The organism is Mumia sp. zg.B17, assembly GCF_019550915.1.
In the GTDB taxonomy this organism is placed as follows: domain Bacteria; phylum Actinomycetota; class Actinomycetes; order Propionibacteriales; family Nocardioidaceae; genus Mumia.
In genome coordinates, this window is sequence record NZ_JAHWCI010000002.1 from 57,672 (window position 1) to 168,893 (window position 111,222).

At 69.9% G+C, this 111,222-nt stretch carries 122 protein-coding genes and 4 tRNA genes (2 of these 126 running past the window's edge); 102 read left to right on the plus strand and 24 right to left on the minus strand.

The window, feature by feature from the left end:
* Positions 1-1,010, minus strand: the 5' portion of a protein-coding gene (locus KV097_RS01560) for a 2-oxoacid:acceptor oxidoreductase subunit alpha (RefSeq protein WP_255559057.1). The gene continues 874 nt to the left of window position 1, outside the view; only the first 1,010 of its 1,884 coding nucleotides appear in the window; its start codon is at positions 1,008-1,010; the stop codon falls past the left edge of the window.
* A gap of 221 nt (positions 1,011-1,231) precedes the next feature.
* Positions 1,232-2,815, minus strand: coding sequence for a M20/M25/M40 family metallo-hydrolase (locus KV097_RS01565; RefSeq protein WP_220364926.1), 1,584 nt, complete (start codon positions 2,813-2,815; stop codon positions 1,232-1,234).
* 142 nt (positions 2,816-2,957) lie between these two features.
* On the opposite strand from KV097_RS01565, the gene KV097_RS01570 reads away from it, so the two are divergent.
* The gene (locus KV097_RS01570) at positions 2,958-3,578 is read left to right on the plus strand and encodes an HAD family phosphatase (RefSeq protein WP_220345347.1); all 621 of its coding nucleotides are present in this window, start codon (positions 2,958-2,960) and stop codon (positions 3,576-3,578) included.
* 25 nt (positions 3,579-3,603) lie between these two features.
* Here KV097_RS01570 and KV097_RS01575 read toward each other — a convergent pair whose 3' ends face one another.
* Complete coding sequence (locus KV097_RS01575) at positions 3,604-4,107, minus strand: hypothetical protein (RefSeq protein ID WP_220345346.1); 504 nt, start codon at positions 4,105-4,107, stop codon at positions 3,604-3,606.
* Positions 4,108-4,173: 66 nt separating this feature from the next.
* The gene (locus KV097_RS01580; protein WP_220364927.1) at positions 4,174-6,171 is read right to left on the minus strand and encodes a S8 family serine peptidase; all 1,998 of its coding nucleotides are present in this window, start codon (positions 6,169-6,171) and stop codon (positions 4,174-4,176) included.
* A gap of 123 nt (positions 6,172-6,294) precedes the next feature.
* Between KV097_RS01580 and KV097_RS01585 the strand changes: the two genes are divergently transcribed.
* From KV097_RS01585 to KV097_RS01640, 12 genes are all read left to right on the plus strand, one after another.
* Positions 6,295-6,669 (plus strand): NADH-quinone oxidoreductase subunit A, encoded by a 375-nt coding sequence (locus KV097_RS01585; RefSeq protein ID WP_220342110.1) that lies wholly within the window; start codon positions 6,295-6,297, stop codon positions 6,667-6,669.
* A gap of 62 nt (positions 6,670-6,731) precedes the next feature.
* Entirely contained in the window at positions 6,732-7,295 is a 564-nt protein-coding gene (locus tag KV097_RS01590; RefSeq protein WP_220342537.1) for an NADH-quinone oxidoreductase subunit B, read from the plus strand.
* 6 nt (positions 7,296-7,301) lie between these two features.
* Entirely contained in the window at positions 7,302-8,063 is a 762-nt protein-coding gene (locus tag KV097_RS01595) for an NADH-quinone oxidoreductase subunit C (RefSeq protein WP_220342109.1), read from the plus strand.
* Positions 8,056-9,009: an NADH-quinone oxidoreductase subunit NuoH gene (nuoH, locus tag KV097_RS01600; protein ID WP_220364928.1), complete on the plus strand. Its 954-nt coding sequence runs from the start codon at positions 8,056-8,058 to the stop codon at positions 9,007-9,009. The genes KV097_RS01595 and nuoH overlap by 8 nt, the downstream gene beginning before the upstream one ends.
* Entirely contained in the window at positions 9,006-9,587 is a 582-nt protein-coding gene (locus tag KV097_RS19870; protein WP_220342107.1) for an NADH-quinone oxidoreductase subunit I, read from the plus strand. The genes nuoH and KV097_RS19870 overlap by 4 nt, the downstream gene beginning before the upstream one ends.
* Positions 9,584-10,087, plus strand: coding sequence for an NADH-quinone oxidoreductase subunit J (locus tag KV097_RS01610; protein ID WP_220345344.1), 504 nt, complete (start codon positions 9,584-9,586; stop codon positions 10,085-10,087). The genes KV097_RS19870 and KV097_RS01610 overlap by 4 nt, the downstream gene beginning before the upstream one ends.
* On the plus strand, positions 10,087-10,419 hold the full coding sequence (gene nuoK / locus KV097_RS01615) for an NADH-quinone oxidoreductase subunit NuoK (protein WP_220345343.1): 333 nt from the start codon (positions 10,087-10,089) through the stop codon (positions 10,417-10,419). The genes KV097_RS01610 and nuoK overlap by 1 nt, the downstream gene beginning before the upstream one ends.
* Positions 10,416-12,194: a proton-conducting transporter membrane subunit gene (locus KV097_RS01620; protein ID WP_220364929.1), complete on the plus strand. Its 1,779-nt coding sequence runs from the start codon at positions 10,416-10,418 to the stop codon at positions 12,192-12,194. The genes nuoK and KV097_RS01620 overlap by 4 nt, the downstream gene beginning before the upstream one ends.
* Positions 12,191-13,705 (plus strand): NuoM family protein, encoded by a 1,515-nt coding sequence (locus tag KV097_RS01625; protein WP_220342103.1) that lies wholly within the window; start codon positions 12,191-12,193, stop codon positions 13,703-13,705. Before KV097_RS01620 ends, KV097_RS01625 begins: the two co-directional genes overlap by 4 nt.
* Positions 13,702-15,135 carry an NADH-quinone oxidoreductase subunit N gene (locus KV097_RS01630; RefSeq protein ID WP_220342102.1) on the plus strand — a complete coding sequence of 478 codons (1,434 nt, stop codon included), beginning with the start codon at positions 13,702-13,704 and terminating at the stop codon, positions 15,133-15,135. Before KV097_RS01625 ends, KV097_RS01630 begins: the two co-directional genes overlap by 4 nt.
* A 99-nt stretch (positions 15,136-15,234) precedes the next feature.
* The gene (locus KV097_RS01635) at positions 15,235-15,645 is read left to right on the plus strand and encodes a YciI family protein (protein WP_220342101.1); all 411 of its coding nucleotides are present in this window, start codon (positions 15,235-15,237) and stop codon (positions 15,643-15,645) included.
* A gap of 29 nt (positions 15,646-15,674) precedes the next feature.
* Positions 15,675-16,823, plus strand: a complete 1,149-nt coding sequence (locus tag KV097_RS01640) for an RNA polymerase sigma factor (protein ID WP_220364930.1) — start codon at positions 15,675-15,677, stop codon at positions 16,821-16,823.
* On the opposite strand, the gene KV097_RS01645 is transcribed toward KV097_RS01640, so the two are convergent.
* Complete coding sequence (locus KV097_RS01645) at positions 16,810-17,304, minus strand: YajQ family cyclic di-GMP-binding protein (protein WP_220342100.1); 495 nt, start codon at positions 17,302-17,304, stop codon at positions 16,810-16,812. The genes KV097_RS01640 and KV097_RS01645 overlap by 14 nt on opposite strands.
* Before the next feature lie 97 nt (positions 17,305-17,401).
* Here KV097_RS01645 and KV097_RS01650 point away from each other — a divergent pair.
* A tRNA-Tyr gene (locus KV097_RS01650) sits at positions 17,402-17,483 on the plus strand.
* An 81-nt stretch (positions 17,484-17,564) separates the two neighbouring features.
* Here the strand turns inward: KV097_RS01650 and KV097_RS01655 are convergent.
* Entirely contained in the window at positions 17,565-18,410 is an 846-nt protein-coding gene (locus KV097_RS01655; protein WP_220364931.1) for a LysR family transcriptional regulator, read from the minus strand.
* 103 nt (positions 18,411-18,513) lie between these two features.
* Here KV097_RS01655 and KV097_RS01660 point away from each other — a divergent pair, with 103 nt between their 5' ends.
* Positions 18,514-19,251 (plus strand): SDR family NAD(P)-dependent oxidoreductase, encoded by a 738-nt coding sequence (locus KV097_RS01660; RefSeq protein WP_220364932.1) that lies wholly within the window; start codon positions 18,514-18,516, stop codon positions 19,249-19,251.
* 10 nt (positions 19,252-19,261) lie between these two features.
* Here the strand turns inward: KV097_RS01660 and KV097_RS01665 are convergent, their stop codons facing one another.
* On the minus strand, positions 19,262-20,443 hold the full coding sequence (locus tag KV097_RS01665) for a serine hydrolase (protein ID WP_220364933.1): 1,182 nt from the start codon (positions 20,441-20,443) through the stop codon (positions 19,262-19,264).
* A 134-nt stretch (positions 20,444-20,577) separates the two neighbouring features.
* Here KV097_RS01665 and KV097_RS01670 point away from each other — a divergent pair.
* From KV097_RS01670 to KV097_RS01685, 4 genes are all read left to right on the plus strand, one after another.
* Positions 20,578-20,650, plus strand: a tRNA-Thr gene (locus tag KV097_RS01670).
* 54 nt (positions 20,651-20,704) lie between these two features.
* Positions 20,705-20,778, plus strand: a tRNA-Met gene (locus tag KV097_RS01675).
* A 45-nt stretch (positions 20,779-20,823) separates the two neighbouring features.
* Entirely contained in the window at positions 20,824-20,994 is a 171-nt protein-coding gene (gene rpmG, locus KV097_RS01680) for a 50S ribosomal protein L33 (protein ID WP_139088538.1), read from the plus strand.
* Positions 20,995-21,082: 88 nt separating this feature from the next.
* Entirely contained in the window at positions 21,083-22,114 is a 1,032-nt protein-coding gene (locus KV097_RS01685) for a UDP-N-acetylmuramate dehydrogenase (RefSeq protein WP_220342096.1), read from the plus strand.
* 31 nt (positions 22,115-22,145) lie between these two features.
* Here the strand turns inward: KV097_RS01685 and KV097_RS01690 are convergent, their stop codons facing one another.
* Complete coding sequence (locus tag KV097_RS01690) at positions 22,146-23,174, minus strand: adenosine deaminase (RefSeq protein WP_308289303.1); 1,029 nt, start codon at positions 23,172-23,174, stop codon at positions 22,146-22,148.
* A 180-nt stretch (positions 23,175-23,354) separates the two neighbouring features.
* Between KV097_RS01690 and KV097_RS01695 the strand changes: the two genes are divergently transcribed.
* The 20 genes from KV097_RS01695 (at position 23,355) to KV097_RS01790 (ending at position 40,690) form a co-directional block, all read left to right on the plus strand.
* Positions 23,355-23,427: transfer RNA gene (locus KV097_RS01695), tRNA-Trp, on the plus strand.
* A 68-nt stretch (positions 23,428-23,495) separates the two neighbouring features.
* Complete coding sequence (gene secE / locus KV097_RS01700; RefSeq protein ID WP_220342094.1) at positions 23,496-23,723, plus strand: preprotein translocase subunit SecE; 228 nt, start codon at positions 23,496-23,498, stop codon at positions 23,721-23,723.
* Positions 23,724-24,123: 400 nt separating this feature from the next.
* Positions 24,124-24,918: a transcription termination/antitermination protein NusG gene (gene nusG, locus KV097_RS19610; RefSeq protein ID WP_374106975.1), complete on the plus strand. Its 795-nt coding sequence runs from the start codon at positions 24,124-24,126 to the stop codon at positions 24,916-24,918.
* Between the two features lie 89 nt (positions 24,919-25,007).
* Entirely contained in the window at positions 25,008-25,436 is a 429-nt protein-coding gene (gene rplK / locus KV097_RS01710) for a 50S ribosomal protein L11 (protein ID WP_220342093.1), read from the plus strand.
* Positions 25,437-25,515: 79 nt separating this feature from the next.
* Complete coding sequence (rplA, locus tag KV097_RS01715) at positions 25,516-26,229, plus strand: 50S ribosomal protein L1 (protein WP_220342092.1); 714 nt, start codon at positions 25,516-25,518, stop codon at positions 26,227-26,229.
* Positions 26,230-26,364: 135 nt separating this feature from the next.
* Complete coding sequence (locus KV097_RS01720) at positions 26,365-27,171, plus strand: DUF6612 family protein (RefSeq protein WP_220342091.1); 807 nt, start codon at positions 26,365-26,367, stop codon at positions 27,169-27,171.
* Positions 27,172-27,443: 272 nt separating this feature from the next.
* Positions 27,444-28,028 (plus strand): 50S ribosomal protein L10, encoded by a 585-nt coding sequence (gene rplJ / locus KV097_RS01725; protein ID WP_220342090.1) that lies wholly within the window; start codon positions 27,444-27,446, stop codon positions 28,026-28,028.
* 55 nt (positions 28,029-28,083) lie between these two features.
* Positions 28,084-28,473 (plus strand): 50S ribosomal protein L7/L12, encoded by a 390-nt coding sequence (rplL, locus tag KV097_RS01730; protein ID WP_220342089.1) that lies wholly within the window; start codon positions 28,084-28,086, stop codon positions 28,471-28,473.
* Between the two features lie 300 nt (positions 28,474-28,773).
* Positions 28,774-29,802, plus strand: a complete 1,029-nt coding sequence (locus KV097_RS01735; protein ID WP_220342088.1) for a DUF6801 domain-containing protein — start codon at positions 28,774-28,776, stop codon at positions 29,800-29,802.
* Between the two features lie 66 nt (positions 29,803-29,868).
* Entirely contained in the window at positions 29,869-30,858 is a 990-nt protein-coding gene (locus KV097_RS01740) for an ABC transporter ATP-binding protein (protein ID WP_220342087.1), read from the plus strand.
* Complete coding sequence (locus KV097_RS01745) at positions 30,855-31,634, plus strand: ABC transporter permease (RefSeq protein ID WP_301021467.1); 780 nt, start codon at positions 30,855-30,857, stop codon at positions 31,632-31,634. Before KV097_RS01740 ends, KV097_RS01745 begins: the two co-directional genes overlap by 4 nt.
* 1 nt (position 31,635) lies before the next feature.
* A complete protein-coding gene (locus KV097_RS01750; RefSeq protein ID WP_220342086.1) occupies positions 31,636-32,463 on the plus strand; it encodes an ABC transporter permease in 828 nt (275 codons plus the stop codon).
* The gene (locus tag KV097_RS01755) at positions 32,463-33,779 is read left to right on the plus strand and encodes an MCE family protein (protein WP_220342085.1); all 1,317 of its coding nucleotides are present in this window, start codon (positions 32,463-32,465) and stop codon (positions 33,777-33,779) included. Before KV097_RS01750 ends, KV097_RS01755 begins: the two co-directional genes overlap by 1 nt.
* Positions 33,776-34,888 (plus strand): MCE family protein, encoded by a 1,113-nt coding sequence (locus KV097_RS01760; protein WP_220345331.1) that lies wholly within the window; start codon positions 33,776-33,778, stop codon positions 34,886-34,888. The genes KV097_RS01755 and KV097_RS01760 overlap by 4 nt, the downstream gene beginning before the upstream one ends.
* Complete coding sequence (locus tag KV097_RS01765) at positions 34,876-35,859, plus strand: MCE family protein (protein ID WP_220342083.1); 984 nt, start codon at positions 34,876-34,878, stop codon at positions 35,857-35,859. The genes KV097_RS01760 and KV097_RS01765 overlap by 13 nt, the downstream gene beginning before the upstream one ends.
* On the plus strand, positions 35,856-37,094 hold the full coding sequence (locus KV097_RS01770; RefSeq protein WP_220345330.1) for an MCE family protein: 1,239 nt from the start codon (positions 35,856-35,858) through the stop codon (positions 37,092-37,094). The genes KV097_RS01765 and KV097_RS01770 overlap by 4 nt, the downstream gene beginning before the upstream one ends.
* Entirely contained in the window at positions 37,094-38,200 is a 1,107-nt protein-coding gene (locus KV097_RS01775) for an MCE family protein (protein ID WP_220364935.1), read from the plus strand. Before KV097_RS01770 ends, KV097_RS01775 begins: the two co-directional genes overlap by 1 nt.
* Positions 38,197-39,465, plus strand: a complete 1,269-nt coding sequence (locus KV097_RS01780) for an MCE family protein (protein WP_220364936.1) — start codon at positions 38,197-38,199, stop codon at positions 39,463-39,465. The genes KV097_RS01775 and KV097_RS01780 overlap by 4 nt, the downstream gene beginning before the upstream one ends.
* Positions 39,432-40,016: a hypothetical protein gene (locus tag KV097_RS01785; RefSeq protein ID WP_220342079.1), complete on the plus strand. Its 585-nt coding sequence runs from the start codon at positions 39,432-39,434 to the stop codon at positions 40,014-40,016. Before KV097_RS01780 ends, KV097_RS01785 begins: the two co-directional genes overlap by 34 nt.
* A complete protein-coding gene (locus tag KV097_RS01790; protein WP_220345328.1) occupies positions 40,013-40,690 on the plus strand; it encodes a hypothetical protein in 678 nt (225 codons plus the stop codon). The genes KV097_RS01785 and KV097_RS01790 overlap by 4 nt, the downstream gene beginning before the upstream one ends.
* Before the next feature lie 47 nt (positions 40,691-40,737).
* Here the strand turns inward: KV097_RS01790 and KV097_RS01795 are convergent, their stop codons facing one another.
* The gene (locus KV097_RS01795) at positions 40,738-41,451 is read right to left on the minus strand and encodes a class E sortase (protein WP_308289305.1); all 714 of its coding nucleotides are present in this window, start codon (positions 41,449-41,451) and stop codon (positions 40,738-40,740) included.
* A gap of 332 nt (positions 41,452-41,783) precedes the next feature.
* Here KV097_RS01795 and rpoB point away from each other — a divergent pair, with 332 nt between their 5' ends.
* From rpoB to KV097_RS01810, 3 genes are all read left to right on the plus strand, one after another.
* Positions 41,784-45,254: a DNA-directed RNA polymerase subunit beta gene (rpoB, locus tag KV097_RS01800; RefSeq protein ID WP_255559059.1), complete on the plus strand. Its 3,471-nt coding sequence runs from the start codon at positions 41,784-41,786 to the stop codon at positions 45,252-45,254.
* Positions 45,255-45,339: 85 nt separating this feature from the next.
* Complete coding sequence (locus KV097_RS01805) at positions 45,340-49,218, plus strand: DNA-directed RNA polymerase subunit beta' (protein ID WP_220342075.1); 3,879 nt, start codon at positions 45,340-45,342, stop codon at positions 49,216-49,218.
* 130 nt (positions 49,219-49,348) lie between these two features.
* On the plus strand, positions 49,349-50,503 hold the full coding sequence (locus tag KV097_RS01810; protein WP_220345326.1) for an acyltransferase family protein: 1,155 nt from the start codon (positions 49,349-49,351) through the stop codon (positions 50,501-50,503).
* Here the strand turns inward: KV097_RS01810 and KV097_RS01815 are convergent.
* Positions 50,432-51,625 (minus strand): hypothetical protein, encoded by a 1,194-nt coding sequence (locus KV097_RS01815; RefSeq protein WP_220342073.1) that lies wholly within the window; start codon positions 51,623-51,625, stop codon positions 50,432-50,434. The genes KV097_RS01810 and KV097_RS01815 overlap by 72 nt on opposite strands.
* 141 nt (positions 51,626-51,766) lie before the next feature.
* Here KV097_RS01815 and KV097_RS01820 point away from each other — a divergent pair, with 141 nt between their 5' ends.
* From KV097_RS01820 to KV097_RS02010, 39 genes are all read left to right on the plus strand, one after another.
* Positions 51,767-53,056, plus strand: coding sequence for a hydroxyacid-oxoacid transhydrogenase (locus tag KV097_RS01820; protein ID WP_220342072.1), 1,290 nt, complete (start codon positions 51,767-51,769; stop codon positions 53,054-53,056).
* Positions 53,050-56,013 carry an FAD-binding and (Fe-S)-binding domain-containing protein gene (locus KV097_RS01825; RefSeq protein ID WP_374106972.1) on the plus strand — a complete coding sequence of 988 codons (2,964 nt, stop codon included), beginning with the start codon at positions 53,050-53,052 and terminating at the stop codon, positions 56,011-56,013. Before KV097_RS01820 ends, KV097_RS01825 begins: the two co-directional genes overlap by 7 nt.
* Before the next feature lie 245 nt (positions 56,014-56,258).
* A complete protein-coding gene (gene rpsL, locus KV097_RS01830) occupies positions 56,259-56,633 on the plus strand; it encodes a 30S ribosomal protein S12 (protein WP_139087780.1) in 375 nt (124 codons plus the stop codon).
* Positions 56,633-57,103: a 30S ribosomal protein S7 gene (gene rpsG / locus KV097_RS01835; RefSeq protein ID WP_220342070.1), complete on the plus strand. Its 471-nt coding sequence runs from the start codon at positions 56,633-56,635 to the stop codon at positions 57,101-57,103. The genes rpsL and rpsG overlap by 1 nt, the downstream gene beginning before the upstream one ends.
* Before the next feature lie 79 nt (positions 57,104-57,182).
* A complete protein-coding gene (gene fusA / locus KV097_RS01840; protein ID WP_220342069.1) occupies positions 57,183-59,291 on the plus strand; it encodes an elongation factor G in 2,109 nt (702 codons plus the stop codon).
* Positions 59,292-59,366: 75 nt separating this feature from the next.
* The gene (tuf, locus tag KV097_RS01845) at positions 59,367-60,560 is read left to right on the plus strand and encodes an elongation factor Tu (RefSeq protein ID WP_220342068.1); all 1,194 of its coding nucleotides are present in this window, start codon (positions 59,367-59,369) and stop codon (positions 60,558-60,560) included.
* 140 nt (positions 60,561-60,700) lie between these two features.
* A complete protein-coding gene (locus KV097_RS01850; protein WP_220342067.1) occupies positions 60,701-61,612 on the plus strand; it encodes a cation diffusion facilitator family transporter in 912 nt (303 codons plus the stop codon).
* 404 nt (positions 61,613-62,016) lie between these two features.
* A complete protein-coding gene (gene rpsJ / locus KV097_RS01855; RefSeq protein ID WP_039345402.1) occupies positions 62,017-62,325 on the plus strand; it encodes a 30S ribosomal protein S10 in 309 nt (102 codons plus the stop codon).
* Positions 62,326-62,338: 13 nt separating this feature from the next.
* Entirely contained in the window at positions 62,339-62,998 is a 660-nt protein-coding gene (gene rplC / locus KV097_RS01860) for a 50S ribosomal protein L3 (protein ID WP_220342066.1), read from the plus strand.
* Complete coding sequence (gene rplD, locus KV097_RS01865; RefSeq protein WP_220342065.1) at positions 62,995-63,654, plus strand: 50S ribosomal protein L4; 660 nt, start codon at positions 62,995-62,997, stop codon at positions 63,652-63,654. Before rplC ends, rplD begins: the two co-directional genes overlap by 4 nt.
* Positions 63,651-63,956 carry a 50S ribosomal protein L23 gene (rplW, locus tag KV097_RS01870; protein WP_220342064.1) on the plus strand — a complete coding sequence of 102 codons (306 nt, stop codon included), beginning with the start codon at positions 63,651-63,653 and terminating at the stop codon, positions 63,954-63,956. The genes rplD and rplW overlap by 4 nt, the downstream gene beginning before the upstream one ends.
* 21 nt (positions 63,957-63,977) lie before the next feature.
* Complete coding sequence (gene rplB / locus KV097_RS01875) at positions 63,978-64,808, plus strand: 50S ribosomal protein L2 (RefSeq protein WP_220342063.1); 831 nt, start codon at positions 63,978-63,980, stop codon at positions 64,806-64,808.
* A 13-nt stretch (positions 64,809-64,821) separates the two neighbouring features.
* Positions 64,822-65,103 (plus strand): 30S ribosomal protein S19, encoded by a 282-nt coding sequence (gene rpsS / locus KV097_RS01880; protein WP_139087789.1) that lies wholly within the window; start codon positions 64,822-64,824, stop codon positions 65,101-65,103.
* A gap of 29 nt (positions 65,104-65,132) precedes the next feature.
* Entirely contained in the window at positions 65,133-65,582 is a 450-nt protein-coding gene (gene rplV, locus KV097_RS01885; RefSeq protein WP_220342062.1) for a 50S ribosomal protein L22, read from the plus strand.
* Positions 65,582-66,415, plus strand: a complete 834-nt coding sequence (rpsC, locus tag KV097_RS01890) for a 30S ribosomal protein S3 (RefSeq protein ID WP_220342061.1) — start codon at positions 65,582-65,584, stop codon at positions 66,413-66,415. Before rplV ends, rpsC begins: the two co-directional genes overlap by 1 nt.
* A 3-nt stretch (positions 66,416-66,418) precedes the next feature.
* Positions 66,419-66,838 (plus strand): 50S ribosomal protein L16, encoded by a 420-nt coding sequence (rplP, locus tag KV097_RS01895; RefSeq protein WP_220342060.1) that lies wholly within the window; start codon positions 66,419-66,421, stop codon positions 66,836-66,838.
* Positions 66,838-67,062 carry a 50S ribosomal protein L29 gene (rpmC, locus tag KV097_RS01900; protein WP_220342059.1) on the plus strand — a complete coding sequence of 75 codons (225 nt, stop codon included), beginning with the start codon at positions 66,838-66,840 and terminating at the stop codon, positions 67,060-67,062. Before rplP ends, rpmC begins: the two co-directional genes overlap by 1 nt.
* Positions 67,059-67,331 carry a 30S ribosomal protein S17 gene (gene rpsQ, locus KV097_RS01905; protein ID WP_220342058.1) on the plus strand — a complete coding sequence of 91 codons (273 nt, stop codon included), beginning with the start codon at positions 67,059-67,061 and terminating at the stop codon, positions 67,329-67,331. Before rpmC ends, rpsQ begins: the two co-directional genes overlap by 4 nt.
* Positions 67,332-67,394: 63 nt before the next feature.
* Positions 67,395-67,763: a 50S ribosomal protein L14 gene (rplN, locus tag KV097_RS01910; RefSeq protein ID WP_139087795.1), complete on the plus strand. Its 369-nt coding sequence runs from the start codon at positions 67,395-67,397 to the stop codon at positions 67,761-67,763.
* A complete protein-coding gene (rplX, locus tag KV097_RS01915) occupies positions 67,763-68,134 on the plus strand; it encodes a 50S ribosomal protein L24 (protein ID WP_220342057.1) in 372 nt (123 codons plus the stop codon). Before rplN ends, rplX begins: the two co-directional genes overlap by 1 nt.
* Positions 68,134-68,703, plus strand: coding sequence for a 50S ribosomal protein L5 (gene rplE / locus KV097_RS01920; RefSeq protein WP_220342056.1), 570 nt, complete (start codon positions 68,134-68,136; stop codon positions 68,701-68,703). Before rplX ends, rplE begins: the two co-directional genes overlap by 1 nt.
* Positions 68,704-68,705: 2 nt before the next feature.
* The gene (locus tag KV097_RS01925; RefSeq protein WP_220342055.1) at positions 68,706-68,891 is read left to right on the plus strand and encodes a type Z 30S ribosomal protein S14; all 186 of its coding nucleotides are present in this window, start codon (positions 68,706-68,708) and stop codon (positions 68,889-68,891) included.
* A 75-nt stretch (positions 68,892-68,966) separates the two neighbouring features.
* Complete coding sequence (gene rpsH, locus KV097_RS01930; RefSeq protein WP_220342054.1) at positions 68,967-69,374, plus strand: 30S ribosomal protein S8; 408 nt, start codon at positions 68,967-68,969, stop codon at positions 69,372-69,374.
* 16 nt (positions 69,375-69,390) lie between these two features.
* On the plus strand, positions 69,391-69,933 hold the full coding sequence (gene rplF, locus KV097_RS01935) for a 50S ribosomal protein L6 (protein WP_220342053.1): 543 nt from the start codon (positions 69,391-69,393) through the stop codon (positions 69,931-69,933).
* On the plus strand, positions 69,933-70,316 hold the full coding sequence (gene rplR / locus KV097_RS01940) for a 50S ribosomal protein L18 (RefSeq protein WP_220342052.1): 384 nt from the start codon (positions 69,933-69,935) through the stop codon (positions 70,314-70,316). The genes rplF and rplR overlap by 1 nt, the downstream gene beginning before the upstream one ends.
* A 26-nt stretch (positions 70,317-70,342) precedes the next feature.
* On the plus strand, positions 70,343-70,942 hold the full coding sequence (gene rpsE / locus KV097_RS01945; RefSeq protein ID WP_220342051.1) for a 30S ribosomal protein S5: 600 nt from the start codon (positions 70,343-70,345) through the stop codon (positions 70,940-70,942).
* The gene (rpmD, locus tag KV097_RS01950) at positions 70,942-71,124 is read left to right on the plus strand and encodes a 50S ribosomal protein L30 (protein ID WP_220342050.1); all 183 of its coding nucleotides are present in this window, start codon (positions 70,942-70,944) and stop codon (positions 71,122-71,124) included. The genes rpsE and rpmD overlap by 1 nt, the downstream gene beginning before the upstream one ends.
* Before the next feature lie 14 nt (positions 71,125-71,138).
* On the plus strand, positions 71,139-71,579 hold the full coding sequence (gene rplO, locus KV097_RS01955; protein WP_220342049.1) for a 50S ribosomal protein L15: 441 nt from the start codon (positions 71,139-71,141) through the stop codon (positions 71,577-71,579).
* 143 nt (positions 71,580-71,722) lie between these two features.
* Entirely contained in the window at positions 71,723-73,030 is a 1,308-nt protein-coding gene (gene secY, locus KV097_RS01960) for a preprotein translocase subunit SecY (protein WP_220342048.1), read from the plus strand.
* A complete protein-coding gene (locus KV097_RS01965; protein WP_220342047.1) occupies positions 73,030-73,596 on the plus strand; it encodes an adenylate kinase in 567 nt (188 codons plus the stop codon). Before secY ends, KV097_RS01965 begins: the two co-directional genes overlap by 1 nt.
* Positions 73,597-73,602: 6 nt before the next feature.
* Entirely contained in the window at positions 73,603-74,439 is an 837-nt protein-coding gene (map, locus tag KV097_RS01970; protein ID WP_220345322.1) for a type I methionyl aminopeptidase, read from the plus strand.
* A 136-nt stretch (positions 74,440-74,575) separates the two neighbouring features.
* The gene (gene infA / locus KV097_RS01975) at positions 74,576-74,797 is read left to right on the plus strand and encodes a translation initiation factor IF-1 (RefSeq protein ID WP_039345467.1); all 222 of its coding nucleotides are present in this window, start codon (positions 74,576-74,578) and stop codon (positions 74,795-74,797) included.
* Positions 74,798-74,876: 79 nt separating this feature from the next.
* Positions 74,877-74,990 carry a 50S ribosomal protein L36 gene (gene rpmJ / locus KV097_RS01980; RefSeq protein WP_167005642.1) on the plus strand — a complete coding sequence of 38 codons (114 nt, stop codon included), beginning with the start codon at positions 74,877-74,879 and terminating at the stop codon, positions 74,988-74,990.
* 133 nt (positions 74,991-75,123) lie between these two features.
* Positions 75,124-75,501 (plus strand): 30S ribosomal protein S13, encoded by a 378-nt coding sequence (gene rpsM / locus KV097_RS01985; RefSeq protein ID WP_220342045.1) that lies wholly within the window; start codon positions 75,124-75,126, stop codon positions 75,499-75,501.
* On the plus strand, positions 75,501-75,899 hold the full coding sequence (rpsK, locus tag KV097_RS01990) for a 30S ribosomal protein S11 (protein ID WP_139087808.1): 399 nt from the start codon (positions 75,501-75,503) through the stop codon (positions 75,897-75,899). Before rpsM ends, rpsK begins: the two co-directional genes overlap by 1 nt.
* A 27-nt stretch (positions 75,900-75,926) precedes the next feature.
* Entirely contained in the window at positions 75,927-76,535 is a 609-nt protein-coding gene (gene rpsD / locus KV097_RS01995) for a 30S ribosomal protein S4 (protein WP_220342044.1), read from the plus strand.
* 98 nt (positions 76,536-76,633) lie between these two features.
* Entirely contained in the window at positions 76,634-77,644 is a 1,011-nt protein-coding gene (locus KV097_RS02000) for a DNA-directed RNA polymerase subunit alpha (protein WP_220342043.1), read from the plus strand.
* 48 nt (positions 77,645-77,692) lie between these two features.
* The gene (rplQ, locus tag KV097_RS02005; protein ID WP_220364938.1) at positions 77,693-78,253 is read left to right on the plus strand and encodes a 50S ribosomal protein L17; all 561 of its coding nucleotides are present in this window, start codon (positions 77,693-77,695) and stop codon (positions 78,251-78,253) included.
* Between the two features lie 294 nt (positions 78,254-78,547).
* Positions 78,548-79,594 carry an LLM class flavin-dependent oxidoreductase gene (locus KV097_RS02010; protein WP_220345321.1) on the plus strand — a complete coding sequence of 349 codons (1,047 nt, stop codon included), beginning with the start codon at positions 78,548-78,550 and terminating at the stop codon, positions 79,592-79,594.
* On the opposite strand, the gene KV097_RS02015 is transcribed toward KV097_RS02010, so the two are convergent.
* The gene (locus KV097_RS02015) at positions 79,591-80,268 is read right to left on the minus strand and encodes a TetR/AcrR family transcriptional regulator (RefSeq protein WP_220364939.1); all 678 of its coding nucleotides are present in this window, start codon (positions 80,266-80,268) and stop codon (positions 79,591-79,593) included. The genes KV097_RS02010 and KV097_RS02015 overlap by 4 nt on opposite strands.
* Positions 80,269-80,327: 59 nt before the next feature.
* On the opposite strand from KV097_RS02015, the gene KV097_RS02020 reads away from it, so the two are divergent.
* Complete coding sequence (locus KV097_RS02020; protein ID WP_220345319.1) at positions 80,328-80,930, plus strand: class I SAM-dependent methyltransferase; 603 nt, start codon at positions 80,328-80,330, stop codon at positions 80,928-80,930.
* A 13-nt stretch (positions 80,931-80,943) separates the two neighbouring features.
* Here KV097_RS02020 and KV097_RS02025 read toward each other — a convergent pair whose 3' ends face one another.
* Both KV097_RS02025 and KV097_RS02030 read right to left on the minus strand, forming a co-directional pair.
* Complete coding sequence (locus KV097_RS02025; protein WP_220342038.1) at positions 80,944-82,446, minus strand: flotillin family protein; 1,503 nt, start codon at positions 82,444-82,446, stop codon at positions 80,944-80,946.
* A gap of 22 nt (positions 82,447-82,468) precedes the next feature.
* Entirely contained in the window at positions 82,469-82,972 is a 504-nt protein-coding gene (locus KV097_RS02030) for a hypothetical protein (RefSeq protein ID WP_220364940.1), read from the minus strand.
* Between the two features lie 160 nt (positions 82,973-83,132).
* Here KV097_RS02030 and KV097_RS02035 point away from each other — a divergent pair, with 160 nt between their 5' ends.
* The 3 genes from KV097_RS02035 to KV097_RS02045 all read left to right on the plus strand — a co-directional run bounded on the left by KV097_RS02035 (position 83,133) and on the right by KV097_RS02045 (position 86,264).
* Complete coding sequence (locus KV097_RS02035; RefSeq protein ID WP_220364941.1) at positions 83,133-84,839, plus strand: ABC-F family ATP-binding cassette domain-containing protein; 1,707 nt, start codon at positions 83,133-83,135, stop codon at positions 84,837-84,839.
* Between the two features lie 56 nt (positions 84,840-84,895).
* Positions 84,896-85,783 carry an RNA polymerase sigma factor SigJ gene (gene sigJ / locus KV097_RS02040; RefSeq protein WP_220364942.1) on the plus strand — a complete coding sequence of 296 codons (888 nt, stop codon included), beginning with the start codon at positions 84,896-84,898 and terminating at the stop codon, positions 85,781-85,783.
* A gap of 133 nt (positions 85,784-85,916) precedes the next feature.
* Positions 85,917-86,264, plus strand: a complete 348-nt coding sequence (locus tag KV097_RS02045; protein ID WP_220364943.1) for a DoxX family protein — start codon at positions 85,917-85,919, stop codon at positions 86,262-86,264.
* Positions 86,265-86,271: 7 nt separating this feature from the next.
* Here the strand turns inward: KV097_RS02045 and KV097_RS02050 are convergent, their stop codons facing one another.
* Together KV097_RS02050 and KV097_RS02055 are read right to left on the minus strand one after the other, a co-directional pair.
* Positions 86,272-86,697, minus strand: coding sequence for a hypothetical protein (locus KV097_RS02050; protein WP_220342033.1), 426 nt, complete (start codon positions 86,695-86,697; stop codon positions 86,272-86,274).
* 64 nt (positions 86,698-86,761) lie between these two features.
* A complete protein-coding gene (locus tag KV097_RS02055) occupies positions 86,762-87,436 on the minus strand; it encodes a TetR/AcrR family transcriptional regulator (protein ID WP_220342032.1) in 675 nt (224 codons plus the stop codon).
* Positions 87,437-87,477: 41 nt separating this feature from the next.
* Between KV097_RS02055 and KV097_RS02060 the strand changes: the two genes are divergently transcribed.
* Together KV097_RS02060 and KV097_RS02065 are read left to right on the plus strand one after the other, a co-directional pair.
* On the plus strand, positions 87,478-88,350 hold the full coding sequence (locus tag KV097_RS02060; protein ID WP_255559060.1) for an SDR family oxidoreductase: 873 nt from the start codon (positions 87,478-87,480) through the stop codon (positions 88,348-88,350).
* A gap of 16 nt (positions 88,351-88,366) precedes the next feature.
* The gene (locus KV097_RS02065; protein ID WP_220364944.1) at positions 88,367-89,587 is read left to right on the plus strand and encodes an acyl-CoA dehydrogenase family protein; all 1,221 of its coding nucleotides are present in this window, start codon (positions 88,367-88,369) and stop codon (positions 89,585-89,587) included.
* Between the two features lie 7 nt (positions 89,588-89,594).
* Here the strand turns inward: KV097_RS02065 and KV097_RS02070 are convergent, their stop codons facing one another.
* The 4 genes from KV097_RS02070 to KV097_RS02085 form a co-directional block, all read right to left on the minus strand.
* On the minus strand, positions 89,595-90,194 hold the full coding sequence (locus tag KV097_RS02070; protein ID WP_220345315.1) for a class I SAM-dependent methyltransferase: 600 nt from the start codon (positions 90,192-90,194) through the stop codon (positions 89,595-89,597).
* Positions 90,187-91,011: a tRNA pseudouridine(38-40) synthase TruA gene (gene truA, locus KV097_RS02075; protein WP_220342028.1), complete on the minus strand. Its 825-nt coding sequence runs from the start codon at positions 91,009-91,011 to the stop codon at positions 90,187-90,189. The genes KV097_RS02070 and truA overlap by 8 nt, the downstream gene beginning before the upstream one ends.
* A 21-nt stretch (positions 91,012-91,032) precedes the next feature.
* Positions 91,033-92,082 (minus strand): NADP-dependent oxidoreductase, encoded by a 1,050-nt coding sequence (locus tag KV097_RS02080; RefSeq protein ID WP_220342027.1) that lies wholly within the window; start codon positions 92,080-92,082, stop codon positions 91,033-91,035.
* 104 nt (positions 92,083-92,186) lie between these two features.
* Positions 92,187-93,500, minus strand: a complete 1,314-nt coding sequence (locus KV097_RS02085) for a citrate synthase (protein WP_220342026.1) — start codon at positions 93,498-93,500, stop codon at positions 92,187-92,189.
* 352 nt (positions 93,501-93,852) lie between these two features.
* Between KV097_RS02085 and rplM the strand changes: the two genes are divergently transcribed.
* The 4 genes from rplM (at position 93,853) to KV097_RS02105 (ending at position 97,360) form a co-directional block, all read left to right on the plus strand.
* Positions 93,853-94,296, plus strand: a complete 444-nt coding sequence (rplM, locus tag KV097_RS02090) for a 50S ribosomal protein L13 (protein WP_220364945.1) — start codon at positions 93,853-93,855, stop codon at positions 94,294-94,296.
* 24 nt (positions 94,297-94,320) lie between these two features.
* Positions 94,321-94,830, plus strand: a complete 510-nt coding sequence (gene rpsI, locus KV097_RS02095; RefSeq protein WP_220342024.1) for a 30S ribosomal protein S9 — start codon at positions 94,321-94,323, stop codon at positions 94,828-94,830.
* A 10-nt stretch (positions 94,831-94,840) separates the two neighbouring features.
* Positions 94,841-96,187, plus strand: coding sequence for a phosphoglucosamine mutase (glmM, locus tag KV097_RS02100; RefSeq protein WP_220364946.1), 1,347 nt, complete (start codon positions 94,841-94,843; stop codon positions 96,185-96,187).
* Between the two features lie 180 nt (positions 96,188-96,367).
* Positions 96,368-97,360 (plus strand): GNAT family N-acetyltransferase, encoded by a 993-nt coding sequence (locus KV097_RS02105; protein WP_220364947.1) that lies wholly within the window; start codon positions 96,368-96,370, stop codon positions 97,358-97,360.
* A 3-nt stretch (positions 97,361-97,363) separates the two neighbouring features.
* Here KV097_RS02105 and KV097_RS02110 read toward each other — a convergent pair whose 3' ends face one another.
* Both KV097_RS02110 and coaA read right to left on the minus strand, forming a co-directional pair.
* On the minus strand, positions 97,364-98,245 hold the full coding sequence (locus tag KV097_RS02110) for a bile acid:sodium symporter family protein (protein WP_220364948.1): 882 nt from the start codon (positions 98,243-98,245) through the stop codon (positions 97,364-97,366).
* A 45-nt stretch (positions 98,246-98,290) separates the two neighbouring features.
* On the minus strand, positions 98,291-99,259 hold the full coding sequence (gene coaA / locus KV097_RS02115; RefSeq protein WP_220342533.1) for a type I pantothenate kinase: 969 nt from the start codon (positions 99,257-99,259) through the stop codon (positions 98,291-98,293).
* Positions 99,260-99,302: 43 nt separating this feature from the next.
* On the opposite strand from coaA, the gene glmS reads away from it, so the two are divergent.
* The 11 genes from glmS to KV097_RS02170 are packed head-to-tail and all read left to right on the plus strand — an operon-like array spanning position 99,303 to position 109,457.
* On the plus strand, positions 99,303-101,150 hold the full coding sequence (gene glmS / locus KV097_RS02120; RefSeq protein ID WP_220364949.1) for a glutamine--fructose-6-phosphate transaminase (isomerizing): 1,848 nt from the start codon (positions 99,303-99,305) through the stop codon (positions 101,148-101,150).
* The gene (locus KV097_RS02125) at positions 101,147-101,497 is read left to right on the plus strand and encodes a holo-ACP synthase (protein WP_220364950.1); all 351 of its coding nucleotides are present in this window, start codon (positions 101,147-101,149) and stop codon (positions 101,495-101,497) included. The genes glmS and KV097_RS02125 overlap by 4 nt, the downstream gene beginning before the upstream one ends.
* A 1-nt stretch (position 101,498) precedes the next feature.
* A complete protein-coding gene (locus KV097_RS02130) occupies positions 101,499-102,971 on the plus strand; it encodes a bifunctional ADP-dependent NAD(P)H-hydrate dehydratase/NAD(P)H-hydrate epimerase (RefSeq protein ID WP_220364951.1) in 1,473 nt (490 codons plus the stop codon).
* Complete coding sequence (gene alr, locus KV097_RS02135; protein ID WP_301022612.1) at positions 102,968-104,104, plus strand: alanine racemase; 1,137 nt, start codon at positions 102,968-102,970, stop codon at positions 104,102-104,104. The genes KV097_RS02130 and alr overlap by 4 nt, the downstream gene beginning before the upstream one ends.
* 55 nt (positions 104,105-104,159) lie before the next feature.
* Positions 104,160-105,200: an alpha/beta fold hydrolase gene (locus KV097_RS02140; RefSeq protein WP_220345310.1), complete on the plus strand. Its 1,041-nt coding sequence runs from the start codon at positions 104,160-104,162 to the stop codon at positions 105,198-105,200.
* Positions 105,197-106,249, plus strand: coding sequence for a tRNA (adenosine(37)-N6)-threonylcarbamoyltransferase complex ATPase subunit type 1 TsaE (tsaE, locus tag KV097_RS19615; RefSeq protein ID WP_220364952.1), 1,053 nt, complete (start codon positions 105,197-105,199; stop codon positions 106,247-106,249). Before KV097_RS02140 ends, tsaE begins: the two co-directional genes overlap by 4 nt.
* A 32-nt stretch (positions 106,250-106,281) precedes the next feature.
* Positions 106,282-106,938 carry a tRNA (adenosine(37)-N6)-threonylcarbamoyltransferase complex dimerization subunit type 1 TsaB gene (gene tsaB / locus KV097_RS02150; RefSeq protein ID WP_220342015.1) on the plus strand — a complete coding sequence of 219 codons (657 nt, stop codon included), beginning with the start codon at positions 106,282-106,284 and terminating at the stop codon, positions 106,936-106,938.
* 11 nt (positions 106,939-106,949) lie between these two features.
* Positions 106,950-107,384, plus strand: coding sequence for a ribosomal protein S18-alanine N-acetyltransferase (gene rimI / locus KV097_RS02155; protein ID WP_220364953.1), 435 nt, complete (start codon positions 106,950-106,952; stop codon positions 107,382-107,384).
* On the plus strand, positions 107,384-107,767 hold the full coding sequence (locus KV097_RS02160; RefSeq protein ID WP_220342013.1) for a Rid family hydrolase: 384 nt from the start codon (positions 107,384-107,386) through the stop codon (positions 107,765-107,767). Before rimI ends, KV097_RS02160 begins: the two co-directional genes overlap by 1 nt.
* A gap of 41 nt (positions 107,768-107,808) precedes the next feature.
* On the plus strand, positions 107,809-108,657 hold the full coding sequence (locus KV097_RS02165; RefSeq protein ID WP_220345309.1) for an alpha/beta fold hydrolase: 849 nt from the start codon (positions 107,809-107,811) through the stop codon (positions 108,655-108,657).
* A 32-nt stretch (positions 108,658-108,689) separates the two neighbouring features.
* Positions 108,690-109,457, plus strand: a complete 768-nt coding sequence (locus tag KV097_RS02170) for a 1-acyl-sn-glycerol-3-phosphate acyltransferase (RefSeq protein ID WP_220345308.1) — start codon at positions 108,690-108,692, stop codon at positions 109,455-109,457.
* Here KV097_RS02170 and KV097_RS02175 read toward each other — a convergent pair.
* The 3 genes in view from KV097_RS02175 to KV097_RS02185 are tightly spaced (at most 33 nt apart) and all read right to left on the minus strand, a layout consistent with a single transcriptional unit that may run on beyond the window.
* Positions 109,439-109,861 (minus strand): GNAT family N-acetyltransferase, encoded by a 423-nt coding sequence (locus KV097_RS02175; RefSeq protein WP_220364954.1) that lies wholly within the window; start codon positions 109,859-109,861, stop codon positions 109,439-109,441. The genes KV097_RS02170 and KV097_RS02175 overlap by 19 nt on opposite strands.
* 10 nt (positions 109,862-109,871) lie before the next feature.
* Positions 109,872-110,831 (minus strand): aldo/keto reductase, encoded by a 960-nt coding sequence (locus KV097_RS02180; protein WP_255559061.1) that lies wholly within the window; start codon positions 110,829-110,831, stop codon positions 109,872-109,874.
* Between the two features lie 33 nt (positions 110,832-110,864).
* On the minus strand, positions 110,865-111,222 hold the 3' portion of the coding sequence (locus tag KV097_RS02185; RefSeq protein WP_255559062.1) for a DinB family protein. Its footprint extends 143 nt past the window's final position; the window shows 358 of its 501 coding nt (coding positions 144-501); its start codon lies off the right edge, out of view — the gene reads right to left on this strand; its stop codon occupies positions 110,865-110,867.

Below are 111,222 nucleotides of genomic sequence, written 5' to 3' on the forward strand. Positions count from 1 at the left end.
ACCAGCGGGAGCTCGAGCATCACCGCGAGGCCGATGGTCTCGGACTTGAGCGAGATGCCGGGGCCGGACGTGGTCGTGACGCCGAGCGCGCCGCCGAAGGAGGCGCCGAGCGCGGCGCCGATCCCGGCGATCTCGTCCTCGGCCTGGAACGTCGTGACGCCGAAGCCCTTGTGCTTGCTCAGCTCGTGCAGGATGTCGGACGCGGGCGTGATGGGGTAGGCGCCGAGGAAGACGGGCAGTCCGGAGCGCTGACCCGCGGCGACGATGCCGTACGCCAGTGCGGTGTTGCCCGTGATGTTGCGGTAGCGGCCGCTGTCCATCCGCGCCGGGGCGATCTCGTACGAGACCGCGAACGCCTCGGTCGTCTCACCGAAGTACCAGCCGGCCTTGAAGGCGGCGACGTTGGCGTCGCGGATCGCGGGCTTGGCCGCGAACTTGGTCTCGAGGTACGCCAGCGTCGAGTCGGTCGGGCGGCCGTACATCCAGGAGACCAGGCCGAGCGCGAACATGTTCTTGGAGCGCGCTGCGTCCTTGCGTCCGAGCCCGAAGCCGGCGACGGCGCCGACGGTCATGCCGGTGAGGTCCAGCGCGTGCACCTGGTAGTCGGCGAGGCTGTCGTCGTCGAGCGGCGAGACCTCGTAGCCGGCCTTGGCCAGGTTGCGCTTGGTGAAGTCGTGGCTGTCGACGATGACGATGCCACCGGGGCGCAGCGCGTCGATGTTGGCCGCGAGCGCTGCGGGGTTCATCGCGACCAGGACGTCCGGCCGGTCGCCGGGGGTGAGGATGTCGTGGTCGGCGAAGTGGACCTGGAACGAGCTGACGCCCGGCAGCGTGCCCTGAGGTGCGCGGATCTCCGCGGGGAAGTTCGGGAGGGTGGAGAGATCGTTGCCGAAGGCCGCGGTCTCCTGGGTGAACCGGTCACCCGTCAGCTGCATCCCGTCGCCGGAGTCTCCTGCGAACCGGATGACCACCCGGTCCAGCTTTTCGACCCGCTTGCTCTCGCTCGCCAAGGCCCGGCCCTTCTGTGCGTCGTCTCTGAGGTGGTGCCCCCGGTGAGCAGGTTAGCCACACCTGCCAGAGTAAGGGGAGGGAATCTGGAACACCGTTCCAGGTCAGATCCCGGGCATGTCTACCGGGGTCCGTCCACTGTGCCACGCGCGCGACGGAGCCGGTCTGGACGCAGCACTGCCCGGGACCGCGAGGCCCCGGGCAGTGCAGTGCAGTGCGTCGCCTACCGCGCGAAGCGGTTCTTGAACGCGTCCTTGCTCTTGCCTGCGCCGTGCGACTTCCCGGGCTTGCGGACCCCGTTGACCGTCGAGGTGTCGAACGCGAACGTGATCGTCGCCGCGGCGAGCGCGTCGGCGTTCACGTCGAGCGCGTACTCGTTGACGTTGCCGACCAGCGTGTAGTCCTCCTCGAGCTGGTCGTACAGCGCCTCGTCCCGGCCGTCGCCCCGGAGGTTGTCGCAGGCGGCGTGGTAGCACGGGTCGTACGACGCGCCGGCGACGCCGCCGTACAGCTCGGCCTCCGCCAGGGTCTTCACCCCCTCCGCCCCGGTGAACAGGCCGCCCGCCGGGATGCCGACCGCGATGAACGGGCCGTAGTCGGACCGCCCGGAGAACTCCGTGTCCTGCGAGGGGATGCCGCGGTCTGCGTAGAACTTCTCGAACACGTCCTCGATCTGCGCCGAGCCCTCCGGGATGAAGCCGGGGGCGGCGGTGCCGCCGGAGTTGTCGCCGTCGTAGATGCCGAACATGTAGTTCGGGGAGCCGATCATGTCGAAGTTCAGGTAGAGCGCGATGTCGTCGGCCTCGGCGGCGGTGAGGCTCTCGACGTAGTGCTCGGACCCCAGCAGACCGGACTCCTCAGCTCCCCACCACGCGAAGCGCACGGTGTTGCTGGGCTTGACCTTCTGCATCTGGATCGCGGTCTCGAGCAGGGCAGCGCTGCCGGTGCCGTTGTCGTTGATCCCGGCACCTGCCTGGACGCCGTCGAGGTGGGCGCCCACCATCACCGTGTTGTCGTCGTCGCCCTGCTTGGTCTCGGCGACGACGTTGTAGGTCGTCCGCTCCTCGGACAGGTAGTCGACGGTGACGGTCACGGTGGCGCCAGGCGTCGCCGCGAGATCCTCGCCGGCGGCCGACGTCGCGAAGACTGCGGGGATCGTCAGGCCGGTCGCGTCACCGATCATGCCGACCAGGCCGGTACGGCCCGGCTGGCCCTCGTTCATCACCACGACGCCGGCCGCGCCGGCCGCCTGGGCGTTGAGGACCTTCACGGTGAACCCGCACGTGCCGCGCTGCACCAGGGCGATGCCGCCCTCGGGGAAGTCGGCGAAGTCGCTCGCCTCGCAACCACTCGTGTTGCTGTTCGGCGGGAGGTCCGCCGACGGCACCACGACGCCGACAGGGACCAGCGGGCCGGTCGCGGTGCCTTCGGGCGTGCCGGTGTCGAAGCTGTTGCGGAGGAAATCCCTCTCGTCGACGAACGTCCGCGGGTCCGGGCTCACCCTGGCCAGCTCCGAGTTCTCCTCGCTGTAGTCGAAGGTGAACTCCTGGACGACAGGGTCGTAGCCGGCGCCTTCGAGCTGGGAGACGACGTAGTCCACCGAGGCGTCGTAGCCCGGGCGGCCAGAGGCCCGGTCTCCGTACTCGTCGGCGATGTCCTGCAAGGCCTCGAGGTGATCGAGGACGCCTTCGACAGTGACGGCCTTGGTGAGCTTCTTGACCGAGTTGTTGTTGGGGACGGCGTTCGCCGGAGCTGTGCCGGCGAGGCCGAGCGCCGCGATCGCGACCGCGGCGCCGATGGTCCTCATTGACTTTCGTGACACTGGACGAGCCTCCTCGTTGAGTGCCCGGCCCCCCTCTGCCCGAGATGTGCCGAACGACCCGACCCTAGGGGGCATCGGCGCCCGGCCGCCACCCTCGTTGTGGGGCACGGCTCGTTAGCGTGGACGCATGGCAGCTGATCCTGTGGTCTTCGACATCGGCAATGTCCTCGTCCGCTGGGACCCGGTCCCCGCGGTGGCCGCGAGCGTGGGGGACGAGCGCGCGATGGCCTTCCTCGGTGATCCCGAGTTCGACTTCCTGGCGTGGAACCACCTCCAGGACGAGGGCCGTCCGTGGGAGGAGGCGGAGCGGGTCGCGCGCGGAGCGTTCCCGCACTACGCCGACGAGATCACCGCCTATCGCGTGAACTTCGAGGCTTCCCTCGTCGGCGAGATCGAGGGGTCCGTCGCGATCGTGCAGGAGCTCCGCGACGCCGGGGTGCCGCTGGTCGCTCTGACGAACTGGTCGGCGGAGCTCTTCGGCCATGCACGAGCGCGCTTCGAGGTGCTCGAGGCCTTCGACGACATCGTCGTGTCCGGCGAGGAGGGCTGCGCGAAGCCGGACCCTCGGATCTTCGAGGTCCTGGCCGAGCGGCTCGGCCGCCCTCTCGACGGGGTCGTCTTCACCGACGACTCACCGCGCAACATCCTCGCCGCCGGGGTCGCTGGGATGGACGCCATCCCGTTCACCACTCCCGAGGACCTTCGTGGCGAGCTGGTCGACCGAGGCTTGCCGCTCGCCCGCGCCTGAGCCCTGCCGTCCGACGGCGCCGTCCTCACGCGCCCGGCGCCGAGTCCCGGGCCGTGGTGTCGCGGGCGGCGATCATCGCCGTGACCTCGACGAGCGCCTCGTGCAGGCCGGTCCCGTAGTCGTCCTCGGGGAGCACGTCGATCCGGGCCGAGGCCGACTCCGCGTGCTCGGCCGCCTCGTCGAAGCGGCCGAGCCGGCGCAGCACGTCGGCGAGGTTGAGGTGCAAGGAGGGGAAGAACCCGGCGATCGTCAGCGACGCGTGATGGGCCTTCGCCCGCTCGTCGCTCGTCTCGCGCGCTGCGGCGAGCGCACGCAGGTCCCAGACCAGCTCCTCCTCCGCGTCGGCGGTGACGTCGGCGAGGAAGTGCGCGACGACGCACCGGTGGAACGAGTCACCGTCCTCTCCCAGCTCGTCCCACACCTCCCGCAGCGCGGCCCGCGCTCCGTCTCGGTCGTCGCGCTGACCGAGCGACATCGCCACCGCGATGCGCTGCATGATGGGGTCCGGCGTCGTGCTCTGCTCACTCATGGCCCGAGCGTAGGAGAGGGCGGGGACACTGGTCGTGTCCCCGCCCTCTCTGCCGGCCGGTGCCTGCTAGCGGACCCGCAGCGTGACCGGCCGGGACTTCGCCCGCTTGAAGGCCGGGTGTGCCGCGACGTACGTGGCGGTGATCGCGTGCTTGCCGCGCTTGAGCTTCTTCGGCGAGAGCTTGAGCACCGCCTTGCCGTTCTTCACCTTCACGGCCTTGATCTTCTTGGTGCCGTCTCGGAAGACGACCTTGCCTCGGACGGAGCCCGCGGCGACCGAGACCCGGGCCACGAGCCTCGAGCCGGTACGGCCGTACCGCGTCTTCTTCGGCGTGGCCTTCAGGCGTACGGCGGTCGCGATCTTCGGGACGCGAAAGCCGTTGGAGCTGCGCCAGAGGGCTGGGGAGCCGGCGCCCTTGCGGCCCGCGACCTGCGACTGGATCAGCGCCCCGCCGTCGGCCGGCCTGATCCGGTACGACGTGCCGTAGGCGCCGGGGATGGCGCGGCCGTTGCGCACCCAGCGATAGCTGTAGGCGGTCGGGGCGCTGGTCCAGGTGCCGCGTGTCGTCGTGAGGGTCTGGCCGAGAGCCGCCCTGCCGCTCGCCACCGGCGCCGCCGTCGCCAACGAGAGACGGGAGACGTCCAGGATGCCGCGCCCGCACCTGGACGGCGCGCAGTTGGCTCGACCGTTGGAGAGCTGCGGGAAGGGCTTGACCGCCCACCGCAGCGCGCCCTCGATCGTCGAGGCGGGATAGGAGCCGTGCGACGCGATCAGTGCGGCGGCGGCGGACACTGCAGGTGCCGCCATGCTCGTGCCCGACTGCTCAGCCCATCCCGGGCGGGCAGGCCCCTTGGCGCCGGTGTTGACCGTGGAGAGGATGGAGTCGCCCTTGACGAGGTCGCCGCCGGGGGCGGAGAGGTCGAGGGAGGGGCCGTAGTTGGGGTAGGGGACCCACGCGGTCTGGACGAACCCGCCGGCCGCCTGACCGAGCCGGTTCGTCGCGCCCACCGTGACGACGCCGGGACAGTTCGCCGGCGTGAAGAGCCGCGCGTTCATGGAGTCGTTGCCGGCCGCCACGACGACGACGGTGCCCCGGGTCCGTGCACCGGCGATCGCCTTGCGGAGGGCGGTCGGGCAGAAGTCGGCACGTCCGGACAGCGACAGGTTGAGCACCTTCGCGGGAGTCCGGTTGCGCGGCAGCTTGGGAATCGTGCCGCCCGAGCCCCACGTGATCGCGGCGGCGATGTCGGAGGTGGCGCCCCCGCAGCGCCCGAGGATGCGCAGGTGCTGGATGCGGACTCCCGGTGCGTTGCCCGCGACTCCTGTGCGGTTGTTGGCACGGGCGCCGATGATGCCGGCCACGTGCGTGCCGTGCCACGAGCTCGGGGAGGCGGCGCCACACCCCTCGGTCCCCGTGACCCAGTCGCCCTCGTCGCGAGGGTTGGAGTCCCGGCCGTGCCCGTCGCGGGCGATCTGCTTCGAGGAGATGAAGTCCATCCCCGAGACCATCTTGCCGTCGAGATCGGGGTGCTTGCTCTGGCCGGTGTCGACCACCCCCACGACGACCCGGCCGGTCGTGACCGGCCATGCGGTGTAGGCCTGCGACCCGTACGCCTCATGGATGCCCCACTGCTTGTTCCAGTCGGTGTCGTTGAGGGCTGGCGGAGCGGCCGTGGTCACCAGGACGTCGGGCTCGACAGACGCGACACCGGGGAGGTCCTCGAGCTCGGTGGCCGCCTCCTGCGCCGCAGCGAGGCTCACCGGCTCGGAGAACGCCAGCGAGTCCACGCCCTCGGCGACCGGCGTGGTGGTCCCGGACGTGTCCGGGCCCTCTGCCTCGACGGCCGCGCGGGAGACCGTCGCCGACGGACGTGCGCCGTCGGCGTAGGTGATGATCAGGCCCGCCGCGCGCGGGCGTGCAGCCTCGCGCACCGCCGGAGGCGCGGTCTCGGATGCGGCGTCCCGCGCGCCGAGATCCGGGGGTGCGGCGACCGCCGGAGCGACGGTGCCGAGGACGAGGCTCGCGCACGCGACCAGGCCGAGCGGCCGGAGGAGGGGTGACATGCGCCCCAGTGTGACGGGTGGGCGGCTCGCTCTCTCCCGCGGTCCGGAGGTCGGTCACGGACACACCCGGTGAGCCGTCGCGCTCCGCACGCAGGCCGGCGGCGACCCCCTAGACTCAGGCGCATGTCCGACTACCCCGACTACCTGGTGACGTACGCGTCGGTCGCCGCGATCATCGGGGTCGGCGTGGCTCTGGCCGCAGGCATGCTCGGGGCCAACCGGCTGTTCCGTCCCGCGCTGCCCGATCCGGCCAAGCTGCTGACGTACGAGTCCGGCGTGGACCCCGTCGGCACCGGGTGGGCGCAGAGCAACGTGCGCTACTACGTCTACGCGTTCCTCTACGTCATCTTCGCCGTCGACGCGGTGTTCCTCTTCCCGTGGGCGGTCGTGTTCGCGTCCATCGGGTGGGCGGCCGCGGTGGAGATGGCGGTGTTCCTCGGCTTCATCGCCGTCGGCCTCGTCTATGCATGGCGCACGGGGGTGCTGTCGTGGACGTGACCAAGGGTGCGGTCGACCTCGGCGTCCCTACGTTGCAGAGCCCTACTCTGCAGAGCCCGTCCATGGAGAGGCTGGGCGAGGTCGACCTCGGCGTCGGATCCGCGCTGGCGCCTCGGCCCGTGCGCTATCTGCTCAACTGGGGGCGTCGCTACTCGCTGTGGGTCTTCAACTTCGGGCTGGCGTGCTGCGCGATCGAGTTCATCGCGGCGTCGATGGCCCGTCACGACTTCATCCGCCTCGGAGTCATCCCCTTCGCCCCCGGTCCCCGGCAGGCCGACCTCATGGTCGTCTCGGGCACGGTGACCGACAAGATGGCGCCGGCGATCGAGCGGCTCTACGCGCAGATGCCCGACCCCAAGTACGTCATCTCCTTCGGGTCGTGCGCCAACTCCGGCGGCCCCTACTGGGACTCGTACTGCGTCACCAAGGGCGTCGACCAGATCATCCCGGTCGACGTGTACGTCCCCGGCTGTCCGCCGCGGCCGGAGGCCCTCCTCCAGGGGATCGTCACCCTTCAGGACAAGATCGCCGGCGAAGACCTCGCGCAGCGCTACGGCCGGACAGGACTGCGCCGCTCGCTCTCGTCGCTGCTGCGGCCGCCGGTCACGCCTGAGCAGGACGGCTAGTCGCCGATGACCTGGACCTCCGACGTGCTCGACCTCGGCCGGGTGATCGGCGGTGACCGCGTCACCGCCACCGAGGAGCTCGGGGGGCTCGCGCTGACCGTCCCCTCGGGGTGGTGGCGATCGATCGTGCTCGCGCTGCGAGACCGCGCGGGGTGCCACTACTTCGACTGGCTCAGCGCGGTCGACGAGGCGGGTGGCCCGAGCCCGTACGCGGACGAGCCCGAGCTCGCCGGCGGCCTGCGGGTGGTGTGCCACCTGGTGGCGCTGTCGCCCGGTGTCGGCCGCACGGCGGTGAGGGACGTCCTGGTCCAGACCACCGTGCCGCGCGCGGACCCGGTCCTCGACTCCCTGGTCGGCGCGTACGCCGGTGCCGCCTGGCACGAGCGCGAGACCCACGAGATGTTCGGCATCGACTTCCGTGACGGTGTCGCCCTCGAGACGCTCCTGCTGCCTGACGCCTTCGAGGGCCACCCGTTGCGCAAGGAGTTCGTGCTCGCCTCCCGGGTGGTCAAGCCGTGGCCGGGCGCGAAGGAGCCCGGCGAGTCCGACCACGACGTGTCGGCGGCCGAGTCGTCGCCAGGGCGTCGCCGGACCCGTCCTCCCGGTGTGCCGGACCCCGAGCAGTGGGGGCCGAGGCCGCCGGGCACCCCGACGCCCGATCCCCTCGCTCACGCGACCGCAGGCCCGGCGGCCGGTGCTTCCCGCCCACGCCGCTCCCGCCGAGCGACACCTCCGCCGGCGGCCGAGGACGGGGGCACCGATGGCTGAGGTCCTCGACGTGGCGCTGCGGTGCGTGGTCGTGCTCGCTGCATTCCTCGTGCTCCCGCTGGCGGTCGGGCAGCTCGAGCACAAGACGATGGCGCACATGCAGTCGCGGGTCGGACCGATGTACGCCGGTGGCTTCCACGGATGGGCCCAGCTGGTCGCCGACGGTGTGAAGTTCGTCCAGAAGGAGGCGGTGACCCCGAGCGCCGCGGACCGACCGGTGTTCGCGCTGGCACCCGGTGTCGCGCTCGTCCCGTACCTGGTGGTGCTGTTCGTGATCCCGCTCGGGCCGAGCGCGGTGGGGGCCGACCTCGACCTGGGCCTCTTCTTCGCCCTCGCGGTGATGAGCATCGGCGTGCTCGGCACCCTCATGGGCGGCTGGGCGAGCGCCAACAAGTACTCCCTGCTCGGTGGGCTCCGGACCGCCTCCCAGCTGATGAGCTATGAGCTCCCGATGGTGCTCGCGGCGGTGTCGGCGGCGATGATGGCCGGCTCCCTGTCGCTCGTCGGCATCGCCCAGGCCTGGGAGTGGTCCTGGCTGCTGTGGCAGTTGCCGGCTCTGGTGGTCTTCGTCGTCGCAGGGCTCGCCGAGCTCCAGCGGCCGCCGTTCGACATGCCGATCGCCGACGCGGAGCTCGTCCTCGGGCCCTACACCGAGTACGGAGGCATGCGGTTCGCGATGTTCCTGCTCGCCGAGTACGCCGGGATCGTCGTGCTCTCCGCGCTCACGGCGACCCTGTTCCTCGGCGGGTGGCGAGGACCGTCCTCGGACGAGCTCGGCTGGTTGTGGGTCCTTCTCAAGACGATGGTGGTGGCATTCCTCGTGGTGTGGTTCCGGGTCGCGTGGCCGCGGATGCGTGAGGACCAGCTCAATGCGCTGGCGTGGAAGATCCTGGTCCCGCTCGCCCTCGGGCAGCTCGCTCTGACGACGGTGGTGGTCCTGGCATGAGCGGCGTGCGACGTGCGGTGACGGGGAGCGGCCTCGTGCGGGGCCTGAGGGTGACGTGGCACAACCTGACCCGACGGGCGGTCACCCAGCAGTACCCCGACGTGCTCCCTGCCCTGCCGCCCCGCAGCCGAGGGGTGATCGCGCTGCAGGAGGAGAACTGCACCTCGTGCATGCTCTGCGCCCGCGAGTGCCCGGCGTGGTGCATCTACATCGACTCGCACAAAGAGACGGCGCCTCCGGTCAACGAGGGCGGGCGTGAGCGCTCGTTCAACGTGCTCGACCGGTTCGACATCGACTACTCGCTCTGCATGTACTGCGGCATCTGCGTCGAGGTCTGCCCCTTCGACGCGCTGCACTGGTCGCCCGAGTTCGAGTACGCCGAGCTCGACATCCGTGACCTGACGCACGACAAGGAGCGGCTGCGCGAGTGGATGTGGACCGTCCCGCCGCCGCAGCCGCTCGACCCTGCGGCGGAGCAGCCCAAGGAGATCGGTGTGGCGGAGAAGGCGGCCCACCGTGAGGCCGCGAGGCTCGAGGCGGACAAGGTGGCAGAGCGCGAAGCCGAGCCTGGCGCATGACCGCGGTGACGGTGGTGTTCGCCGCCCTGGGCGTGGTGACCCTCGTGTCGGCGTTCCTCGTGGTCACCAGCGACCAGATCGTGCACGCGGCGCTGTGGCTCGTGGTGACCCTCGGGGCGATCGCCGGCCTCTACATCCTGCTGGCGGCCGAGCTGGTCGCCTGGGTGCAGGTGCTGATCTACATCGGCTCGGTGGTCGTGCTTCTGCTGTTCGCCCTGATGCTCACGCGGGCGCCCTCAGGTCCGGGCTCGGCGACGGCGACCCGCAACCAGCCGCTGGCCGCCGTGGTCGCGGGGGCGGTCACGGTCGGGCTCGGAGCCGTCGTGTGGGCGGGCTTCGGCGGTGAGGTGATCGACGAGGACGAGATCCGGATCGGCACGGCCGAGCGGCTCGGCGACGCCCTCTTCCGGACCTGGGTGCTTCCGTTCGAGGTGCTGTCGGTGGTGCTCCTCGCCGCGCTCGTCGGCGCGATCGTGCTGACGCGCAAGGGGGCGCGCTGATGTCGCTGATGCTGCCCCTGACCGTCTCCTGCGGTCTCTTCGGTCTCGGGATCTATGCCGTCCTCGCCCGGCGGCACGCCGTCATGGTCCTGCTCGGGGTGGAGCTGATGCTCAACGCGGTCAGCCTCAACCTCGTGGCGTTCGACACCTGGTGGGCCGACACGCTGCACACGGGACAGTCGCTGACCCTCTTCGTGATCGCGCTGGCCGCCGCCGAGATCGGTCTTGGGCTGGCGATCGTCCTCGCGCTCTTCCGGGCGGTCGGCAACGCCGACATCGACGCTCAGGAGCCACCGGCCAGCATGCTCGCCGAGGGCGGTGACGAGCTGTGACCCGTCGCTACTCGTCGTCGGCGGTCGCGATCACTGCGGTTCTCGCGCTCTGCGCCGCGATCGTGGCATTCCCGCGTCTGGGTGACCGCACCGGACCGTACGGCTCGCCGGCCGGCGAGCGGACGACCCTGGTCGACGGCGGTGACCTGCTCGGAGTTTCGGTGACGTTCTACGTCGACCACCTGAGCGCCGTGATGCTGCTGCTCGCGGCCGGGGTCGGCCTGATGGTGCAGGTCTACTCGTTGGCCTATCTCGCCGGAGACCCCCGCTACCGCTCGTACACGACGATCATCCAGCTGTTCCTCGTTGCCATGGCGACCGTGGTGGTCGCCGACAACCTGTGGCTGCTCCTCGTCGGGTGGGAGGTGATGGGCCTCTGCTCGTACCTGCTGATCAGCCACCACTGGGAGCTCGCGCCCGCCCGGGCCGGTGCGGTGAAGGCGTTCCTGCTCACCCGCGTCGGCGACCTCGGTCTGCTGGTCGGCATCTTCGCGATCGGGCACACCTTCGGCACGTACGAGATCAGCGAGGTCCTCGCAGCGATGGCGTCGTCGGACGCCCCTGCGGGCCTGACCGCGATCGGACTCCTGATCGTCGTCGCCGTGGTCGGCAAGTCGGCCCAGTTCCCGCTGCACACGTGGTTGGCCGACGCGATGCCGGGCCCGACGCCGATCAGCGCGCTCATCCATGCCGCGACCATGGTCGCGGCCGGTGTCTTCCTCGTCGCCCGGCTGTACCCGGTGATGGCGGAGTCGGCGGTGACGATGACGGTCCTCGCGGTGGTCGCCTGCGTCACGATGCTCCTCGCCGCGCTGCTGGCGCTGACCTCGGGCGACCTCAAGCGGGTGCTCGCGTGGTCGACGGTGAGCCAGCTGGCCTACATGTTCGCCGCCCTCGCCGTCGGCGGCTACGACGCCGGCATCGACCACCTGCTGTCCCACGGCGCGTTCAAGGCGCTGCTCTTCCTCGTCGCGGGCTCGGTGGCCCACGTGATCGGCTCGACGGCGCTGCGCGACATGGGCGGACTGCGCGGGGCCATGCCGTGGACGTTCGCCACGGGGACGATCGGCTTCGCCGCGCTCGCCGGCGTCGTGCCGACGGTCGGGTTCTTCAGCAAGGACGCCGTGCTCGAGTCGGCCTGGCACGCCGTGGGCCACGAGTCTCCGGTGTCGGCGGGGGTCGCGGCCGTGGTGCTGGCGGTCGGGCTGGTGACGGCGGCGGTGACGGTCGTGTACGCCTTCCGCGCCTGGTGGATGACGTTCATGGGAGGCGACGGCGCGACGGTCACCGGCGCTGGGGCCACCGGCGCTGGGGCGGCCCGCGCGCAAGCACTCCGGGAGGCGCCGCCCCTCATGGTCGGGCCTCTGGTGCTCCTCGCGGCGGCGACGCTGCTGCTGAGTCTCGCGATGCCGTTCGACCTGCTCATGGGTCTCGTGACCACGCTGGTCGTCGCGGGGGCAGGGTGGCTCGCGTACCAGGCGCTCGCCGCGGGGCGCGACCCTGCCGACCTGCTCGGACCGGCCAGGCCGGCGTTCACGCGAGAGCTCGGGTGGGACGTCGGCTACGACGGTGCGGGGGTCGCCGCTCGAGAGGCGGGCGACCTGGTCGTGGCCACCGACCGTGACGTCATCGGCTTCTACCCGCGGGCCGTGGCCTGGCTGAGCGTGCAGCTCTCCCGCGTCTTGACCCGGAGCCAGACGGGCAACGCGCAGATCTACGTCACCGTGCTCGCCGTCGGCGTGCTCCTCGCGACCCTGCTGGTGGTGGTCCGATGAACGGCCTGGTGGTCGCCCTCGCCGTCCCCGCGGTCGCGGCCCTCCTGCTGGTCGTCGCGCGGAGCCTGGTCACCGACCTGGTCGCCGCCCGCGTCGGCACCGCCACGTCGCTGGTCGTCGCGGTGCTGCTCCTCGTGACCTGGATCGGCCACGACGGCGACGGCTACGCCGCCGAGATCGACCTCGTCTGGGTCCGTGCGCTGGGGATCCACCTGCACCTCGGGATGGACGGCATCTCGTTCCCTCTCCTGCTGATGACGGCGTTGATCTCGGCGCTGGTGTGCTGGGCGCTGGTCGACCACCCGCCGGCGGGGGACAACGCGACACCCGGTCTGGTCGGCCTGGTGATGGTGGTGCTGACGGCGGCCGTCGGCGTCTTCGCGGCGCTCGACCTCCTGCTGTTCTTCGTGTTCTTCGAGCTCGCGCTGATCCCGATGTGGTTCGTCATCGCCCGCTGGGGCGACCCGCACGACCCGGTCGGGCGCCGGACCGCGGCGACGCGGTTCCTCCTCTACACGGTCGTCGGCTCCGCGTTCATGCTCGTCGGCTTCGTGACCGTCTGGGCGCTGACCGGCACCCTGCAGATCCCGGAGCTGGCCGAGCGGGGCGACGTCCTCGACGGCGGGTGGGCGCTGTTCGCCGCCTGCACGATCGCGCTGGGGCTCGCGGTCAAGACGCCGATCTGGCCGCTGCACCTGTGGCTGCCCGACGCCCACGCCAAGGCGCCGACCGTGGGCTCGGTCCTCCTGGCGGCCGTCTTCCTCAAGCTCGGGACGTACGGGCTGCTGCGTGTCCTCGTCTCCGTCCTGCCCGGACCCGCGCGCGACCTGGCGCCGTGGCTGGGCGCTCTCGGGGTCGTCGGCATCGTCGTCGCCGCCCTCGCCTGCCTGCGCCAGACCGACCTCAAGCGGCTGATCGCCTATTCCAGCGTCGGGCACATGGGCTTCGTGGTCCTCGGCATCGCGACGCTGACCGAGATCGGCGTCGCCGCCGCGGTGTTCGCGAGCGTGGCGCACGGGCTCGTGACCGGGCTGCTGTTCTTCAACGCCGGATCCCTCAAGCGGCGCTTCGGGACGGCGGAGATCGCGGTGCTCGGGCGCGGCCTGTACGCCCGGATGCCGGCGCTTGCGGTGGTCCTGGGCTTCGCCTGCTTCGCCAGCCTCGGTCTCCCCGGTCTCGCCGGGTTCTGGGGAGAGATGATGGCGCTGCGCGGGGCGTACGAGGCCTCCGCCGGTGCCGGTGATGCCGGGCTGGGGCCGGCACTGGCGGCCGTCCTCCTCGTCGGCGCGCTGCTCGGCGTCCTGCTCACCTCCGCCTACTTCCTACGGATAGTCCGCCGTACGCTCCAGGGCGTGCCGACGCCGCACGAGCACGACCTCGACCTCGACGGGTCCGAGCGGGGGATCGCGGCGGTCCTGGTGGTGGCGGTGCTGCTGCTCGGGCTCGCGCCCGGGATCGTGATGGGTGTCGTCGAGCCGAGCATCCCGGCCATCCTGGGAGGCGCCCGATGACCGGCTCACAGCTCATCGACTGGTCGTCGGCGGGAGTGCCGCTGCTGGTCGCCGCCGGGGCGATCGTGGCGCTGGTCGTCGATGCGTTCTGGCCGGGCGGCCGATGGCGACGCGCCGGGACGATCGCCGTGGCGTCGCTGGCCGCGGCCGGCTCGTGGTTGGCGTCGACCGGGTCGACGGGGCCGATCGTCGCCGGGTTCTCGTGGGTGATCCTGCTGTCCGCCCTTGCGGTCGTGGTCCTCGCGCAGGTCCTGGAGGACGACGCCACGATGCCGGCGGGCGAGTCGGTCTTCCTCATGCTCTGTGCGACGGCGGGGGCGCTGACCCTGGCGTCGGCGAGCGATTTCGTCACGCTCGTCGTGGCGCTGGAGCTCCTCTCTCTCCCGTCGATCGCGCTGGTCGCCATGCAGCGCGACCGGCGTGAGGCGGTCTCCTCGGCCTGGACGTTCTTCCTCGCGTCGGCCACCGCGACCGCGGTGACGCTCATGGGGCTGTCGCTGCTCTACGGGCTCACCGGCACGCTCACCTACGAGGGCGTGCTGGTCGGTCTCCAGGCCGAGCGCGCACCGCTGCGGGTCGTCACCGCCGTCGTGGTCCTGGTGCTGATCGGCCTGGTGTTCAAGGTCGGCGCCGTTCCCTTCCACCTGTGGATCCCCGACGCCTACCGGGGCGCGACGGTGCCGGTGGCGGCGTTCCTCTCGGTGGTGTCCAAGGGTGGCGCGCTCGCCGGCCTGCTCGTGGTGCTCGCCTATCCGTTCGTGGCTCTCCAACCGCGGTGGGACGTCTTCATCGCCGTCGTGGCGGCGCTGTCGATGACGGTCGGCAACCTCGGCGCGCTCGCGCAGCGCGACATCGTCGGGATGCTGGCGTGGTCGTCCGTCGCGCAGGGCGGGTTCGTCCTCGCCCCGCTGGTCGCGGTCGCCGTCGGCTCGGACCTCGTGCTCACGGCCCCGCTTCGCTACCTCGCGGTCTACGCCGTCGCCAACCTCACCGTCTTCGCCGTCGCGGCGGTCGGCGTACGCCGGCTCGGCGGCACCTCGTACGCCCACTACACCGGGGTCGCCCGGCGTGATCCTCTTCTCGGGGTGGCCCTGCTGATGGGCCTGCTCGCGCTGGCGGGCTTCCCGCCGGCGGTGATCGGGCTGGTCGCCAAGTACGTCGTGCTCCAGCCGGTGATCGTGAGCGGGTACGGGTGGCTGGCCGCGGTCATGGCCGTCAACGTCGCGTTGGGGCTCGTCTACTACCTCCGGCTGGCCGTGGTCGCGTTCGCGCCGGCGAGCCGGGTGCTGCGGAGCGAGGTCGCCGCGTCCGGCGCCACCGTCCGCGAAGGTCGGGGGACGGCGATCGCGTACGCCGTGGTGGTGGTCGGCGTCGTCGCGCTCGTCGCCACCTCCGTCGCTCCGACGCTGCTTCTCGGCCCGCTTCCCTGACCCGGTCTCGGTGATCATGTCGAGAAGCGCGCGCCGGCTCCGTCCCTGGAGTGACGGCAGCGAGAACGCTGCCGCGGTTGAATGGACAAGGAGACGACGATGGCGAAGTACCTGCTGCTCAAGCACTACCGGGGCGGACCGAAGCCGGAGCACGAGTTCGCGCCCATGGACCAGTGGACGCCGGACGAGGTGTCGGCGCACGTCGCGTTCATGGAGCACGTGGCCGACACGCTCGGTGAGCGTGGCGAGTACGTCGACGGTCAGGCGCTGTCGCCCGAGGGCACGTTCGTCCGCCACGACGGAGAGGGACGTCCGCCGGTGACCGACGGACCGTTCGCCGAGAGCAAGGACCTCATCGCCGGCTGGATGGTCATCGACGTCGATTCGGTCGAGCGGGCTCACGAGGCAGCAGCCTTCCTCTCGTCGGCCCCGGGTCCCCGCGGGGAGCCGATCAACGAGTGGATCGAGGTCCGGCCCTTCCTCGAGATGCCCCCCATGGTCACCGACTGAGCACGCCGCGGCTCATCGGACGGCATGTCGTGGACCGGCTTCTTCGGGACCTGATGCCGCAGGTGCTCGGTGTCCTCCTCCGCCGCGGCGCTGACTTCGCGTCGGGGGAGGACGCGGTGCAGGAGGCGATGATCGAGGCCGTACGCCGCTGGCCGGGGGAGTGGCCCGATGACCCGCGCGGCTGGCTGGTGACCGTCGCGTGGCGCAAGTATCTCGACACGGCCCGAGCGGCGTCGGCACGGCGCGCGCGGGAGGAGCGGGTGGTCGACCACCGGCCGCCGGGGCCGACCGAGCAGACCGACGACACGCTGCGCCTGCTCTTCCTCTGCTGCCATCCGTCACTCTCGCCGGCCTCCGCGGTGGCGCTCACCCTGCGGGCGGTCGGCGGGCTCACCACGCGGCAGATCGCCGAGGCGTACCTCGTGCCCGAGGCGACGATGGCGCAGCGGATCAGCCGGGCCAAGCGGACGGTCGCCAAGGAGGGAGTCGGGCCCAGAGGTGACCTGCGCGCCGTGCTGAAGGTCCTCTACCTGATCTTCAACGAGGGCTACACCGGCGCGGTGGACCTGGCTGCCGAGGCGATCCGGCTCACGAGGATGCTGGCGCGGGCGACCGACGACCCGGAGGTGGCCGGCCTGCTCGCGCTGATGCTGCTGCACCATGCGCGTCGCGACGCGCGGTGGGCCGTGGACGGCTCGATCGTGCCGCTCGCCGAGCAGGACCGCTCGCGGTGGGACACGCGGCGGATCGCCGAAGGGGTCGACATCCTCCAGACCGCCCTCGCCCGTCAGCAGGTCGGCGAGTACCAGGCGCAGGCGGCGATCGCCGCGCTCCACTGCGACGCCGCGGCCGCCGACGAGACCGACTGGCCCCAGATCCTCCAGTGGTACGACGAGCTCCTCGAGCACACCACCTCACCGGTGGTCGCGATGAACCGCGCGGTCGCCGTCGGGGAGGTCCAGGGCCCCGCCGAGGGACTCCGCGCGCTGGATCCCGTGCCCGCCGAGGTTCCTCGGCGAGCGGCGGTGGCGGCCTGGCTGCACGAGCGCGCCGGAGACCGTACGGCCGCGGCGAGGCTCTACGCGGAGGCTGCGGCGGCCTCGACGAACGTGCCGGAGCGCGACCACCTGACCAGGCAGGCTGCCAGGCTCCGGCACGAGCCGCCTAGCGGTAGTTGACGAACTGCACGGCGAAGTCGAGGTCGGCGCCCTTGACCAGCGCGATGACCTCCTGGAGGTCGTCGCGCTTCTTGCTCGTGACGCGGAGCTCCTCGCCCTGGATCTGCACCTTGACGCCCTTCGGGCCCTCGTCGCGGATCAGCTTGGACACCTTCTTGGCCTGCTCCTGGCTGATGCCCTCGGAGAAGGTGCCGTTGATCACCGACTCCTTGCCGGACTGCTTGGGGTCGCCGGCCTCCAGCGTCTTGAGCGACACGCCTCGCTTGACGAGCTTGTCCTTGAGGACGTCGAGGACGGCGAGGGCGCGCTCGTCGGCGTTCGCCTTGATGACGAGACCTGTCGGCCCGCTCTTCTCGATCGAGGCCCCGGTGTTCTTGAAGTCGTATCGGGTCGCGATCTCGCGCGCGGCCTGGTTGATCGCGTTGTCGATCTCGGCGTGGTCGAGCTTGCTCACGATGTCGAACGACGAGTCCGCGGCCATGGTGATCCTCTCCGTCGGGGTCCCGGTCACCCGGTTTCGGGCGCGCAGGAGTGCTGCGTTAAAGTCGTGCTGTTGCTCGGACAGAGTAACGAACCCCGGCAGGTTGCCCGAGCGGCCAAAGGGAGCTGACTGTAAATCAGCCGGCATTGCCTACAGAGGTTCGAATCCTCTACCTGCCACCCTCACGGGCACCCAGGCCCCCGCCTCAGGCGGGGGCCTGAGTCGTTCCCGCGCCTCGACATCGGTGGACGACGGGCAGCTCACAGGCGCGCCGCCGCGCGCACCAGGCCCGCCACGCCCGATGATGTGCTGTGAGGCGGCCACGCGATGACGGTCGTGACCTGAGGGGCGTCCGAGACCGGGACGACAGCCAGTCCGTCGTGGAGACCGGCGGTGGCCGACTCGGGCAGCATGATCGCGGTGCGGCCCAGCCGCACCAGCTGCAGAACCTGCGTCAGGTCGCGGAGCTCAGGGCCGGGACCGGCGGGGTAGGTGCCGCGGAGATCGGGCCAGCGCGGCAGCGGGAGGTCGGCGATGGAGCCGGCCTCGGCGACGGTCATGGAGTCCTGGGCGCTCGTGGGGTGGCCGGCCGGCAGGACGAGCACCTGCTCCTCGACCGTGAGCGTGTCCACGTCGAACCCGCTCACGTCGTCGAACGGTCGGTGCAGGATCGCGACATCGGCGCGCCCGTCGCGCAGCATGAGGCTTTGATGCCCCGGTGGGCTCAGCACCACGTCGACGTCGACGGCACCGGGCTCGGCGGCGTAGGCATCGAGCAGCTTGGCCATCAGCTCGCTCGACGCGCCTGCCTTGGCGGTGAGCACCACCGGGGCCCGGCCGTTCGCCTCGACGGTTCGGCGGGTGCGTCGCTCCGCTGCCTCGACGGCTGCCAGCGCGGCCCGGCCCTCGAGCAGCAGGGTCTCCCCGGCGCTCGTGAGGGTCACCCCGCGCGGCGTACGGACGAAGAGGTCGGCGCCCAGGCGTCGCTCGAGCTGGGCGATCGCGCGCGACAGCGGCGGCTGCGCCATCCCGAGGCGGGTGGCCGCCCGACCGACGTGCGACTCCTCGGCGACGGCGATGAAGTAGCGAAGCTCACGGGTTTCCACCTCGTCGAGATTACGCGGCTCACCAGGCGTCATACCGCGGCAGTATCGGCCCCGACCGGATCGGTCTTGGATATCGACGACGTCGCGAGCACACGATCGAGGCATGCCAGAGAACAGCAACGAGAACAAGAGAACAGCGCTGGTCACCGGCGCCAACAAGGGGATCGGCTACGAGATCGCCGCGGGTCTGGCCCGCCTCGGGTTCCGCGTCGGCGTCGGCGCACGGGACGCGGTCCGGCGCGCCGACGCCGTGGACAAGCTTCGGGCTGACGGGCTCGACGTGTTCGGCGTCCCCCTCGACGTGACCGACGATGTCAGCGTCGCGGCCGCGGCTGCGCAGCTTGAAGCGCGAGGTGGGCTCGACGTACTCGTCAACAACGCCGCCATCACCGGGGGCATGCCGCAGGATCCCAGCAAGGTCAGCGCCGAGCAGGTGCTGTCGGTGGTCGACACCAACGTGGTCGGCGTCATCCGGGTCACCAACGCGGTGCTGCCGATGCTGCGTCGGGCGACGTCGCCACGCATCGTCAACGTGTCGAGCACGGTCGGCTCCCTCACTCTGCAGACCGCGCAAGCCGCCGCGGTCGGCCCGGTCTCGGCGGTCTACTCGCCGACCAAGTCCTACCTCAACGCCGTGACGGTCCAGTACGCCAAGGAGCTCGCCGGCACCGGGATCCTGGTCAACGCGGGGTGCCCGGGCTTCGTCGCGACCGACCTCAACGGCCACCAGGGGACCCGTACGCCCGAGCAGGGTGCGGCGGTCTTCCTCGCGCTGGCGACGCTGCCCGACAGTGGCCCGACCGGCACCTTCCGTGACGAGGACGGCATCCAGCCCTGGTGAGGCGGACGCCTCAGCGCAGGGCGGCGAGCACGTCGGAGGTGAACGCGCCGGGCGTCAGCGCGTCCGGGTCCTGCGGTGCGGCTCCCATCCGTACGGCGACGATCCGCTCGGACGGGACGACGGCCACGACCTGCTTGCCGAGCCCGAGCGCCCAGAAGGCGTCGGCGGGTGCTCCCGGAGCCAGGCGCCCACCCTTGCGGGTCGCCGCCCCTCCCTGGCGGTCCGCGCCGGGATCGGTGGCCGTCAGCGCACCGAGCACGGGTCCCTTGCGGTTGACCCACCACAGCAGCCCGTACGCCGCGTTGAGCGGCGAGGAGGACCTGCCCGTCGCCTGCCCCATGTAGTCCTCCGAGACCACCTGGGTCGCGCCCCACCGGCCGTCGCGCATCGTCAGGAGCCCGAGGCGGGCGAGGTCCAGGCAGGAGGCGTTCACGCCCGAGAACATGGTGGTGTTGCCCGAGGGATCCTCGCCCCAGAAGGTCCTCGACATCGTGAGCGGGTCGAGCAGCTTCTCTCTCGCGTACGCGGCGGGCTTCGTCCCCGTCGCCTTCGTCAGGACCTCGTCCAGAGTCTGGATCGCCGCGTTGTTGTAGCGCCAGACCCTTCCGGGCCGCGCGTCCTGGGTGAGCCCGATCGCGTACGCCGTCTTGTCGCGGGCCGCGAGCGCCAGCTGCTGGTAGTCGCTCACGAAGTCCCAGTGGCGGCCGGAGACGTTGGCGAGGAGGTCGCGGACCGTCACGCGCGCGGCGGGCGTTCCCTTCCACTCGGAGACGTAGTCCGACGCCCGGTCGTCGAGGTCGAGCAACCCCTCGTCCGCCGCGATCCCGACCAGCAACGACGTGAAGGACTTCGTCACGGAGAACGTGGGCCCCATGGAGTCGGCGGTGCTGTCGCCGAAGTACGCCTCGTGCACGACCTCCCCGTCGCGGGTGACCACGAAGCACGACGTGCCGTCGGCCTCGAGTCGTCGGTCGAGCGCCCGCAGGGCGGCCCCGTCGAAGCCCGCGGCGGCCGCGTCCGTCCGATCCCAGTCGGCGCCAGGGACGGTCGTGCCGCGCGCGGCCGGCGACGGTGAGCTCGTGGTGCGGGTGCCGCTCGTACCCTCGTCCTCGCGTGGGGAGCCGCCGCTCGCCGTGCACGCCGCGAGTGCCAGCGAGGCGGCAACCAGCGCGGCCGTGCGTGCCCGGAACATGCCTCCATCGTCCCAGGCCGCACCAACGTCGACGTGACCGAACTCACGCACCGGGACGACTCAGGTCATGGAGGGGACCCCCGGATTTCGGTTCCGGCGCGCGGCCGTGTATCTTTTCATCCGGTTCGCCGATCGCCCCTTTAGCTCAGTCGGCAGAGCGTCTCCATGGTAAGGAGAAGGTCTACGGTTCGATTCCGTAAAGGGGCTCTGAGTCTCACCCGCTCCCTCCGCTCGGTCCCGGCAGGGTGCGGGCGGACGTATGGCGGGGTAGCTCAGGTGGTTAGAGCACACGGCTCATAATCGTGGTGTCGCGGGTTCGAGTCCCGCCCCCGCTACAGAACAGACGACAGAAGCAGTTCCACCGAAGAAGAGGCAGACTCGTGGCCAGCAAGAGCTCTGACATCCGTCCCAAGATCACCTTGGCGTGCACCGAGTGCAAGCGACGCAACTACATCACCAAGAAGAACCGTCGCAACGATCCCGATCGCCTCGACCTCAAGAAGTTCTGCCCGCACGAGCGTCGTCACACGGTCCACCGCGAGACCCGCTGACCTTCGCCTGCGACGTCGCACGTCACACACTCCACTGGGGTCCCGCCTTCTCGGCGCGGACCCCGGTGTCATGTTGGGAGCCCCCTCGATGCGTGACCTGAACGTCCTCGCCCCACTGACGACGCTGCGGATCGGTGGGCCGGCCCGCGACATCGTCGAGGTGACCAGCGTCGACGATCTCGTCGACACCGTGCACGACCTCGACGAGGCCGGCGAGCCCGTCCTGCTGCTCGGCGGCGGGAGCAACGTCGTGGTCGCCGACGAGGGCTTCGACGGCACGGTCGTGCTCGTGCGCACCCAGGGCCTGGAGGCCGACGTCGACCCCTGCAGCGGAGCGACCTTGACCGTCGCGGCCGGTGAGGTGTGGGACGACTTCGTGGCCCACGCGGTCGCCGAGGAGTGGGTCGGTGTCGAGACGCTCTCCGGCATCCCCGGAAGGGTCGGCGCGACACCGATCCAGAACGTCGGCGCGTACGGGCAGGAGGTCTCGCAGACCATCGCCCGGGTCCGGACGTACGACCGCGTCGAGCAGCGGGTCGTCACCTGCGCGGCCGACGACTGCGGCTTCGGCTACCGCACGAGCCGCTTCAAGCAGGACCCTCACCGCTTCGTCGTCCTCGACGTGACCTTCCAGCTCCGTCTGGGGTCGTTGGCCGGACCGGTGCGGTACGCGGAGCTGGCTCGGGCCCTCGGCGTCGAGGTGGGCGAGCGGGTGCCGCTGCGCGACGTCCGCGAGGCCGTCCTCGCGCTGCGCGCCGCCAAGGGCATGGTGCTCGATCCCGACGACCACGACACGTGGAGCGCCGGGTCGTTCTTCACCAACCCGGTGCTCTCGGCCGAGGCAGCCGCGTCGTTGCCGGCGGGCGCCCCGCGCTTCGCTCAGCCCGACGGCCAGGTCAAGACCAGCGCCGCGTGGCTGATCGAGCACGCCGGCTTCGGCAAGGGCTACGGCACCACCGCGGCACGCGTCTCGGGCAAGCACACGCTGGCGCTCACCAACCGCGGGGGCGCCACGGGCTACGAGCTGCTGGCGCTGGCTCGCGAGATCCGCGACGGGGTCGAGGACGCGTTCGGCGTCCGCCTCCAGAACGAGCCCGTGCTCGTCGGCGCCGAGCTCTGAGCTGCGCCGGCTCCGGACGCCGCGAACGCCCTCAGGGCTGGTCCGTGGGAGCGGCGAGCCAGGCGTCGATCGCGGCCAGGGCCTGGTCGCGGAGCCCCGCGGGGGCGTACGAGCCCCGCAGCGACATGCGGGCGAGCTCGGCCAGCTCCTCGTCGCTGAAGTCCTGCGCCGCCCGGAGCGCTGCGTACTGACCGGCCAGACGGGATCCGAAGAGCAGCGGGTCGTCGGCGCCGAGAGCGACACCCACACCGGCCTGCATCAGCGTACGCACCGGCACCTCCTCGAAGGTGTCGTAGACGCCGAGAGCAACGTTGGACGACGGGCACACCTCCAGCGTGATGCCCGCCTCGGCCACGGCCGCCAGCACCGCAGGGTCCTCCACGCACCGCACGCCGTGCCCGATCCGGTCGGGGTGGAGGTGTTCCAGCACGGCGGTCACGCTCGCCGCGCCGCGCAGCTCGCCGCCGTGGGGCATGCTGCGCAGTCCTGCGCGCCGCGCGATGGCGAACGCCGGCGCGAACGCCGCGGTGTCGCCCCGACGCTCGTCGTTGGAGAGGCCGAAGCCGACGACGCCGCGTCCCGCGTACTGTCCCGCCAGCCTCGCCAGCGTGCGTGCGTCGAGCGGGTGCCGGGTGCGGTTCGACGCGATGACCACGGCCATCCCGATGCCGTAGGTGGCGCTGGCCTCCTCGACCGAGGCGAGCACGAGGTCGGTGAACGCGGTGATCCCGCCGAAGAGCGTCGCGTAGCCGGAGGGGTCCACCTGGATCTCCGTCCACACCGAGCCCTCGGCCGCGTCGTCCTCGGCGACCTCGTGCACCAGCCGGCGTACGTCGTCGGGGGTCCGCAGCACCGACCGTGCCGTGTCGTACAGGCGCTGGAAGCGGAACCAGCCCTTCTCGTCGGTCGCGCGCAGCCGCGGAGGCCACTCCTCGACCAGCGCGGCCGGGAGGCGTACACCGTCGCGCTCGGCGAGCTCGACCAGCGTCCGGTGGCGCATGGAGCCGGTGAAGTGGAGGTGGAGGTGGGCCTTGGGGAGGCGGTCGATCGAGCGTGGCACGGGGTCAGTCCAGCCCGTCTGGTGTCCGGTCGGCGAGGGCCATGCGGTCATCGTGCCAGCCGGTTCGACTCGACGCCGGGCGACCCCGTACACTTGACGACCGGTGGATGTTTCCACTGTGTTGTCATGCCCTCCGGTCGCTGCAGGAGTGCAAGGCTGCGCGGTGGGAGCGATCATCGAAGGGCAGTAGCTCAACTGGCAGAGCATCGGTCTCCAAAACCGAAGGTTGGGGGTTCAAGTCCCTCCTGCCCTGCAACAATCGCCCGGTCCGTCCCGACGGCGGACCGATGACGGGCACCACGATCGAAGGGAAACGGTCACATGAGTGAGACGTCGAGTGCGTCGTCCGAGAGCACCCGCTCCGGCCGCACGTCTCCGGTGACCTTCTACCGACAGGTCGTCGCGGAGCTCCGCAAGGTCGTCTGGCCGACCCGTTCTCAGGTCGCCAACTACTTTGTCGTCGTGCTCTTCTTCGTGCTCGTCATGATGGCCATCGTGGCGGGCCTGGACTACGGCTTCGGCAAGCTGATGTTCTGGGTCTTCGTCTGACCTACGGGTCGATGTGGCCCCTGGGCCGTGAATCCGTGGGCCGAGAAGATACGAGGAAAGAGGCGCTGTGACCCAGCCTTACGACGAGAACGAGGGCGACGAGCTCCGCGACCTCATCGGCGAGGACGCACGCTCGCCGCTCAGCTTCGACGAGAACGACCTCGAGGATCAGGAGATCCAGGAGGGTATGGACGCGGCCGTCGACGCGCTCGAGGCCGACATCCCTCAGACCTTCGAGCCCTTCGCCGTCCGCTCGGAGGACGAGGGCGAGCCCGAGATTCCGGGCCCGGCCGAGGCTGCTGAGGCCGAGTTCGAGGGCGAGGCGTCGATCGATCCCGAGGTCGAGGACCAGATCGCCGAGACGTCGACCGACGGCGCCTACCTCGCCCAGGGTGAGGACGTGACCGAGGGCCTGGCCGCCGACGCCGCGATCGAGCGGGGCGCCACCGTCGATCCGGAGGCAGAGGCGCTGATCGCCGACGCCACGCTCGACGAGGAGGCGGCTGCCGCGGCGGCCGCGGACGCCGCCGACATCGAGGCGGAGACCGACGGCGAGCCCGAGCTCGAGGCCGTCGCGTCAGACCCCCTCGCGGAGTTCCGCGAGAAGCTCCACAGCCAGTTCGGCGACTGGTACGTCGTTCACACCTACTCCGGCATGGAGAACAGGGTGAAGTCGAACCTCGAGAACCGCACGACCTCCATGCACATGGAGGACTACATCTTCGAGATCGTCGTGCCGACCGAAGAGGTCGCCGAGATCAAGAACGGCCAGCGCAAGCTGGTCAAGCGCACCGTCCTCCCCGGCTACGTCCTGGTCCGCATGGACCTCACCGACGAGTCCTGGTCGACGGTCCGCAACACGCCGTCCGTCACCGGCTTCGTGGGCAACGCCCACCAGCCTGTGCCGCTGACCCTCGCCGAGGTGGAGAGCATGCTCGCTCCCGCCATCGAGGCGCAGGCCGCGGTCGAGCAGCCGGCAGCGGCCTCGTCGTCGGCGCAGGCGCAGGCGCCGAAGGTCGAGTTCACCGACTTCGCGGTCGGCGACTCGGTCATGGTCGTGGACGGTCCGTTCGCGACCCTGCACGCCACGATCACGGAGATGAACGTCGACGCCCAGCGAGTTCGGGCGCTCGTCGAGATCTTCGGTCGGGAGACCCCGGTCGAGCTCAGCTTCGCCCAGATCGAACGGGTCTGAGCGCCCGGTACGCTCGAACGGGTGCTCCCGAGCACCACCAGTGGGAGGGCCGAGGCAGGCCCACCGTTACCACGAGAAGGAAAAGAGATATGCCTCCGAAGAAGAAGATCGCTGCCCTCGTCAAGGTGCAGCTCCAGGCCGGCGCCGCCACGCCGGCCCCGCCGGTCGGTACCGCGCTCGGTCCGCACGGCGTCAACATCATGGAGTTCTGCAAGGCGTACAACGCCGCGACGGAGTCCATGCGCGGCAACATCGTCCCGGTCGAGATCACGATCTACGAGGACCGGTCGTTCACCTTCGTCACCAAGACGCCGCCGGCTGCGGAGATGATCAAGAAGGCCGCGGGCCTGCAGAAGGGCTCGTCCGTCCCGCACACGGACAAGGTCGGCTCGATCTCCAAGGACCAGGTCCGCGAGATCGCCCAGACCAAGCTGCCCGACCTCAACGCGAACGACATCGACGCCGCGATGGAGATCATCGCCGGCACCGCTCGCTCCATGGGCGTCACCGTCGACTGACTCGTCGTCCCGACCGACCGAACTGTGGCAGGGCCAGCTGGGCCCGACGACCACGACTGGTAGAGAGAGAAGAACCAGAATGTCTCAGCACAGCAAGGCGTACGAGAACGCCGCCAAGAAGATCGACAAGGACGCGCTGTACGCCCCGCTCGAGGCGATGGAGCTCGTGAAGCAGTCAGGGTCGAAGAACTTCGACTCGACCGTCGACGTGTCCATGCGCCTCGGCGTCGATCCCCGCAAGGCCGACCAGATGGTCCGCGGCACGGTCAACCTGCCCAACGGCACCGGCAAGACCGCTCGCGTCCTCGTGTTCGCGACCGGCGCCAACGCCGACGCGGCTCGCGAGGCGGGTGCCGACTACGTGGGCTCCGACGACCTCGTCGAGAAGATCCAGGGCGGCTGGCTCGACTTCGACGCCGTCGTCGCGACGCCGGACATGATGGGCAAGGTCGGTCGCCTGGGTCGTGTGCTCGGCCCCCGCAACCTGATGCCCAACCCCAAGACCGGCACCGTGACGCCCAACGTCGCCAAGGCCGTCTCGGACATCAAGGGCGGCAAGATCGAGTTCCGCATCGACCGCCACTCCAACCTCCACTTCGTGATCGGCAAGGCCTCGTTCAGCACCACCGCGCTGGCCGAGAACTACGCCGCCGCGCTCGACGAGGTCCTGCGGCTCAAGCCGGCCAGCTCGAAGGGGCGCTACCTCAAGAAGGTCACCGTCTCGACGACGATGGGCCCGGGCGTCCCGATCGACCCGAACCGCACCCGCAACATCGTCTCCGACGAGGAGTGACGGCCTCCTAGGCCGTACGCACGACGCCGCAGGCGCCGCTTCCCTGAGGGAGGCGGCGTCTGCTGCATTCCCCGTCCTCCCAGGGCCGGTGGAGAGGAAAGACGGGATGATCGTCCCGCGGGGTACCGTGGACGCATGCGCACGCGAACCCTGACGACCGCACTCGCGGCCCTCGCTCTCGCCCTGACCGCCGGCTGCGGAAGCAGCGCCGACGTGGCCGCCGACGGTGGCGGCGGCTCCGGTGCCGCTGAGTCGTCGACGGGTGGCGGCGCGGGAGACGGCGCCACCGTCCTCACGACGAGCAACTTCGCCGAAGAGATCACCGGTGCCCAGCTGAAGGCCCAGACGACGCGGCTGACGATGACGATGAGCAGGGGCCGTCAGACGATGAAGGCCGAGGCGGACGTCAAGACGGCGAGCGACCCCCGCAAGAGCGCGATGGACATGTCGATGGACATGTCGGGGGAGTCGATGAAGATCATCATGGTCGACGGCACCCTCTACACCAAGGCCGAGGGGATGGCCGACGGCAAGTGGATGAAGATCGGCATCGACGACGTCTCCGGCGCCGTCGGCGGGTCCTTCGACCAGATGCGCGAGTCGATGGACCCGACGGCGAGCCTCCAGAAGCTCAAGGGCGCCATGAAGGATCTCAAGGACACCGGCGAGACCGAGATGATCGACGGCGTCGAGACCAAGCGCTACGACGCGGTGCTCGACACCTCCAAGATCACCGAGCTCCAGGGTTCGGCGGCCGCCAGGCTGCCCGACGAGATCACCTACCAGTACTGGGTCGGCCCGGACGACCTCCCGCGCAAGGTCGTCTTCGACGTCGCTCAGATCAAGAGCGAGATCACCTTCAGCGACTGGGGCAAGAAGGTCGAGGTCACCGCACCGCCGGCCGACCAGGTCACAGACGCGTCGTCGATGCTCGGCGGCTGACCCGGCGATTTGGTGCTGCGCGGTTCGGTCACGTAGTCTGGACGTTGCCGAAGACCGCCGGTCGTCCGCGACTCGCCCGCAAGGGAGTGTCACGGATCGAAGGTCCCGCTCACGCGGGCGGCCCGCGCAGGTTTCACCGAGTGAGACGCACTACCGTGCGCCACGCCCCGTGCCCTGCGCCGGGGCGTTCGTCGTTTCCGGGCTCGCTGCGCCGGTGGCCTTCGTACGAACCAGGTACCTGCCGCACGGCGGGTACGACACGAAGGAGAACCATGGCGCGACCGGACAAGGCCGCAGCGGTTGCCGAGCTGGCGGACGAGTTCCGCAGCTCCAACGGCGCTGTGCTGACCGAGTACCGCGGTCTCACCGTGAAGCAGCTGCAGGACCTGCGGCGCTCGCTCGGTGAGAACGTCAACTACGCCGTGTCCAAGAACACGCTGACCAAGATCGCGGCCCGCGACGCCGGTGTCGACGGTGTCGACCACCTGCTCAACGGCCCGACCGCCATCGCCTTCATCAAGGGTGATCCGGTCGAGGTCGCCAAGGGTCTGCGTGACTTCGCCAAGGCGAACGACAAGCTCGTCATCAAGGGCGGCTTCCTCGAGGGGAAGGCGCTCGACTCTGCCGAGATCACGAAGCTTGCCGATCTCGAGTCGCGCGAGGTTCTCCTCGGTCGACTCGCGGGCGGCATGAAGGCGAACCTCTCGAAGGCCGCCGCACTGTTCCAGGCACCGCTCGCCCAGGCGGCGCGTGCTGTGGGAGCCCTGCAGACCAAGGTCGAGCAGGAGACTCCCGCACCCTCGGCTCCGGCCGAGACCGAAGAAGCCCCGGCCGCGGCCGAGGGCTCCGAGGGCTAGGGCCCGATCACGTATCCGACCCCCCTCGGGGTCCCCAACAGGAAGGACGCCAACCATGGCGAAGCTCAGCACCGAGGACCTGCTCGACGCCTTCAAGGAGATGACCCTTCTTGAGCTCAGCGAGTTCGTGAAGCAGTTCGAGGACACCTTCGACGTCACCGCTGCCGCTCCGGTCGCGGTCGCCGCGGCTCCTGCCGCCGGCGGCGCCGGCGAGGCTGCCGCTGTCGAGGAGAAGGACGAGTTCGACGTCGTCCTCGAGTCGGCCGGCGACAAGAAGATCCAGGTCATCAAGGAGGTCCGCGCGCTCACGAGCCTCGGTCTCAAGGAGGCCAAGGACCTCGTCGAGGGTGCGCCGAAGGCGATCCTCGAGGGTGTCAACAAGGAGGCCGCCGACAAGGCCAAGGAGTCCCTCGAGGGCGCCGGCGCCACTGTCACGCTGAAGTGACCTCAGCTCTCTGAGGCTGCGCTCAGCGCACGGAGGCACGTCCTCCAGGCTCGTCGAACGGGCGTCCACCCCCTGTGGGGTGGGCGCCCGTTCGCGCGTCCTGGGGCAGGTGCGACATCCCGGGCTCGGCAGGGAGTAACGTCGGTCCCATGACGTGACCTGGGTCACGACCTGGAGGGTCTCAGTTCGGGTTCTGTGGGTTGTGTCACAATGCAACTTCTGGTTACAGTCACGGTTATTACCCGGGAGTAGCACCGCTGCTCCCGGAGACCACACGGTCGCTTCTGGGAGGAGATCCGGATGCGCGTCAGCGCCGCCGCACGTCGAGGGACCGCGCTCATGGCCGCCGCAGCGCTGGTGGGAGGGGCGATGCTCGCCCTGGCCCCCGTCGCGGCCGCCCAGCCGGCCTCGGTCAACCAGGTCGCCTACACCTGCGAGTCCGACAACGAGATCATCAACACCTCTCTCGGCGGCCCGCAGCGGTTCCTGGTGAATGCGCGCACCACGCTCCCGGACGCGGTCCAGTCGGGCGACACGATCCCCGCCACGGCCGCTGAGCTCGACCTCATCCTTCCTCCCGCGCTGGTGACCCGTATCCGCGAGAAGATGGAGGTGACCACGGTCGGCGGTGCGGCGACGTCCACAGTCCTGCTCCAGGGTGTCGCCGCCGGCGGCAAGCTCGTCGACACGCTGGAGCCCCAGGTTCGCGGCCTCAGCTCGCCGATGGTTCCCGTGCCGGCGTCGGGCCAGCTGCTGATCCCGGCCAAGGGCACCGTCGACCAGATCACCGTCCCTGACTTCCCGGAGGGCTCGAACGGTCTGATCTACGTCCAGATGCCCAAGGTCTTCACGCTCAATGCCAAGCTCAACCCGCCCGTCATCGGCGCGATCAGCGAGACCGAGCTGACGTGCACCCGCAACGAGGACACCGCGGCTGCCCGAGTGATCGGCACCATCCCCGTCGGCGAGGGCTGCGAGCAGACCGACTGCCCGCTGCCGAGAACCGGTGGGACGCCCGGTGGCGGCGGCAACGGTGGCGGCGACGACGGTGGCGCGGGCGGCGGTGGCGCGGGCGGCGGTGGTGGCGCCGGCCAGGACCCGCCGGTGATCAACCCGCCCGCGAACGCCCCCGGCAACGACTCCGGCGGATCTGGTGGCTCCGGCGGATCCGGGAGCGGCGACGGCGATCCCGGCGTCGCCCCGTACACGACCACGGCGCTCCCCGCGACGGGTTCGCCGGTCGGCGTCGGCCTGATCGCCCTCCTCGGCATCGCCGCGGCAGGTCGCCTCGCCCTCGCCGTCCGCACTCGTCGTCGCGCCAAGGCCTGACGTCCCCCTGCTGATCCTTTGTGGCCCCTCGCCGGTCGAGGAGCCCGTCCCCCCGAAGGAGCTCCGATGGGAGTCGAGGTACGCGTCGAAGGCCTGACGAAGTCCTTCGGCAAGCAGACGATCTGGCGTGATGTCTCGCTGACCCTGCCCGCTGGGCAGATCAGCGTCATGCTCGGACCGTCAGGCACCGGCAAGTCCGTCTTCTTGAAGGCCCTCATCGGCCTCCTCAAGCCCGACGAGGGCCACATCTTCATCGAGGGCACCGACATCGCGACGTGCACCGAGCGGGACCTCTACGACATCCGCAAGCTGTTCGGCGTCCTCTTCCAGGACGGCGCGATGTTCGGGTCCATGACGTTGTTCGACAACGTCGCCTTCCCGCTGCGCGAGCACACGCGCAAGTCGGAGAGCGAGATCCGGGAGATCGTCATGGAGAAGATGACGATGGTGGGCCTGGTCGGTGCCGAGGACAAGCTCCCCGGCGAGATCTCGGGCGGCATGCGCAAGCGCGCCGGACTCGCCCGTGCCCTCGTGCTCGAGCCGGAGATCGTGCTCTTCGACGAGCCCGACTCCGGTCTCGACCCGGTCCGTACGGCCTTCATCAACCAGCTGATCGTCGATCTCAACGCCCAGATCGAGGCGACGTTCCTGATCGTCACCCACGACATCAACACGGCGCGCACCGTGCCGGACAACATCGGCTTGCTGTTCCACCGGCACTTGGCGATGTTCGGGCCGCGCGAGATGCTGCTCTCCAGCGAGGAGCCGGCGGTGCGTCAGTTCCTCAACGCCCAGACCATCGGCCCCATCGGCATGAGCGAGGAGAAGGACGCCGACGAGCTGGCGCTGGAGGACCACAGCACCCTTCCGCCGCTGCCCCCGATCCCGCTCCAGATGCTGCCGTCCGACGGCCGGCCGCGGCCGACCCAGGCGCCGCCGGGCGCGTGGTGCGCCACCCACGGCGTCACGCCGCCGCCGGGCTCCTTCCTCGACGACGCGACGTCCCTCGGAGCGGTCGGCGTGCAGCAGCCGGTCCGGTCCGGCGGTGCGGTGTGAGTGCCGCAACCGTCATCACGGCGCCGCTGGCGACTGCAGGCAAGCTCTTCGCGTTCGGGGCGGACGTCGTGGTCAGCGTCTTCCGCCGGCCGTTCCAGGTGCGCGAGTTCATCCAGCAGGCGTGGTTCATCGCCTCGGTGACGATCATCCCGACGGCGCTGGTCGCCATCCCGTTCGGTGCGGTGATCGCGCTCCAGGCCGGCAGCCTCATCCAGCAGTTCGGCGCCCAGTCGTTCACCGGCTCCGCCGCCGTCCTCGCCGTGGTCCGGGAGGCGGGACCCATCGCGACCGCGCTGCTGGTCGCAGGTGCCGGCGGCTCCGCGATCGCTGCGGACCTCGGCGCGCGCAAGATCCGCGAAGAGCTCGACGCGATGATGGTGCTCGGCATCGACCCGATCCAGCGGCTCGTCGTGCCGCGCGTCCTCGCGTGCATGCTGATCGCCGTCTTCCTCAACGGCCTGGTCAGCGTGGTCGGCGTGGTCGGCGGCTACGTCTTCAACGTCGTCCTCCAGGGCGGCACGCCCGGTGCCTACCTCGCGTCCTTCACGGCGCTCGCCCAGACCGCCGACCTGTGGCAGGGCTTGGCGAAGGCGCTCGTGTTCGGCTTCATCGCGGCGATCGTCGCCGCCTACAAGGGCATGAACGCCGACGGAGGCCCCCAAGGCGTCGGGCAGGCCGTGATGGAGTCCGTCGTCGTGACCTTCCTGCTCCTCTTCATGGCGAACTTCGTGATGAGCGCGCTCTACTTCCAGCTCGTCCCGGCCAAGGCGTTGTGACATGGCCGACGTGAGAGCGATCTACCAGCGACCCCTCGGAGGGCTGGACGCGCTCGGGCGGCACCTCGCCTTCTATCTGCGGGTGATCGCCTGGGTCCCGCGGACGGTCGTGCACTATCCGCGGGAGATCCTCCGCATCCTCTCGGAGGTCACGTTCGGCCGCGGGGCGCTCGCCGTCATCGGCGGCACCGTGGGTGTCATCAGCGCGATGTCGTTCTTCACCGGCACGGAGGTCGGCCTCCAGGGGTTCACCGCCCTCGACCAGCTCGGCACCAGCGCGTTCTCCGGCTTCTTCTCCGCCTACTTCAACACCCGCGAGATCGCTCCGCTGGTCGCGGGCATCGCGCTCGCGGCCACCGTCGGCTGCGGGTTCACCGCCCAGCTCGGCGCGATGCGCATCTCCGAGGAGGTCGACGCCCTCGAGGTGATGGCCGTGCCGTCCCTGCCGTACCTCGTGACGACGCGGGTGATCGCCGGTCTGGTCGCGATCGTCCCGCTCTACGTCGTCGGCCTGCTGGCGTCGTACTTCGCGACCCGGCTGACCGTGACGGTGATCTACGGCCAGAGCACGGGGACGTACGACCACTACTTCACGCTCTTCCTCCCTCCGGAGGACGTGCTGTGGTCGTTCGTGAAGGTGATCGTGTTCGCCGTCGTCGTCATCCTGATCCACTGCTACTACGGCTACTACGCGTCGGGCGGCCCCGTCGGCGTCGGCGTCGCCGTGGGCCGGGCGGTGCGCACGTCCATCGTCATGATCAACGTCGTGGACCTGATGATGTCGATGGCCATCTGGGGGACGACGACGACCGTGAGGCTGGCCGGCTGATGGCGCGCACCCCTGCTCTCGACCGTCCGGGCGCCCTCCGCGCGCTGGGTGTCGTCATGCTCGCGCTGCTGATCCTTGCGGTTTACGCGACGTACGCGGTGTTCACCAAGCAGTTCTCCGGCGACGTCCCGGTGACCATCCGCAGCGAGAGCGTCGGCCTGCAGCTCAACCGCAACGCCGACGTCAAGCTCCGCGGAGTCATCGTGGGCCGGGTCTCCGACATCACCTCCGACACCGGACGCGCCACGATCCACCTGATGATCGACCCCGACTACCAGCCCCTCATCCCCTCCGACGTAGAGGCGCTCATCGTGCCGAAGACGCTGTTCGGCGAGAAGTTCGTCGACCTGCAACCGGTGGCGGCCTCGGCCGGTACCCCGATCGAGTCCGGCGACGTCATCGCGCAGGCCGACCTGCCGGCCGAGGTCGAGACTCTCCTGGTGGACCTGGACCCGATCCTCACCGCGCTCAACCCGGCCGACCTCTCCTACACGCTCAACGCGGTGGCCGAGGCGTTGGACGGCCAGGGGGAGGCGATCGGCGCATCCCTCGAGACCCTCGAGGCCTACCTCCAGAAGATCACCCCGCTCGCCCCGCGGATCGTCGAGGACATCACGCTCCTCGGCGAGACGGCGCAGACCTACGCCGACGTGATGCCCGAGGTCGGGCAGACGCTGCGCAACGCGGTCGTCACCGGCAACACGCTGACCGGCCGCAAGGCGCAGCTGCAGGCGCTCTTCGTCGAGACGGCAGCGTTCGCGACCACCGCCGACGCCTTCCTCGACCGGACCGGCGACGACCTCATCACGCTCGCGCGTCAGTCCCGTCCGACGCTCGAGCTGCTGGCCGACTATGCCCCGACCATCGGCTGCGTGCTGAAGGGGGTCGACCGGCTCAAGCCGCGCATCGACTCGGCGTTCCGAGACAACCGGGCCCACGTCACGGTCGAGTTCGCGGCGCGCTCGCCGCGGGCGTACGACCGCCGTGACGCCGCCGACCTCCCGCCGGTCAGCGGGGGCGGGAGTGCGCTCGACCCGACGTGCTCGACCCTGCCCTCGACCCCGTACGACGGCTCCCGGCCCGCTCCGGGCATGAGCAACGCCCTGCTCCGCCAGCTGGGCATCGACGGCCCGCTCGGCAAGGCCGCCCCGCTGGTGGCACCCGCCAGGGTGAGCCCCGCCGGCTCGCAGGCCGAGGAGGAGCAGATCGATGCCGTGCTCGCGCCGGCGCTGGGTGTGGCGGCCGAGGACGTGCCCGACGTCGCGCAGGCGCTGGTCGGACCGGTGCTGCGTGGGGCGGAGGTGACGTTCGGATGAGTCGCCGCCGACGCCGCCGTACGCTCGACCCCCGGCTCGACCGCAAGACCAGCGGAGCGCTCGTCCGCCTGCTGCTGTTCCTCGTGGTCACCGGGACGCTCACCGGGATCCTCGCCGTCGTGATCGGCAACGTCTCGTTCCTCGACACCAAGGAGTACAAGGCGGTCTTCGCCGACGTCACGAGCCTCGTCGAGGGCGACGACGTCCGGATCGCCGGGGTGCGCGTGGGCAACGTCGTCGGTGTGCGGGTCGACTCCGACGCGACTGCCGAGGTCACCTTCAGCGTCGACTCCGACGTGACCCTGACAGAGAGCACCCTGGCGACGCTGCGCTACCGCAACATGATCGGCCAGCGCTACCTCTCGCTCACCGAGGGCGCCGAGGGGACGAGCCGGCGCCTCGAGCCGGGTGACACGATCCCGATGTCGAGGACGCAGCCCGCGCTCGACCTCACCGTCCTCTTCGCCGGCTTCAAGCCGCTCTTCCAGGCGCTGTCGCCCGACGACACGAACCAGCTGGCGTACGAGCTCATCCAGGTCTTCCAGGGCGAGAGCGGCACCGTCGAGTCGCTGCTCGGTCACACCGCGTCGCTGACCCAGACCCTCGCCGACCGTGACGACCTGATCGGGTCGGTGATCACCAACCTGACGACGGTGCTCAAGTCGTTCAACGCCCGCGACGCCGAGCTGTCCAGCACGATCTCGACCCTGCAGCAGCTCATCACCGGGCTGAAGGACGACCGGGGGGTCCTCACCGGCTCGCTCGACGACATCGCGTCGCTGACCAACGAGACGGCCGGGCTCCTCACCGCGGTGAGGCCCGACCTCACCGCCGACATCTCGCACCTGCGGGACCTCACCGCACAGATCGGCACCAAGCGTGCACGCCAGGCCCTCGACAGCACCCTCCAGATCCTTCCGATCAAGATCGACCGGATCGGCAGGACCGGCCAGTACGGCTCGTTCTTCAACTTCTACGTCTGCGACGTCGGCATCGACGGCAAGCTGCCGTCGTTGAGCGGGGTGCCGGGGTGGGAGAACGCCCGCCCGTTCAAGACCACCAGGCGCGTGACCGTGACGGGACCAGGGGTGAGCCGATGCGTGCGATGAAGCCGTTCCGCGAGCGCAACGCCGCCGTCGTCGGTGCGGTGAGCGTGCTCGTGATCGCCCTGTTCCTGGTGGTGGCCAGCCAGGCGAGCAAGCTGCCGCTGGTCGGCAGCGGGCCGACGTACGCCGCCGAGTTCACCGAGGTCGGCGGCCTGAAGAAGGGTGACGACGTCCGGATGGCTGGTGTGCTGGTCGGGGAGGTCGACGACCTCGAGCTGGAGGGCGACAAGGTGCGCGTGTCGTTCCGGATCAAGGACGAGCGCGACCGCCTCGGGAAGGCGACAGGCGCATCGGTCCGGATCAAGACGCTGCTCGGGACGATGTACGTCAGCCTCGAGCCCGCAGGGGGCGGCACCCTCGAGCCGGGGAGCGTCATCCCCGCCTCGCGGACGACCCCTCCGTACGACATCGTCCAGGCGTTCTCCGACCTCAGCGAGACGACCCAGCAGATCGACACCGACCAGCTGGCGTACGCGATGCGCACCCTCGGAGAGGTCACGTCGAAGACGCCGGAGGAGTTCCAGAAGGCGGTCCGGGGTGTCACCGCGCTGTCGGAGAACCTCGCCGCTCGGGACGCCGAGATCAAGACGTTGCTCAAGAACATCGACGGCATCTCCGGTGTGCTCGCCGACCGCAACTCCGAGGTCGTGTCGCTGTTCGAGGACGGGGGAGTGCTGTTCGAGGCGCTCACCCAGCGCCGGCAGGCCATCCACGACGTCCTGGTCGGCGTCACCCGCATGTCCGACGAGATCCAGAAGCTCGTCGCGGACACGAAGGCCGACCTCAAGCCGGCGCTCGACCGTCTCGCCGGCGTGGTGAAGGTCCTGAAGGCCAACGAGAAGAACATCGAGTCGGCCCTCGAGCAGCTGCCGGCGTTCTACTCCATGGTGGCGAGCAACGGAGGCAACGGACCGTGGCTCGACGGGTTCCTCTACAACCTGCTGAGCATCCTCGGACTGGAGGACGGACTGTGAGCGCCGACGTCACGCGCGCCCCCCGGGTCTCCCGTCGCGTCGTCGAGGGCGTCGCGGCGGTGCTCGTCCTCGCACTCGTCGCGGCCCTGGTCGTGATCCTGCTGCCACGGTCGGAGAAGCAGACGGCGACCGTCGACTTCGACCGGACCGTCTCCCTCTACGAGGGGTCGACCGTGCGCATCCTCGGGGTCGACGTCGGGACGGTCGAGTCCATCACGCCGCGCGGGTCGACCGTCCGGGTCAAGATCTCGTGGGACGCCGACTACGCGGTGCCCGCCGACGTCACCGCGGTGATCGTGTCGCCCTCGGTGGTCGGGGACCGCTTCGTCCAGCTCACGCCGGCGTACGCCGGCGGCCCCAAGCTCGCCGACGGCGCTCACCTCGACCAGGAGCGCTCGGCCACTCCGACCGAGCTCGACGAGAGCTACGAGGCGCTCGACCGGGTGGCGAAGGCGCTCGGTCCGCAGGGAGCGAACGCCGACGGAGCCCTGAGCACGCTCCTGGAGACGTCGGCTGACAACCTCGACGGCCGGGGCGAGGAGATCCGCCGCAGCATCGCCGCACTCGCCAAGGTGACGACGACGGCCGACGGGTCCAAGGACGAGCTCTTCTCGTCGATGGAGAAGATCGAGCGCTTCGTCTCGGCGCTCGAGCAGAACGACGCCTCGGTGCGGTCGTTCAACTCGAGTCTCGCCGACGTGTCGACGGTGCTGGCGGGGGAGCGCGACGACCTCCAGGCGGCCCTGCGAGAGCTGGCGGCGGCCCTTGGCACGGTCCAGTCGTACGTGGCCGAGAACCGTGCGAGCCTCCGCAAGAACGTCGACGGGCTCGCCGACGTCACCGAGTCGCTCGCCGACCAGCGCAAGAACCTTGCCGCACTCCTGGACCGCGGGCCCAAGGCGCTGTCCAACCTGGCGACGGCCTACAACCCGACCACGGGCACCCTCGACACCCGCGCCACCATCCTGCGCAAGGACGACGGCAGGTACCGCACGCTCACCGAAGCGGTGTACGTCGGGGCTTACTGCGGTCTGGCCTCCAACCAGAACCCGAAGTACAGGACGACGTGCTACGCCCTCTCTGATCAGCTGGTGTGGTGGCTCGCCGACCAGGCGAGGCGTACGAGCTCCGACGGAGCCGCGTCCCCGGCCGCCGAGCCGCCGGCACCCGGCGACGCCGGTGGGGCGGACGCCTCGGACGACGCCGGTCTCGTGGCTCTGATGGGGGTGGCGTGATGCGTGAGACGTTCGGACGCGCGAGGGCGGCGGTGGTGCTCGCGGCTGCTCTGGTGCTGACGGCAGGATGCGGACGCGGCAGCGTCGGAGACCTTCCCCTCCCCGGTGGCGCCGACCTTGGTGACGACCCGTACACCGTCGTCGTGGAGTTCGAGGACGTCCTCGACCTCGTGCCGCAGAGCGCGGTGAAGGTCAACGACGTCTCCGTCGGCCGGGTGACCGACGTGGCGCTCGACGGGTGGCAGGCCGTCGTCACGATGAAGGTCAACGGCGACGTCGAGCTCCCCGACAATGCCCTCGCCGCGATCCGCCAGACCAGCATCCTGGGCGAGAAGTTCGTGTCGCTCGCCCCGCCTCCCTCGGGCGCGCAGGGCCGGTTGTCCGAGGGTGACCGCATCCCGCTGGCGCGCTCGGGCCACACCCCCGAGGTCGAGCAGGTCCTCGGCGCCCTCTCGCTCGTCCTCAACGGCGGGGCGGTGGACAAGATCCAGGTCATCGCCCGCGAGCTCAACGCGGCCACGACCGGGAGAGAGGCCAACATGCGCACGCTCCTGCGTCGCCTCGACGAGTTCGTCGGCACGGCCGAGGCCTCCAAGAAGGAGATCGTCGTCGCCATCGAGCAGATCGACGCGCTCGCGAAGGCGACCAGGACTCAGCAGTCCGCGATCGACGACGCCCTCGACGACCTGCCGGCAGCGCTCCAGACCGTGAACGCGCAGCGGGCCAACCTGGTGCGCATGCTGGGAGCGCTCAACACGCTGAGCGGCGTCGGCACCGAGGTCATCGTCAAGTCCAAGCAGTCCGTCGTCGCAGACCTGAAGGCGCTCAACCCGGTGCTGGACAACCTCGCCTCCGCAGGGGACGCGCTGATCAGCTCGCTCGAGGTGCTGCCGACGTTCCCGTTCCCCGACAGCCTGCTGGGAGACAACCCCGAGCAGGCGGCGGCGTACCAGATGGGCGACTACACCAACGTGTCCCTCGACTTCACCACCGACTTCACCAAGACCATCGGCCTCATGACCGAGGCCGAGCGGGCGTCGCTCAAGGCGGCCCTGCGCAGTGCCGACGTCGCAGGCGTGATGGCGCGGACGGTGGTGGCGCCGTGATCACCCGTCGCGTACGCGTGCAGCTCGTGCTCTTCCTCGTGATCACGCTCGTGGGCATCGCCTACGTCGGGGCGACCTATGCCCGGCTCGACCGGCTGATCGGCGGCAGCGGCTATTCCGTCACCGTCGAGATGGCCGAGTCGGGCGGCATCTTCACCGGTGCCGACGTGACGTACCGCGGCGTGAGCGTGGGCCGGGTCAAGGAGATGTGGCTGACCGCTGACGGTGTCGACGTGGAGGTGCGGATCGACGAGGACGCGCCTCGGATCCCCGCTGACACCGCGGTCGTCGTCGCCAACAAGTCCGCCGTCGGCGAGCAGTACCTCGACTTCCAGCCCGAGGGGGCCGCCGGGCCGTTCCTCGGCGAGGACGACGTGGTCGCCCGTGAGCGCACCCGCGTCCCGGTCGACACCCGCACCTTGATCACCGACGTGAGCGGGCTGCTGTCGTCCGTCGACGCCGACGACCTCAGCACCGTCATCACCGAGCTGGGGGCGGCCTTCGAGGGGTCGGGCAAGGACATCCGCACCACCATCGACGCGACGAGCTCGTTCATCACCAAGGCCGACCAGAAGTACGCGATGACCGCCGACCTGATCCGCGAGTCGACCACGGTGCTCCAGACCCAGGTCGACGGCCAGGACGACATCCGCGCGTTCGCCACGAACCTGCGCGACCTCTCGACCGCCATGCGGACCTCGGACCAGGACCTGCGCACCGTTCTCGACACGGGCGCCCCGACCGCGGCCACGCTCCGGACCGTCCTCAGCGAGAACGCCGACGACATCGCGTCACTGCTCAGTGACGCGATCCGGCTCAACACCGTGGTGCGCGGACGCCTCGACGGGATCCGTGGGGTCCTGGTCATCGCCCCGTACGGCGTCGAGAGCGCCTTCTCGATCATCGCCAAGGACTCGCGCACCGGCCAGTACGCCGCGCGCATGAGCCTCTCGCTGCAGCCGGAGAACGCCCCATGCGAGACCGGCTACCTGCCCCGGTCGCGCCAGCGGACGCCGTTCGACCGCACCCCGGTGGCGTGGCAGCGTGCGTTCGCGTGCGCCGAGCCGCAGCCGCGGTCCGCGGCCGCCGCCAAGGGGGGCACGAGCCCCGCGGGGGTGACACGTGACGAGAGCGAGGTTCTCGGTACGTACGATGTGGCGACGGGTCAGGTGGACGTCGGCGGCACGACGACGATCCCTGACGCCCCGGACCTCGGGAAGGAGTCCTGGAAGTGGATGCTGCTCGGACCGGCGGTCGCACGCTGACCCGCACCCGCCTGCTCGCTGTGGCGCTCGCGGCGGTGGTGGTCGCCGGGGTGGTGGTCGGCGTCGTCGCGCTCGTGCGGGGTCCGCAGATCCCGGCGTACGCCGACGCGGCCGCCCGCCAGGACGTCCGGGCGGCGACGGAGAAGTTCGCGACCAGCGTCAACTCCTACGACGTCAAGGACCTCGACCCGTACGTCGCTCGCGTGAAGCCGCTGCTGACCGACGATCTCGCCGTGCAGTTCGAGGCGTCGACCAAGGACCTGCTCGGACAGTTCGCCGACACGGGGATCGTGTCGAAGGGCAACGTCGAGCAGGTGGCGATCGAGAGCATCGACGACGACAGCGCCGAGGTGCTCGCCGCGATCACGGTGGAGACCGAGCCCAAGGACGTCCAGGTGGGTCAGCCTCGGCTCCGCTGGCGTGTCGCGCTGGTCCGTGAGGGAGACCGCTGGTTGGTCGACAGCTTCACCAACGTGACGGTGGAGACGGCCGCGACGCCGGCCCCGGGTGCCGCACCGACGCCGACGCCGACGCAGGGGAGCGGGTCATGAGCAACCGACGGCCTCGGATCGCGGGGGAGCGGCGACGTCCCGCCACGCCCGGTGACGAGCACGACGAGCCGGTGGAGGGCCCCGAGCCGTCCGTCGAGGAGGGTGGTAGCGACGCCGTCGAGGCGGCTCCCGAGGCCCGTCCACGCGCGCCGCGGACCCCACGGGCCCCGCTGTCACGACGTGCCCGGATCGTCCTCGCCACCCTGGCCGTGCTCGCCGTCGCGGCGGTGGCCTTCGCGGTCGTGGCGACGCTGGCGGTCCGCCAGACCGAGGGCGACGCCGAGGCACGGGTGGACGCCGCCGAGAAGGCCACCTCGGCGGCGTCGTCCGCGCTCGAGTCGACGCTCAGCTATCGGCACGCGACGGTGACCGAGGACCTCGAGGCCGCCACCGAGCGGATGACCTCGGACTTCGCCAAGGAGTACGAGCAGCTGGCACCGCAGGTCGCCTCGGCGGCCAAGCAGCGCAAGATCGACGTGACGGCGACGGTGCGTGCGATCGCCCCGCTCGAGTGCGGTCAGGAGTGCTCGGACTCGCGCGTCCGCGTGCTCGCGTTCGTCGACCAGTCCCGCACGCTCGACGGGAAGCCCGGATCGCCCGCCGCGCTGTCGGTCGTGGTGAGGATGCAGAAGGTCGACGGAGACTGGCTGGTCGCGGAGATGACGACGACGTAGGCCCTTGCCCAGGCGACCTCGGTGCGGTGACCTCGGTGCGTCGGGACTCAGACGTGGTGGGAGTCGACGAGTCGGCCGAAGGCGACCGACCGGTTGTCGGTGTGGAAGATCTCGGAGCACGTGGTCAGCGTGAGGATCGCTCGGGTCGGCTTCGCGCGGGACCGCTGGCTCTTGGTGCGCCGGGCCTTCTCGGGCACGGGCTGCACCACCCAGATGTCGCTGAAGTCCACGATCGTGTCGGTGCCGGACCCCTCCAGGACGTAGGTGTAGACGTGCGTCCGGGTCTCGACGACGACCTTGTCACCCGCCCGGAGGTCGGGGAAGTCCTTGAAGGGCTGCCCGTTCGTGATGCGGTGGCCGGCGACGGCGAAGTTGCCCAGCTGCCCGGGGCGCTGGGTGTCGGGGAAGTGACCGACCCCGGAGGTCAGGGCTGAGTCGTCGACGCCCTCGACCACGGGGACCTCGAAGTCGGAGCCGAACCGCGGGATCCGCATCACGGCCATCGCCTCGCCGATCCGGACGGTGTCCGTCGTGGCGTCGCCCTGGCGGTTGCCCGACCAGTCGTCGGCCAGTGCGACGGCCATCTCGCCCTGGCGCTGCTTGGCGACGATGTTGGTCCCGACGTACTTCCAGGCGAACCATCCGCCGCCCACCACGAGGACGAGTGTCAAGAAGCCCGCGAGCAGCCGGCCGGGCCGCAGGTGGGGGGTCGGCTTCAGCTCCGGGCGCTCGCGGCGCGGCGGTGCGAGGTCGGCGGGCACGGCGGGCTCCTCCTGGCGTCTCGGACCCGTGGTAACACAGATCACACCAAGGGTGACACACTGTTCGAGCAGTCGGTCGAGGACGCCGGGGGAGCAGTCCCGGAGCGCGACGCGTCCACACCGAAATGCTCGCGCTGCTTGACCTGAGCGCCGGATGCGTTCATCATCGACGGCAAAGGCTTGACACCCTGGGTTGAAATCTGCCCACTGTGGCGTCTAGACTGTTTCTTTGCGCCTCCTACCTCCTGCCCACAGCCCCTTGACGGGGGCCGTTCGGCATGGGTCCGGACGGTGCCGCAACCGGGAACTGCGAGCCTTTGGAAGGACCCCTCTTGGCTTCCTCGCGCACTGCCGCCACCTCCGCCAAAACCAACCCCCGTCGTGTCTCCTTCGCCAAGATCTCTGAGCCCCTCGAGGTGCCGGAGCTGCTGTCTCTCCAGACGTCCAGCTTCTCCTGGCTGATCGGGGACGAGGGCTGGAAGGCCTCGGTCGAGGAGCAGCTTGCCGCCGGTCGCAACGACGTCTCCCGGAAGTCCGGTCTGGAGGAGATCTTCGAGGAGATCTCTCCGATCGAAGACTTCTCCGAGACGATGTCGCTGTCGTTCCGCGACCACCGCTTCGAGCCGCCCAAGAACTCGGTGGAGGACTGCAAGGACCGCGACGTCACCTACGCCGCGCCTCTCTTCGTCACCGCCGAGTTCATGAACAACGAGACCGGCGAGATCAAGAGCCAGACCGTCTTCATGGGTGACTTCCCCCTGATGACGGACAAGGGCACCTTCATCATCAACGGCACCGAGCGGGTCGTCGTGTCCCAGCTCGTCCGCTCGCCGGGCGTCTACTTCGAGCGCACGCCCGACAAGACGTCCGACAAGGACATCTACACCGCCAAGGTGATCCCGTCGCGCGGCGCCTGGCTCGAGTTCGAGATCGACAAGCGCGACCAGGTCGGCGTCCGCCTCGACCGCAAGCGCAAGCAGAGCGTGACGGTCCTGCTCAAGGCCCTCGGCATGTCCGAGGCGGAGATCCTCGAGCAGTTCGGCCAGTACGACTCGATCCGCGCCACCCTGGAGAAGGACAACACGTCCGGCCAGAGCGACGCGCTGCTCGACATCTACCGCAAGCTGCGCCCGGGCGAGCCGCCGACGACCGAGGCCGCCCAGCAGCTGCTGGACAACTACTACTTCAACCCCAAGCGCTACGACCTCGCCAAGGTCGGTCGCTACAAGATCAACAAGAAGCTCGGCACCGACGAGGCCTTCGACCAGCAGACGCTGACCATCGAGGACATCGTCTCGGTGATCAAGTACATCGTCGCGCTGCACGCCGGCGAGACCGAGCTCGAGATGCCGGCCGGCCCGACGTTCGTCGAGGCCGACGACATCGACCACTTCGGCAACCGCCGCCTGCGCAGCGTCGGCGAGCTCATCCAGAACCAGCTCCGTACGGGTCTCGCCCGCATGGAGCGGGTCGTCCGCGAGCGGATGACGACTCAGGACGTCGAGGCCATCACGCCCCAGACCCTGATCAACATCCGCCCCGTCGTGGCGGCGCTGAAGGAGTTCTTCGGCACGTCGCAGCTGAGCCAGTTCATGGACCAGAACAACCCGCTCGCGGGCCTGACGCACAAGCGTCGTCTCTCGGCCCTCGGCCCGGGTGGTCTGTCTCGTGAGCGCGCCGGCTACGAGGTCCGTGACGTCCACCCGTCGCACTACGGCCGCATGTGCCCGATCGAGACCCCCGAGGGTCCCAACATCGGTCTGATCGGTTCGCTGGCGTCGTACGGTCGCATCAACTCGTTCGGGTTCGTCGAGACCCCGTACCGCAAGGTCGACGGCATCCGCGTCACCGAGGAGATCGAGTACCTCACCGCGAGCGACGAGGACCGCTACGTCATCGCCCAGGCCAACTCGCGCCTGAACGAGGACGGCACCTTCGCCGAGGATCGCGTGCTCGTCCGCCAGCGTGGTGGCGAGGCCGAGCTCGTCCCGGCCGACGAGGTCGACTACATGGACGTCTCGCCGCGCCAGATGGTGTCGGTCGCGACGGCGCTCATCCCGTTCCTCGAGCACGACGACGCCAACCGCGCGCTCATGGGCTCCAACATGCAGCGCCAGTCGGTCCCGCTGATCCGCAACGACGCGCCGCTCGTCGGCACCGGCATGGAGTTCCGTGCCGCCGTCGACGCCGGTGACGTGACGGTGGCCAAGGCCCCGGGCGTCGTGACCGAGGTCAGCGCGGACTTCGTCGAGGTCATGCAGGACGACGGCATCTACAAGACCTACCGGCTGTCGAAGTTCACCCGCTCCAACCAGGGCACCTGCATCAACCAGCGTCCGCTGGTCAAGGAGGGCGACCGCCTCGAGAAGGGCTCGCCGATCGCCGACGGTCCCTGCACCGACGAGGGCGAGATGGCGCTCGGCTCCAACCTCCTCGTGGCGTTCATGCCGTGGCAGGGCCACAACTACGAGGACGCGATCATCCTCTCGCAGCGTGTCGTCCAGGACGACGTGCTGACCTCGATCCACATCGAGGAGCACGAGGTCGACGCGCGTGACACCAAGCTGGGCCCGGAGGAGATCACCCGCGACATCCCGAACGTCAGCGACGAGATGCTCGCCGACCTCGACGAGCGCGGCATCATCCGGATCGGCGCGGAGGTCTCCAACGGCGACATCCTCGTCGGCAAGGTCACGCCCAAGGGCGAGACCGAGCTCACCCCGGAGGAGCGTCTGCTCCGTGCGATCTTCGGCGAGAAGGCGCGCGAGGTCCGCGACACCTCCCTCAAGGTGCCGCACGGCGAGTCCGGCACGGTCATCGGCGTCCGCGTCTTCGACCGTGAGGAGGGCGACGAGCTGCCCCCGGGCGTGAACCAGCTGGTCCGCGTCTACGTGGCGCAGAAGCGCAAGATCTCCGATGGTGACAAGCTCGCCGGCCGCCACGGCAACAAGGGCGTCATCTCCAAGATCCTCCCGGTCGAGGACATGCCGTTCTTGCCCGACGGCACCGCCGTCGACATCATCCTCAACCCGCTCGGCGTGCCAGGCCGGATGAACGTCGGTCAGGTTCTCGAGACCCACCTCGGGTGGGTCGCGAAGACCGGCTGGGACATCGGTGAGAGCAAGGGCGAGTGGGCCGAGCGCCTGCGCTCCATCGGCGCAGACCGTTCGCCGATGGACTCCAACGTCGCCACCCCGGTGTTCGACGGTGCGCGCGAGGACGAGATCCAGGGACTCCTGGCCTCGACCCTCCCGAACCGTGACGGCGAGCGGATGGTCGGCCGTGACGGCAAGGCGATGCTGTTCGACGGACGTACGGGTGAGCCGTTCCCGGCACCGATCTCGGTCGGCTACATGTACATCCTGAAGCTGCACCACCTCGTCGACGACAAGATCCACGCACGGTCGACGGGTCCGTACTCGATGATCACGCAGCAGCCGCTCGGCGGTAAGGCGCAGTTCGGTGGACAGCGGTTCGGCGAGATGGAGGTGTGGGCCCTCGAGGCGTACGGCGCGGCCTACGCCCTGCAGGAGCTCCTGACCATCAAGTCGGACGACATCCTCGGACGTGTGAAGGTCTACGAGGCGATCGTCAAGGGCGAGAACGTCCCCGAGCCAGGCATCCCGGAGTCGTTCAAGGTTCTCGTCAAGGAGATGCAGTCGTTGTGCCTGAACGTCGAGGTCCTCTCGTCCGACGGCACCGCGGTGGAGATGCGTGACGCTGAGGAGGACGTGTTCCGGGCTGCTGAAGAGCTCGGGATCGACCTCTCGCGCCGCGAGCCCGCCAGCGTCGAGGAGGTCTGAGTCGCCGGGGCGCGGCACTCTCTGAGTCCGCGCCCCGCCTCCGGCCTCGTCCACAGATTTTTCATCACGAAGGAAAGAAGACAACGTGCTCGACGTGAACTTCTTCGATCAGCTCAAGATCGGCCTTGCCACCGCCGACGAGATCCGTGGGTGGTCCCACGGTGAGGTGAAGAAGCCCGAGACGATCAACTACCGCACGCTCAAGCCCGAGCGCGACGGTCTCTTCTGCGAGAAGATCTTCGGTCCCACGCGGGACTGGGAGTGCTATTGCGGCAAGTACAAGCGTGTCCGCTTCAAGGGCATCATCTGCGAGCGCTGCGGCGTCGAGGTGACCCGCTCCAAGGTGCGTCGTGAGCGCATGGGACACATCGAGCTCGCCGCTCCCGTCACCCACATCTGGTACTTCAAGGGAGTTCCCAGCCGGCTGGGCTACCTCCTCGACCTCGCGCCGAAGGACCTCGAGAAGGTCATCTACTTCGCCGCGTACATGATCACGCACGTCGACGAGGACGCGCGTCACCGCGACCTGCCCTCGCTCGAGGCGAAGATCGACGTCGAGCGCAAGAACCTCGAGTCGCGTCGCGACAACAACATCGAGCAGCGCATGGCGAAGTTCGAGGAGGACCTCGGTGCGCTGGAGGCCGAGGGCGCCAAGGCCGACGCCAAGCGCAAGGTCAAGGACGCCGCCGAGCGCGAGGTCAAGCAGATCCGTGACCGCGCCCAGCGCGAGATCGACCGTCTGGACGAGGTCTGGAGCCGCTTCAAGAGCCTCAAGGTCCAGGACCTCGAGGGCGACGAGCTGCTCTACCGCGAGATGACCTACCGCTTCGGCAAGTACTTCGAGGGCTACATGGGCGCGCAGGCGATCCAGAAGCGCCTCCAGGACTTCGACCTCGCGGCGGAGGCCGTGAGCCTCAAGGAGACCATCGCGACCGGCAAGGGCCAGCGCAAGACGCGAGCCCTCAAGCGCCTCAAGGTCGTCTCGGCCTTCATGTCGGGAGACAACCGGCCCGCCGGCATGGTCCTCGACGCGGTCCCGGTGATCCCGCCGGAGCTGCGGCCGATGGTCCAGCTCGACGGTGGCCGCTTCGCCACCAGCGACCTGAACGACCTCTACCGTCGCGTCATCAACCGCAACAACCGGCTCAAGCGCCTGCTCGACCTCGGCGCGCCGGAGATCATCGTCAACAACGAGAAGCGGATGCTCCAGGAGGCCGTCGACTCGCTGTTCGACAACGGCCGTCGTGGACGGCCGGTCACCGGACCGGGCAACCGCCCGCTCAAGTCGATCTCCGACATGCTCAAGGGCAAGCAGGGTCGCTTCCGCCAGAACCTGCTCGGCAAGCGCGTCGACTACTCGGGCCGTTCGGTCATCGTCGTCGGCCCGCAGCTCAAGCTGCACCAGTGCGGTCTGCCCAAGCAGATGGCGATCGAGCTGTTCAAGCCGTTCGTGATGAAGCGTCTGGTCGACCTGAACCACGCGCAGAACATCAAGTCGGCCAAGCGCATGGTCGAGCGCGGCGCGCGCGCCGAGGTGTGGGACGTCCTCGAAGAGGTCATCTCCGAGCACCCGGTGCTGCTCAACCGTGCACCCACCCTGCACCGACTGGGCATCCAGGCGTTCGAGCCGCAGCTCATCGAGGGCAAGGCCATCCAGATCCACCCGCTCGTCTGCTCGGCCTTCAACGCCGACTTCGACGGTGACCAGATGGCCGTCCACCTCCCGCTGTCGGCCGAGGCGCAGGCTGAGGCACGCGTCCTCATGCTGTCGACCAACAACATCCTCAAGCCCGCCGACGGTCGTCCGGTCACCATGCCGACGCAGGACATGGTCATCGGGCTGTACTTCCTCACGCTCGAGCGTGACGGACAGCCGGGCGAGGGCCGCGCGTTCTCCTCGGCGTCCGAGGCGAGGATGGCGTTCGACCGTGGCGAGATCGCGCTCCAGAGCAAGATCAAGATCCGGTTCCCCGAGGTCGTGCCCCCGGCCGACGTCGAGGTCCCGGAGGGCTGGAGCCGCGGTGACGCCCTGACGCTGGAGACCACGCTCGGTCGTGTCCTCTTCAACGAGGCGCTCCCGGTCGACTACGCCTACGTGAACTACCAGGTCGGCAAGAAGCAGCTCGGTGTGATCGTCAACGACCTCGCCGAGCGCTACAGCAAGGTCGAGGTCGCCGCGTCCCTGGACGCGCTGAAGGACACCGGCTTCCACTGGGCCACGCGGTCCGGCGTCACGATCTCGATCGAGGACGTCGTCACCCCGAGCCGCAAGCAGGAGATCCTCGCCATCTACGAGGATCAGGACGCCAAGGTCCAGAAGCAGTTCCAGCGTGGTCTGATCACCGACGACGAGCGTCGCAGCGAGCTCATCGAGATCTGGACCCAGGCCACCAACGAGGTCTCCGCCGAGATGGAGAAGACCTTCACCGAGGACAACCCGATCTGGATGATGATCCAGTCGGGCGCTCGCGGCAACATGATGCAGATGCGTCAGATCGCCGCGATGCGAGGCCTGGTGGCCAACCCGAAGGGCGAGATCATCCCGCGCCCGATCAAGGCGAACTACCGCGAGGGTCTGTCGGTCGTCGAGTACTTCATCGCGACCCACGGCGCGCGCAAGGGCCTGGCCGACACCGCGCTCCGTACGGCGGACTCCGGCTACCTGACGCGTCGCCTGGTCGACGTCAGCCAGGACGTCATCATCCGCGAGGAGGACTGCGGCACCGAGCGTGGTCTGCCCAAGCGGATCGCGGACCGTCTGCCTGACGGCCGGCTCGTGCTGGCGGAGAACGTCGAGACCTCGGCGTACGCCCGCAACGCGGCGACCGAGATCACCCACCCGGAGACGGGTGAGGTCCTTGTCGAGGCCGCCGGCGACCTCGGAGACCCCGAGATCGCACGGCTCGTCGCGGCCGGGATCGAGGAGATCAAGGTCCGTACGGTGCTGACCTGCGACGCCAAGACCGGCACCTGCGCCAAGTGCTACGGCCGTTCGCTGGCGACCGGCAAGCTCGTCGACATCGGCGAGGCCGTCGGCACCATCGCGGCCCAGTCGATCGGTGAGCCCGGCACCCAGCTGACGATGCGTACCTTCCACACCGGTGGTGTGGCCGGTGACGACATCACGCACGGTCTGCCGCGTGTCGTCGAGCTCTTCGAGGCACGTCAGCCCAAGGGCCGCGCGCCGATCTCGGACGCCGCCGGACGCGTGACGATCGACGACAGCGACAAGGCTCGCAAGCTCGTCGTCGTCCCGCACGACGGATCTGAGCCGCACGAGTACCCGGTGTCCAAGCGCTCGCGTCTCCTCATCGCCGACGGCGACGAGGTGGAGGTTGGGCAGCAGCTGACGCACGGCACGCCGGATCCGCAGGAGGTTCTGCGCATCCTCGGCGTCCGCCGGGCTCAGGAGCACCTGGTCGACGAGGTCCAGGAGGTCTACCGCAGCCAGGGCGTGGCCATCCACGACAAGCACATCGAGATCATCGTGCGGCAGATGCTGCGTCGCGTCACGGTCATCGACCAGGGCGAGACCAAGCTGCTGCCGGGTGACCTGCACGACCGTGCGACGTTCGAGGAGGCCAACCGTCGCGTGGTGGCCGAGGGCGGGCAGCCTGCATCCGGCCGTCCGGTGCTGATGGGCATCACGAAGGCCTCCCTCGCGGTCGAGTCGTGGCTGAGTGCCGCGTCTTTCCAGGAGACGACCCGTGTCCTCACGGAGGCGGCGATCCAGGGCAAGTCGGACCAGCTCCGTGGCCTGAAGGAGAACATCATCATCGGCAAGCTGATCCCGGCGGGCACCGGCCTCGAGCGGTACCGCAACGTTCGGGTGGAGCCCACCGAGGAGGCGCGCCAGGCGGCGTACGCGGTGACCGGGTACGAGTCGTACGACTACGACTTCGGCAACACCGGGGGCCAGTCCGTCGCGCTGGACGACTTCGACTTCGGCAGCTTCTCCGGCTGATCGACGAGGTCCTGACGAGGGCCCCCGGGAGCATCTGCTCCCGGGGGCCCTCGCACGTCGTGCACCGTTCGCCGCGTGTTCTCGGGCCCTCTCAGGATGCGTTAAGGAGCGGGTGGTTACGTCGTGCCAGATGTCTACGACGCTGATGCAGCCCCGAGCAGACGCCGACAGCTCCGTCGACGCAGCGGCCCGACCGGCGGCGCGCGATCCTCTTCTCGACAACGCCCGCTACTGGGTGATGCTCCTGGTGGTCGCCGGGCACGCGTTGCAGTACCTCCTCGACGTCCCTGCCGCCCGGGGCACCTACGCCTGGATCTACGCCTTCCACATGCCCGCGTTCGTGCTCGTCTCGGGCTACGTCTCGCGACGCTACGAAGGCTCGCCCAAGCAGACGCGAGCGCTCGTCACGACACTCGTCGTCCCCTACATCGTCCTCAACATCGGTCTCGACGGGTTCCGCGCGGTGCTGGACGGCAAGCCCCTCGACATCAACCTGCTCGACCCGGCGTGGTCCACCTGGTTCCTCATCGCCCTGGTCGCCTGGCGACTGTCGACCCCGCTCTGGCAGGTGGTGCGGGCGCCGGTGCTGGTCGCGATCGCCGTGAGCCTGGTGGCCGGACTGTGGCAGGTGAGCAACGTCGTCTCGATCCACCGCATCCTCGGTCTGCTGCCGTTCTACGTGGCGGGGATGTACCTGCGGCCGGCGCACTTCGCGTTCCTCCGCCGTCCGCTGGTCCGTGTCGTGTCGGCGCTCGCCCTGGCCGGCACGTTCGCCTGGTGCCAGCTGCGTCACGAGGGCTGGTACGTCTCGTGGCTCTACTGGCGTGACGCCTACGCCGAGTCGCCCCTCGAGGCCGACGCCCTGGGCGGCCTGACGACGCGCGCGGGCCTGCTCGTGGTCGGGTTCGCCCTGACCGCCGCGGTCCTGTCGGTCATCCCGCGGCGCGTCGACGTCACGACCGGCCTCGGCCGCCGCACGATGAACGCGTACTTCCTCCACGGGTTCGTGATCATCGCCCTGGCCCACGTCGGCGCGTTCGACCTTCTGGCCGAGCTGGGCCCGTACTGCGTGCCGATCGTCCTCGTCGGCGCGGCCCTCCTGGGCACCGCGCTGATGTCGGAACGCGTCGCGCGTGCCGTCGGGCCGCTGCTCGCCCCACGGATGGAGTGGGCGTTCCGCCGCCCGGCGGAACGCCCAGACGAGCCCGGCCGCTCAGCCGCGCGAGGGCGGGGCGTAGAAGAGCGCGATGTAGTTGCCGCGTCCGGCCTGGGTGAACGTCGCTGAGACGGTCGGGCCGTTCTTCGGCGTCACGGCGCGGTAGGTGGTGCTGATCTCGGTGCGGTCCTCGATGACGTCCTGGACGGGGTCGCCGGCCGTGCTGTAGGCCAGCACATAGCTGCGTGCGATCGCGTCGGCGTTGGCGCCGCGCTCGACGAGGATGCTGGCGAAGGCGGGCCGGTCGCCCGAGAGGAGCAGCGCCGAGTCGTCGCGCAGCTTCCACTGCGGGGTGATGAGGTCGCCGCCGGTGGCAACCGGGCGCGAGACCGGGAGCTTCGGCCACGTGCCCTCCACCTGCGGGGCCGGCGGCAGAGGCGCGGTCGTCGCCGGAACCTTCTCCGGAGCGGGCAGGACCTGCGGCTCGCCCTCGGCCGGGGTGTCGGTCTCCTCGTCGAGCGCCGCCCACACCGGCCGCATGTCGGGGGGATCGGTGGCCACGACGGTGTACGTCATCACCGGTTTGCCCTGGGCGCCGGCGGGGGACTGCTGCGTCCGCAGGTTGCCCGGGTCGATGGTCACCGAGACCCGGACCCCGACGTCCTCGGTGGTGCGCCCTGTCACGTCGAACGAGCAGCCGGTGTAGACGCCGTCTGACGCGGTGCAGAATCGCGACCACGCGTCAGGGTCGAGCTCGAGCGCGGGCATGGCCTCGGCCACCTGGGCGAGCACGTTGCTGAACACCTCGCCGGGGTCACCGTCGATCCTCAGCAGTGCCGTCGTCGTGTCGGGCTCCGGCGGCTCCGAGAGGATCGCGAAGCTGTCGTCGGTGGGGAGCGGGTTGGGGGGCTCGGTCGGTGTCGGTGTCGTCTCGCCCTGGTTCTCGACGGCGTCGGCGGCCGCCTCGAGTGCCTGACGACGCTCAGCCTCGGCCAGGACCGGCTCGTACGCGGCGAGCAGCTCAGGGCTTCGTTGACGCACGAGCGGTCCGAGCTGGGTCGCCCCGTCGGGAACGGTGAAGGAGTAGACGATGGGCGTGCCGGAGAAGCTCTCGTGCTGGGCCACGTCCACCTTGAGGCTGGTGTGGGTGGTCGCAGAGGGGTCGGGTCGTGCCGGCGCGAGCGGGCTGCACGCGCCCAGGCCGAGGACCAGGGTCGCTGCGAGCGCAGCGGCCACTGTCGACCGGTTCATCCGTCCACCTCCAGATCAAGCCCCCGAACACCCTAGAGCAACGTGGTCAGGTGCCCGACAAGTGCCCGTGACGCCGTATTGTCATCTACGCAACACGCGTACAGACGCGCCTGTGGGCCGTCGTGACCTTCAGGAGCCCGGATGCCGTTCGCCCAGCCGACCCGTCCCGAGACTGTCTTCACCTACGGGTCCCCGAGACTGAAGATCGGGTCCGGCGCGAGCGCGGAGCTCGGCTACGAGCTCGCGTCGCTCGGTGTGCGTCGAGCGCTGCTGGTCACCGACCGCGGCCTCGAGGCGACCGGTGTCCCCGACCGGGTCGTCGAGCAGGTCGCGGCCGACGGCGTGGAGCTGGTCGTCTACGCCGACTCGCACGTCGAGCCGACCGACGCGAGCCTCTCCGATGCGATCGACTTCGCACGCTCGCACGGTCCCTTCGACGCCGTGGTGGCCCTCGGAGGAGGCTCGAGCATCGACACCGCCAAGGCGGTCAACCTGCTCACGACCAACGACGGTGAGCTGATGGACTACATCAACGTGCCGGTGGGAGCAGGCCGGGCGCCGGCCAAGGCCCTCCTCCCGTTGATCGCGCTCCCGACGACGACCGGCACCGGGAGCGAGAGCACCACGATCTGCGTGCTCGACGTCCTGTCGCAGCACGTGAAGACGGGCATCAGCCATCCGCGGCTGAGGCCGGAGCTGGCGATCATCGACCCCCAGCTGACGCTGTCCCAGCCGCCGGAGGTCACTGCGGCCAGCGGGATGGACATCCTCTGCCACGCGCTCGAGAGCTACACCGCACGTCCGTTCACCTCCTACGAGCGCAAGGCCGCCTCGGAGCGCGTCCCGTACTGCGGAGCGAACCCCATCTCCGACGTGTGGGCCGAGAAGTCGATGAGCCTGCTCGCGTCGTCCTTCCGCGCGGCGGTGCACGACGGCGGTGACGTCGACGCCCGCGAGCAGATGGCGCTGGCCGCGACGTTCGCAGGCATGGGGTTCGGCAACGCCGGGGTCCATATCCCGCACGCCAACGCCTACCCGATCGCCGGCCAGGTGAAGGACTTCCGTCCCTCGGGCTACCCGCAGGACGAGGCGATGGTGCCGCACGGCATGGCGGTCTCGCTCACCGCTCCCGAGGCGTTCCGCTACACCTTCGACGCCGCGCCCGAGCGGCACGTGCGCGCGGCCGAGCTCCTCGAGCCCGGCGCCGCCCGGCCGTCCGACCTCGCCGACCTCCTGCCGCAGGTGCTCGTCCGCCTGATGCGCGACATCGGCATCCCCGCAGGCATCGGCGCCGTCGGCTTCGACAAGGGCGACGTCCCCGCTCTCGTCGAGGGGACGATGAAGCAGCAGCGGCTCCTCGCCACCGCGCCCAAGCCGGTGGACGAGGAGGCGGTGGCGGGCATCTTCGAGCGGTCGATCAGCCTGTGGTGACGACCTCCTCGGTCGATGCGGCCACGCTCGGCCTCGACACCGCCACGGCTCTGCGTCGCGCGGGGGTCGGCGACGTCGACGACTCCGCCCTGGCACGCGCGCTCTACAGCACCGACGCCTCGCTCTACCGTGTCGTCCCCCAGGTCGTCGTGCGGCCGCGCACCACCGACGAGGTCCTTGCGGTCGTCGACGTCGCCCGTGCGTCGGGGGTGCCGCTCACCTCGCGCGGTGCCGGAACGTCGATCGCCGGCAACGCGGTCGGCCCGGGGATCGTGATGGACTTCACGCGCCACCTCAACCGTGTCCTCGAGATCGATCGCGAGGCCCGTACGGCCCGGGTCGAGCCCGGCACCGTCCATGCCGCGCTGCAGCGGGAGGCAGCGCGGGCAGGGCTGCGCTACGGGCCCGACCCGTCCACGCACACCCGGTGCACCATCGCCGGGATGATCGGCAACAACGCGTGCGGGTCCCGCGCCCTCGCGTACGGACGCTCGGCCGACACCGTCGCCGCGCTCGACGTCGTCACGGCGAGCGGTGAGCGGCTCTCGCTCGTCCGGCCCGTGGCCGGTTCCGCCTCGAGCGGCTCCGGCTCGTCGCCGACGCTGGAAGCCCTCCGCGCCGTGGTCGGTGCCGACCTCGCGACGATCCGGACCGAGTTCGGGCGGTTCGGGCGGCAGGTGTCGGGGTACTCCATGGAGCACCTCCTGCCCGAGAACGGGTTCGACGTGGCGACCTTCCTCGCCGGCACCGAGGGCACGCTCGCCGTCACCCTCGGTGCGACCGTCGACCTGGTCTCCGATCCGCCGTACCGTGTCCTGCTGCTCCTGGGCTACCCGACGATGGCCGACGCTGCCGACGACGTGCTGGCGATCCTCCCGCACGACCCGACCGCCTGCGAGGGCCTCGACGCCCGGATCGTCGACGTCGTCCGTGCCCAGCGCGGTCCCGCGTCCGTCCCCGAGCTGCCGGCCGGCTCCGGATGGATGTTCGTCGAGCTGTCCGGAGGCTCGCCGGGCGAGCTCGAGGCGCGTGCCGCGGCCGTCGCCGCCGGTGTCGGCACCCGTTCGACGCGGCTGGTCACCGACGTCGCCGAGCAGGCCGCCCTGTGGCGCATCAGGGAGGAGGGGGCCGGCCTCGCGGCACGGTCGCTCTCACGTCCGGCCTATGCCGGCTGGGAGGACGCCGCGGTCCCGCCCGCGCGCCTGGGTGCCTATCTGCGCGAGTTCGAGGCCCTGCTGCGCCAGTACGACCTGGACGGTGTGCCGTACGGCCACTTCGGTGACGGATGCGTCCACGTCCGCATCGACTTCCCGTTCGCCGCGCCCGAGCACGAGGGCACGAGGGTGTTCCGCGCCTTCCTGCTCGACGCCGCCGCGCTGGTCGCGCGACATGGCGGCTCGTTGTCCGGTGAGCACGGAGACGGCCGGGCTCGGTCCGAGCTCCTGCCGCTGATGTACACGCCGGAGTCGCTGTCGCTCTTCGGGCGGGTCAAGGCGGCCTTCGACCCCGACGACCTCCTCAACCCCGGTGTGCTGGTCGATCCCGCCCCGCTCGACGCCGACCTCCGCGGCACCGGCGTCGGCCGAGTCCGCGACCGCCTCGCGCTCCGGCTCGTCCACGACGACGGCGACTTCGGCGCCGCGGTCCACCGCTGCACCGGCGTCGGCAAGTGCATCGCCGACAACACGGCGGCGGGCGGGGTGATGTGCCCGTCGTTCGTGGCGACACGCAATGAGAAGGACTCGACCCGGGGCCGGGCGCGGGTGCTCCAGGAGATGGTCGACGGCCGGGTGGTCGACAAGGGCTGGAAGGATCCGGCGGTGCACGAGGCGCTCGACCTCTGCCTCTCCTGCAAGGGGTGTGCCAGGGACTGCCCGACCGGGATCGACATGGCGACCTACAAGGCGGAGGTGCTCCACCAGACCTACCGACGTCGTCTCCGGCCGCGCAGCCACTACGCCCTGGGCCTGCTCCCGCTCTGGGCGCGCCTGTCCTCGCCGGTGGCGAGGCTGGTGAACGCCCTGCTCCGGACCCCGGGCCTGCGGCCGCTCGCGCTGTGGCTGGCGGGCGTCGACCCCCGGCGCAGCATCCCGCGCTTCGCCTCGACCACGCTCCGTCGCTGGAGTCGCGGGGAGGGCACGGCGACCCGGGGGAGCGATGCCGCCGCGCTGCACGACACCTCCGGGGCGGACCGTCCTGAGGTGCTGATCTGGGCCGACTCGTTCACCAACTACTTCCACACCGCGCCCGGGCAGGCCGCTGTCCGCGTGCTCGAGGCGGCGGGCTACCGGGTCCGGCTGCTCGACAAGTCGGTGTGCTGCGGGCTCACGTGGATCTCCACCGGTCAGCTCGACGGTGCCCGCCGCAACGTCGAGCGCACGGTGGCTGCGCTGCACCCGTACGTCGCGCTCGGCACCCCCGTCGTGGGCCTCGAGCCGTCCTGCCTCGCCGTGCTGCGCTCGGACGCCGTCGAGCTGACCGACGACCCCCGCGCCGTCGAGGTGGCCGGGGGAGTGTTCACCCTCGCCGAGCTCCTCGCCCGGACCCCCGGATGGGTCGCGCCCGACCTGAGCGACGTGACGATCGTCGCGCAGCCGCACTGCCACCACGCCTCGGTTCTCGGCTGGCAGGCCGACGCGGCGCTGCTGCAGGGAGCCGGGGCTACGGTGACCCGGCTCGGGGGATGCTGCGGTCTGGCGGGCAACTTCGGGGTCGAGCGCGGTCACTACGACGTGTCGGTGGCCGTCGCGGAGCACCAGCTGCTCCCCGCCGTACGCGAGGCGCCCGAGGGGAGCGTCGTGCTGGCGGACGGGTTCTCGTGCCGGACCCAGCTGGACGATCTCGCCGGCGTCCAGGCCCTCCACCTGGCCGAGCTGCTGGGCCGCCACCCCTCGCGCGAGGGCCGTGGTGAGGGCGCCCCCCGAACCCGTTTTGACCCCTCACGAGGCACCCGGTAGTCTTGGACATTGTGCCGTGGACTCGTGTCCGTGTGCACTGATTCGCGTGTCGCCGCACCGTCGGTCGAGTCGCGCGACCTGGCCTCGCAGCCGGGCCGTGCGGACGAGGTGCAGGACCGCGAGCAGCAACACCTACCATCGCACGACGCGGTGGCGGCACGCCCCGAGCGCGCCGCCGGACGACGCCTGCGGCGGGGACGAAGAGAGCTACAGAGACAGAGCCGGACAGAAGAAAGAAGCATGTAGTGCCAACGATCCAGCAGTTGGTCCGCAAGGGCCGTCAGGACAAGGTGGCGAAGACCAAGACGCCCGCCCTGAAGGGTTCGCCCCAGCGTCGCGGAGTGTGCACCCGCGTGTACACGACGACGCCGAAGAAGCCGAACTCTGCGCTGCGCAAGGTTGCTCGCGTCCGGCTGAGCAGCGGCATCGAGGTCACGGCCTACATTCCCGGTGAGGGTCACAACCTGCAGGAGCACTCGATCGTGCTCGTTCGCGGTGGCCGTGTGAAGGACCTCCCGGGTGTGCGATACAAGATCATCCGCGGCGCGCTGGACACCCAGGGTGTCAAGAGCCGCAAGCAGGCTCGCAGCCGCTACGGCGCGAAGAAGGAGAAGAGCTGATGCCGCGCAAGGGTCCAGCACCGAAGCGTCCCACCGAGGCCGATCCGGTCTACTCGAGCCCCCTGGTCACGCAGCTGATCAACAAGGTCCTCGAGGACGGCAAGAAGCAGGTCGCCCAGCGCATCGTCTACAGCGCGCTCGAAGGCTCGCGTGAGAAGTCCGGCACCGACCCGGTCATCACGCTGAAGCGCGCGCTCGACAACGTCAAGCCGACCCTCGAGGTCAAGTCCCGCCGTGTCGGCGGTGCGACCTACCAGGTCCCGATCGAGGTCCGCGCCTCACGCGCCAACACCCTCGCTCTTCGCTGGCTCGTCCGGTTCGCCAGCGAGCGTCGCGAGAAGACCATGGCCGAGCGCCTGATGAACGAGCTGCTCGACGCCTCGAACGGTCTGGGCGGCGCAGTCAAGAAGCGTGAGGACACGCACAAGATGGCCGAGGCCAACAAGGCCTTCGCCCACTACCGCTGGTGACGGCGTGCCGTAGGCCCGTCACGGGCCGGCGGCACCCATCTCCGGAATCGACTCACGACAGCAAGGGAAGTCAGCCAAGGTGGCCGTAGACATCACCACCAACCTCGCCACGGTGCGCAACATCGGCATCATGGCGCACATCGACGCGGGCAAGACGACGACGACCGAGCGCATCCTCTTCTACACCGGCATCACGTACAAGATCGGTGAGGTCCACGAGGGCGCAGCCACGATGGACTGGATGGAGCAGGAGCAGGAGCGCGGCATCACGATCACGTCGGCCGCGACGACCTGCTGGTGGAAGAACCACCAGATCAACATCATCGACACCCCCGGTCACGTCGACTTCACCGTCGAGGTGGAGCGGTCCCTGCGCGTCCTCGACGGCGCGGTCGCGGTCTTCGACGGCGTCGCCGGCGTGGAGCCGCAGTCGCAGACCGTCTGGCGTCAGGCCAACAAGTACCACGTGCCGCGGATGTGCTTCGTCAACAAGCTCGACCGCACCGGCGCAGATTTCTTCTACTGCGTCGACACGATCGTCGAGCGCCTCAACGCCAACCCGGCGGTGCTGCAGCTCCCGATCGGCGCCGAGGCCGACTTCCTGGGCGTCGTCGACCTCGTCGGCATGCGTGCGCTCACGTGGCGCGGCGAGACCGAGATCGGTGAGGACTACACGGTCGAGGAGATCCCGGCCGAGCTCGCCGACAAGGCCGCCGAGTACCGCGAGAAGCTGCTCGACACGGTCGCGACCGCTGACGACGACCTGATGGAGATGTACCTCGAGGGCGAGGACATCGACGTCGACACGCTGAAGGCGGCGATCCGTCGCGCCACGCTGGCCGACAAGATCGTCCCGGTCCTGTGCGGCACCGCGTTCAAGAACAAGGGCGTCCAGCCCCTGCTCGACGCGGTCGTCGACTACCTCCCCTCGCCGGTCGACGTCGGCTCCGTGGCGGGCCACAAGGCCGGCGACGAGGAGACCGAGCTCACGCGCCAGCCGACCGAGGAGGAGCCCTTCTCGGCCCTCGCGTTCAAGATCGCGGCCGACCCCCACCTCGGCAAGCTGACCTACATCCGTCTCTACTCCGGTCGCCTGACGGCGGGCACGCAGGTGCTCAACTCCGTCAAGGGCCGCAAGGAGCGGATCGGCAAGATCTACCAGATGCACGCCAACAAGCGTGAGGAGATCGCGTCGGTCGGCGCCGGCCAGATCGTCGCCGTGATGGGTCTGAAGGACACCACCACGGGCGAGACGCTCTCCGAGCCGAGCAACCCGATCGTGCTCGAGTCGATGACCTTCCCGGCTCCGGTGATCCAGGTCGCCATCGAGCCGAAGACCAAGAGCGACCAGGAGAAGCTCGGCGTCGCGATCCAGCGTCTCGCCGAGGAGGACCCGACGTTCACGGTCCACACCGACGAGGAGACGGGGCAGACCATCATCGCCGGCATGGGCGAGCTGCACCTCGACATCCTCGTGGACCGCATGAAGCGCGAGTTCCGCGTCGAGGCCAACGTCGGCAAGCCGCAGGTCGCGTACCGCGAGACCATCAAGCGCAAGGTCGAGAAGGTCTCGTACACCCACAAGAAGCAGACCGGTGGTTCGGGTCAGTTCGCCAAGGTCCTCATCAGCATCGAGCCCACGGGCCCGTTGGCTGGTGGAGAGGGCGGCTACGAGTTCTCGAACGAGATCACCGGTGGGCGCGTCCCGCGGGAGTACATCCCCGCCGTCGACGAGGGCGCGCAGGAAGCCATGGAGTTCGGCGTGCTCGCCGGCTACCCCATGGTCGACGTCAAGGTGACGCTGACCGACGGTCAGTACCACGACGTCGACTCGTCCGAGCTCGCCTTCAAGATCGCCGGTTCCATGGCGTTCAAGGAAGCGGCACGCAAGGCAGACCCGGTGCTCCTCGAGCCGATGTTCAAGGTCGAGGTCACCACCCCTGAGTCCTACCTGGGCGAGGTCATCGGCGACATCAACTCTCGCCGTGGCCAGATCCAGCAGATGTCGGAACGTTCCGGTGACCGGGTCGTGGACGCACTCGTTCCGCTCTCCGAGATGTTCGGGTACGTCGGAGACCTCCGGTCGAAGACGTCGGGGCAGGCGTCGTACTCCATGGAGTTCGACTCCTACGCCGAGGTTCCCAAGAACGTCGCAGAAGAGATCATCAAGAAGGCCAGGGGCGAGTGATCGCGGGCCTGACCTAGGCTTCGATCAGCTCAACCGCACGGCGCAAAAGCATCATTCAATCGAGGAGGAGCCTCAGTGGCTAAGGCGAAGTTCGAGCGGACTAAGCCGCACATGAACATCGGCACCATCGGTCACATCGACCACGGTAAGACGACGCTCACGGCGGCGATTACCAAGGTGCTGCATGACAAGTACCCGGACCTGAACGAGGCCTCGGCCTTCGATCAGATCGACAAGGCTCCTGAGGAGCGCCAGCGCGGTATCACGATCTCGATCGCTCACGTTGAGTACCAGACCGAGAACCGTCACTACGCGCACGTCGACTGCCCGGGTCACGCCGACTACGTGAAGAACATGATCACGGGTGCGGCACAGATGGACGGCGCGATCCTCGTGGTCGCCGCCACCGACGGCCCGATGCCCCAGACGCGTGAGCACGTCCTGCTCGCGCGCCAGGTCGGCGTGCCGGCGATGGTCGTGGCGCTCAACAAGTGCGACATGGTCGACGACGAGGAGCTCATCGAGCTCGTCGAGCTCGAGGTCCGCGAGCTGCTCAGCGAGCAGGAGTTCGACGGTGACAACGCACCGGTCGTCCGCGTTGCGGCCTTCCCGGCGCTCAACGGCGACGCCAAGTGGGGCGAGTCGATCATCGAGCTCATGAACGCTGTCGACGAGTACATCCCCCAGCCGGAGCGTGAGACGGACAAGCCGTTCCTCATGCCGGTCGAGGACGTCTTCACGATCACCGGTCGTGGCACCGTCATCACGGGTCGTATCGAGCGCGGCATCGTCAAGCTCAACGACACCGTCGACATCGTCGGCATCCGCGAGACGAAGCAGACCTCCACGGTCACGGGCATCGAGATGTTCCGCAAGCTTCTCGACGAGGGCCAGGCGGGCGAGAACGTCGGCCTCCTGCTTCGTGGCACGAAGCGCGAGGACGTCGAGCGCGGCATGGTCGTCATCGCTCCGGGCACCACGACTCCCCACACGGAGTTCGAGGCGCAGGTCTACATCCTGAGCAAGGAGGAGGGCGGCCGTCACACGCCGTTCTTCAACAACTACCGCCCGCAGTTCTACTTCCGCACCACGGACGTCACCGGCGTCGTCACGCTGCCTGAGGGCACCGAGATGGTCATGCCGGGCGACAACACCGAGATGTCGGTGCAGCTGATCCAGCCGATCGCGATGGAGGACGGTCTCCGCTTCGCGATCCGCGAGGGTGGTCGTACGGTCGGCGCAGGTCGCGTCACCAAGATCAACAAGTGATCTGAGCCCGGGGCAACCCCGGGACGGTCTCTGGACGAGGCCCCGCCCAGCTCGACGAGCTGGACGGGGCCTCGTCGTCTGTTCTCTGCCCATGGCGTGCGTCACGGCGCGCCACGGACCGGGCGACGTATCGTGAGGGCGTGGGACACGACCATGCGCACGGCACGCCGTCCGCCCAGCACCGTCCGCGTCTGGCGTTCGTGCTGGGCCTCACCGTGCTGGTCCTCGTCGTCGAGGTCGTGGCCGCTCTCCTGACCGGGAGCCTGGCCCTGCTGGCCGACGCCGGCCACATGCTCAGCGACACCTTCGGGCTCGCGATGGCCCTCGCTGCCGTGACGGTCGCGCAACGTGCCGGCAGCCCGCGTCGGACGTTCGGCAACCACCGCTCGGAGATCCTCGCCGCGGGCGTCAACGGCCTGGTGCTGCTGGCGCTGTGCGCGGTCGTCGTGGTCTCGGCCGTACGCCGCCTGGACGACGCTCCCCATGTCGACTCGCCGTGGATGCTGGCGGCGGGCGTGCTCGGGCTCGCGGTGAACGTGGTCGGGCTCCTCCTGCTGCGCAAGGGCTCCCAGGAGAGTCTCAACGTCAAGGGCGCCTACCTGGAGGTCCTCGGCGACGCGGTCGGCTCCGTGGCGGTGATCGTGGCGGCCGTCGTGATCATGGTGACCGGCTGGGACGCCGCCGACCCGATCGCCTCGTTGGCGATCGCCGCGCTGATCCTCCCGCGCGCCGTCGGGCTGCTGCGCGAGGTCGCCGACGTCCTCCTGGAGTCGACGCCGCGCGACTTCGACCTCGACGACCTCAGGGCCCACATGCGGGAGGCTCGGGGGGTCCTCGACGTCCACGACCTGCACGTCTGGACGATCACCTCGGGGATGCCGGTCATGTCGGCCCACGTCGTGGTCGCCGACGAGGTCCTCGAGCACGACGCGGGGCACGGGGTGCTCGACGAGCTGCGGGGGTGTCTCTCCGACCACTTCGACGTGGACCACTCCACCTTCCAGCTGGAGTCGGCCGGCCATGCGGCCACGGAGCAGCACACGCACCGCTGACAGCGCGCGGCCGAGCCCGTACGGCAGAGGCCGCCGGCGACGCCCGACGGCAGACCGTTTGGTTGTGTTCGCTACCGTGAGAGTTGGTCCAAGTGCGACGGATCCTGCTCCGATTTGGCAATCAGGGGTGGTGTCTGTCAGACTTGGAAAGTTGCTTCGGCGCGCCTTGCCGTTCCACTCCGGTGTGAACGGCGCTGGTGCGCCTGGTCCGAGGAAGAGCAGGCACATCCCGCACGGGGTGGGCGGCGTCCGGGGCCCAACCATCCAACTCCAGAGGTGTGAAGACTCGCGCGCGCTACAGCCCGCGACACGCCCGACCTCGGGGGTCGGAGGGGAGCAGCGCTCTTCCTCGATCCCGGGGTGGAGAGTCCGAGGCAGTACGAAGAGAAGGACGAAGCGAGAGCATGGCGGGACAGAAGATCCGCATCAGGCTCAAGGCCTATGACCACGAGGTGATTGACACCTCGGCGCGCAAGATCGTGGACACCGTCACGCGTACGGGTGCCACGGTCGCTGGCCCGGTGCCTCTGCCGACGGAAAAGAACGTCTACTGCGTCATTCGTTCGCCGCACAAGTACAAGGACAGCCGCGAACACTTCGAGATGCGCACCCACAAGCGCCTCATCGACATCATCGACCCCACGCCGAAGACCGTCGACTCGCTGATGCGCCTCGACCTTCCTGCGGGCGTCGACATCGAGATCAAGCTCTGAGGAACGATCGCTGATGAGCAACCAGAAGGCACCCGTCGGGCTGCTCGGGCGCAAGCTCGGGATGACCCAGACGTGGGACGAGAACAACCGCGTGGTTCCGGTCACCGTGATCGCTGCCGACACCAACGTCGTCACGCAGATCCGCACCGCCGAGACCGACGGCTACAGCGCCGTCCAGATCGGCTTCGGCGAGATCGACCCGCGCAAGGTGAACAAGCCGCAGGCCGGTCACTTCGACAAGGCCAGCGTCACGCCCCGCCGTCACCTCGCGGAGATCCGCACCGAGGCGATCGGGGACTACCAGGTCGGGCAGGCAGTCACCCCTGAGATCTTCGCCGCCGGTGACTTCGTCGACGTGACGGGCACCAGCAAGGGCAAGGGCTTCGCGGGCGTCATGAAGCGCCACGGCTTCCACGGTGTCGGCGCCTCGCACGGTGCCCACCGCAACCACCGCAAGCCGGGATCGATCGGCGGCTGCGCCACGCCGGGTCGCGTGTTCAAGGGTCTGCGCATGGCAGGCCACATGGGCACCGACCGTGTCACGGCGCAGAGCCTCACGGTGCACGCCATCGACGCCGACAAGGGCCTCATCCTCATCAAGGGTGCGGTTCCCGGCCCCAAGGGCGGCATCGTCATGATCCGCACCGGCGCCAAGAAGGGAGCCGTCAAGTGACCGCCAACGTCATCGACGTCGATCTCCCCCGGGACATCTTCGACGTCCAGGTCAACATCCCCCTGATCCACCAGGTGGTCGTCGCCCAGCTCGCAGCAGCGCGCCAGGGCACCCACGACACCAAGTCGCGTGGCGAGGTGTCCGGCGGCGGCAGGAAGCCGTACCGCCAGAAGGGCACCGGCCGCGCCCGTCAGGGCTCGATCCGCGCACCTCAGTTCACCGGTGGTGGCGTGGTCCACGGACCGACGCCGCGCAGCTACGACCAGCGCACCCCCAAGAAGATGAAGGCAGCCGCTCTCCGTGGCGCCCTCTCCGACCGGGCACGCAACGGCCGTCTGCACGTCGTCGAGTCGCTCGTGGGCGGCGAGGCGCCGTCGACGAGGGCCGCTCTGGCGACGCTCCGCGAGATCACCGCACGTCCGCGTGTGCTGGTCGTGGTGGAGAGCACCGACCAGACCACGGTGAAGAGCCTGCGCAACGTCGCCGGCACCCACCTGATCGGGCTCGACCAGCTCAACACGTACGACGTCCTGCTCAGCGACGACGTGGTCTTCACCAAGGCCGCGTTCGACGCCTTCGTCGCGCTCCGCTCCAACGGGGACGCCGAGACCGTCAAGCTGAGCGAGGTCGCTACCGCGAAGGACGGTGACAAGTGAGCACGCTGCACAAGGACCCGCGCGACATCCTGCTCGGGCCGGTCGTGAGCGAGAAGAGCTACGGGCTGCTCGACGAGAACAAGTACACGTTCATCGTCCGTCCGGATGCCAACAAGACCGAGATCAAGATCGCCGTGGAGAAGATCTTCGGCGTCACGGTCACCGCGGTGAACACCCAGAACCGCAAGGGCAAGACGCGTCGTACCCGCAACGGCACCGGCAAGCGTGCCGATGTCAAGCGCGCGATCGTGAGCGTCGCTCCGGGTCAGAGCATCGACATCTTCGCTGCGCCTGGCGCCTGAACGAACGAGGACTGAGTACGTATGGCAATCCGTAAGTACAAGCCGACCACCCCGGGCCGTCGCGGCTCCTCGGTGGCCGACTTCAGTGAGATCACGCGCACGACGCCCGAGAAGTCGCTGACGCGTCCGCTGCCCAAGAAGGGCGGACGCAACAACCAGGGCCGGATCACCACCCGGCACCAGGGCGGCGGTCACAAGCGTGCCTACCGCATCATCGACTTCAAGCGATACGACAAGGACGGCGTGCCGGCCAAGGTCGCTCACATCGAGTACGACCCCAACCGCACCGCGCGCATCGCGCTGCTCCACTACATCGACGGCGAGAAGCGCTACATCATCGCGCCGGAGGGTCTGAAGCAGGGCATGACGGTCGAGGCCGGTCCCGGCGCCGACATCAAGCCCGGCAACAACCTGCCGCTGCGCAACATCCCGGTCGGCACCACGATCCACGCGATCGAGCTCCGTCCCGGGGGTGGCGCCAAGATGGGCCGCTCGGCCGGCGCCAAGGTGCAGCTCGTCGCCCGTGAGGGCAACCGCGCGCAGCTGCGTCTCCCCTCGGGCGAGATGCGCTACGTCGACGTCCGCTGCCGCGCCAGCATCGGCGAGGTCGGCAACGCCGAGCAGTCCAACATCAACTGGGGCAAGGCCGGCCGCAACCGCTGGAAGGGCAAGCGCCCGACCGTCCGCGGTGTCGCGATGAACCCGATCGACCACCCGCACGGTGGTGGCGAGGGCAAGACCTCGGGTGGCCGCAACCCGGTGTCGCCGTGGGGCCAGCCTGAGGGCCGTACCCGCAAGAAGAAGCCCAGCGACAAGCTGATCGTCCGTCGCCGCAAGTCCGGAAAGCGCTGAGGAAGAGCCTGACATGCCACGCAGTTTGAAGAAGGGACCGTTCGTCGACGGCCACCTGCTGAAGAAGGTCGAGACTCAGAACGAGGCCGACACGCACACCGTCATCAAGACGTGGTCGCGTCGCTCCATGATTCTCCCGTCCTTCATCGGTCACACCATCGCCGTCCACGACGGGCGCAAGCACGTCCCGGTGTTCGTCACCGACGCGATGGTCGGCCACAAGCTGGGCGAGTTCGCGCCGACGCGTACCTTCCGCGGACACGTCAAGGACGACCGAAAGAGCCGCCGCCGCTGACGCGGGCGACAACCAAGGGAAGAGTTCAGATGAGCACATTGGAGCGTAAGGGCCTCAGCGCCCGACGCGAGAGCCTGCTCGGCGACGAGCCCGGTGCTTTCGCGGTCGCACGCTTCGTCCGCGTCACGCCGCAGAAGGCGCGCCGGGTCGTCGACATGGTCCGCGGCCTCGACGTGGACGATGCACTGGCCCTGCTGCGGTTCGCCCCGCAGGGTGCGGCGCAGGACGTCTACAAGCTGGTCGCGAGCGCCGTCGCGAACGCCGAGACCACCGAAGGCCTCGACCGTTCGACGCTGGTCATCTCGGCCGTCCGGGTCGACGAGGGCCCGACGATGAAGCGCTGGCGCCCCCGCGCCCGTGGTGCGGCCAACCGCATCCTCAAGCGCACCAGCCACATCACCGTCGTCGTGCAGCCTCGTGACGCTGTCGCCGCGCTGAGTCGAACACACAAGGCCAACAAGAAGGGTGGGAACCGCTAGTGGGACAGAAGATCAACCCGCACGGCTTCCGTCTCGGTATCTCCACCGACCACAAGAGCCGCTGGTACGCCGACAAGCTGTACAAGGGCTACGTCGGCGAGGACATCAAGATCCGTCGCCTGCTCACCAAGGGCATGGACCGCGCCGGCATCAGCCGGGTCGAGATCGAGCGCACTCGTGACCGTGTCCGCGTGGACATCCACACGGCGCGTCCGGGCATCGTGATCGGACGCCGCGGCGCCGAGGCCGACCGCATCCGCGGCGATCTCGAGAAGCTCACGGGCAAGCAGATCCAGCTCAACATCCTCGAGGTCAAGAACCCCGAGCTCGATGCGCAGCTGGTCGCCCAGGGTGTTGCCGAGCAGCTCGCCGGCCGTGTGCAGTTCCGTCGCGCCATGCGCAAGGCACTGCAGACGACCATGCGCGCCGGTGCGAAGGGTGTCCGCATCCAGTGCTCCGGCCGTCTCGGCGGCGCGGAGATGTCGCGCTCGGAGTTCTACCGCGAGGGCCGCGTGCCCCTGCACACGCTCCGTGCCGACGTCGACTACGGCTTCTACGAGGCGCGTACGACCTTCGGCCGCATCGGCGTGAAGGTCTGGATCTACAAGGGCGAGGTCGCCGGCACCCGTGCCGAGCGCGAGGCTCAGGCCGCTGCCCGCGCCGCCGCCCCCGGTGGGCGTCAGCGTCCGGGTCGTGGTGGCGCTCGTCGCCCGGCGCGTGAGGGACAGCGCGCAGAGCGCCCCGCACGTCAGGAGCAGGCTGCAGAGCCGGCTCCCGCGAGCACTGAGGCTGCTACCGCTCCCGCGGAAGCAGCGAACGGAACGGAGAGCTGAACCATGCTGATCCCGCGCAGGGTCAAGCACCGCAAGCAGCACCACCCCAAGCGTCGTGGCGCCGCCAAGGGCGGCACGTCGCTGGCGTTCGGTGACTTCGGCATCCAGGCGATCGAGGGTCACTACGTGACCAACCGGCAGATCGAGTCGGCTCGTATCGCCATGACCCGTCACATCAAGCGTGGCGGCAAGGTGTGGATCAACATCTACCCCGACCGTCCGCTGACCAAGAAGCCTGCCGAGACCCGCATGGGTTCCGGAAAGGGTTCGCCGGAGTGGTGGATCGCCAACGTCAAGGCCGGCCGCGTCATGTTCGAGCTGTCGGGCGTGACCGAGCCGGTGGCCCGTGAGGCGCTGCGACGTGCGATGCACAAGCTCCCGATGAAGTGCAAGATCGTGACCCGCGAGGCAGGTGATCTCTGATGGCGAACGCCACCACCACCGCTGACCTCCGCGCGCTGAGCGCCGAGGACCTGGCCGACAAGCTGGGCGAGGCCAAGGAAGAGCTGTTCAACCTGCGCTTCCAGGCCGCGACCGGCCAGCTCGAGAACAACGCCCGGCTCCGTACGGTGCGCAAGGACATCGCGCGCATCTACACCGTCGTCCGTGAGCGCGAGCTCGGCATCATCGAAAGTGAAGAGGCATGAGCAACAACACCGCAGGCGAGCGCAACCGCCGCAAGGTGCGCGAGGGCCTCGTCGTGAGCGACAAGATGGACAAGACCGTCGTCGTCAGCGTCGAGGACCACGTCAAGCACGCTCTGTACGGCAAGGTCATGCGCCGCACGAGCAAGCTCAAGGCGCACGACGAGGCGAACGAGGCTGGCATCGGCGACCGCGTACTGGTCGCAGAGACCCGTCCGCTGTCGTCGACCAAGCGTTGGCGCCTCGTCGAGATCCTCGAGAAGGCCAAGTAACCACTCGTTCCGTCAGGCTCGCGGAGACCCCGTGAGAACCGGCGAGACAACAGGAGATAACCGATGATCCAGCAGGAGTCGCGACTCAAGGTCGCCGACAACACCGGTGCCAAGGAGATCTTGTGCATCCGCGTGCTCGGCGGTTCCGGTCGTCGATACGCAGGGATCGGCGACACCATCGTCGCCACCGTCAAGGACGCGATCCCGGGCGGGAACGTCAAGAAGGGCGACGTCGTGAAGGCTGTCGTCGTCCGCACCGCGAAGGAGCGCCGTCGTCCGGACGGCTCCTACATCCGGTTCGACGAGAACGCCGCAGTCATCTTGAAGAATGATGGTGAGCCCCGTGGCACGCGCATCTTCGGCCCCGTGGGCCGTGAGCTGCGCGACAAGCGGTTCATGCGCATCATCTCGCTTGCCCCGGAGGTGCTGTGATGACTGCCAAGAAGAAGAGCCTGAGCATCAAGAAGGGTGACCAGGTCCGCGTGCTGTCCGGCAAGGACCGCGGCGTCGAGGGCAAGGTCATCGCCGTGCTCCCCGAGGTCGATCGCGTGATCGTCGAGGGCGTGAACCGGATCAAGCGGCACCAGAAGGCGCTGCAGCCGGGCACGACCAGCTCGATCGTGACCAAGGAGGCTCCGATCCACGTGTCCAACGTGGCGCTCCTGGTCGAGGTCGACGGCGAGAAGGTCACCACCCGTATCGGCAACCGTCGCGACGAGGTCACCAAGAAGCGCCCTGACGGCTCCACCTACAGCGCGCACCGCAGCGTGCGCGTCGCCAAGCGCACCGGAGAGGAGATCTGATGAGCGCCGAGACCACAGAGAAGGTCATCCCGCGCGTGAAGACGCGCTACCGCGAGGAGATCCTCCCCGCGCTGCGCGAGGAGTTCTCGTTCGAGAACGTCATGCAGGTCCCGGGTCTGACCAAGATCGTCGTCAACATGGGCGTCGGCGAGGCAGCTCGTGACTCCAAGCTGATCGAGGGCGCGATCCGCGACCTGGCCGCGATCACCGGCCAGAAGCCGCAGGTCACCCGTGCCCGCAAGTCCATCGCGCAGTTCAAGCTGCGCGAGGGCATGCCGATCGGTGCGCACGTCACGCTGCGCGGCGACCGCATGTGGGAGTTCCTCGATCGGCTGCTGTCGATCGCCCTCCCGCGTATCCGCGACTTCCGCGGGCTCTCGCCCAAGCAGTTCGACGGACGCGGCAACTACACGTTCGGTCTCACGGAGCAGGTCATGTTCCACGAGATCGATCAGGACAAGATCGACCGGACCCGTGGCATGGACATCACCATCGTCACCTCGGCGACCAACGACGAGGAGGGGCGCGCGCTCCTCACCAAGCTCGGCTTCCCGTTCAAGGAGAACTGACCATGGCGAAGACCTCGCTGAAGGTTAAGGCCGCGCGCAAGCCGAAGTACGCCGTGCGCGCCTACACCCGCTGCCAGCGCTGTGGACGCCCGAAGTCCGTCTATCGCAAGTTCGGCCTGTGCCGGATCTGCCTGCGGACCATGGCTCACCGCGGTGAGCTCCCGGGCATCACGAAGAGCAGCTGGTAATCCCGACTCGACCCTGAACGCCGCAGGTCCGCGCCGACAGCGCGGAAACCGTGGCAGGAAAGTGGAAACACACTCATGACGATGACTGATCCGATCGCGGACATGCTGACGCGTGTCCGCAACGGCAACCAGGCGTTCCACGACGAGGTGAGCATGCCTTACAGCAAGCTCAAGGCCGGCGTCGCGGAGATCCTGAAGCAAGAGGGCTACATCACGGGCTTCTCCGTGGCCGAGCCGACCGGGGACGTCGTGGGCAAGACGCTCACGGTGACCCTCAAGTACGGCCAGCACCGCGAGCGTGCGATCGCCGGCATCCGGCGCATCAGCAAGCCGGGTCTGCGGGTCTACGCGAAGTCGACCAACCTGCCGAAGGTTCTCGGAGGACTGGGCGTGGCGATCATCTCCACGAGCCAGGGCCTTCTGACCGACAAGCAGGCCAAGTTCAAGGGCGTCGGGGGCGAAGTCCTCGCCTACGTCTGGTGACGGGAGGAGAAAACACATGTCACGTATTGGCAAGCAGCCGGTGACGGTTCCTTCCGGTGTCGACATCGCGATCGACGGGCAGGTCGTCACGGTCAAGGGCCCGAAGGGCACGCTGGCGCACACGGTGGCCGCACCGATCACCGCGAGCAAGGCTGAGGACGGCGCGATCTCGGTCGAGCGTCCGAACGACGAGCGGCAGAACCGCTCGCTCCACGGCCTCACACGCACCCTGATCAACAACATGGTCATCGGCGTCACGACGGGCTACGAGAAGAAGCTCGAGCTCGTCGGCGTCGGATACCGCGTCCTGGCCAAGGGCCCGGCCGCGATCGAGCTCAACCTCGGCTTCAGCCACCCGGTCGCCTTCCAGGCACCGGAGGGCGTGACCTTCACGGTCGAGTCGCCGACGAAGCTCACGATCACCGGGATCGACAAGCAGCAGGTCGGTGAGGTTGCGGCCAACATCCGCAAGCTGCGCAAGCCCGAGCCCTACAAGGGCAAGGGCGTGCGATACGCCGGCGAGCAGGTTCGCCGCAAGGCTGGGAAGGCTGGAAAGTAATGGCTATCGCTCTCAAGCACCGCAAGCACGAGGCTGCGCGCGTCGCTGGTCGTCGTCGCCGTCAGGTGCGGGGTCGCAAGCGGGTCGCCGGGACGCAGGATCGTCCGCGTCTGGTGATCACGCGCTCCAGCCGTCACATCGTCGCTCAGGTCGTCAACGACCTGGAGGGCCGTACGCTTGCGTCGGCCTCGTCGATGGAGGCCGAGCTGCGCTCGCTCGACGGAGACAAGACCGCCAAGGCCCGTCGCGTCGGTGAGCTGATCGCCGACCGCGCGAAGGTCGCCGGGGTCGAAGCGGTCGTGTTCGACCGCGCAGGAAACAAGTACCAGGGGCGCGTTTCCGCCCTGGCCGAGGGCGCCCGCGAGGGCGGCCTGGCCTTCTGAGCCAGACGAGAGAAGAGGACAGTCGAATGAGCGGAGCCCAGCGCCGCAGTGGCGGCGGGGACCGTCGGGGCCGCGATCGCGGTTCGGCGGACAAGACCGCATACATCGAGAAGGTCGTCGGCATCAACCGCGTGGCCAAGGTCGTCAAGGGCGGACGTCGGTTCAGCTTCACGGCCCTGGTCGTCGTCGGTGACGGCGACGGCATGGTCGGTGTCGGCTACGGCAAGGCGAAGGAGGTGCCGACCGCCATCCAGAAGGGTGTCGAGGAGGCAAAGAAGTCCTTCTTCCGCGTGCCGCGCATCCAGGGCACCATCCCGCACCCCGTGCAGGGTGAGCGGGCAGCCGGCGTGGTCATGCTGCGCCCGGCCGCTCCCGGTACCGGCGTCATCGCCGGTGGTCCGGTCCGCGCCGTGCTCGAGGCCGCAGGCATCCACGACGTGCTGAGCAAGTCGCTCGGCTCGTCGAACGCCATCAACATCGTGCACGCGACCATTCAGGCGCTGCGTGAGCTCGAGTCCCCGGCGGACGTGGCGGCTCGCCGCGGCCTGCCGGTCGAGCACGTCGCACCGGCGGCGATGCTCAAGGCCGAGCGTGAGCCGTCGACGCCGGCCCAGGCAGGTGCATGATGTCGAAGCTGCAGGTGACCCAGGTGCGCTCGGGCATCGGGCGTACGAACAACCAGCGCCAGACCTTGCGCACGCTCGGTCTCAAGCGCATCGGCGACGTCGTCGTCAAGGAGGACCGTCCCGAGATCCGCGGGATGATCGCAACGGTTCCTCACCTCGTCGACGTCAAGAATGTGGACTGAGGGGAGGAACTGACATGACGCTCAAGCTGCACCACCTCCGCCCCGCACCGGGCGCGAAGACCGCGAAGACCCGTGTGGGTCGCGGTGAGGGAAGCAAGGGCAAGACCGCGGGCCGCGGCACCAAGGGCACGAGTGCCCGCTACCAGGTGCCCGTCGGCTTCGAGGGCGGCCAGGTCCCGATCCACATGCGCCTCCCGAAGCTGGGTGGGTTCAAGAGCCCGTTCAAGGTGGCGTACCAGGTCGTGAACCTGACCCGCCTCGGCGAGCTCTTCCCCGAGGGCGGCACGGTGGACGTCGCCGCACTCGTCGACAAGGGTGCGGTCCGCAAGGGCCAGCCCGTCAAGATCCTGGGCAACGGCGAGATCGACGTCGCGGTCCAGGTGACTGCCGACAAGTTCTCGGCGTCGGCCAAGAGCAAGATCGAAGCGGCTGGCGGCTCGGTCACCGAGCGCTGAGTCGTACCGAGTCGTATGGGACATGGCGGTCTCTGACAGTCGCTCACCGAGCGACTGTTAGAGTCGCCATGTTTCGCTTCAAGGCCCCCATTCCGCACTCCACCCGCACGGGACACCGTCGCCGTTGTCCATAGGAGGACCCGGTGCTCAGCGCTTTCGTCAACGCGTTCAAGACGCCTGATCTACGCAAGAAGATCTTGTTCGTCTTGTTCATCCTCGTGCTGTTCCGGATGGGATCCGTCCTCCCCGCTCCGGGAGTGGACGTGGAGAACGTTCAGTTCTGCCTCAACGCTGCTACCTCAGGTGAGAACGCCAACAGCCTGTTCAACCTGCTCAACGTCTTCTCGGGTGGAGCTCTCCTCCAGCTGACCGTGTTCGCGCTGGGCATCATGCCCTACATCACCGCGAGCATCATCCTTCAGCTGTTGACGGTGGTGATCCCACGGCTGGAGACCCTCAAGAAGGAGGGTCAGTCCGGCCAGGCCAAGATCACCCAGTACACCCGCTACCTCACCCTGGGTCTCGCGGTCCTCCAGGGCGCCGGCATCGTCGCGATGGCCCGTTCCGGAGCCCTCTTCGGCAACCAGTGCAACCGCGACCTCCTGACCGACACCGACTCGGTCGGTCTCTTCCTGCTGATCGTCCTGGTCATGGTCGCCGGTACGGCGATGATCATGTGGTTCGGCGAGCTCATCAGCGACCGTGGTGTCGGCAACGGCATGTCGCTGCTGATCTTCACCCAGATCGTCGCGACCTTCCCGGGCACGATGTGGCTCATCAAGGAGCAGCGCGGCTGGGGCGTCTTCGCCGTCGTGGTCGCCGTCGGTCTCGCCGTCATGGCGGCCGTCATCTTCATCGAGCAGGCCCAGCGCCGGATCCCGGTGCAGTACGCCCGCCGGATGGTCGGACGCAAGATGTTCGGCGGCTCGTCGACCTACATCCCGCTGAAGGTCAACCAGGCCGGCGTCATCCCGGTCATCTTCGCCTCGAGCCTGCTCTATCTCCCGGCGCTGGCCGCACAGTTCAACCAGGGCAAGGGCTGGGCGAACTGGATCAACGACAACTTCGTCCGCGGCGACCACCCGGTCTACATGCTCACCTTCTTCCTGCTGATCGTGTTCTTCACGTACTTCTACGTGTCGATCACCTTCAACCCGAAGGAGGTCGCCGACAACATGAAGAAGTACGGCGGCTTCATCCCCGGCATCCGTGCCGGACGTCCGACCGAGCAGTACCTCGGCTACGTGCTCTCGCGCATCACCTTCCCCGGCTCGCTGTACCTCGGTCTCGTCGCGCTCATCCCGCTCCTGGCCTTCCTGCTCGTCGACGCCAACCAGAACTTCCCGTTCGGTGGCACGACGCTCCTGATCATCGTCGGCGTCGGTCTCGACACGGTGAAGCAGATCGAGAGCCAGCTGCAGCAGCGCAACTACGAAGGGTTCCTCAAGTGATGCGTCTCTTGTTCATGGGTCCTCCGGGGGCAGGCAAGGGCACCCAGGCGACTCTCCTCGCGGAAAAGCTCGGGATCCCGCAGATCTCGACGGGCGACATCTTCCGCGCGAACGTCTCCGAGGGCACGGAGCTCGGCGTCGTGGCGAAGACGTACATGGACAAGGGCGAGTACGTCCCCGACGAGGTCACCAACGCGATGGTGCGCGACCGGCTCACGTGGGACGACGCGCACGCCGGCTTCCTCCTCGACGGCTATCCGCGGACGGTCGACCAGGTCCACACGCTCGACGGGATCCTGGCCGAACTGGGAGAGAAGCTCGATGCCGTCGTCGAGCTGGTGGTGGAGCGTGAGGAGCTCATCGCGCGCCTGCTGAAGCGCGCGGAGACCTCGGGCCGCACCGACGACACCGAGGACGTCGTCCGGCACCGCCAAGAGGTGTACGAGGCGCAGACGTCGCCGCTGCTCGCCCTCTACGCCGACCGCGGTCTGCTGGTGCGGGTCGACGGGCTCGGCGCCGTGGACGAGGTCCAGGCCCGCATCCTCGACGCCCTGCCGCAGGACTAAGGAGCCATGGGTCTGTTCGGCAGCGGCCTGGAGATCAAGACGCCTGACCAGGTCGCCGTGATGCGGCGGGCGGGCGTGATCGTGGGCGAGACGCTCGCGCTCCTGCGTGAGTCGGTCCGGCCGGGCATGACCACGGCCGACCTCGACGCGATCGCGGAGGAGCACATCCACAGCCGTGGGGCCAAGCCGAACTTCAAGGGCTACCACGGCTTTCCGGCGACGATCTGCACGTCGGTCAACGACGAGGTCGTCCACGGCATCCCGGGCGGCCGCGTGATCGAGGAGGGCGACCTCGTCTCGATCGACTGCGGGTGCGTGCTCGACGGCTGGCACTCCGACGCGGCGGTCACCGTCGCGGTGGGGGAGGTCTCGGCGAGCCGGCGCGAGCTGATGCGCGTGTGCGAGGAGTCCTTGTGGCGCGGCATCGCCGCGGCACGGCTCGGCGGCAGGGTCAGCGACATCGGCCACGCGGTCGAGACGTACGTCCGCAGCCAACCCGCCGGTGCGTCGTACGGGATCGTCGAGGACTACGTCGGTCACGGGATCGGCACGGCCATGCACATGCCGCCCAACGTCCCCAACTTCGGCCGACCGGGCCACGGCGCCAAGCTGGTCAAGGGGCTGGTCCTCGCGGTGGAGCCGATGCTGACCGAAGGCACGATCGACACGACGACCCTCGAGGACGACTGGACCGTCGTGACCGACGACAGCGGGTGGTCGGCCCACTTCGAGCACACGTTCACGCTCACCGACACCGGCGCCTGGGTGCTCAGCGCCCTCGACGGCGGCAAGGCCCGGCTCGCCGAGCTGGGCGTCCCGTACGGCGGCCCCGAGAGCGACTGACGGCGCCCTTCCTCTCGTCGAGGGGGGCTGATTTGTCCGACCGCCACGGAGCACCGTACTATGGACAGTCGGCCGAGGTCTGCGTATCCGCATGCCTTCGGCCGATCCGAGAGACGTGCGACAGATTGCGGAGGACATGCCGAAGAAGGAAGGCGTCATCGAGCTCGAGGGCTCGGTCATCGAGGCCCTGCCGAACGCGATGTTCCGGGTCGAGCTGACCAATGGCCACAAGGTTCTAGCCCATATCAGCGGCAAGATGCGCCAGCACTACATCCGGATCCTCCCCGAGGACCGCGTAGTGGTGGAGCTGTCCCCGTACGACCTCACCCGAGGCCGGATCGTCTACCGGTACAAGTGACCCGCACCGGGAGCCGCCCGCGAGGGCGTCGTCGTCGCGCGCCGCGCAACCATCCGTCCGTTCAAGATAAGAGAGCTCGATGAAGGTTCAACCGAGCGTCAAGCCGATCTGCGAGAAGTGCAAGGTCATCCGTCGCCATGGCCGTGTCATGGTGATCTGCGAGAACCCGCGCCACAAGCAGCGGCAGGGCTGACCAGCCCGCCACCCACACGTGACCGCTCACCCCGTCGACGACGAGGTGCTTCCCCCGGACCGGAGGCCGGGGCCTGGCTGAGGCAGCCAGGACGCGTCACGACCACACCTCCGCAGTGGAAGGAAACCGCCTGATGGCACGCCTCATCGGTGTCGATCTCCCGCGCGACAAGCGCGTGGTGATCGGTCTCACCTACATCTACGGCATCGGCCGTACCCGCAGCCAGCAGCTGCTCGAGCAGACCGGCATCAGCCCCGACCTGCGCGTCCACGAGCTGAGCGAGGACCAGCTGGTCTCGCTCCGTGACGCGATCGAGGGTCAGTTCCAGGTCGAGGGCGACCTTCGCCGCGAAGTGGCCGCCGACATCCGTCGCAAGATCGAGATCGGCAGCTACCAGGGCCGCCGCCACCGCGCCGGGCTCCCCGTGCGCGGGCAGCGGACCAAGACGAACGCTCGCACCCGCAAGGGTCCGAAGCGCACCGTTTCCGGCGCAAAGAAGAAGGGTAAGTAATGCCTCCGAAGGGCACAGGCGCCAAGAAGGTGCGCCGCAAGGAGAAGAAGAACGTCGCCGCGGGCCAGGCCCACATCAAGAGCACGTTCAACAACACGATCGTCACGATCACCGATCCCACCGGAGCGGTGATCTCGTGGGCCTCGGCCGGCACCGTCGGCTTCAAGGGCTCGCGCAAGTCCACTCCGTACGCCGCGCAGATGGCCGCCGAGGCCGCCGGGCGTCGGGCGATGGAGCACGGGATGAAGAAGATCGACGTCTTCGTGAAGGGCCCCGGTTCGGGCCGCGAGACGGCGATCCGTTCGCTGGGTGCGGTCGGCCTCGAGGTCGGCACCATCCAGGACGTCACCCCCAGCCCCCACAACGGCGTGCGGCCTCCCAAGCGCCGCCGCGTCTGATCGCCCGGATCGGAGAGGAGAACACAGATGGCCCGTTACACCGGACCCCTGACCAAGAAGTCTCGCCGCCTGGGCGTGGACCTTGTCGGCGGTGACGCCGCGTTCGAGCGTCGTCCGTACCCGCCCGGCCAGCACGGCCGCGCCCGTGTCAAGGAGAGCGAGTACCGCACCCAGCTTCAGGAGAAGCAGAAGGCGCGTTACACCTACGGCGTGCTCGAGCGGCAGTTCCGCAACTACTACGAGGAGGCAAACCGTCGTCCGGGCAAGACCGGCGACAACCTCCTCCAGATCCTCGAGTGCCGTCTCGACAACGTCGTGTACCGCGCCGGTTTCGCTCGGACCCGACGTCACGCTCGCCAGCTCGTGACCCACGGCCACTTCCTGGTCAACGGCCACAAGACCGACATCCCGTCGTTCCAGGTCAGCAAGCACGACATCATCGACGTGCGGCCGAAGTCGCTCGAGACCACGCCGTTCATCGTGGCCCGCGAGACGTTCGACGCCACCACGGTTCCGGGATGGCTCACCGCCGTCCCGGAGAAGGGCCGCATCCTGGTCCACCAGCCGCCGGTGCGCGAGCAGATCGTCGTGCCGATCTCCGAGCAGCTGATCGTGGAGTACTACTCCAAGATCTGATCCGCTCACACGGCTGCCCGGGCCGGTCCCGGGCAGCCCCACCACCTCCACAGACCGTGTCCGTCAAATAGCGGGCGACGCGGAAAGGAAACCAGAAAATGCTCATTGCACAGCGGCCCACCCTGTCAGAGGACGTCGTCGACGAGTTCCGTTCGCGGTTCGTCATCGAGCCCCTCGAGCCCGGCTTCGGCTACACCCTCGGCAACTCGCTGCGCCGTACGCTCCTGTCGTCGATCCCGGGTGCAGCAGTCACCTCGATCAAGATCGACGGTGTCCTGCACGAGTTCTCGACGATCCCCGGCGTGACCGAGGACGTCACCGAGATCATCCTCAACCTCAAGAACATCGTGGTCAGCTCGGAGCACGACGAGCCCGTCGTCATGTACCTGCGCAAGCAGGGCCCCGGCGACGTCACCGCAGCCGACATCGCGCCTCCGGCCGGCGTCGAGGTGCACAACCCGGACCTCAAGATCGCGACCCTGAACGACAAGGGCAAGATCGAGGTGGAGCTGGTGGTCGAGCGCGGACGCGGTTACGTGTCGGCAGTCCAGAACAAGACCGGCGACGAGGAGATCGGGCGCATGCCGATCGACTCGATCTACAGCCCGGTCCTCAAGGTCACGTACAAGGTCGAGGCGACTCGTGTCGAGCAGCGCACCGACTTCGACAAGCTCATCATCGACGTGGAGACCAAGCGCTCGATCCTGCCGCGCGACGCCATGGCGTCGGCCGGCAAGACGCTCGTCGAGCTGTTCGGTCTCGCCCGCGAGCTGAACGTCGAGGCCGAGGGCATCGACATCGGCCCGTCGCCCGTCGACGAGGCGCTCGCCGCCGACCTGGCGCTCCCGGTGGAGGATCTCCACCTCACGGTGCGCTCGTACAACTGCCTCAAGCGCGAGGGCATCCACACCGTGGGTGAGCTCATCTCGCGCAGCGAGCAGGACCTGCTGGACATCCGCAACTTCGGTTCGAAGTCCATCGACGAGGTGAAGGCCAAGCTCGCAGAGATGGGCCTGGGCCTCAAGGACAGCCCTGCCGGGTTCGACCCGTCCGCGGTGGTCGACAGCTACGACGACGACGAGAGCTTCGCGGAGGACGAGCAGTACTGAGCCGACGCTCAGCACTGATCTCCGCACGACATCCCAGGAGACACAGCAATGCCCACGCCCACCAAGGGTCCGCGGTTCGGCGGGAGCCCGGCGCACCAGCGCCTCATCCTCGCCAATCTCGCACAGAGCCTGTTCGAGCACGGCCGCATCACCACCACCGAGGCGAAGGCCCGACGCCTTCGTCCGTACGCGGAGTCGCTGATCACGCGCGCCAAGGTCGACACGGTCGCCAACCGGCGCCAGGTCGTCAAGGTGATCCGTGACAAGCAGATCCTGCACGTGCTCTTCACCGAGGTCGCGCCGAAGTACACGACGCGCCCCGGCGGCTACACGCGCATCACCAAGATCGGGCCGCGCAAGGGCGACAACGCCCCCATGGCCGTGATCGAGCTCGTGGAGGAGAAGGACTTCTCCGTCACGACGAAGACGCCCAAGAAGTCCACGAAGGCAGAGACCGCCCCGGTCGCCGACAACGCCGACGAGGTCAAGGACCAGATCGCCGCTGCCGACGAGGCGCCGGCCGACGAGGCTCCCGAGGCTTCGGCCGACGAGGTCGAGGGCACCGACGCCGAGGGCACCGACGCCGAAGGCACCACCGAGAAGGCCTGACCTTCACCGGTCGAGCACGCACGCAGGCCGGCACCTGCTCCGAGAGGAGCGGGGGCCGGCCTTCGTGCACTCCAGGGCGCGGTCGCCCAGCTCATCCTCGGCCGCGGTGCGTCCGGCATCGGCTGGCCGATGGCCTTCGTCTCGGGTCTGGTCGGCTCGTTCGTCAGCGCGCTGATCGTGACCCTGATCTGGCAGTGGTGGCGGGGACGGTCCACGTCCGCCGCCCGGTAGGACGTCGCAGGCAAGCCGTACGCGAGGGAATGAGCGACGCCTCCGTCGGCGTTGGCACCAGGTATGCCGCTCAAGCTCTCGGTCCTCGACCTCGTCCCCGTCCGCACCGACCAGTCGACCGGAGACGCCCTCGCCGCCACCGTGGCGCTGGCGCAGGCTGCCGACAATCTCGGCTACACGCGCTACTGGCTCGCGGAGCACCACAACATGCCGGCCGTCGCGGCGTCGTCGCCGCCGGTGCTGATCGCACACGTCGCTGCCCAGACGGAGCGCATCCGCGTCGGCTCCGGAGGTGTGATGCTTCCGAACCACGCCCCGCTCGCCGTGGCCGAGCAGTTCGCGCTCCTCGAGGCGGCCCATCCTGGACGTATCGACCTGGGCATCGGGCGCGCGCCGGGCTCGGACCAGGTCACGTCCTGGATGCTCCGTGGCGCCGCGGGTCGCGACAACACCGACATCGAGCAGTTCCCCCAGTACCTCGACGACGTCATGGCGCTGATGGACTCCCAGGTGGGCGTCCGCGTGCCGCTCCAGGGACGGCAGTACCTCCTGAAGGCGACGCCGGCCGCGACCTCGGTTCCGCGACAGTGGTTGCTCGGCTCGTCGATGTACTCCGCCCACCTCGCCGCCGCCAAGGGCCTTCCCTACGTGTTCGCCCACCACTTCTCGGGCAAGGGCACCGCAGAGGCCCTGGCGACCTACCGTGCGGAGTTCCGCCCGAGCGAGCGCACACCTGAGCCGACGACCTTCTTGACCGTCAACGCCGTCGTCGCCGAGACGTACGACGAGGCCGTGGCGCTCGCGCTCCCGAACCTGCAGTCGATGGCACGGCTGATGACGGGCGCTCCCCTCGCCGCTCTCGATCTCGTCGAGGACGCCGAGAAGTCCCCTCTCACCCCGCCGCAGGAGGCGATGGTGCAGGACGGCCTGGCGCGCAACATCGTCGGCGACCCCGAGCAGGCCGCCCAGCGACTGCAGGCCCTGGCAGCGGAGTTCGAGGTGGACGAGGTGATGGTGCACCCGGTGGCCTCCGCGAGGCAGGGCGCCGATCCGCGTCGCTCCGTCCCTCGGGAGCGGACCCTGGAGCTCTTGGCGGAGGCGCTGGGCTAGGTCGTGCGGTCGGCAGGGGGCGGGAGCAGCACAGCGGTCAGCGTGTCCCTGATCCAGTCCGCATAGCGCTGGTGCTCCCAGCCGAGCTCATCGACGAGGAGCCTGTGCATGTCAGGGCCGGTCAGAGCCCACACGGTGGCCGCGGCCTCCTCCTCCTCCAGGCCTTCTCGGAGCGCGCCGTTGGCAGCCACCCATCCGACGAACGCCTGGAGGTTGCTCAGGCGCGTGCGTTGATCCTGGGCCCGTTGCGTGGCGAGGTCTGGGTCGATCTCGCCCGCGGACCGGATGACGTCGTCGATGGGTCGGACCCGGCGTGTGCGTTGGGCGATGTCGTCAGCGAACATCCTGATCTGGGTGCGCTGGTCCTTCTCTGCCCTGACCTCCTGGGGGCGCGTCTGCTCCAGCACGGGCGGACTGTCGACCTCGCTGGTGGCGTCGTAGTTGAGCACCTCGACGACGAGGCGGTGCTTGGTGCCGAAGGTCTTGTAGACGAGGTCCGTGCTCACCCCGGCGTCGGCGGCGATCGCCGCCATCGTCGTGCGGGCGTAGCCGCGCTCGATGAACATCCGGTGCGCGGACCGCAGCATCGCGATGCGGTTCTCGTCGGCGCGCTGACGACGCCGAGATGCGTCGTACGGACGGGATCCGGGAGACCGCTTGACGTGCTCGCTCATCGGGTCCACTCTAGAGGAGATTAGTTCTAGTCGCACTAGAACGAAAGTGGGGGAGTCGGATGTCGAGGGGATACCAGATCGCGTACCGGTGCGGGGTCAGGCCGTGGGAGGCCGCGGGTGACGGAGGCGCCGACCAGCTGGCCGGGCTGCTCACCGAGGAGGAGTCGCGCCCGCAGCCTTGGGGGTGCGCCCTCGACGTCGGCTGCGGCAGCGGGAGCCACACGATCGAGCTCGGACGCCGTGGGTGGACCGCGGTGGGCGTCGACGACGTGCAGAGGGCCATCGATCGTGCCCGGGCCCGGGACGGCGCCGAGCACGCCCGCTTCGTCTGCGCGGACGTCACGGCGCTGGTCGACGTCGAGCTCCCAGGCCCGGTCGAGCTCTTCGTGGACATCGGCTGCTTCCACGGACTCGGTGACGAGGCCCGCGCGGCGTACGGGACCGCGATGACGGCGGTCGCGTCACCGACCGCCTCGTTCCTGCTGCTGGCCTTCGCCCCCGGCCGCCGACCCCTCCTGCCGAGAGGGGCCGACGAGCGCGATCTGGCCCGGGCGCTCCCCGCGTGGGAGCTCACCGGCAGCTGCCTGGCCGACGTGTCGGGGATGCCGCGACCGCTCCGGTCGACGACGCCCCGCTTCTACCGGCTGCGTCGCCGACCCTGACGGCCCGGACGGCTCAGCTGTCGCCGTTCTTGCCGGTGGTGACGCCCATGCCGTTCGCGGCCCTGTCCACCGACCGGTGGAGGAGGCTCTCGAGGTCGAGCCCGGTCGAGGTCTTGAGCATCTGCAAGGTCTGGACGATGTTGTCGTTGACCTGCCTCGGCAGAGCCCCGGCGCCCTCGGTCGAGATCACCGTGAGCTGGTCGATCGCACTGATCGGTGCCGCGACCTCCTTGGCGATCTGCGGGAGCACCTCGATGAGCATCTGGAGGACCGCCGCGTCGTTGTAGCTTGCGAACGCCGCCGCGCGCTTGTCCATCGCCTCGGCCTCGGCGTGGCCGACGGCGAGCGTGGCGGAGGCCTGAGCCTCACCCTCGGCGCGGGTGGCCTCGGCCTCCGCCACGCGTCGGGCCTTCTCGGCCTCACCACGACGAGCGCCCTCGATCGCCTCGGCCTCCGCGATGGCCGTACGGCGTGACTTCTCCCCCTCACCGGTCAGACGCGCCTCCTCCGCCTTGGCCTCCGCGGCGGCGATGGTGGCGGCTTTGCGGGCCTCTGCCGCCGCGATGTCCGAGGAGCGGCGCGCCTCGGCCTCCTGCTCGACCTTGTACCGGGCCGCATCGGCCGGCTTGCGGACCTGCGTCTCCAGCTGCCGCTCGGTCAGGGCTGCCTGCCTGACGGCGACCTTCTCCTGCTCGACGAGCACGGCCTGGTCACGATCGGCCTGGGCCAGCGGACCGGCCGACGCCGCGTTTGCGGAGGCAGCGTCGGTCTCGGCCTTGATCTCCGCCTGCTTGAGCGCCAGCGTGCGCTGCGCGATGGCGATCTCCTCCTCGGCCTTCAGGCTCGCCTGCTCCGCGGCCTGGCGAGCCGCGGCCTCGGCGATCGCCGCGGTCTGCCGGTTACGGGCGGCTTCGGGGCGGCCGAGGTCGGCGAGATAGCTGCCGTCGTCGGTGACGTCCTGGATCTGGAACGTGTCGAGGATCAGACCCTGGCCGGTCAGGGAGTTCTCGGACTCGTCGGCCACGCGCTGGGCGAACGCGGCCCGGTCGCGGATGATCTGCTCGACCGTCAGACCGCCGACGATGGAGCGGAGCGCGCCGGCGAGGACCTCCTGCGTGAAGGGCTCGATGTCGGCCTGCTGCGACTGGAAGCGCTGGGCCGCGAGCCGGATCTGGTCGGCGTTGCCGCCCACCTTGACGATCGCGACACCCTCGACGTTCAGCTTGATGCCCTGTCCCGACACCGCACCACGGATCTGCACCGAGATGCGACGGCTCGAGAGGTCCATCGTCGCGAGCTTCTGCACGAACGGGACGACGAAGGTGCCGCCGCCGAGGATCACCTTCTGGCCTGACAGGTCGGTGGTGAGGGCGCCGGTCTCCGGGTTGAGGACCGCCTTGCCCTTGCGGCCGGTGACGATGAAGGCCTGGTTGGGCCCGGCGACCTTGTAGCGGCTCGTGACCAGGAAGAGGAGCAGGAGGACGAGGACGGCGATGCCGGCGATCGGGATCAGCACGGGGGAGCCTTTCGGGTGGGGATCAGGGGAGGTCGTCCCACACCGGGGCGACCCTGACGGCAGTGGGGGAGAGGACGCCGGTCACGTGCACCTCGGTGCCGGCGTCGAGGGCTCTGTCGGCACGGGCGTTGAGCTGGAGCACGTGCCCGCCGACCGCGACGCGGACCGTGCCGTAACCGTCGTCGGGGATGCCGGACACCACCCGCCCGCTGCGGCCGATGCTGTCGCCGGTCGAGGGAGTGGCGTCGCTGCTCCCACCGCGGACCAGGCCGGTCAACCAGGCCGCGAACCACGCGACGACGACACCGCACCCGCCGCCGGCGAGCAGAGCGGGCAGGAGGGGGACACCGGCGCCGTCCGCGGCGGCAGCCCCGAACCCGAAGGCGGAGACGAAGCCGCCGACGACGGCGGTCGAGAAGGCGTCCCCGGGCAGCACGTCGAGAGCTCCGTCGAGCACTTCGCCGACGACGAGCGAGACGGCGAGAAGCGCGAGGCCGGCGAGGCCGAGGATCAGGAAGACGGTCACGCCTGCTCCGTACGTCGGGTCTGGCCCGCCCGTACGTCGGGGAACCGCTCGCCGGATCGTACTCGATGACGAAGGTGCGCGGGACCGCTTCTCGCCAGCTCCTCGTCAGGTGGGACGGGGCGCGTCGAAACGGCGTTGACCGAGGGCGGAGACTAGGGCTGTGGGCCACGCAGAGCTGTCCGGGATCCGGTACGACCTCCCCGACGGGAGGGTGCTGCTGGACGACGTCGGCTTCCGCGTCGGCGACGGCGCGATCGTCGCCCTCGTCGGCGCCAACGGCGCGGGGAAGACCACGCTGCTGAGGATCATCACCGGTGAGATCTCGCCGCACGGTGGGTCGGTCAGTCGCAGCGGCGGCCTCGGCGTGATGAGGCAGATGGTGACACGTCACCCCGACGGCTCCCACCTCGAGACGGTGCGCGAGCTGCTCCTCTCGATCGCTCCGCCTCGCATCCGGGCAGCGGCCGCGCGGGTGGACGAGGTCGAGCTCGTCCTGATGGAGCGCGACGACGAGCCGACACAGCTGCGCTACGCCACCGCTCTGGCGGAGTACGGGGACGCGGGCGGCTACGACCTCGAGGTCACCTGGGACGCGTGCTGCACGGCCGCGCTGGGGATCTCCTACGAGCGGGCGATGTGGCGGGACCTCTCCACGATGTCGGGCGGAGAGCAGAAGCGGCTGGTGCTCGAGGGCCTCCTCCGCGGCCCCGACGAGGTGCTCCTGCTCGACGAGCCCGACAACTATCTCGACGTGCCCGGCAAGCAGTGGCTCGAGGAGCAGCTCACCGCCACGCAGAAGACTGTGCTGTACGTCAGCCACGACCGAGCCCTGCTGGCCAACACCGCCACGCGGGTGGTCACCCTCGAGGTCGGTGCCACCGGAAGCACGGCCTGGACCCACCCCGGCGGCTTCACGACGTACCACGACGCCCGCGCCGCTCGGTTCGCGAAGCTGGAGGAGCAGCACCGGCGGTGGGACGAGGAGCACCAGAAGCTCCGCGAGCTGGTGATCATGTACAAGACCAAGGCCGCCTACAACTCCGACATGGCCGCGCGCTATCGGGCGGCGCAGACGCGGCTGCGCAGGTTCGAGGAGGCCGGCCCGCCCGAGGTGGTGCCCCACGACCAGAACGTCGTCATGCGGCTCACCGGAGGCCGTACGGGCAAGCGGGCGGTCGTCGCCGAGAGCGTGGAGCTCACCGGACTCATGCGTCCGTTCGACCTCGAGGTCTGGTACGGCGAGCGCGTCGCGGTCCTCGGCTCCAACGGGTCGGGCAAGTCGCACTTCCTCCGCCTGCTCGCCGCCGGAGGCACCCGGCCGGACGTGGAGCACGAGCCGGTCGGGGACCAGGTGGTCGAGCCGGTCGCGCACCGCGGGCTCGCCAAGCTCGGGGCGAGGGTCCGGCCCGGGTGGTTCGTGCAGACCCACCACCATCCCGAGCTGGTCGGTCGCACCCTGCTCGAGGTCCTGCACCGTGGCGACGTCGATGCGCGCGGGATCGGTCGGCGAGGGATGGGTCGGGAGGAGGCCGCGCGCAAGCTCGACCGCTACGGGCTGGCCCGCTCCGCCGAGCAGGCGTTCGACTCGTTGTCGGGCGGTCAGCAGGCGCGGTTCCAGATCTTGCTCCTGGAGCTGTCGGGAGCGACCCTCCTGCTGCTCGACGAGCCGACCGACAACCTCGACGTCGAGTCGGCCGAGGCGTTGGAGGACGGGCTCGAGGCGTTCGACGGGACGGTCCTCGCGGTGACCCACGACCGGTGGTTCGCGCGGCGGTTCGACCGGTTCCTCGTGTTCGGCGCCGACGGTGACGTCTACGAGAGCGACGAGCCGGTCTGGGACGAGGGCCGGGTCCTGCGCGACCGCTGAGCTGTCACGTCCGGGCGCCGCCGTGTGTCATAGGGGCAGGACCTACGAGGAGAGGGATGAGCGCGAACGACCACGATGAGCTCCTCGCACGGTTCGAGGAGGACCGATCCCGGCTGAGGTCGATCGCCTTCCGGATGCTCGGGTCCGCCGACGACGCCGACGACGCGCTGCAGGAGGCGTGGCTGCGGGTCAGTCGGGCCGAGACCGGTGACGTGGAGAACCCGGCGGCCTGGCTGAGGACGGTCGTCGCGCGGGTCTGCCTGAACGCGCTGCGGACACGGCGGAGCCGGCGTGAGCAGTCCTTGGTCCATGTGCCCGACCCCATCGTCAGTCCCGACTCGGGTCCGGGGCCGGAGGACTCGGCGCTGCTCGCCGAGGGCGTCGGACTGGCGCTGCTGGTGGTGCTGGAGGGACTCAGCCCGGCTGAGCGCGTCGCCTTCGTCCTGCACGACGTGTTCGGGGTCGCCTTCGCCGAGATCGCCGCCGTCCTCGACCGCAGCCCGGAAGCCACTCGCCAGCTCGCGAGCCGGGCGCGGCGTCGGGTCCAGGGGCAGGCGCCAGCGCCGGATCCCGACCTGGCACGCCAGCGGGAGGTGGTCGACGCCTTCTTCGCCGCATCGCGAGAGGGGGATCTCGACGGCTTGATCGCCGTTCTGCACCCGGACGTCATCCTGCGCTCGGACGGCGGAAGCGGTCGGCCGCAGTCCACCGTCGTGCTCCACGGTGCCGAGGAGGTCGCCGGGCAGGCCGCCGCGACCAGTCGCCTCTCCCCGTTCATCCGCCGTGTCCTCGTCAACGGGGTCCCCGGCGTCGTGGTCGCTCCGCGCGGCCGGCTCCAGGTGGTCATGGCGTTCACGGTCACGGGCGGTCGGATCGTCGCGATCGACGTCCTGGCCGACCCGCACCGTCTGTCACGGGTGGACCTGGGGCGACTGGAGGGCTGAGGGGATCGCCGGCGACCGGCGGCAGCGCCGTCTGTCACACCGGGGACCGGCTGTCACACCGGGGCGCCGGGGCGTGTCTGTCTCGTAGAGTGGCCACGCTCACCGGCGTGGTCCTGTCACGAGAGGACTTCTCATGGGCATCGTCTCGACCGCCGTCGTCATCCTCGCAGCCGCCTGGATCGGCTTCTCCGCCGTCGCCACCTACACGCGCCAGGGCTGGGTCGTCGACAACCTCGCCGACTACGGCGTGCCGAGGTCCTGGTGGCCCTGGCTGGCCACCGCCAAGCTCCTCGGCGCGCTCGGCCTCCTGGTGGGGCTGGTCGTCCCGCCCATCGGCGTGCTGGCTGCCGGAGGTCTCGTCGTCTACTTCCTCGGCGCGATCGTCACCGTCGTACGGGCCGGCGCCTACGCGCACCTGCCGTTCCCGCTGCTCTATCTCACCCCGGCTGCGGTCGCCGGGACGCTGATCGGGACCGCCTGAGAGGTCCTCACGCCGCGAGGTCGTCCGGCGCGAAGGCGACGAGCTCGGTGTCGGTGGCCAGGTGTGTCGTCTCGACCGGCACGCGCAGGTAGCGCGCCGACGTGGCGAGCGCACGAGCCCAGGTCCGATCTGCGTCGTTCATGCCGCCGGGTCCCGGCCGGCTGAGCAGGAAGGCGACCGTCGTCCCCGGCTCGAGCTCGTCCACGACCTGCTTGATCGCCCCGACGATCTCGGTGACCTGCTCCGGCTCGGCCGTCGGCGGGACGTCGGCGACCTCGGCCAGACGCGGGTGCATGCGGCGGTCAGGGTCCACGAACGCGAACCAGAGGGCTCGGCGGGAGAAGCCGAGCTCGCCCACCAGCGTGCTCCACCGGGCACGGAGGTCGGCCTGGCCTCGGATCGGGTCGTGAAGGGATGCATGGGTGTCCGTCATGCGAGCAGCCTGCCCGATCCCGACCGCGCCCCGCCTGCGTCGTCCACAGGCCCGCGGCGCGGGATCAGGGGTGCGGTCCGGCCGCCCGAAGACGCTCGGGGATCCCCAGCGCGTTGACCCAGAGCCGGGTCAACGTGTGCGCGAGCCTCTCGACGTCACGCTCTGCTCCCACCACGAAGGCGTTGTACGCGGTCCGCGACACCATCGACGACAGCGCGGCGGCCGCCAGGTCGGCATCGAGCTCGGGATCGGCGAGGCCGCGCTCCTGGAGCGCGCGGACGCTGCGGGCGTTGCGCGCGGTGAAGGCCCGCGCGCGCTGCCGCCGTACGTCGGCGAACCGGTCGTCGATGGTCGAGACCTGCTCCAGGAGCCGCATCAGCTGCGCGTTGCGCTGGTACGACTCGAGATAGGCGCGGTTGGCGGCGGCGATCACGGCCACAGGGTCCTCGGTGCGGGAGACGTCGCGGAGGTCAGGATGGAGCATCTCCTCCTTCACCTCCTCGAGCACCGCGGCGAAGATCTCCTCCTTGCCGGTGAAGTACGTGTAGAACGACCCCGCAGCAGTCCCGGCCTCTGTCGTGATGTCGGCGAGGCGGGCCTCGAGGTAGCCGTCGCGCTCGAAGACCCGTCGCGCCGCCGCGACGAGGGCGGCCCGCGTCCGAGCTCCACGCGCCGTACGCGGTGGCTCGCGGGTCGTGCCGTCGGTCGCGTCGCCGTCGACCGGGATCGGTCGCGTCATCCCCGTCCTTCCGTGCCGACGCCCCGGTCGACAGCTTCGACTTGAAGTTGAGATCGGATTCAAGTATACAGAAGCCCCCGACGGAGGAGGACCGGATGGAGCTGCACGGTGCGGTCGCTGTCGTCACAGGTGGCGGCGGAGGGATCGGCAGCGCACTGGCTCGACGCTTCGCGGCCGAGGGCGCGCGCGTCGTCGTGGCCGACCTGGACAGCGCCGCCGCGGAGGCGGCCGCTGCAGAGGTCGAGGCCGTACGCCCCGGGTCCGCGATCGCCCACGCTGCCGACGTCGCCGACCCCGCTCAGATCGACGAGCTCCTGGCGCGTGCCGAGGAGGCCTACGGTCCGGTTGACCTCTACGCCGCGAACGCAGGCGTCTCCGGTGGGCACGGCCTCGGCGGTGAGGCGGCGTGGGACGTGGCCCTGGACGTCAACCTGCGCGCTCACGTGCGTGCCGCCGACCTGCTGGTCCCGCGCTGGCTCGAGCGCGGACGAGGCTACTTCGTCAGCACGGCGTCGGCGGCGGGGCTGCTCACGCAGATCGGCTCCGCGGCGTACGCGGTGACCAAGCACGCCGCAGTCGGGTTCGCCGAGTGGCTGTCGGTCACCTACGGCGACCGGGGCATCGGTGTCAGCTGCCTCTGCCCCATGGGCGTCGAGACGGCGTTGCTGCGTGCGGGGGAGCGGTCCGGTGACCGCCTCGGCGAGGCGGCCACCCGCGCGGTGACCTCGGCCGGCGAGGTCCTCGATCCGGACACCGTCGCCGACGACGTGGTCCGTGCCGTCCGTGCCGAGGAGTTCCTGATCCTCCCGCACCCTCAGGTGCTCGCGATGTACCGCCAGAAGAGCGCCGACTACGACCGATGGATCCGCGGGATGCGGCGCTACCAGGCCCAGCTGCTCGACCCCCGACCCTGACCAACCAGGAGGACGCATGTCCCTGTTCGAGACCACCGAGCGCAGCGCCAGATATCAGGAGGAGCTCCTGGCCTTCATGGACAGCCACGTCTATCCGGCAGAGGCCGTCTATGCCGCCCAGATGCGCGAGGCCGGTGATCCCCACCACCACCCGCAGGTCATCGAGGACCTCAAGGCGGAGGCCCAGCGCCGCGGGTTGTGGAACCTCTTCCACCCGCACCCCGAGTGGGGACCCGGACTCTCCAACTTCGAGTACGCGCCGCTCGCCGAGATCATGGGCGGGAGCCCGCACCTCGCGCCGGAGGCCTGCAACTGCGCGGCGCCCGACACCGGCAACATGGAGGTCCTGACGCTGTTCGGGAGCGAGGAGCACAAGAAGACCTACCTGCGGCCCCTCCTCGACGGCACCATCCGGTCCGCCTTCGCCATGACGGAGCCTGCCGTCGCCAGCTCCGACGCCACCAACGTCGAGATGCGGATGGAGCGCGACGGCGACGAGTACGTCCTCAACGGCCGCAAGTGGTTCGCCTCCAACGCGATGCACCGCAACTGCCGGGTCCTGATCGTGATGGGCAAGACCGATCCGACGGCGGCGACCCACCGTCAGCAGTCGATGATGGTCGTCCCCCTCGACGCACCTGGGATCACGGTGCTGCGCAACCTCCCGGTCTTCGGCTACCAGGACCGAGAGGGTCACGCCGAGCTCGTCTTCGAGGACGTCCGGGTCCCGGCCGCCGACGTGCTGGCCGGAGAGGGCGAGGGGTTCGCGATCAGCCAGGCACGTCTCGGTCCCGGCCGGATCCACCACTGCATGCGGGCGATCGGGATGGCCGAGCGAGCACTCGAGCTGATGTGCACCCGCGCACTGGCACGGGAGACCTTCGGGGCCCCCGTCGCCGAACGGTCGAACATCCAGGACTGGATCGCGGAGGCGCGGATCGAGATCGAGAAGAGTCGCCTCCTCACGCTCAAGGCGGCCTACGTGATGGACGAGTCGGGCAACAGGGCCGCCCGTACCGAGATTGCCGCGATCAAGGTCGACGCCCCGAACATGGCGCTCAAGATCGTCGATCGTGCGATTCAGGTCCACGGCGCGGCGGGGGTCACCGAGGACGTCCCTCTTGCGTCGTTCTACGCCCACCTGCGGACGCTGCGCATCGCCGACGGGCCGGACGAGGTCCACAAGCGCACCCTGGCCCGCCGGGAGCTTCGCCGGCACGCGGGCACGGTCGCCTGAGGCGCCGTCACCCCCGGCGTACGTGCAGGACGCGGAAGCCCTTCGCGCTGGCGACCCTCTCGGTGGGCCAGCCCTGGTCGGTCAGCCACCGCTGGAGCGAGTCGGCACCGAGGTTCTTGCCCACCACCAGGCGGGCGACGCCATCAGGTGCGAGCCGGGGGAGCCACTGCAGGAGGAGCTCGTGCAGCGCGGCCTTGCCGATCCGGATCGGAGGGTTCGACCAGATCTCGTCGAAGACCAGGGACGCAGGGACCTCGTCCGGCGCCGCCACGACGACCCGCGACCCGACGCCGGCACGCTCGGCGTTGGACCGGGTGAGATCGCGCGCGCGAGCGTTGGTGTCGACCGCGTGCACCGTGGCGGCCGGCACCGTGACCGCGACCGCGACCGCGATCGGACCCCAGCCGCACCCGAGGTCCAGCACCGTCCGCGCCTCACGGGGCGGCTCCGAGCTGCTCAGCAGCACCGCCGTCGCCTTGTCGAGACCCCCTCGCGCGAAGACGCCGGCGGCCGTCGTGAACGTGAGGCTGCGACCCCAGATCTCCGCGGTCACGTCGCGCCGACCCTCGGGGCCGGTCGGATCGCTGTCGAAGTAGTGCTCAGTCATCCTCGGGGCTCTCGAGCGGACCTCGGAAGGTACGCGTCTCCTGTGCGCGGGCGGCGAGCCGGGACTCCGCCGGGTAGACGACCTCCTCGAGCGTGAGCCCGAGCGAAGGCATCACCTTCACCCGCGAGTCCCGGGTCCGTGCCTTGAGCACCCGCACCATCCACGCCGGCTCGTGGCGGCCTTCGCCGACCGCCGTGAGCGCGCCCATCAGCGACCGGACCATCGAGTGGCAGAAGGCGTCAGCGACCACCGTCGTCTCGACGATCGACGAGTCGGTGCGCCGGGTGGTGAGCTGCATGAGGCTGCGGATGGTGCTCGCCCCCTCCCGCCGACGGCAGAACGCGGCGAAGTCCTGCTCGCCCAGCACGCCGACCGCGGCGTCGTTCATCAGCGACACGTCGAGCGGACGGTGGTGGTGGACGACGTGGTTGCGGTGGAGCGGGTCAGGGCCGGTCACGCCGTCCCAGATCCGGTAGACGTAGCGCCGGCGCAGCGCGGAGAAGCGTGCGTCGAACCCGTCGGGCGCGACCCGTGCGGCCCGCACCACGATGTCGTCGGGGAGCACGCGGTCGAGACGGCGGAGCAGGTGCGCCTCGTCCATCTCGAGCTCGTCGGGAAGGTCGACGTGAGCGACCTGACCGCGTGCGTGGACGCCGGTGTCCGTACGGCCGGCGACGGTCAGCCTCGCGGGCCCGTCGAGCCGGAGCACCAGCGTCAGCGCGTCCTCGATGGTCTGCTGCACCGACGGAAGGCCGGGTTGCGAGGCCCAGCCGCGGTAAGCGCCACCGTCGTAGGCCAGGTCCAGTCTCCAACGCACCTGCTCAACCTACCGATCGCGTCAAACGGCCGTGACACCCCGTCCGTCCCCGGTGAGCGCGAGGACGAGCTTGCCCGTGTTGGAGCCCTCGAAGAGTCCGAGCCACGTCTCGTGGAACGCTTCCACACCGCCCTCGACCACAGTCTCGCGGGCGACCACCGAGCCGTCGGAGATCCAGGAGGCGATCGTGTCGATCGCCTCCGGATAACGGTCCTCGTAGTCGAAGACGACGAAGCCGGTCATGGACGCCCGGAAGACCAGCAGCGACAGGTACCGGCGTGGGCCGGCGGGCAGGGACGTCGCGTTGTACGCCGAGATCGCGCCGCAGAGGACCACCCGCGCGTGACGGCGGAGGTTGGCGAGGCCGGCGTCCAGGATGTCACCGCCGACGTTGTCGAAGAAGACGTCCACTCCCTGGGGCGCCACCTCCCGCAGACGCTCGAGGACGTTCTCGTCCTTGTAGTCGATGGCGGCGTCGAAACCGATCGACGTCAGCCACGCGCACTTGTCGGGGCCACCGGCGATGCCGACCACCGTGCAGCCCATCGCCTTGGCGATCTGGCCCGCGACGCTGCCCACGGCCCCGGCGGCACCCGAGACGAGCACCGTCTCGCCCGGCTGGAGGCGGCCGACGTCGGTGAGACCGAAGTACGCGGTCATCCCGGGCAGGCCCAGTGCGCCGAGCCACGTCGGGGCTCCCGCGACGGCCAGGTCGATCGTGGTGACGCCGCGGCCGTCGGAGAGGGCGTACTCGGTCACGCCGAACATCCCCATGACCGCGTCGCCCACCTCGAAGTCGGGGTGCTTCGAAGCCACGACCGTGCCGGTCGCTCCGGCACGCATGACCTCGCCGAGGCCCACCGGAGGGATGTACGACCGGACGTCGTTCAGCCACCCGCGCATCGCCGGGTCGAGCGAGACGTGGTCGACCCGTACGACGATCTCTCCGGGGCCGGGCGCGGGGACCTCCGTCGTCACCGTCTCCCACGTGTTCTCGTCGGGGTAACCCTTCGGGCGCTCCCGCAGCAGGAGCTGACGGCTGGTGAACGGGGGCGTGGCGGGAGCGGGCATCGGGGTGTTCCTCTCGTGGCGGCTGCGGCCACTGTAGGGGGCCCGGAGACGGCGACGGGCCCGCCCACGGTGTGGACGGGCCCGTCGGGTGACGTGGGTGCTGCTCAGCCCCAGCGCTCGGTGCTCGAGGGGAAGGTGAGCCCGCGTTCGCCGGTGTAGATCTGCTTCGGCCGGGCGATCTTCTGCTCCTTGTCGTCCACCAGCTCCACCCACTGCGCGAGCCAGCCGGCCGTACGCGGGATGGCGAACATCACCGTGAACATCTCCGGCGGGAACTGCAGCGCCTCGTAGATGAGGCCGGAGTAGAAGTCGACGTTGGGATAGAGCTTGCGCTTGACGAAGTACTCGTCCTCGAGCGCGATCTTCTCGAGCTCCTGCGCGACCTCCAGGTAGGGGTTGACGCCCGTCACCTCGAAGACGTCGTCGCACGCCTTCTTGATGATCGTGGCGCGCGGGTCGTAGTTCTTGTAGACCCGGTGGCCGAAGCCCATCAGGCGTTCGTTGCCGGCCTTGACGCCCTCGATGAACGCCGGGACGTTGTCCTTGGTCTTGATCCGCTTGAGCATCCGCAGGACCGCCTCGTTGGCGCCGCCGTGAAGCGGGCCGTAGAGAGCCGCGATGCCGGCCGAGACGGCGGAGTACGGGTCGACCTGGGTGGAGCCGACCGACCGGACCGCGTTGGTCGAGGCGTTCTGCTCGTGATCGGCGTGCAGGATGAAGAGGACCTCGAGCGCCTTGGCCAGCCGCGGGTCCGCCTCGTACTTCGGCTCGCTCATCTTGAAGAGCATCGCGAGGAAGTTCTCGGCGTACGAGAGGTCGTTGTCGGGGTAGACGTAGGGCTTGCCCTGCGCGTGCCGGAACGACCAGGCGCCGAGCGTCGGCATCTTGGCGATCATCCGGACGATCTGCAGGTGCCGGACCTCGGGGTCCTGGATGTTGCGGGCCTCGGGGTAGAAGGTCGAGAGACCGCCCACCGCCGACAGCAGCATGCCCATCGGGTGGGCGTCGTAGCGGAAGCCCTGCATGAGCGACTTGATGTTCTCGTGCACGAAGGTGTGGAAGGTGATCTCGTGCACCCAGGCGTCGTACTGCTCCTTGGAGGGCAGGTCGCCGTGGATGAGCAGGTAGGCGACCTCGAGGAAGTTCGACTTCTCCGCGAGCTGCTCGATGGGGTAGCCGCGGTACTCGAGGATGCCCTTCTCGCCGTCGATGAACGTGACGGCCGAGCGGGTCGAGGCGGTGTTGGTGAACCCGGGGTCGTACGACGCGATGCCGGGCTCGTCGTCGTTGACCCGGATCTTGCCGAGGTCGCTCGCGCGGATGGTCCCGTCGACGATCGGGAGCACGTAGTCCTTGCCCGTCCGGTCGTCGCGGACGGTCAGGGTCTGGCCGTCAGCCGAAGGCGTGGCGTCTGTCACGAGGAGGTCTCCTTGTGCCGTGGCGTGCGCACGCTGGGTCGATGCGCCGCTCGAGTCAGGGGTCCCCTGGGGTGTTCGGACCCACTCCAACTTATTGCCTCCTGCAGTGGAACGTGAATCCGGGGGTCCGCTGTCCGGGACGCCGAGGCCCACCGCCTCCGGCTCCCTTGGCCGCCGGGGGTATCATCAAATCGGTGCGTCAGGCGTACGACGCACCCCGTGGGCAGCCCGTTTTGACCGAGCCCGCCCCGGCACGTTATCGTTGTACGTCGTTGTGCCTTGATCCGCCGCGGCCTTGCTGCGTCCATCTCGGCGCATCGTCAGACCCCATCCATACGAAGGTAGATCTAGCGTGCGCACGTACAGCCCGAAGCCTGGTGACGTCGACCGCAAGTGGCACGTCATCGACGCATCTGACGTGGTGCTTGGGCGTCTCGCCGTCCAGACCGCGACCCTGCTTCGCGGCAAGCACAAGCCGACGTTCGCCCCCCACATTGACAACGGTGACTTCGTCATCATCGTCAACGCGGACAAGGTCGCCCTCTCCGGCAACAAGCGCCAGGACAAGCTCGCGTACCGCCACAGCGGATACCCGGGCGGCCTCAAGCAGATCGCCTACGGCGACCTGCTCGAGAAGGACGCGCGCAAGGCCGTCGAGAAGGCCGTCTGGGGCATGATGCCCAAGAACCGCCTCGGCCGATCGCTCATGAGCAAGCTGAAGGTCTACGCCGGCCCCGAGCACCCGCACGCCGCTCAGCAGCCGCAGACCTTCGAGATCACCCAGATCGCCCAGTAGGCCCAGGAAGCAGTGAGGATCAACGTGGCTGAGTCCAGCACCGAGACCGTCGAAACGACCGACGAGTTCACGGCCAACACCGAGGGTGTCTCGTACACCTCGGAGAGCGTCCCGAGCGCGGAGTCGGCGGCCCGCTCGTCGATCATCGCCCCCTCGGCGGCGACCGGTCGCCGCAAGGAGGCCGTCGCTCGCGTCCGTATCGTTCCCGGCACCGGCTCGTGGACCGTCAACGGCAAGTCGCTCGAGGAGTACCTCCCCAACAAGCTGCACCAGCAGATTGCCAAGGAGGCCTTCGCCGCAACCGGTCTCGGCGAGAGCTTCGACGTCGTCGCCCGCGTCTCCGGCGGTGGCATGACCGGCCAGGCCGGCGCCCTCCGTCTCGGTGTCGCCCGTGCGCTGAACGCCGTCGACGAGGAGTCGAACCGCGCGACGCTCAAGAAGGACGGGCTCCTCACGCGTGACGCCCGCGCCAAGGAGCGCAAGAAGGCCGGCCTCAAGAAGGCCCGCAAGGCGCCTCAGTACAGCAAGCGCTGACGGCCGAGCCGTGGGTCGGATCTTCGGAACCGACGGCGTCCGTGGGATCGCGAACGAAGATCTCACGGCAGAGCTCGCGGTCGACCTCGCCGTGGCAGCAGCCCACGTGCTGGGGGAGGCCGGAGCCTTCGCCGACCAACGGCCGACCGCAGTCGTGGCCCGCGATCCTCGCGCCTCGGGAGAGTTTCTCGAGGCCGCGGTGGTCGCGGGTCTCGCGTCTGCGGGGGTGGACGTGCACCGTCTCGGTGTCGTCCCCACCCCTGGTACGGCGTACCTGACGTCGGCGCTCGCCGCCGACATGGGCGTCATGATCTCCGCGAGCCACAACCCGATGCCCGACAACGGCATCAAGTTCCTGGCCCGCGGCGGGCTCAAGCTCGACGACGCCATCGAGGACGCGATCGAGCGCACCCTCCAGCAGCCCTGGAAGCGTCCGACCGGAGCCGCGGTGGGCCGGATCGGCGACAGCCCGACCGCTCTGCGCACGTACGAGCGTCACCTGGTCGGCGCGGTCGACCGACGCCTCGACGGGATGCGCGTCGTGCTCGACTGCGCGAACGGCGCCGCCTGCGAGGTCGGGCCGGCGGCGTTCCGTGAGCTCGGGGCCGAGGTCATCGCCATCCACGCCGAGCCCGACGGTCTCAACATCAACGCCGGGTGCGGGTCCACGCACCCGGAGGACCTGCAACGAGTGGTGCTCGAGACCGGCGCCGACGCGGGGTTCGCCTTCGACGGAGACGCCGACCGATGCCTCGCGGTGTCGGCCGACGGTGTGCTCGTCGACGGTGACCAGATCCTCGCCATCCTCGCGCTCGCGCTGAAGGAGGACGGCCGTCTCGTCGACGACACGGTCGTGGCGACGGTCATGTCCAACCTCGGCTTCGTCCAGGCGATGGAGGCCGCGGGCGTGACGGTCGTGCAGACTGCCGTAGGAGACCGCTACGTGCTCGAGGCGATGCGCGGCCGGGGGTTCAACCTGGGCGGCGAGCAGTCGGGGCACGTCATCATGAGCGACCACGCGACCACCGGCGACGGTGTCCTCACCGCTCTCGCGGTGTCCAGCCGGATGGTCGGCACGGGCCGCTCGCTCGCCGACCTCGGTGCGGTGATGCGCCGGCTCCCGCAGGTGCTCGTCAACGTCTCCGGCGTCGACAAGGGCCGTGCCGGCACCGATCCCGTCGTGGCGGCGGCCGTCGCCGAGGCTACCGACGAGCTGGGCGGGACGGGTCGAGTCCTGCTGCGCCCCTCGGGCACCGAGCCGCTCGTACGCGTGATGGTCGAGGCGAGCACCGCCAGCCATGCCGAGACCGTCGCGCAGCGCCTGGCGACCGTCGTCGGCTCCGCGCTCGCCCTCTGACCCATCCCCGGCTCGTCGCGTCCGGTCCCGTCCCGTCCGGCCCCTCCCGTCCGCGGTGTGTGCGGTTCGTCCAAGAATCTCGCCCGGATTCGTTGACCAGCTGCACACATCGCGGACGAGGCGGGACGCTCGGGCGAAACCCGGGTGCGGCCTGGGGCTGTCCCGACCTACCGTGACGGCATGCAGATCGAGGAGCTCGACCCCGCCGACGACGCCGGGCTGGCCGCGTTCCACGAGCACGAGGTACGCGTCGCCGCGACGCAGCCGTACGGCACGGCCTGGACGCTGCCGGAGCTGACGGTGGCGGCGCGGACGGACGACCCGTGGACGGCACGGGCGCTCCTGTGGGCCCACCTCGACGACGGTGAGGTCGTCGCGACCGGCCAGCTCGAGGTCCCGCTGCGCGACAACCTGGAGACGGCGTGGGTGGCGTTGGCGACCGCCCCCGAGCACCGCGGATCGGTCGGTCCCTTCATCGAGCACCTCAAGGACCGGGTACGGCTGCTCGGCCGCAGGCGGCTGGAGTGCTCGGCGAAGTGGCCGCCTGGCGACGACGAGGGCCCGGACGCCGCGCTGCTTCGTGCGCACGGGTTCCGGCTCGGTCTCATCGAGGCGCAACGCGTCCTCGACCTGCCTCCAGACCGCGACGAGCTCGCTGGGCTGGCCGAGAAGGCCGCCGCCCACCACGCGGGGTACGAGCTGCGCACCTGGCGCGGACCCGTGCCGGACGACCTCGTGGTCCCGTACGCGGCGATGCGCAGCGTGATGGCGGTCGAGGCGCCCGCGGGTGACATGGGGTGGGAGGCGGAGGACTTCCCGCCCGAGCGGGTGCGCCAGGAGGAGGCCGAGCTCGCAGCCCAGGGAAGGGTCCTGTGGACGACCGTGGCGGTCGCCCCGGACGGCGTGCTGGCGGGGCACAGCCAGATCGTCGTGCCGGGCTCGGACCCGGTGAACGCCTACCAGTGGGACACCCTCGTGCTGCCCGAGCACCGCGGACACCGCCTCGGACTCGCGATGAAGGTGCGCAACCTCCTCGCCGCGGCCGACGACCTGGCGCCGCGTGAGCTCCTGCACACGTGGAACGCGGCCGACAACGCGCCCATGATCGCCGTCAACGAGGCGATGGGCTTCCGGCTGGCGTCGATGACCGGCGAGTTCCGGTGCGACCTCTGACGCTCAGGCGTCGGCGGGGACGCGCTCGTCGGTACGGACCAGGTAGCGCGTGAGCACGAGTCCCCAGGCGGCCGCGATGAAGAACATGATCAGGCCGTAGACCGCGCCCGGGATGGAGATCTCCGTCTCGTCGAGGATCTCGACCGCGACGTAGATCGCGAGCGTCGCGTTGTGGACGCCGATCTCGAACGACGACGCGACGGCCTGGCGCTCGGTCACGCCCGCCCACCGGGGGACGAGGTAGCCGACCGCGAGGCTCATCACGCAGAAGAGGGTGGCGGCGGCGCCGACCTGCGCGGCGTACTCCACGACGTTGTCGCGCTGGTCGATGAGGATCCCGAGCACGAGGATGCCGAGGATCACGGCCGAGGCGATCCTGACGGGCTTGTCCATCCGCGCGGCGAAAGCAGGCCGTGCCGAGCGGATCGCCATGCCGAGAGCGACCGGGAGGAGCACGATCGCGAACACCTCCACGACCTTGGTGAACTGCAGCGAGACCGAGCTGTCGGCGTCGAAGTAGGCGATGGCGAGGTTCGTGATCAGAGGCAGCGAGACGATCGCGATGATCGAGTTGATCGCGGTCAGCGTGACGTTGAGCGCGACGTCTCCGCGGAAGAGGTGGCTGTAGAGGTTGGCGCTGGTGCCGCCCGGTGACGCGGCGAGGAGCATCATGCCGATCGCGAGCAGCGGAGGGAGGTCGAAGAGCAGGACGAGGCCGAAGCACACTGCGGGGAGCAGGAGGAGCTGGCAGGCCAGCGCGACCACGACGGCACGGGGGTGCCGGCCGACGCGCCGGAAGTCGTCGAGGGTCAGCGAGAGGCCGAGACCGAGCATGATGATGCCGAGGGCGATCGGAAGCCCGACCGTGCTGAGCGCGGAGTCCATGGCGCACACCCTAGGGGTGAGGGCCATCACAGCGCGAGGTGCGGGTCAGAGCTTGCGCAGACGGACCCATCGCACGGAGTGATCGGCGTCCTTGCGCAGCACCAGCGTGGCGCGCCCGCGGGTCGGCTCGATGTTCTCCTTGAGGTTCGGGCCGTTGATCGAGTCCCACAGCAGCGAGGCCTGCGCGGTCGCCTGCTCGGCGTCCAGAGCGCCGTAGCGCACGAAGTACGAGTCGGGGTCGCGGAACGCGGTCTCGCGCAGGCGCAGGAAGCGCTCGATGTACCACCGGCGGATGTCCTTGCGGGCCGCGTCGACGTACACCGAGAAGTCGAAGAAGTCGCTGATCGCGAGCCCCGGTCGGCCGTCACCCCGGACTCGCGCGGGCTGCAGGACGTTGAGGCCCTCGATGAGGACCACGTCGGGCCGGTTCAGCGTGACGACCTCGTCGGTGACGTCGTACGAGAGGTGCGAGTAGACCGGGGCCTCGACCGTCTCACGCCCGGACTTGACGGCCATGACGAAGCGCAGCAGGGCCTTGCGGTCGTACGACTCGGGGAACCCCTTGCGCTCGAGCAGACCCCGGCGCTCCAGCTCGGCGTTGGGGAGCAGGAACCCGTCGGTGGTGACGAGCGACACGTTGCTGTGGCCCGGGCTCTTGGCGAGCAGCTCGCGCAGCAACCGGGCGGTCGTCGACTTGCCGACCGCGACCGATCCCGCGATGCCGATCACGTACGGCGTGCGCTGCGGCTGCGGGCGGCGCAGGAACGCCTCGGTGGACCGGTAGAGCTCGCCCGCGTAGCCGATGCGCATGCTGATCAGCTGCGTCAGCGGCACGTAGACCTTGCGGACCTCCTCGAGATCCAGCTCATCCCCGAGGCCTCGGACCTCGTCGATCTCGCGCTGCGACAGCGGCTGCGGCGCCTCGCCCGCGAGGGCGGCCCACGCGCCGCGCTCGAGCTCGACGTACGGCGAGGTGTCCCCGGAACCCGGCTGCGTGAGCGACATGGACCCCATTGTGGCGGCCGACCTCGTCAGCGGGGTCGGTACCCTGTTGCTCATGTGTGGAATCGTGGGTTATGTCGGTGAACGGTCCGCCTTGGACGTCGTCCTCGGGGGTCTGCGCCGTCTCGAGTACCGGGGCTACGACTCGACCGGCGTCGCGCTCGTGAGGGACGGTTCGATCGTCTCCGCGAAGAAGGTCGGCAAGCTGGCCAACCTGGACGCGGAGCTCGCCGAGCACCCGTTGCCGGAGTCGACCACCGGCATCGGGCACACCCGTTGGGCCACGCACGGGCCGCCGAGCGACCGCAACGCGCACCCGCACGTCTCCGAGGACCACCGGGTCGCCGTGGTCCACAACGGCATCATCGAGAACTTCGCGGAGCTGCGGGCCGAGCTCGAGGCGGAGGGTGTCGAGCTGCAGTCCGAGACCGACACCGAGACGGTCACGCACCTGGTCGACCGCGAGCTGCTCAAGGGAGCCGTCGACCTCACCGAGGCGGTGCGCCGGGTGTGCCTGCGCCTCGAGGGCGCGTTCACCCTGGTCGTCGCCGACGGCGCCGACCCCGACCGCGTGGTCGGAGCCCGCCGCAACTCGCCGCTGGTGGCCGGCCGAGGAGACGGCGAGAACTTCCTGGCCTCCGACGTCTCCGCGTTCATCGACTACACCCGAGACGCCGTCGAGCTCAGGCAGGACCAGGTCGTGACCATCACCCGCGAGGGCATCGACGTCATCGACTTCGAGGGTGCCCCGTCGAAGGTCACCGAGTACCACGTCGACTGGGACATCTCCGCCGCCGAGAAGGGCGGCTACGACTGGTTCATGCTCAAGGAGATCGACGAGCAGCCCAAGGCGGTCGCCGACACCCTCCTCGGTCGCCACGACTCCCGGGGGCGCCTGATCCTCGACGAGATGCGCCTGTCCGACGACGAGCTCCGTCACGTCGACCGGATCCTGATCATCGGGTGCGGGACGGCGTCGTACGCCGGGATGGTTGCCAAGTACGCGATCGAGCACTGGACGCGGATCCCGTGCGAGGTCGAGCTCGCATCGGAGTTCCGCTACCGCGACCCGATCGTCGGCCAGTCGACCCTCGTGATCGCGATCAGCCAGTCGGGCGAGACCGCCGACACCCTCCAGGCGATCCGGCACGCACGGCAGCAGGGCTCGAAGGTCCTCGCCATCTGCAACACCAACGGGTCGACCATCCCGCGCGAGTCCGACGCCGTCATCTACACCCATGCCGGCCCCGAGATCGCGGTGGCCTCCACCAAGGGCTTCCTCACCCAGCTGATCGCCTGCTACGTCCTCGGCCTCTATCTCGCGCAGGTCCGCGGCACCAAGTTCGGCGACGAGATCGCCTCGACGGTCGCGGAGCTGGAGAAGCTCCCCGCCGGGATCGAGGCCGTCCTCGAGCGTGCTGACGTGGTCCGCGACCTTGCCCGCGAGCTCGCCGGCCAGCGGACGTTCCTGTTCCTGGGGCGCCACGTGGGCTACCCGGTCGCGCTCGAGGGCGCCCTCAAGCTCAAGGAGCTCGCGTACCTCCACGCCGAGGGCTTCGCGGCAGGCGAGCTCAAGCACGGCCCGATCGCCGTGATCGAGCCAGGGCTGCCGGTCTTCGTCGTGGTGCCGCCCAAGGGCCGCGACCAGCTCCACGACAAGGTCATCAGCAACATCCAGGAGATCCGGGCGCGCGGTGCGCGGACGGTGGTGCTGGTCGAGGACGGCGACACGTCGGTCGACCCGTACGCCGACGTCCTCATCCGGCTCCCGAAGGCGCCGACGCTGCTGCAGCCGGTGCTGGCCGTCGTCCCGCTGCAGATCTTCGCCGCCGAGCTCGCCACGCTGCTCGGCCACGACGTCGACCAGCCGCGCAACCTGGCGAAGTCCGTCACGGTCGAGTGATCGTCGGGATCGGCGTCGACGTGGTCGACGTCGAGCGCTTCGCCGCCGCGCTGGAGCAGACTCCAGCGCTGCGTGAGCGGCTCTTCGCGCCCGCCGAGCGGACCGGTGCGCCGGTGGTGCTCGCGGGGCGCTTCGCCGCCAAGGAGGCGCTGGCCAAGGCGCTGGGCTCGCCGGGCGGGCTCTCCTGGCACGACGCCGAGGTCGGGCGTTCCGCGTCCGGACGACCGACGCTGACGGTGACCGGCGCTGCCGGCGCTCGCGCCGCGGAGCTCGGTGTGGTTCGGTGGCACCTGTCGATCGCCCACGACGGGCCGGTCGCCACCGCGTTCGTCGTGGGAGAGGGTTGACATGCTGCACGCACACACCGTCGCCGACGTCCGCGCCGCCGAGGCCGCCCTCATGGCGCGAGTCCCACCGGGTTCGCTCATGCGCTGGGCGGCGGCCGGCCTCGCGGCGTACGTCCGGGAGGTCGCTCCCGGACCGAGACCCGTCATCTTCCTGGTCGGCACCGGAGACAACGGCGGAGACGCGTTGTACGCCGCCGCCGAGCTGGCGGGTGAGCGCATCGTCGCGGTCGCATTCGCCGACCCGGCCCGGGTGCACGTCGACGGGGCACGTGCCGCGCAGGCTGCGGGGTGTCGCCTGGTCGACTCGCCGACGGGCTTCACGGTGGTCGTCGACGGTGTCGTCGGGATCGGCGGCTCGCCGGGGCTCCGGCCGCCCGTCGACGGCTGGCGGGCGATCCTGGAGGCCGAGCGGCCGTTCGTCATCGCGGTCGACGTGCCGAGCGGTGTCGACGTGGACGGCGCCACCGTGCCGGAGTCGTTCCTCGCCGCCGACGCGACGTGCACCTTCGGGACCTACAAGAACGCGCTGCTGGTGGACCCCGCGGCGCGCTGGGCCGTGCACGGAGCGCTGCCCAGGCTGGTCGACATCGGCCTCGGCCCCTACCTCCCGGCGCCGTCCGTCGAGGCGCTGGAGGCCTCCGACAACCGGCTGCTGATGGCCGTCCTCGCCCCGACCCTGGACCAGCGGCGGACCTCGCCGACGCAGAAGTACGCGCGCGGCGTCGTCGGTGTCGCTGCCGGGTCGTCGGCGTACGCCGGCGCCGCGCAGCTGTGCGTCCGCGGCGCGCTGGCCGGTGTCGCGGGGATGGTGCGGTTCGTCGGCGAGCCGGCGCTGGCCGCCCGGGTGGTCGACCGGTGCCCGGAGGTCGTCGCCCACACCGACGCGGCCGAGCGCGGCCGCGTCCAGGCGTGGGTCGTCGGCTCGGGCGGAGGTGACGACGCGTCCGAGCGGCTGCGGATGGCGCTCGAGGACGAGGTCCCGGTCGTGGTCGACGCGGACGCGCTCCAGCACCTCCCCGACCGCCTCGCCGTCCCGGCCCTCCTGACCCCGCACGCCGGTGAGCTCGCGCGGATGCTCGACGTCGAGCGGTCGGCGGTCGAGGCCGACCCGCTCGGACACGCGACCCGCGCGGCGGAGCGCTGGGGCGCGACCGTGCTGCTCAAGGGCGCACGCACTCTCGTCGCCTACCCGGGCTCACCCACGCGGGTGAACCTCACCGGGACGCCGTGGCTGGCCACCGCCGGTGCCGGCGACGTCCTCGCCGGCCTTGCCGGGTCGTTCCTCGCCGCGGGGGCGCACCCCCGAGACGCGGGCTCGCTCGCGGCCTTCGTGCACGGTGTCGCGGCGGTCACTGCGTCGGCCGGCGGCCCGGTGACCGCCGGGCAGGTCGCCGACGCCGTTCCCGCGGTGATCACGGCGTGGCGCAACGGCCTCCTCGACGAGTCGCAGGTACGCGACTGGAGGGACCGGTGACCGCCCCGGCGGAGGCGGTCGTCGACCTCGACGCCTACCGGGGCAACCTCGCGGTCCTCCGTACGGCTGCGCCTGACGCCCTCCAGATGGCGGTGGTCAAGGCGGATGCGTACGGGCACGGCGCGGTCGAGATCGCGGGCGCGGCTCGCGAAGCCGGTGCGGAGTGGCTCGGCGTCGCCACGGTCGAGGAGGCGTTGGTCCTGCGGCGAGGCGGTGACACCGGACCCGTGCTGGCCTGGCTCTCGCCGGCGGGGGCGGACCTCGCTCCGGCGATCGACGCCCGGGTCGATGTCGCCGCCGGATCGGTGTCCCAGCTCGATGCCGTCCTCGAGGCGGGCGCCACGGAGCGACCCCGTGTGCACCTCAAGGTCGACACCGGCATGGCCAGGGGTGGCGTCCGCGGCGAGGAGCTGACCGCGCTGTTCGAGGCGGCCCGCGACGCCCAACGCTCGGGACGGCTCGAGATCGTCGGGATCTTCTCGCACCTGGCCTGCGCCGACGAGCCGGCGAGCCCGGTCAACGGTGCCCAGGAGCATGCGTTCGCCGCCGCGGTCGCCGAGCTGGCGTCGCTCGGAGTGGAGCCGCAGCTGCGCCATCTCGCGAACTCCGCGGCGACGCTGACACGGCCGAGCACCCACCACGACCTGGTGCGCGTCGGCATCGCCTCGTACGGACTGAGCCCTGGCCCGGCGATCGGAGCGCCTGCCGACCTGGGTCTGACGCCCGTCATGACGCTGCGGACCGCGCTCTCCCTGGTCCGCCGGGTGCCGCCAGGCACCGGCGTGTCGTACGGGCACACCTTCGTCACGAAGCGCGAGACGACGCTCGGTCTCGTCCCGCTGGGCTACGGCGACGGCATCCTGCGGGCCGCGTCCAGCAAGGCGCCGGCCTGGGTCGGCGGCCACCGCGTGAGGATCGCGGGCCGGGTCTGCATGGACCAGATCGTGCTCGACCTCGGCGACCTCGAGGCGCAGCGCGGTGACGAGGTCGTCCTGTTCGGCCCCGGAGACCGGGGCGAGCCGCTCGCCGAGGACTGGGCGGTGGCGGCGGGCACGATCGGCTACGAGGTCGTCACTAGGCTTGGAGGCAGGATCGTCCGGCGCTACGCAGGCTCCCCGCGACCGGCACACTGACGTGCCGCGACGCCGCTCGGAGTCGGTCGTCGCTGCCACAGAGGAGGAGCAACGCATGGACTGGCGCAAGGTGGGGGCGTACGCGGCGGTGGCCGCAGGGACGGTCGCGGCGGCCGGTGCCACGGCTGCTGCCGCCCGCGTCGCGACCGACCGCCAGCGGGTGCGTCGTCGCTCCCGCCGAGGTGACGCGATGGAGTTCGGGACGCTGCACGTCCCGGCGGTGACCGTGCCCGCGACCGACGGCGTCCCTCTCCACGTCGAGGTAGAGGAGCCCGACGACCTGGAGGCGGGCGACCGGCCCACCATCGTCTTCTGCCACGGCTGGGTCCTCGACCTGGACTGCTGGCACTACCAGCGCGCCGCGCTGCGCGGGCAGGCGCGGATGGTGCTCTGGGACCAGCGTGAGCACGGCAGCTCAGGAGACGGGTCGCCGGAGAGCTGCACGCTCGACCAGCTCGGCGACGACCTCAAGTCCGTGATCGACGCCGTCGCGCCGGAGGGTCCCCTGATCCTCGTGGGTCACTCGATGGGCGCGATGACCGTGATGTCGTTCGCCGCCCAGTACGGCGACGTCGTCCGTGACCGCGTCGTCGGTGTCGTCCTCATGGGCACCAGCGCCGGCGACCTGGTCCGTCCCAAGGACCCGCTGGCCCTCCTGCACCCGTGGCTCCCGCGCCTCGGGCCGCTCGTGGCGGCGGCCCGCCGCCTCGACTCGTACCCCGTCACCCGCGCCTTCGCCATCGGACCGACGTCGTCTGCCAAGTACGCCGACATGACGGACGAGATGATCGCCCGGTCCCGGGACCGGGCACTGTGGGACTTCGCCGGCAACTTCGTCGACCTGGACCTGTATGACGCCCTCGACGTGCTGCCGGGGCGACGCACGCTCGTCATGGGCGGGACCAAGGACCGGCTGACGCCGTTCCGCCACTCGCGCCGGCTGGCGGAGATGATCGACGGGTCCGAGCTCATCGCGTACGAGGGTGCCGGCCACATGATGATGCTCGAGCGCCACGAGGAGGTCACCGCGGCCATCGAAGGGCTGTGGGGATCGGCCGAGCCGGCCGTACGGAGCGGGGAGGGCTGGCCCGCATGACCGGCTCCACGCTGCCCAACTTCCACGCCCTGAACGTCTTCGACGCCCCGCCGGAACGTGCTGCCGACGTGCTCGCGGTGATCCGTCGTTCGTTCGGTGCCCGGCCCGTGCTCGACCCTCCGTCGACCGCGCTGACCGAGAGCGTGGAGTCGGTCCGTGAGGCCCTCGCCGAGGGTGGCGGACTGCTCGTCGAGCGCCGGGGCAAGCCGATCGGCGCCATGCTCTACGACACGTCGCGGCCGGGCCTGCTCGGCTTCCGTCGTGTCTCGGTCGACCCGGACCACCAGGACCGCGGCGTCGCCTCGGCGATGGTCGGCGTCGCCGAGGACACCGCCGAGGAGCGCGGTCTGGACGGCGTCTGGCTCGACGTGCGCGAGGAGCTCCCGGAGAACGTCACGTTCTGGACGCGCCGACGCTACTTCCCGGTCCGGCAGCACGGCACGACGATCGAGTTCGGCAAGACGCTGTGGCTGGCGCGCGAGCTCCCCACCGCCGAGGACGCGCACGCCTTCGGAGTCCGGCTCGCCTCGTTGCTGCAGGCGGGTGACGTCGTGGTGATGTCCGGCGGCCTCGGTGCGGGCAAGACCACGCTCACCCAGGGGATCGGGGAAGGCCTTGGCGTGCGCGGCCCGGTCACGTCGCCGACCTTCGTCCTCGCCCGTACGCATCCGAACCTGGCCGGGGGCCCACCGCTCGTCCACGTCGACGCCTATCGGCTCGGCGCTGCGCTCGAGCTCGACGACCTCGACCTCGACACCGCCACGGAGGACTCGGTGACCGTCGTCGAGTGGGGCACAGGCATGGCCGAGGACCTCAGCGACTCCTGGCTCGAGGTACGGCTGGAGCGGCGCGCGGCGACCGTCCTCGACCCGCTGGGCGCCGAGGCGCCCGAGCGTGCGGACGTCGACGACCACGACGTACGCCTCGTCACGGTCAAGCCGCACGGGGTGCGGTGGGCGAGGGTCCCGCTGCGGTCGACGCTGCTCGGTCCCGGCGCGGTCGCGCACTCGGCGCAGGCCCGCGGCCTCGAAGAGCCGAGACCACTGTGAGCGTCACCACGCCTGGCGTAACCTGTGCCCCGATGCTGATCCTCGCCCTCGACACCGCCGCACCGGCGACCTCGGTCGCCCTCCACGACGGGACCACTGTGCTCGCCTCCGACTCGCGCCCCGGCGCGATGAGTCACGGCGAGATGCTGGCGCCGGCGATCGCCGCCGTCCTCGCTCGGGCGGGCGTCGACCGCCGCGACGTGACCGATGTCGCCGTCGGCGTCGGGCCCGGGCCGTTCACCGGCCTGCGGGTCGGTGTGGTGACGGCGCGGACGTTGGCGGTGTCGCTGCACGCGCGGCTGCACGGTGTCTGTTCGCTCGACGTCATCGCCGCCGAGGCGGTCGCCGCAGGTGCGGTCGAGGACGCGTTCGTCGTCGCCACTGACGCCCGTCGCAAGGAGGTCTACTGGGCGGAGTACACGCCGCGCGGTGAGCGCGTCGGTGATGCCGACGTGATGCGGCCCGCCGACCTCGCGGCACGCCTGCCGTCGACGATGCCGGTGCTCGGACGAGGAGCGGACCTGTACGCCGAGGTCCTCGCTCGCGTCGACGGACCCGCCGACCCCGATGCCGGGGTGCTCGCCGGCATGGTGGCAGCGGGGACGGCGGTCGAGGTGGGCACCGAGCCGCTCTACCTGCGGCGTCCCGATGCCGCTCCGGCGGTCCAGCGCAAGCGCGCGTCGGCGTGATCCGCCCTGGGATGCCAGGCGACCTGGACGCGTTGACCTCGCTGGAGGACGCTGCGTTCGGTCGTGAGGCGTGGTCGAAGGAGCAGGTCGCCGACGAGCTCGACGGCGCGAGCCGGCACGTGGTCGTGGCCGAGGAAGCCGGCGCCGTGATCGGCTACGGCAGCCTGGTCGTCGCCGGGGACACCGCGGACGTGGTCCGGATCGCGGTGCTGCCCGGGCGGCGCAGGACGGGGGTAGGGCGCCGGCTTCTGGCGGCGCTGCTGGGGGAGTCCGAGCGACGAGGCGTGGAGCGGGTGCTGCTCGAGGTGGCATCCGACAACGTCGCGGCGACCGGGCTGTACGAGGCAGGGGGCTTCGTCGCGATCGCGACGAGGCCGAACTACTACCGCTCGGGCGCGGACGCCGTCGTCATGGAACGCCGCGTGGTGCCCCGAAGGGATGGCTGATGTACCGGCTGCCGTCGGGAACACCGTGGGAGGAACGGTACGGATACGTGCGCGCGGTCTCGTACGGACCGCACGTCGCGATCGCCGGCACCACGGCGACCGTCAACGGGACCGTGATCGGGGTCAACGACCCGTACGTGCAGACCATGGTGGCGTTCGGGATCGCGATGGACTCGCTGCGCAAGTGCGGGCTCGACGCCCAGCACGTGGTGCGGACCCGCATGTACGTCATCGACATCACCGATGCCGACGAGGTGGGCCGCGCCCACCGGGAGCTCTTCGGCTCCACGCCGCCGGTGTCGACGATGCTCGAGGTCAACCGGCTGATGCATCCCGACCATCTCGTCGAGGTGGAGATCGACGCCTACGCCGAGGGTCGCTGAGGGATCGCTGAGGCGCCCCTCCTCCGGTACGTTCGGGCGTCATGGATAGGCAGCAGCACGTGCTCTCGACCGCAGACGGTGGACGACTGGCCGTGACCCGTTGGCCGGCGGAGGGCCCCGCCGTCGTGCTCCTGCATGCCGGTGTGGCGGACAGTCGATCGTGGGCAGCGGTGGCGGACGCGCTCGTCGACGACGGTCTCGATGTCGTCGCTTACGACAGACGGGGCTACGGGGCGAGTCCCGCCGCCGATCCGACCTCGACCTTCACGCACGTGGCGGACCTGATCGAGGTCCTCGACGACCTGGCGCTCGAGCAGGTCTTCCTCGTCGGCAACTCCATGGGCGGGGCCGTCGCGCTCGACGCGGCCCTGCTGCACCCGGATCGCGTCACAGGGGTCTTGCTCGTCGGCGCCGGCGTGTCGGGCATGACCGACGAGGACACTCCGTTCGACTGGCAACCAGATCCAGCCTCAGGCCCCCTCATCGACCGCGCTGATGATCCGTCCCTGAGTGTCGACGCTCGGATCCGTGCGCTCACGCACCTGTGGCTCGACGGCCCGGGGACGGCCGAGGGGAGGGTCGGCGGCCCACCTCGGACGCTGTTCGAGGCCATGAATCGAACCATCCTCGACGTCGCCGCTCCCGAGTCGGCGGGAGACGCGGGGCTCGACGCCTGGACGCGGCTCAGCGAGCTGACCGTGCCGGTGCTGACCACGTGGGGTGAGCACGACCTGCCGTGCGACCTCCCGTTCTACGAGGAGACCGCTCGTCGCATCGGCCAGGGCCCGGGTCGTGTCCTGCCGGCGGTGGCGCACCTGCCCGGCCTCGAGGAGCCGGAGCTGGTGGCGCAGCTGATCCGGGACGAGGCGCCGCATCCGAGCCACCACTAACCTACGCGACCGTAGGTCGGTAGGGTTGCGGGATGCGCGACATCACGTACCCGCCCGTCGTGGCGACGGCCAAGACCCTCTTCAAGCTGCGCGGCTGGAAGATCCAGATGCTGGGCACCGAGAACATCCCCCGCGAGGGCGGGGCCGTCATCGCGTCCAACCACGTCGGGTACGCCGACTTCGTGCTCGACGGCTTCCCCGCCGCGCGTCGCGGCCGGCTGGTGCGCTTCATGGCCAAGAAGGAGGCCTTCGACCACCCGGTCGGTGGCCCGGTCCTCCGATCGATGCACCACATCCCGGTCGACCGCTCGTCGGGTGCGGAGTCCCTGGAGGCGGCCGTCGACTACTGCCGTCGTGGTGAGCTCGTCGGGATCTTCCCCGAGGCCACCATCAGCCAGTCGTTCGAGATCAAGGAGGTCAAGTCCGGCGCTGCGCGCATCGCCGCGCAGGCGGGCGTGCCGCTGATCCCGATGGTGCTCTTCGGGACGCAGCGCATCACGACCAAGGGCCACAAGCCCTCGCTCCCGTGGGGCCTGCCGATCGTCATCAACGTCGGCGAGCCCCAGCACCCCACCGGTGCAGATCCCGTTGCCGAGACGAAGGCCCTCAAAGAGTCCCTCGAGAGGCTCCTCGACGAGGCGATCGCGGCCTACCCCGAGCCCCTCGAGGGTCAGTGGTGGGCGCCGGCGCGGCTCGGGGGTTCCGCGCCCACGCTCGAGGAGGCGGCGCGCCTCGATGCCGAGGAGCGTGCGGCTCGCGCGGCACGGAAGGCCGAGAAGGCTCAGAAGGCCGCTGGCTGACCGAGTCGCATCAGGCCCGCGGACGTGTCGCGAAAGCCGCACGCGGCGTAGAAGCCGGCGAGGTGCGGCTCGAAGTCGACGTGCAGCCAGGTGACTCCCGCCGCGGCGACGTCGTCCTGGATCCGGTCGACGATCGCGAGGCCGATCCCGCGCCGCTGCCACGAGGGATCCACGACGGTGTCGAGAAGGAAGGCGTGCGCGCCCCCGTCCCCCACCGCGTGCACGAAACCCACGAGGCGGGGGCCGTCGAAGGCGCCGACCCAGGCGATGCTGTGACGCGCCAGCCGCCGGCTCCAGGACGAGGTCGTGGATCCTCGGGTGCCGAACGCGCGCGCGTGCAGAGCGCTGAGCGCGTCGTCGTCCACGGGGAAGCGTGAGCGTACGTCCGCCGTCTCTGCCGCCATGGTGGTCACGCTACCGACGTCCCGCCTCCGGCCGAGGCGCGAACGACGTGTAGGACCAGCGCTCGGCGGGCCGGGTCGCGTCCAGCGCCTCGAGGTCGTCGTCGGTCGGCTCCCACTCCGCGGCGGCGACGTTGGCGTGGACCTGCTCGACCCGCGTGACGCCGGCGATGACGCTCGCGACGGCGGGCTGGGCCGCGAGTCCTCCGATCGCGACCTCCAGCATGCTCCGGCCACGGTCGCGGGCGTACGCCTCGAGTGCCTCGACGCGGTCCCAGTCGGCGTTAGCCAGGCGTGCGGCTTGGTTGTCGGCCGCGAGACGCGAGCCTTCGGGAGCGGCCTGGCCGCGGGCGTACTTGCCGGTCAGAAGACCGTACGCGAGGGGGAAGTACGGCAGCAGGCCGACGCCGAGCGCCTCGCACGCCGGGACCAGCTCGGCCTCGGCCGCGCGGTTGTACAGCGAGTACTCGTTCTGGGCCGACACGAAGGCCGTGGTCCCCGCCGTGCGCGCGGTCCAGTCGGCGTCCACCAGCTCCCACGCCGTGAAGTTCGAGCACCCGGCGTAGCGGACCTTGCCCTCCCGCACGAAGTCGTCCATGACGCTCAGCGTCTCCTCGACCGGCGTGACGCGGTCGGGCGTGTGGAGCTGGTAGAGGTCGACGTAGTCGGTCCCGAGGCGGGTGAGGCTCGCCTCGAGCGCACGGCGCAGATAGCGGCGCGACGCGCGGGCGCCCCAGTCGGGACCGTTGGCGCCGCCCATGTCCATGCCGCCTTTGGTGGCGAGGACGACGTCCCCACGCCGAGCACCCAACGCCCGTCCGAGCAGGACCTCGCTCGCGCCGGTCCCGTAGGTGTCGGCGGTGTCGAAGAGCGTGACGCCGGCGTCGACGGCCGCGTGCACGACCTCCTTCGTACCGGCTTCGTCGACGCGCGACCCGAACGCGTTGCACCCGATCCCGACCACTGACACCATCAGGCCGCTTCGGCCCAGCGGACGCATCCGCATTCAGTCACCCACCTCTCCGTCGGCGAGCTCCCGCAAGATGTCGAGATGCCCGTTGTGGCGCGCGGTCTCCTCGACGAGGTGCGCGACGACCCAGCGTACGTTCGGCTGGAAGTCGCGCCGCGGCTTCGCCGTCAGGTCGTCCAGGTCGCGCTCGGCGAGGATCGCGTCGCAGGCGGCGATCTGCTGGCGGTAGCCGGTGAGGATGTCGTCCAGCGTCATCTGTGCGGCGATCTCGAACTCGCCGTCGGGGTGCTCGTCCGACCAGGGGGCACGGTCCTCGCCGCCCGCGACGACCACCTCGACCCAGTAGTGCTCGTTCCAGCGCAGGTGGTTGATCACGTTGGCGATCGACATCAGC

Coding starts and splice junctions, on each gene's coding strand:
- KV097_RS01565 (WP_220364926.1), bottom strand. CDS start 2,815: ATGAGGACCATCGGCGCCGCGGTCGCGATCGCGGCGCTCGGCCTCGCC.
- KV097_RS01570 (WP_220345347.1), top strand. CDS start 2,958: ATGGCAGCTGATCCTGTGGTCTTCGACATCGGCAATGTCCTCGTCCGC.
- KV097_RS01575 (WP_220345346.1), bottom strand. CDS start 4,107: ATGAGTGAGCAGAGCACGACGCCGGACCCCATCATGCAGCGCATCGCG.
- KV097_RS01580 (WP_220364927.1), bottom strand. CDS start 6,171: ATGTCACCCCTCCTCCGGCCGCTCGGCCTGGTCGCGTGCGCGAGCCTC.
- KV097_RS01585 (WP_220342110.1), top strand. CDS start 6,295: ATGTCCGACTACCCCGACTACCTGGTGACGTACGCGTCGGTCGCCGCG.
- KV097_RS01590 (WP_220342537.1), top strand. CDS start 6,732: ATGGAGAGGCTGGGCGAGGTCGACCTCGGCGTCGGATCCGCGCTGGCG.
- KV097_RS01595 (WP_220342109.1), top strand. CDS start 7,302: ATGACCTGGACCTCCGACGTGCTCGACCTCGGCCGGGTGATCGGCGGT.
- nuoH (WP_220364928.1), top strand. CDS start 8,056: ATGGCTGAGGTCCTCGACGTGGCGCTGCGGTGCGTGGTCGTGCTCGCT.
- KV097_RS19870 (WP_220342107.1), top strand. CDS start 9,006: ATGAGCGGCGTGCGACGTGCGGTGACGGGGAGCGGCCTCGTGCGGGGC.
- KV097_RS01610 (WP_220345344.1), top strand. CDS start 9,584: ATGACCGCGGTGACGGTGGTGTTCGCCGCCCTGGGCGTGGTGACCCTC.
- nuoK (WP_220345343.1), top strand. CDS start 10,087: ATGTCGCTGATGCTGCCCCTGACCGTCTCCTGCGGTCTCTTCGGTCTC.
- KV097_RS01625 (WP_220342103.1), top strand. CDS start 12,191: ATGAACGGCCTGGTGGTCGCCCTCGCCGTCCCCGCGGTCGCGGCCCTC.
- KV097_RS01630 (WP_220342102.1), top strand. CDS start 13,702: ATGACCGGCTCACAGCTCATCGACTGGTCGTCGGCGGGAGTGCCGCTG.
- KV097_RS01635 (WP_220342101.1), top strand. CDS start 15,235: ATGGCGAAGTACCTGCTGCTCAAGCACTACCGGGGCGGACCGAAGCCG.
- KV097_RS01645 (WP_220342100.1), bottom strand. CDS start 17,304: ATGGCCGCGGACTCGTCGTTCGACATCGTGAGCAAGCTCGACCACGCC.
- KV097_RS01660 (WP_220364932.1), top strand. CDS start 18,514: ATGCCAGAGAACAGCAACGAGAACAAGAGAACAGCGCTGGTCACCGGC.
- KV097_RS01665 (WP_220364933.1), bottom strand. CDS start 20,443: ATGTTCCGGGCACGCACGGCCGCGCTGGTTGCCGCCTCGCTGGCACTC.
- KV097_RS01685 (WP_220342096.1), top strand. CDS start 21,083: ATGCGTGACCTGAACGTCCTCGCCCCACTGACGACGCTGCGGATCGGT.
- secE (WP_220342094.1), top strand. CDS start 23,496: ATGAGTGAGACGTCGAGTGCGTCGTCCGAGAGCACCCGCTCCGGCCGC.
- rplK (WP_220342093.1), top strand. CDS start 25,008: ATGCCTCCGAAGAAGAAGATCGCTGCCCTCGTCAAGGTGCAGCTCCAG.
- rplA (WP_220342092.1), top strand. CDS start 25,516: ATGTCTCAGCACAGCAAGGCGTACGAGAACGCCGCCAAGAAGATCGAC.
- KV097_RS01720 (WP_220342091.1), top strand. CDS start 26,365: ATGCGCACGCGAACCCTGACGACCGCACTCGCGGCCCTCGCTCTCGCC.
- rplJ (WP_220342090.1), top strand. CDS start 27,444: ATGGCGCGACCGGACAAGGCCGCAGCGGTTGCCGAGCTGGCGGACGAG.
- rplL (WP_220342089.1), top strand. CDS start 28,084: ATGGCGAAGCTCAGCACCGAGGACCTGCTCGACGCCTTCAAGGAGATG.
- KV097_RS01735 (WP_220342088.1), top strand. CDS start 28,774: ATGCGCGTCAGCGCCGCCGCACGTCGAGGGACCGCGCTCATGGCCGCC.
- KV097_RS01740 (WP_220342087.1), top strand. CDS start 29,869: ATGGGAGTCGAGGTACGCGTCGAAGGCCTGACGAAGTCCTTCGGCAAG.
- KV097_RS01750 (WP_220342086.1), top strand. CDS start 31,636: ATGGCCGACGTGAGAGCGATCTACCAGCGACCCCTCGGAGGGCTGGAC.
- KV097_RS01755 (WP_220342085.1), top strand. CDS start 32,463: ATGGCGCGCACCCCTGCTCTCGACCGTCCGGGCGCCCTCCGCGCGCTG.
- KV097_RS01760 (WP_220345331.1), top strand. CDS start 33,776: ATGAGTCGCCGCCGACGCCGCCGTACGCTCGACCCCCGGCTCGACCGC.
- KV097_RS01765 (WP_220342083.1), top strand. CDS start 34,876: ATGCGTGCGATGAAGCCGTTCCGCGAGCGCAACGCCGCCGTCGTCGGT.
- KV097_RS01775 (WP_220364935.1), top strand. CDS start 37,094: ATGCGTGAGACGTTCGGACGCGCGAGGGCGGCGGTGGTGCTCGCGGCT.
- KV097_RS01790 (WP_220345328.1), top strand. CDS start 40,013: ATGAGCAACCGACGGCCTCGGATCGCGGGGGAGCGGCGACGTCCCGCC.
- KV097_RS01810 (WP_220345326.1), top strand. CDS start 49,349: ATGTCTACGACGCTGATGCAGCCCCGAGCAGACGCCGACAGCTCCGTC.
- KV097_RS01815 (WP_220342073.1), bottom strand. CDS start 51,625: ATGAACCGGTCGACAGTGGCCGCTGCGCTCGCAGCGACCCTGGTCCTC.
- KV097_RS01820 (WP_220342072.1), top strand. CDS start 51,767: ATGCCGTTCGCCCAGCCGACCCGTCCCGAGACTGTCTTCACCTACGGG.
- rpsG (WP_220342070.1), top strand. CDS start 56,633: ATGCCGCGCAAGGGTCCAGCACCGAAGCGTCCCACCGAGGCCGATCCG.
- rpsJ (WP_039345402.1), top strand. CDS start 62,017: ATGGCGGGACAGAAGATCCGCATCAGGCTCAAGGCCTATGACCACGAG.
- rplC (WP_220342066.1), top strand. CDS start 62,339: ATGAGCAACCAGAAGGCACCCGTCGGGCTGCTCGGGCGCAAGCTCGGG.
- rplB (WP_220342063.1), top strand. CDS start 63,978: ATGGCAATCCGTAAGTACAAGCCGACCACCCCGGGCCGTCGCGGCTCC.
- rpsS (WP_139087789.1), top strand. CDS start 64,822: ATGCCACGCAGTTTGAAGAAGGGACCGTTCGTCGACGGCCACCTGCTG.
- rplV (WP_220342062.1), top strand. CDS start 65,133: ATGAGCACATTGGAGCGTAAGGGCCTCAGCGCCCGACGCGAGAGCCTG.
- rplP (WP_220342060.1), top strand. CDS start 66,419: ATGCTGATCCCGCGCAGGGTCAAGCACCGCAAGCAGCACCACCCCAAG.
- rpmC (WP_220342059.1), top strand. CDS start 66,838: ATGGCGAACGCCACCACCACCGCTGACCTCCGCGCGCTGAGCGCCGAG.
- rpsQ (WP_220342058.1), top strand. CDS start 67,059: ATGAGCAACAACACCGCAGGCGAGCGCAACCGCCGCAAGGTGCGCGAG.
- rplN (WP_139087795.1), top strand. CDS start 67,395: ATGATCCAGCAGGAGTCGCGACTCAAGGTCGCCGACAACACCGGTGCC.
- rplX (WP_220342057.1), top strand. CDS start 67,763: ATGACTGCCAAGAAGAAGAGCCTGAGCATCAAGAAGGGTGACCAGGTC.
- rplE (WP_220342056.1), top strand. CDS start 68,134: ATGAGCGCCGAGACCACAGAGAAGGTCATCCCGCGCGTGAAGACGCGC.
- KV097_RS01925 (WP_220342055.1), top strand. CDS start 68,706: ATGGCGAAGACCTCGCTGAAGGTTAAGGCCGCGCGCAAGCCGAAGTAC.
- rpsH (WP_220342054.1), top strand. CDS start 68,967: ATGACGATGACTGATCCGATCGCGGACATGCTGACGCGTGTCCGCAAC.
- rplF (WP_220342053.1), top strand. CDS start 69,391: ATGTCACGTATTGGCAAGCAGCCGGTGACGGTTCCTTCCGGTGTCGAC.
- rplR (WP_220342052.1), top strand. CDS start 69,933: ATGGCTATCGCTCTCAAGCACCGCAAGCACGAGGCTGCGCGCGTCGCT.
- rpsE (WP_220342051.1), top strand. CDS start 70,343: ATGAGCGGAGCCCAGCGCCGCAGTGGCGGCGGGGACCGTCGGGGCCGC.
- rpmD (WP_220342050.1), top strand. CDS start 70,942: ATGTCGAAGCTGCAGGTGACCCAGGTGCGCTCGGGCATCGGGCGTACG.
- rplO (WP_220342049.1), top strand. CDS start 71,139: ATGACGCTCAAGCTGCACCACCTCCGCCCCGCACCGGGCGCGAAGACC.
- KV097_RS01965 (WP_220342047.1), top strand. CDS start 73,030: ATGCGTCTCTTGTTCATGGGTCCTCCGGGGGCAGGCAAGGGCACCCAG.
- map (WP_220345322.1), top strand. CDS start 73,603: ATGGGTCTGTTCGGCAGCGGCCTGGAGATCAAGACGCCTGACCAGGTC.
- infA (WP_039345467.1), top strand. CDS start 74,576: ATGCCGAAGAAGGAAGGCGTCATCGAGCTCGAGGGCTCGGTCATCGAG.
- rpmJ (WP_167005642.1), top strand. CDS start 74,877: ATGAAGGTTCAACCGAGCGTCAAGCCGATCTGCGAGAAGTGCAAGGTC.
- rpsM (WP_220342045.1), top strand. CDS start 75,124: ATGGCACGCCTCATCGGTGTCGATCTCCCGCGCGACAAGCGCGTGGTG.
- rpsK (WP_139087808.1), top strand. CDS start 75,501: ATGCCTCCGAAGGGCACAGGCGCCAAGAAGGTGCGCCGCAAGGAGAAG.
- rpsD (WP_220342044.1), top strand. CDS start 75,927: ATGGCCCGTTACACCGGACCCCTGACCAAGAAGTCTCGCCGCCTGGGC.
- KV097_RS02000 (WP_220342043.1), top strand. CDS start 76,634: ATGCTCATTGCACAGCGGCCCACCCTGTCAGAGGACGTCGTCGACGAG.
- rplQ (WP_220364938.1), top strand. CDS start 77,693: ATGCCCACGCCCACCAAGGGTCCGCGGTTCGGCGGGAGCCCGGCGCAC.
- KV097_RS02010 (WP_220345321.1), top strand. CDS start 78,548: ATGCCGCTCAAGCTCTCGGTCCTCGACCTCGTCCCCGTCCGCACCGAC.
- KV097_RS02015 (WP_220364939.1), bottom strand. CDS start 80,268: ATGAGCGAGCACGTCAAGCGGTCTCCCGGATCCCGTCCGTACGACGCA.
- KV097_RS02020 (WP_220345319.1), top strand. CDS start 80,328: ATGTCGAGGGGATACCAGATCGCGTACCGGTGCGGGGTCAGGCCGTGG.
- sigJ (WP_220364942.1), top strand. CDS start 84,896: ATGAGCGCGAACGACCACGATGAGCTCCTCGCACGGTTCGAGGAGGAC.
- KV097_RS02045 (WP_220364943.1), top strand. CDS start 85,917: ATGGGCATCGTCTCGACCGCCGTCGTCATCCTCGCAGCCGCCTGGATC.
- KV097_RS02050 (WP_220342033.1), bottom strand. CDS start 86,697: ATGACGGACACCCATGCATCCCTTCACGACCCGATCCGAGGCCAGGCC.
- KV097_RS02055 (WP_220342032.1), bottom strand. CDS start 87,436: ATGACGCGACCGATCCCGGTCGACGGCGACGCGACCGACGGCACGACC.
- KV097_RS02065 (WP_220364944.1), top strand. CDS start 88,367: ATGTCCCTGTTCGAGACCACCGAGCGCAGCGCCAGATATCAGGAGGAG.
- KV097_RS02070 (WP_220345315.1), bottom strand. CDS start 90,194: ATGACTGAGCACTACTTCGACAGCGATCCGACCGGCCCCGAGGGTCGG.
- KV097_RS02080 (WP_220342027.1), bottom strand. CDS start 92,082: ATGCCCGCTCCCGCCACGCCCCCGTTCACCAGCCGTCAGCTCCTGCTG.
- KV097_RS02105 (WP_220364947.1), top strand. CDS start 96,368: ATGCAGATCGAGGAGCTCGACCCCGCCGACGACGCCGGGCTGGCCGCG.
- KV097_RS02110 (WP_220364948.1), bottom strand. CDS start 98,245: ATGGACTCCGCGCTCAGCACGGTCGGGCTTCCGATCGCCCTCGGCATC.
- coaA (WP_220342533.1), bottom strand. CDS start 99,259: ATGGGGTCCATGTCGCTCACGCAGCCGGGTTCCGGGGACACCTCGCCG.
- glmS (WP_220364949.1), top strand. CDS start 99,303: ATGTGTGGAATCGTGGGTTATGTCGGTGAACGGTCCGCCTTGGACGTC.
- KV097_RS02130 (WP_220364951.1), top strand. CDS start 101,499: ATGCTGCACGCACACACCGTCGCCGACGTCCGCGCCGCCGAGGCCGCC.
- KV097_RS02140 (WP_220345310.1), top strand. CDS start 104,160: ATGGACTGGCGCAAGGTGGGGGCGTACGCGGCGGTGGCCGCAGGGACG.
- tsaE (WP_220364952.1), top strand. CDS start 105,197: ATGACCGGCTCCACGCTGCCCAACTTCCACGCCCTGAACGTCTTCGAC.
- tsaB (WP_220342015.1), top strand. CDS start 106,282: ATGCTGATCCTCGCCCTCGACACCGCCGCACCGGCGACCTCGGTCGCC.
- rimI (WP_220364953.1), top strand. CDS start 106,950: ATGCCAGGCGACCTGGACGCGTTGACCTCGCTGGAGGACGCTGCGTTC.
- KV097_RS02160 (WP_220342013.1), top strand. CDS start 107,384: ATGTACCGGCTGCCGTCGGGAACACCGTGGGAGGAACGGTACGGATAC.
- KV097_RS02165 (WP_220345309.1), top strand. CDS start 107,809: ATGGATAGGCAGCAGCACGTGCTCTCGACCGCAGACGGTGGACGACTG.
- KV097_RS02170 (WP_220345308.1), top strand. CDS start 108,690: ATGCGCGACATCACGTACCCGCCCGTCGTGGCGACGGCCAAGACCCTC.
- KV097_RS02175 (WP_220364954.1), bottom strand. CDS start 109,861: ATGGCGGCAGAGACGGCGGACGTACGCTCACGCTTCCCCGTGGACGAC.
- KV097_RS02180 (WP_255559061.1), bottom strand. CDS start 110,831: ATGGTGTCAGTGGTCGGGATCGGGTGCAACGCGTTCGGGTCGCGCGTC.